This window comes from Sphingomonas sp., from assembly GCF_026460985.1.
Taxonomy (GTDB): domain Bacteria; phylum Pseudomonadota; class Alphaproteobacteria; order Sphingomonadales; family Sphingomonadaceae; genus Sphingomonas.
The window spans coordinates 1-111,970 of record NZ_JAPKNM010000001.1 but is presented as its reverse complement, the minus strand read 5'-3'; the positions used below and the strand labels follow the sequence as shown (position 1 = coordinate 111,970).

The following is a 111,970-nucleotide window of genomic DNA, read 5'->3' as shown; positions in this document are numbered from 1 at the left end:
CCCGCCGCACCCTAGACCCATCGGCGCCGCACGCGCGCATCAATTCGGCCGGCCAGGCGTTCCGCCCCCATGATCCGCAAGCTCGCGGGCGAATATCGCCTCTATTCCCGGAAAAAGGACCCGGACACCGGCAAGCGCCGCAACCTCGGCACCTTCGACACCAGGGCCGCCGCGCAGAAGCACGAGCGCGAGGTCCAGTATTTCAAGCGCCATTGAGGCGCGCGGAACTTATCGGGAACGAAATCCTTCCAATGTAGGATTTGATCTGCTCCATCCTGTTAGATGCAAACCGAGTCCAACCCGCCCGCCCAGGCCCCGGAGCGCCCCGCGCCCGCGGCCTCCCGGAGCCTCCCGCCCCAGGCCGCCGCGCCGCCCCGCGCGCAATGGACCCCCGCCAAGCAGCGGATCTTCCTCGCCGCCCTGCTCGAGACCGGCAGCGTCGCGCGCGCGGCGTGGGCGGCGGGCATGTCGCGATCGAGCGCGCACCGGTTGCGCCGGCGCCTCGCCGGCACGCCGTTCGATCGCAGCTGGGATCAGGTGCTCGCGCTCCATGCCCGGCGGATGGCCGATCCCTTCGGGCGCGACGCGCGCGACGCCACCCGTGTCGCGCCGCAGTCGCCCCGGTGACGCGCGATTGCGTCTTTCCGACGCGCGCACGGCGCGTGTCCGTGGCGCAGGTGTCGCGATGAGGGCGCGCAGGTGTCGCGCCGGTGGCGTGCCTATGTCGCCCGCATGTCGCGCCGGTGGCGTGTCAGGGTGGCGCGGGTGTCGCTTCGCCGGCGCAATGCCGTCGCCTCGTCGGCGCTTCCGCCGTTTCACCGCACAACCGAGTCAACTTGGTCACCCGCCGGCCGGGAAGCGGCGTCGCCGCTCAGCGTTTCCGCACGAACTCGGCGCGCAGCACCAGGCCCTTGATGCCTTCGTACTTGCAGTCGATCTCCTGCGGATCGCCGGTCAGCCGGATCGACTTGATCAGCGTGCCGCGCTTGAGCGTCTGCCCCGCGCCCTTGACGGTCAGGTCCTTGATCAGCGTCACCTGGTCGCCGTCGGCGAGCAAATTGCCCACCGAGTCGCGCACTTCCACGGTCTCAGCCGTACCTGCCTTGGCTGCCGCCTCGGCCGCGCTGATCCATTCGCCGCTCGCTTCGTCATAGACGAAGCTGTCCTCTTCTTCTCCAGCCATGCACGCGCCTTAGCGGCACGATCAGGCGCGCGCCACCGTCCCGTGTGGGAGCGCCCCGGCCGCGACGCGATCCGCGCGCTGCCACGCCTTCTCGTGGAAGAAGAAGGCGACCGCGTTGATGCACGGCTCGATCAGCGCGATCCCGCCGGCGAGGCTCACCGATCCGGTGAAGGCATAGGCCACGGTGAAGCCCACGGTCAGGTGGATCGAGAGATAGGTCAGCGTCTTGATCAGGTCGCGGGGCATGGCTCGGCTCGCATCCAAAGCGGGGCTTGCCGAGATATTGTGCGTTTCCCTCGATCGCCAACGCGTCGTACTGGCCTCACTGATCGACGCGCTCGATCAGGGCGCGGCTTACTGCACCGGGAAACCGCGCCGCTTGAACAGCGCCTTCACGTCGGGATCGCGCCCGCGGAATACCCTGTAGGCCTGCTTGCGGTCGGTCTCGTTGCCGGTCATCAGCAGGATCGTGCGGAACCGGTCGGCGGTCGCCTTGTCCCAGACATTGCCGGTCTCCTCGAACGCCGCCCAGGTGTCGGCGTCCATCGTCTCGGACCAGAGATAGGAATAATAGCCCGCCGAATAGGCATCGCTCGAGAAGAGGTGATTGAACTGCGGCAGCCGGTGCCGCATCACGATCTCCCGCGGCATGCCGATGCTCGCCAGCGTCTCGCGCTCGAACGCGTCCGGATCGGTCACCGGCTCGGTGCGGTCGTGCAGCTTCATGTCGACGATCGCCGAGGAGAGATATTCGACCGTGTCGAAGCCCTGGTTGAAGGTTTCGGCCTTCTCGATCTTGGCGACCAGCGCGGGCGGGATCGGCGCGCCGGTCTTGTAATGCTTGGCGTAGAGGTTGAGCACCTCCGGCGTGAGCAGCCAGTTCTCGTTCACCTGGCTCGGATATTCGACGAAGTCGCGCGGGGTGCCGGCGAGCCCGGGATAGAAGACGTTGCCGAGCAGGCTGTGCAGCGCATGGCCGAACTCGTGGAACAGGGTGGTCGCATCGTCGACGCTGATCAGCGTCGGCTCGCCCGCCGCGCCCTTGGTGAAGTTGTTGTTGTTGGAGGCGAGCACGATGTCCGTGCCGCGCAGTCCCGAGCGGCTGCGATAGCTCGTCGCCCAGGCGCCCGATCGCTTTCCGGCGCGCGCGAAATTGTCGAGATAGAAGATGCCCACCTCGGCGCCCGTCTTGCGGCTGGTCACCAGGAAGGTGCGCACGTCCGGTTGGAAGACCGGAATGCTCCCCGTATTCTCCTTGAAGTCGAGATCGTAGAGCCGGCCCGCGGCATGGAAGGCCGCCTGCACGATCTGGTCGAGCTGGAGGTACGGCTTCACTTCATTCTCGTCGAGGTCGTACTTCGCCTTGCGCACCTTCTCGGCATAGAAGCGATAGTCCCAGGGCTCGATCGTGATCTTCGCGCCTTCCTTGTTCGCCAGCGCCTGCATGTCGGCGACTTCCTCGCGCACCCGCGCCACCGCGGCGGGCCACACCGCCATCATCAGCTTCGACGCATTCTCGGGCGTCTCGGCCATGGTGTCGTCCATCCGGTACCAGGCGTGGTTCTTGAACCCGAGCAGCCTGGCGCGCTCTTGCCGCAGCTTGAGGATCTCGGCGATCGTCGCGTTGGTGTCGTTGGCGTCGCCATTGTCGCCGCGGTTGACGAAGGCCTTGTAGACCTTCTCCCGGAGCGCCCGGTTGGTCGAATACATCAGGAAGGGCTGGACCGAGGAGCGCGTGTTCTTGATCGCCCATTTGCCGGCCTGGCCCCGCGCCTTGGCCTCTTCGGCAAGGCTCGCCTTGAAGCTGTCGGCCAGGCCCGCGAGGTCGGCCTCGCTGTCGAGCAGGATCGCGGTCTCCTCGTCGGCGAGCACCTTGCGGCTGAACTCGGTATAGGCGGTGGCGAGCGCCTGGTTGATCCGCTTGACCTCGGCCTTGCCGGCCTCGTCGAGCAAGGCGCCCGACGTGACGTAATCGCGATAGGTCCGCTCGAGCAGCCGCAGCTGCTGGGGGTTGAGCCCCGCCTTGGCGCGGGCGTCGTAGATCGCCTTCACTCGCGCGAACATCTTGGGATCGAGGCTCATCTCGGTGAAGAAGGCCGAGAGCCTGGGGCTCCATTCCTTGGCGATCGCCTGGACCTCGGGCGTGGCGAGGTTGCTCTGGTAGACGCCCCAGACCGCGAACAGCCGCTCCATCTCCTCGCCCGAGCGCTGATCGGCCTGGATCGTGTTCTCGAAGGTCGGCGCGGCGGGATTGTCGCGGATCCTGGCCATCTCGGCGCGGGCATTGGCCATGGCGCGCTCGAAGGCGGGCGGGAACATCGCCGGCGCCACCTTGTCCCACTGCGGCACCCCTTCGTGCGGCCCCGGCCATTTGGCGAGGAGCGGCGTGGGATCGGGCGCGGCAGCGGGCGCGGGCGAAGTCTGGGTCTGGGGCATTGTGGATCCCAAGGCAGGGGTAAGGGCGACGAACGCCGTGGATGCGATCAACGCGAGCCGAAGCGAAAGGGTCATGAACAGGGTCCCCCGAAGTGCTTTAGAATGCCGGCACACTAGGGGCGAAGCGGCGCAACGCAAGCGTTCCGCCTTGCGGATTGACTCTGCCGCAATATGGAACAGAATAGGAACATTCCCGTTCCCGAGTCGTGAGTAGCCGCTGCCCGCCTATGGCCGATCCCGCCGTCCTTGCCCAGCTTCGCGAGCAATTGCGCGCAGTGGAGACCAAGGGTTTCCGCCGCCGCCCGGCTTTGCCCTTCGGCATCGGGGCGATCGATTCGCGGCTCGCCGATGGCGGGTTGCGGCTCGACGCGCTGCACGAAGTCGCGGGCGGGACGAGCGACATGGCGGACGATTGCGCGGCCACGCTCTTCCTCGCCGGGCTCGCCGCGCGGGCCTGGGGGCCGGTGCTGTGGGTGGTGCGGCGGCGCGACCTGTTCGCGCCCGGGCTGGCGCAGGTCGGGCTCGATCACAAAAGGCTGATCTATGCCGAGGCGCGCGACGATGCGGAGCTGCTCGCGGTGATGGAGGAGGGGCTCCGGCATCGCGGGCTCGGCGCGGTGATCGGCGAGGTCAGGCGCGCCGACATGACCGCGAGCCGCCGGCTCCAGCTGGCGGCCGAGGGCGGGCGGACGATCGCCTTGCTGCTGCGCCGCCATGCGCGCGAGGGGAGCGATCCGCTGGCCGCGCCCTCGGCGGCGGTGACGCGGTGGCGCGTCGGCTGCGCACCCTCGACGCCGCTGCCGGTGGCGGGCGTGGGGCGTGCGCGCTGGCAATTGGCGCTGGTGCGCCAGAAGGGCGGCGAGCCCTTCCAGATGCAAGTGGAGGCATGCGATGCAACGGGTCGCTGCGCTCTTCCTGCCGATGTGGCCGATCGAAAGGCTGCGGCGGGCGGAGCGGCACGCCGCGCCGCCTGAGCCGCGCGAACTTGCGGCTGCCGGGCCGAGCCCGGCCGGCTCGGTGCCGCGCGGCGGCGGCTGGCGCCCCGGCGCCCGCTGGGCACGCGAGGACCAGCTCGGTCATGTTGCCACGCTCCCGGCGCATCGCCGATCGGCGATGCACGACGAGGCAGCGGAGCATCCGATCCGCGCGATGCCGCCTGATGAGAACGGGCCGCCAAGCCGCATACATTCCTCCCCCGGAGGGGGAGGGGGACCGCGAAGCGGTGGAGGGGTAGTTTCCGCGAGCGATGCCCTCTCGCCTCCTGCCTATCGCCCGCCGCACCTACCCCTCCACCATGCTTCGCATGGTCCCCCTCCCCCTCCGGGGGAGGATCGACAGCCCCTCGTCACCAGCATCCGCGAAGGCAACCGTGTCGTCATCGCCGCCGCCGACCCCGCCGCGCGTGCGCTGGGGCTGGTGCCCGGCATGGCGCTCGCCCAGGCGCGCGCGCAGGTCGCCGGGCTCGACATCCGTCCTGCCGATCCCGAGGGTGACCGCGCGCATCTGGCCGGCCTCGTGGTCGCGCTGGCGCGCCGCTGGACCCCGACGGTGGCGATCGAAGGCGAGGACACTTTGTTCCTCGACCTGACCGGCGTCGCGCACCTCCACGGCGGCGAAGCGGCGATGGCGGCGCGGCTGCGGCGCATGCTCGCACGGCTGGGCTATTCCGCCCGGATCGCGATCGCCGACACCCCCGGCGCCGCCTGGGCGCTCGCGCATTTCCGTCACCCCGGCGAAAGCCGGGGCCCAGAGTTACAAGCGATATCGTTCTTGGCTCTGGGTCCCGGCTTTCGCCGGGATGACGGGATTTTGTGCCCACCAGGCCGCCACGCCGAAGCCCTTGCCCCGCTCCCCATCGAGGCGCTGCGCATCGATGCCGCCGCGGTCGAACTGCTCCACCGGCTCGGCGTCACCCGGATCGGCCAGCTGGCCGCGATGCCGCGCGCGCCTCTGGTCCGCCGCTTCGGCGCGACGCTCGCCGGCCAGCTCGAGCGCGCATTGGGCTGGCTGCCCGAGCCGCTGCACCCCGTCGTCCCGCCCGAGCCGATCGCGATCCCGCAGCGCTTCGCCGAGCCGATCGGTACCGCCGAGGCGATCGAGCATTGGCTGGGCACCCTCGTTCCGCGCCTCACCGCCGCGCTCGCCGAAAAGGGGCTGGGCGCGAGCCGAGTCGAATTGGTCGCCGATCGGGTCGACGGCGTGCCGCAGCACATCCGCATCGGGCTGGCCCGCCCCAGCCGCGATGGCGCGCATCTGCTGCGCCTGCTCGTCCGCCGCATCGAGCAGATCGAGCCGGGCTACGGCATCGACGCGCTGACGCTCCATGTCCGCCGCGCGCTGCCGCTCGGCGCCGAACCCTTCACCGAACGGCTCGACGAAGAGGCCACGCCCGATCTCGCGCCCTTGGTCGACACGCTCGCCACGCGCATCGGCCTGGGCGCGATGTGGCGTAGCCGGCCGGTGGAGAGCGACGTGCCCGAGCGATCGGTCGCGGCGATGGGGGTGCTCGACGCGCCCGAGCGCGGCGGGGCGCGCGCGAAGATCGACGATGTCGGCCAGCTCGACCGCAACCCCGCGCTCCACCCCTGGCACCCCGAATGGCCCAAGCCGGCGCGGCTGCTCCGCCGGCCCGAGCGGCTCGATCATGTCCTCGCCGAGCTGCCCGACCATGCGCCGCGCCGCTTCACCTGGCGCGGCTGCCCGCACCGCGTCGTCCGCGCCGACGGGCCGGAGCGCATCCATGGCGAATGGTGGAAGCGCGCGGCGGAAAGCGCGCAGGTGCGCGACTATTTCCGCGTCGAGGACGAGCAGGGCCGCCGCTACTGGCTGTTCCGCAAGGGCGATGGCGAGCGCAGCGTCACCGGCGATCTCAGCTGGTATCTCCACGGGGTGTTCGGATGAGCTGGTCCGAACTCCAGGCCACGACGCATTTCTCGTTCCTCCGCGGCGCCTCCTCGGCCGAGGAATTGTTCGCCACCGCCGCGCTGATGGGCATGCCTGCCCTGGGCGTGACCGACCGCAATTCGGTGGGCGGGCTGGTGCGCGCATTGGTCGCGGCCGAGGCGACCGGGGTGCGGCTGGTGGCGGGGTGCCGGCTCGACCTGGTCGACGGCACGTCGCTGCTCGTCTGGCCCGAGGACCGCCCGGCATGGAGCCGGCTCACGCGGCTGCTCACGCTCGGCAAGGGCCGCGCCGATGCGCAGAAGGGCGAGAAGGGCAGATGCTTCCTCCATTGGGAGGACGTCGCGGACCATGCCGAGGGGCTGGTCGGCGCGTTGGTGCCGGGGATGGCCGATATCGGTGATCCGCTGTCGCTGCGCTGGATGGCGGACCTGTTCGGCGCGCGCGGTCATGTCGCCCTCACCCAGCATCGCCGCCCGGGCGACGCGATGCGGCTGCACCGGCTGGCGCAGGCCGCCGGACATTATGGCCTGACTCCGCTCGCCACCGGCGACACGCTCTACCACCATCCCGACAAGCGCATGCTCCAGGACGTGATGACCGCGATCCGCAACAAGTGCACGATCGACGAACTCGGCTTCCGCCGCGAACGCAGCGCCGATCGGCACCTCAAGTCCCCCGAGGACATGGCGCGCCGCTTCCGCGACTATCCCCAGGCGCTGGCCGCGGCGGAGGCGATCGTCGAGCGCTGCACCTTCAGCCTGCGCGAGCTGGGCGCGCTCTATCGCTATCCCGACGAAGTGGTGATGACCGGGCGCACCCCGCAGGCGGCGCTGGACAAGCTCGCGCGGCAGGCGCTCGCCGCCAAATTCCCCCAGGGCGCGCCGCCCGATTACGCCGAACAGCTCGACAAGGAGCTCGAGCTCGTCGAGCGGCTCGGCTATGCGCCCTATTTCCTGACGGTCAATTCGATCGTCCAGTTCGCCCGCGCGCAGAAGATCCTCTGCCAGGGGCGCGGCAGCGCGGCCAATTCGCTGATCTGCTACCTGCTCGGCGTCACTTCGATCGATCCGATCGTGCACGAATTGCTGTTCGAGCGCTTCATCTCGGGCGCGCGCGGCGAGCCGCCCGACATCGACGTGGATTTCGAGCATGAGCGCCGCGAGGAAGTGATCCAGTGGATCTACGAGACCTATGGCGAGCGCCATGCCGCGATGACCGCCGTGGTCAGCCGCTTCCGCTCGCGTGGCGCGCTGCGCGAGGTCGGCAAGGTGCTGGGGCTGCCCGAGGACCTGACCGCGGCGCTGTCGAGCCAGGTCTGGGGCTGGTCGAACGATGTGGATGACGGGCACGCCGATGCGCTCAACCTCGATCGTGCGGATCCGCGCCTCGCGCTGACGCTCCAGCTGGCGCGCGAGCTGATCGGCACGCCGCGGCATCTCTCGCAGCATCCGGGGGGCTTCGTGCTCGCCCAGCACCGCGTCGACGAGATCGTGCCGATCGAGCCCGCCGCGATGATCGACCGGCGCGTGATCGAATGGGAGAAGGACGATCTCGAGACGCTGGGGCTGATGAAGGTCGACGTGCTCGGGCTCGGCATGCTCGGCTGCATGCGCCGCGCCTTCGATCTGCTCGCCGAGCACAAGGATGTGCAGCTGACGCTCGCTTCGGACGAGCTCCAGCAGGACGACGCGCCGACCTTCGCGATGATCCAGCAGGCTGATACGCTCGGCGTGTTCCAGATCGAGAGCCGCGCGCAGATGTCGATGCTGCCGCGATTGAAGCCGAAGGGATTCTACGATCTCGTCATCCAGGTCGCGATCGTGCGCCCGGGGCCGATCCAGGGCGACATGGTGCACCCCTATCTCCGCCGCCGCCAGGGCAAGGAGAAGCCGGAATATCCCAAGCCCGAGCTCCGCGCGGTGCTCCAGAAGACCTTCGGCGTCCCCTTGTTCCAGGAACAGGCGATGAAGGTCGCGATCGAAGGCGCGGGCTTCACGCCCGAAGAAGCGGATGCGTTGCGCCGCTCGATGGCGACCTTCAAGTCGACCGGCGGCGTCACCCATTTCCACGACAAGATGGTCGAGGGCATGGTCGCCAACGGGTACCAGCGCGACTTCGCCGAGCGGACCTTCAAGCAGATCGAGGGCTTCGGGAGCTACGGCTTCCCCGAGAGCCACGCCGCGAGCTTCGCCAAGATCGCCTATGCCTCGTCCTGGATGAAGTGCCACCATCCGGATATCTTCTGCACGGCCTTGCTCAATGCGCAGCCGATGGGGTTCTACGCGCCCGCGCAGATCGTCCGCGATGCGCGCGCGCACGGCGTCGAGGCACGGCCGGTGTGCATCAATGACAGCGATTGGGACACGCGGATGGTGCCCGCGGGCGCCCATGCGCGGGCGCGGCACCAGGGCTTTTGCGGGACCGACGCGGATTGGGCGGGCCTGCAGCCGATCCGGCTCGGCATGCGGATCGTGCAGGGGCTGGCCCAGGCCGATGCGCAGGCATTGCTGGACGCCCGCGCCGCGCGGCCCTTCGTCTCGATCGAGGATGTCTGGCGGCGCTCGGGCGTGAAGCCGGCGGCGCTCGAGCGGCTGGCGCGCGCCGATGCGTTCCAGGCGCTGGGGCTCAATCGGCGCCAGGCGCTCTGGGCGATCAAGGGGCTGAGCCAGAAGCCGCTCGACCTGTTCGGCGCCGCCGATGCGCGCGCGCGGGTGACCGTGCCGGAGAGCGTCGAGCCGGCGGTCGCCTTGCTGCCGCTCACCGCGGGGCGCGAAGTGGTCGAGGATTATCGCGCGACCCAGCTCAGCCTGCGCGCGCATCCGGTGACCTTCCTGCGCGACCGGCTGGCGGCGCGGCGGATCGCCCGGTGCGCGGACCTGCTGGCGATGAAGGACGGCGCGCGGGCGGAAGTGGCCGGGCTGATCCTCGTCCGCCAGCGGCCGGGCAGCGCCGCGGGGGTGGTGTTCGTCACGCTCGAGGACGAGACCGGCATCGCCAATGCCGTGCTCTGGGCCGATCGGTTCGAGGCGAACCGGCGCGTCGTCATGTCGGCGACGATGCTGGCGATCCGGGGCAAGGTGCAGAAGGAAGGCATCGTGATCCACCTCGTTGCCGAGACGATCACCGATCTGACGCCCTGGCTGCGCGAAGTCGGCGAGCTCGATCTGCCGCGGACGAGCATGCCCGGCGACGGCGCGACGCATGGCGGGACGATCGACCCGCGCGAGCCGATGAAGCTCCCCCGCCAGCGGCCGGCCGACAGCTGGCCGCCGCGCCGCAGCCTAAAGGCGCCGGACCTGATCCCGGTCCGCTCGCGCGATTTTCATTGAGGGGAGGGAAAGTGGACCGCCCTATCGGAAGCGGATCACATTGACGGGGACGAACCCCGATCCGGCGCGCGGGGCGAGCCAGACCACTGCGAACGCGCTGTTCCCGGCGCGGTAGCCGATGGCCCGCTCGCCCGGAGGCAGGCTCCGGCCGAGATCGGCAAGCGGCTCCCAGCCCCCGGCCGCGGCGCGTACGTCGTAATAGGCTTCGAGCTTGGCGAAGTCGGTTCCGCTCGCGGCGGCATAGCGCGTCACTTCGGGCCGGCCGCCGGCCTGGAGAAGGTCCGCGACATGGCCGATCGCGGCCGAATCGGCGGCGGCGACGGCATCGCCGAACGCATATTCGGCGGGCTGCGCGAGGTCCGGCGGCGGGGAGGGGACCTGCGGGGACTGCGCCGGGCCGCAAGCGGCGAGCGCCGCCACGGCCAATGCCATGGCGGCGCACCGGATGGCGGGAATGCGGAAGCTTCGCCTCAAGGCTTCGCGTCTCGCTGCACCGTGCTCAGCGCCGTGTTGAAGGCATTGCGGATATCGTCGCCGACGCCGAGCTCGTTGGTCTGCGGGTTGATGGGAAGCGCCGCTCGCTCGAGCCGCTGCGCCGGCGCGACGCCGGGATCCTCGAGCGCCCAGCGGACGGCATAATGCGTCCATTCCTTGGCGACGCTGGCGGCGGTGCCGATCGCATCGCCGATCTTCGCCTTGTCGACCAGGGTGAGCGCCGAATCGAGCACCGAAGTCATCATCTCCTGTTGCTTCTTCACGTCGGTCGACCAGGACTGAGCGCCCGCATAGGCCGCCCCGACGAAATAGCCGAGCGCGCCGGCATTCTCGCGCCGCTCCTGGGGCGAGCCCGCCGCGACCGGCACCTGCGTCACCTGGTCGAGCCGTGCGGCGGGGTTCTCGTTGAGGCCGTTGCCGAACTGCAGCTTGGCCATGATCTCGCCCAGCTTCTTCTCCTGCCCGCTCTCCATCAGCGCACGGGAATAGGTGGCCATGTCGGAGCCGTCGATCGTCTCCTTGTTGTAGGCGAGCTCGCGGATCACGCCGGTGGTGTCGCTGTCGATGATCTTGGTGAGGCCCTCGGCCATCGTCTTCATCGTCTCGTCCTTGCCGACGATCACCGGCTGGCCCGCGAAGCCGCTGGTGTTGCGCACGTCGCGCAGCGTGTCGGCGCCGGCATCGAAGATCTTCGCCTTGAGATCGGGATCGGAGATCGTCGCGGCCGAGTCCATCAGCTTGCCGAAGCCTTCGGGGTGCCATCCCACGCTCGGCGCGCCCATGCTGCTCGTCATCGTCTCGTCGATCGACGACTGCATCACGGCCCGCAGCTGCTCGGAATTGAGCGCCTTGAACGCGTCCGCGGCATAGACGCTGCCCTTGAGGCTCGAGAGCACCTTGCCGACCGCCGCGGCCTCGGGGTCGCTCTTGTGGCTCGTGGTGCTGAAGACATGACTCTCGGTCCAGTTCTTCCCCTCGGTGACCTGGTCCTTCATTGCCTCGACATATTGCGTCTTCTGGTAGTTCGACGCGTGCGCCGACACCGCATCGGCCAGCTCGGTCACGCGGCGATAGCCGTCGGCGCCGTCGTCGGTCTTGGCGAAGGCTTTGCTCACGGCGGCGAGGCTCTGTCCGTCGAGCTTGCCGGCAAGGTCGTTGAACAGGTCGCGCCGCTCGTCGGCCGAATAGCCGCCATTGCCGAACCAGCTGCCGTCGACGGACTGGCCCGCCAGCTTGTCGAGCTGGCCCTGGCGCTGCAGTTCGTCGATCACCGCGTCGGCGTCGGTCGCCGAGAGGCTCTGCAGCTTCGCCTTGACGTCGTTCATCTCGCCGTGCGTGACGGTGTTGAACATGCCGGAATCGTCGAGCTTGCCCTTGATGTAGTCGACGGCGCCCTGCTGGACCGGTGTGACCATGCGATCTTCTCCTGCGGCAGGCCGGAGCGGTCCGGCTGCGGCCCCAAGAGCATGGTTCGCGGTGGGCTTCGCTCCGCGTTTCGACTAGTGGAACTAAGCGAATCGCTGAGTGCGCACCATGGAAACGGGCGCTAGAGCCGCTCCCCCCTGGCGATGCCGCTACCCTCGGCCTGCCGCCACCGTCTGCTCGATCACCCCGAAGATCGGGTGGTGCTTGTCGTCCTCGGCCCAGATGCGGACCGTGTCGCCGGCCTTGAGGAACGGCGTCTCGGCCTTGCCGCCGCGGATCGTCTCGACGGTGCGCACCTCGGCGAGGCAAGAATAGCCCACGCCGCCCTCGGCGATCGGCTTGCCGGGGCCGCCGTCGCTGCCGCGGTTGGAGACGGTGCCCGAGCCGATGATCGTCCCCGCGCCCAGCGCGCGCGTCCTGGCGGCGTGCGCGATCAGCGTGCCGAAATCGAAGGTCATGTCCTCCCCCGCCTCGGCGCGACCGAAGGGCGCGCCGTTCAGGTCGACCATCAGCTTGCGGTGGAGCTTGCCGTCCCGCCACCAGTCGCCCAGCGCATCGGGAGTGACGAACACCGGCGAGAAGGCGCTGGCGGGCTTGGACTGGAAGAAGCCGAAGCCCTTGGCGAGCTCGCCGGGGATGAGGTTGCGCAGGCTCACATCGTTGGTGAGGCCGACCAGCCGGACCGCCGCCAGCGCCTCGTCGCGCGAGGCGCCGAGCGGCACGTCGCCGGTCACCACCACCACTTCGGCCTCGAGGTCGCAGCCCCAGGCCTCGTCGGCGAGCGGGATCGGGTCGCGCGGGCCGAGGAAACCGTCGGATCCGCCCTGGTACATCAGCGGATCCTGCCAGAAGCTCTCGGGCATCTCGGCGCCGCGGGCCTGCCGGACGAGCGCGACATGGTTCACATAGGCCGAGCCGTCGGCCCATTGATAGGCGCGCGGTAACGGCGCGGTCGCCTGGCGCTCGTGGAAGCGCAACATCGGGATCGTCTCATGCTCGAGATCGGTGGCGAGGTTGCGCAGATCGCCCTCCACCTGCTCCCAATTGTCGAGCGCCGCCTGCAGCGTCGGCGCGATCGCCGACGCCTCGGCGCACCACGCCAGATCGTTCGACACCACGACGAGCTTGCCGTCGCGGCCGTGCTTCAGACTGGCGAGTTTCATGCAATTCTCTCCCGTTTCGGATACCATAGACGTGCCGGCCGCCAAGTCGAGCGGTTGAGTCCCGCGGCCGGGCGCGCAGGCACTTGACGCGGGCCGCCCCGGGGGCCATTGGCGCCGCGGCTTCGGGGCAGGTGTCCTCGGCCCCAATACCGCCCGGTCGCCGAGTCCTGTCGAAGGGCGGCCTTGGGTCCGCCCCGGCAGGCGGAGAATTGTATCCATGGCAAATGTCGCAGTGATCGGCGCCCAATGGGGCGATGAGGGCAAGGGCAAGATCGTCGACTGGCTCGCCGAGCGCGCCGACGTCGTCGTGCGCTTCCAGGGCGGGCACAATGCCGGCCACACGCTCGTCGTCGGCGAGAATGTCTACAAGCTCTCGCTGCTCCCCTCGGGCATCGTCCGCGGCACGCCGAGCGTGATCGGCAATGGCGTCGTGCTCGATCCCTGGGCGCTGCGCGACGAGATCGAGAAGCTGCGCGGCCAGGGCGTCGACGTCACGCCCGACACGCTCAAGATCGCCGACACCTGCCCGTTGATCCTGCCCTTCCACCGCGACCTCGATGCATTGCGCGAGGATGCCAGCGGCGCCGGCAAGATCGGCACCACGCGGCGCGGAATCGGCCCGGCCTATGAGGACAAGGTCGGCCGCCGCGCGATCCGCGTTTGCGATCTCGCCCATCTCGACGAACTGGGGCCGCAGCTCGATCGCCTCGCCGCGCACCACGACGCATTGCGCGCCGGCTTCGGCGAGCCGCCGATCGACCGCGCTGCGCTCGTCGAGGAGCTCCGCGCGATCGCCGGTTTCGTGCTGCCCTTCGCCCAGCCGGTCTGGCGCATGCTCAACGAGGCGCGCGGGCGCGGCCGCCGTATCCTGTTCGAAGGCGCGCAGGGCGTGCTGCTCGATATCGATCACGGCACCTATCCGTTCGTGACCTCGTCCAACACCGTCGCGGGCACCGCCGCCGCGGGTTCGGGGCTGGGGCCGGGCGCGGTCGGCTTCGTGCTCGGCATCGCCAAGGCCTATACGACGCGCGTCGGCTCGGGACCCTTCCCGAGCGAGCAGGACAATGAAGTGGGCGAGCGGCTCGGCACACGCGGGCACGAGTTCGGCACCGTGACCGGGCGCAAGCGCCGCTGCGGCTGGCTCGACGCGGTGCTGCTGCGCCAGTCGGTCGCGGTCTCCGGCGTCACCGGCATCGCGCTCACCAAATTGGACGTGCTCGACGGCTTCGACGAGATCCAGGTGTGCACCGGCTACCGGCTGCGCGGCGAGGCGCTGGATTATTATCCGGCCAATGCCGCGGACCAGGCGGCGGTGGAGGCTGTCTACGAGACCATGCCCGGCTGGCACGAATCGACCGCGGGCGCGCGCAGCTGGGCCGAGCTGCCCGCCGCGGCGATCAAATATATCCGGCGCGTGGAGGAATTGATCCAGTGTCCGGTCGCCCTGGTCTCGACCAGCCCCGAGCGCGAGGACACCATTCTCGTCCGCGATCCCTTCGCGGACTGATTGGAACGGCTTGGGCCCCGGCGGACGCACCGCCAGGGCCCTTGTCGAGCATCAACGCTGCGGCGTGGGAGCGGCAGAGTCCGGTGCCGGCGTGGTGGTCGGCGCAGTGCTCGCGCTCGGGTCGGCCGACGGCTCGGTGGTGCCGCTGCCGGTCGTGCCGCTGTCGGTCGCGGGCGCGGTGCTCTCGGCGCCGGCTTCGCCCTTCTTTTCCTTCTTGTGCTTCTTGTGGTCCTGGCTGGCGCTGGCATCGGTCGACGAGGTCGCCGACTGATCCTGCGGGGTCGATTGCGGCGTTTCCTGCGCCACCGCGGCGGCGGGAAGCAGCATGGCACCGGCAAGGAACAAGGTGAGCTTACGCATGTTTTACACTCCTGCATTGACCAAAATGGCAGGAAATGAACGGCCTCGCCGCGCGCCGGTTGCGTGTGGCGGGGGCGCTTCGCCGCTGCAACAAAACCGATTGACCCCGAGCCGAGGCTAGCGCGGGATCAGCCGCACTGCGCCCTGTGCAACAATTTCTGATCGGCCAATACCAAAGCGACCATTGCTTCCACCACCGGTGCGCCGCGAATGCCGACGCAGGGATCGTGCCGCCCCTTGGTGCGGATCTCGGTCGCTTCGCCTTCGCGGCTGATCGTCTCGACCGGGGTCAGGATCGAGCTGGTCGGCTTGAACGCGACGCGGACCAGCACCGGCTGGCCGGTGGAGATGCCGCCCGCGATGCCGCCGGCATGGTTGGCGAGGAAGTGCACGCCGTCGGGGCCCGGCCGCATCGCATCGGCATTCTGCTCGCCCGTCAGCGTCGCCGCGGCGAAGCCGTCGCCGATCTCGATGCCCTTCACCGCGTTGATCGACATGCACGCCGCGGCGAGCTCGCTGTCGAGCTTGGCGTAGAGCGGCGCCCCCCAGCCGGGCGGCACGCCGGTCGCTTCGCAGGCGATCACCGCGCCGAGCGACGAGCCGGCTTTGCGCGCATCGTCGACGAGCTTCTCCCAGCGCGCGGCGGCGGCGGCGTCGGGGCAGAAGAAGGGGTTCCGGTCGATCTCGGCTGCGTCGAAATTGGCGGGATCGATCGAATCGCCGCCGATCGCCTCCACCCAGGCACGGATCTTCACTTCGGGAATGGCGAGGCGCGCCACCGCGCCCGCGGCGACGCGCGCCGCCGTCTCGCGCGCCGAGGAACGTCCGCCGCCGCGATAGTCGCGGAACCCATATTTCTGGTCATAGGCATAGTCGGCATGGCCGGGGCGATAGGCCTGCGCGACTTCGGAATAGTCCTTCGAGCGCTGGTCGACATTCTCGATCATCAGGCTGATCGGCGTGCCGGTGGTGCGCCCCTCGAACACGCCCGAGAGGATGCGGACCTGATCGGGTTCCTGCCGCTGCGTGGTGAAGCGCGACTGGCCCGGGCGGCGCTTGTCGAGGAAGGGCTGGATGTCGGCCTCGGACAGTTCGAGCCCCGGCGGGCAGCCGTCGACCACGGCGCCGAGCGCCGGCCCATGGCTCTCGCCCCAGGTGGTGAAGCGGAAGACGCGTCCGAAGGTATTGAACGACATTACCCCTCTCCCCCTTGGGGGAGAGGGAGGGGCCCGCTCGCCGAAGGCGAGTGGGAGGGTGAGGGGGCGAGCGCGGAGCCAATGGCAGCTACGACGCCTTCCAGGTTTCGCATCACCTCATCGTTCGCAAACCGGATCACGCGGAACCCTTCCTCCTTGAGCCACGCCGTTCGCCGCTCGTCATAATCCTGCTGATGCGCGTGGGTGTCGCCGTCAACCTCTACTGCCAGCTTCGCCTCGGCGCAGTAAAAGTCGACGAGGAAGGGACCGAGCCAGACCTGATTGCGAAACTTGGCATTGCCAAGCTGGCGGTTGCGCAGAGCCTGCCAGAGGCGGTTCTCCGGTTCGGTGCGATTGCGCCGAGCTTCGCGCTGGAACTTCAGCGACTCATGACCGGGCGGACGCTTCATCCCCTCACCCTTCCCACCGCCTCACGGCGGCGGGCCCCTTCCCTCTCCCCTTCAGGGAGAGGGAGTTAAACCAAAGCGATGTCGGGTGCGTCCTCGGCCTTCATGCCGATGACATTGTAGCCGGCGTCGACATGGTGCGTCTCGCCGGTCACGCCCGACGAGAGGTCGGAGAGCAAATAGAGCCCGGCGCCGCCGACATCCTCGATCGTGACGTTGCGCTTGAGCGGCGAGTTGAGCTCGTTCCACTTGAGGATCAGGCGGAAGTCGCCGATTCCCGAGGCGGCGAGCGTCTTGATCGGGCCGGCCGAGATCGCGTTGACGCGGATATTGTCGCGGCCGAGATCGACCGCGAGATATTGGACGCTGGTCTCCAGCGCAGCTTTGGCGACGCCCATCACGTTGTAATGGGGGATCACCTTCTCGGCACCGTAATAGCTGAGGGTCAGTAGGCTGCCGCCGTTCGGCATCATCGCCGCGGCCCGCTTGCAGACCGCGACGAACGAATAGACGCTGATGTTCATCGTCATCAGGAAATTGTCGAGGCTGGTGTCGACATAGCCGCCGCGCAGCTCGTTCTTGTCGGAGAAGCCGATCGCGTGGACGACGAAGTCGATCGTCGGCCAGCGCTCCGCCAGCGTCGCGAAGGTCTTGTCGAGATCGGCCATGTCGGAGACGTCGCAATCGATCAGGAAATCGCTCCCGAGCTGCTCGGCGAGCGGGCGCACGCGCTTCTCGAGCGCCTCGCCCTGATAGCTGAACGCGAGCTCCGCGCCCTGCTCGCGCAGTTTCTGGGCAATGCCCCATGCCAGCGAACGATCGTTCGCCAGGCCCATGATCAACCCGCGCTTGCCCTGCATCAATCCCGTCACGACGCACTATCCTCCTTCTGGCGCGCCTCCTCTAGCCCGTCCGGGACCGGTTCGGCTAGGGCAGCGTTGAGTTCGGCGCCCGCGACGATGCCGAGCCCGATCAGATAGAAGAAGATCAGCACGATCATCACGCCGGCAAGGCTGCCGTAAGTAAGGTCGTAGCTGCCGAGCATGCCCAGCACGCGCGGCAGCATCGCGGTGACGAACAGCCACCAGACCGTGGTGAAGGCCGGCCCCGGCCATTTCGGGCATTTGGAATAGCGGTAGCGGCTCGGCGTCAGCGAATAGAAGAGCATGTACAATGCACCGAACAGCACGAGCGCGGGCAGGGCCTTGGTGAAGGAGACGATCGACTGGGTCTGCGACGCCCAGGGCAGCAACTGGTAGATGAACTGCTCGATACCGGTCAGCATTACCTGGAAGCTGAACGCGGCCATTGCGAGGACGACCGACGCGACGGTGATGCCGATCGCCCCCAGGCGATAGCGCCAGAAGGGGGTGCTCGTCGTCACGCCATAGGATTGGCGAAGGGCGCCGCGCAGCGTCTCGATGAAGCCGGCGGTGGTCCACAGGCCGACCAGCGCGCCGAACCAGAGGAGGTTCCCCGTGCGCGCCTGCAGCACGTCGGAGGCAGGCTTGCGGAGCACCTCGGCGACGTCGGGCGGCATGGTCAGCAGAAACGCCTCCAGCGTCCTTATCCCCTCCGCGCTGCGGCCGACGAGTTGGGCGACCGCCGCGGCTACGATCAGGAAGGGGAACAGCGTGACGAGCGAGAGATAGGCGAAATTGCCGGCATAGGTGAACCCTTCGTTGAAGGTATCCGTCGCGACTCGGCCGAGGACATGGAAGAAGCGGGGACCGAATCCGAGCCTGCCCATTCCAGCGCGAACGCGGGCACCGACCCCGGGCTTCGCCTCGGCGGCGTCCGCGGATTCGCCTTCGTTCACAAAGGCTCAGACGCCCATGCGGCCACGCGGGTTCCCCTTGTCCTTCCAGCCCTGCACGAACTCGACGAGCGCGTCGTCGTCGACCGGCAGGTCGACCATCAATGTGACCAGCAGGTCGCCGCGGCCGTCGCCCTTCTTGTGGAAGCCGCGCCCCTTGAGCCGCAGCACCTTGCCCGAGGTCGATCCCTTGGGAACCTTGAGCATCACCGCGCCGTCGGGCGTGGGCACGCGCACATCGGCGCCGAGCACGGCCTCGGACAGGCTCACCGGCAGGTCGAGCCGGACATCGTCGCCTTCGCGCGCGAAGAAGCGGTGCGGCTGGACGTCGATCGTCACGATCGCGTCGCCGAAGCCGCCCGGGCCTTCCTCGCCCTTGCCGGCGAGGCGCATCTGCGTGCCGGTCTCGACGCCCGCGGGCAGCTTGAGGTCGATCGTCTTGCCGTCGCGCAAAGTGATCCGCTGCGGCGCGAGCCTGGCCGCGTCCTCGAACGCCACGGCGAGCCGATAGGCGACGTTGGCGCCCTTGGCGGCCGGCTTGCGCCCGAACCCGCCGAAGCCGCCGCTGAACCCGCCGCCGCCGCGCCGCCCCGCGCCGCCGCCGAACAGGCCCTCGAAGATGTCGCCGATGTCGCTGGCCTCGCCGCCGAAGTCGAACCCGCCGCCGCCGGGGCGGAAGCCGCCCTGCTGCCCGCCGCCGCCGAAGCCGAACGGCGCGGTCGGGTTGCCGTCGCCGTCGATCTCGCCGCGGTCGAAGCGCGCGCGCTTGTCCTTGTCGCTCAGCAGGTCGTAGGCCGAAGTCACCAGGCTGAACTTCTCGGACGCCTTGGGATTGTCCTTGTTGCGGTCGGGGTGCAGCTCCTTGGCGAGCTTGCGATACGCCTTCTTGATCTCGGCTTCGCTCGCGCCCCGCGCCACGCCCAGAGTTGCATACGGATCGGCCACCAAATTCCCCGTTCGAAAAGCACCAAATTCGTGCGCCCCTTTATAGGAGCGTTGCGCGCGCGAACATCGGCGTGGCGGGCGTTTTGCGCAAGCCCGGCTCAGGCGGGGACTTGTTCGAGCGGCTCGACGTCGACCGAGACGCGCATGTTGCGCGCGCCCGATCCCAGCACGATCCCGTCGATCGGCGCGACATCGGCATAGTCGCGCCCGATCGCGACGACGACATGGTCGCCCGCCATCCAGATGCCGTTGGTGGGATCGACACCGACCCAGCCGAGCTCGGGACCGGCCCAGACCAGCACCCAGGCATGCGTCGCGTCGGCGCCGACGAGCCGCTTCTGGCCCGGCGGCGGCAGCGTGCGGATATAGCCCGAGGCATAGGCCGCGGGCAGGCCGGCGGCGCGCAAGCCCGAGAGCATGATCTGCGCGAAATCCTGGCACACCCCGCCGCGCTTGAGGAACGCCTCGCGCGGGGGGGTGTCGACCAGGGTCGCGGTGGGATCGAAGGCGAAGTCGCGCTGGATGCGCAAAGCGAGCGCGAGCGCGGCATCGAGCACGCCGCGCCCGGGATCGAGATCGGCGGCGCACCAGGCGGCGATCTCTCGGTCGAGCGGGATGAGCGGCGAGGGGAAGAGATAGGCGGCGGGGCCGGCGGGCGAGGGATCGCGGCTCGCCCGCGCCCATTCGCCGATCTGCGCGACGGTGGGATCGGAAGCGGCGGGGACGGGCACCAGCCGGTCGACGCGGACGCGCGCGCGGCTCTCGATGGTGAGCGTGCGCGCCGGCTGCTCGACCACCAAGCGGACGACATTGGCGAGCCCGGCCTCGGCACGGGTCGGGAAGGTGCGGCCCTGCGGCTCGAGGATCAGCGCATAATCCTCCACTACCTGACCCGACCAGAGGATCGGCTCGAGCCGGAGATTGTTGCGCGCGAAGGCAGCGGGCTCGGCATATTCGAAGCGCGTGACGTGCCGGATCTGGTACAGCATCGCGGGTCAGGCCAGCACGAGGCCGGCGGCGCGCAGCGGCTCGGCGCCCTGGAGGAAATAGCGCCTTGCGATCGCACCGGAAAGCCGCGTGAGGCGCGCCTCGATATCGGCGAGCAGCGCGTCGCTCAGCCGCGTCGCGTTGGTGGTGACGAGCAGCGCCGCGATCTCGCGCGCCTGTTCCTGCTGGGGCTCGGCGAGGCCGTCGTCGGAAAGCATGGGCAATTTGTTGAGATGCGTCGAAATCGCCGCGACCTGGTAGGCCAGGGCGCGGGGATTGTTGGGATCGAGCGTCACCAGGTCGAGCACGGGAATGCGCGCCATGCCGGTGAGGTAACGCTGGCGATAGCTGATCTGGTTGTCCATCAGGTCGAGCAGGGTCGAGAGATCGTCCGCGGTGGCCGCGGAGCCGCCGAACGCGCGGATGGCGCGGATGGCGCCCAGCGCGCGCTCGATCCGGCGGCCGAGATCGTGGAAGCGCCACGCGTCGGTGCGCGTCATATGCTCGCTCGCCAGCCCGTTGAGCGCCGAATAGCGGCGCTGGAGCGAGCCCGCCTTGTCGAGTAGCACGCCACGCTGCGGGAAGGGCGCGTCGAGCAGGCGGATCATGTCGGCCGAGAGCCGCTCGCGCGAGACCTGGCCGATCGACTGCGCCTGGCGATTGATCGCGCGGACGCTGTACCAGCCCTCCTCGTCCTCGAGCGCGGTGCGGGCGAGCTGGGTCAGGTCGGCGCGCTTGAGGCCCTTGGGCTCGGGCGCCGCTCCGAACTGCACCACCAGCCGGGCGAGGCCGGCGACCGTGTCGGGGGGCAAAGCCGCGCCGGTATCCGCACCGATCGAATGGCCGAGCAGCACGCGGACCAGCCCGAGCAGCGACTCGCCGCGCTCGAGATAGCGGCCGAGCCAGAAGAGATTGTCGGCGACGCGGCTCGGCAGGGTGCCCGGATTGCGCCGCAGCTGGACGGCGTCGTCCGACGGCAGCAAGGTAACCGGCGCGACCGGATCGGGGCCGTGCACGCAGACATCGGCGGACCACATGCCCTCGCCCATCACCGCGGCGCGCGGATCGGGATGCTCGCCGATTCGCGCGAAGCCGCCGGGCAGCACGGTCCATTCGCCGTTCGCGCCGCGCGCGGCGAATACCCGAAGCGTGAAGGGGCGCGGCGCGAGCGCGTCTCCCGCCAGGGCCGGCATGGTCGAGAGTTGGACGATCTCCTGGCCGACATAATCCTGCGGCCGGCGCGTCATGTCGTCGAGCAGGGCGGCGCGCTCCGCCGGGCCCAGCGCGGCGCCGAGCGCGGCGCGGCCCTCGGGAAGCCCCAGCGGCGCGGCGCCGAAGGCAGGCGATATCAGCAGCGAATCGAGATTGGCCGCGACGTGCGCGCGTTCGGCATCCTGCCCGCACCACCAGGTCGCGATGTTGGGAAGCCGCAGCGTCTCGCCGGTGAGGATCTCGGCCAGGCGCGGCAGGAAGGCGGCGAAGACGGGCGCCTCGAGCAGCCCGGCGCCGGGGGCGTTGGCGACCAGGACATTGCCCGCCGCCATCGCGTCGATCACGCCGGGAACGCCGATCGTCGAATGCGAATCGAGCGCGAGCGGATCGAGCAGCCGTGGGTCGAGCCTATGCCAGAGCGCATCGACGCGCTTCAGCCCGGCGATGGTGCGGACATAGAGGCGGTCGTCGAGCGCGGCGAGATCGGCGCCTTCGACGAGCAGGAAGCCGAGATAGCGCGCAAGATGCGCCTGCTCGGCATAGCTGGGGTTGAGGCGGCCGGGAGTGAGCAGGGCGATGCGCGGCTCGGCGCGCCGGCACGCCGCGGCCAGGCCCTCGCGGAAGGCGCCGAAGAAGGGCGCATGGCGCTCGATGTTGAGCCGCGCCGGGAGCTCGCCCAGCGTGCGCGCCATCGCCAGCCGGTTCTCGAGCGCATAGCCCGCGCCCGCCGGCGCGCGGAGATGGTCGGCGAGCACGCGCCACTCGCCCGAGGGGCCGCGGCAGAGATCGGCGGCGACGAACTGGAGATGGTGCCCGCCCGGCGGGGTGAGGTGCGTCAGCGGGCGGAGGAAGAACGGGCTGCCGGTCACCAGCGCCGCGGGGACATGGCCGTCGGCGACGAGCTTCGCTTCGCCGTACAGGTCCTGCAGCACCTTTTCGAGCAGCCCCGCGCGCTGGGCCACGCCGGCGGCGATGCCCTCCCACTCGGCCTTGTCGATCAGCAGCGGGACCGGCGAGAGCGGCCAGCGGCGTTCGTCGCCCTCGCCGGCGATGCGAAAGCCGGTGCCGATATCCTCGGCATGGCGCTGGGCACGCTCGCGGGCAGGCGCGAGATCCTCCCCGGAAAGCGCGGCGAGTTCCTCGAACAGCGCAGACCAGGCCGGATCGTGGCCGGCGGCGCACAGCACGTCGCTGGGCGGGACATGCGCGCGATAGTCGGCGATCCAGCGATCCGCGATCGTCGCGGCGTCGAACAACGATGTCGCGGCGCGACTGGCCAATTGCGCTTCCTCCGAGAGCGGCGTGATGGGCGAAAGCCCGTTGCGAGGCAATACGGGAGTGGGGCTATTGCCCCAGCAGCGGTGCGAGCTCGCGCTGGCCGCTGATCACGCGAAGCACGGTCACCGCGGCCTCGACGCGATAGGCGATGAGCACCTTTCGCTCGAACACGAGCGTGCGCACGCCCGGCGCGAGATCGTCGCGCGGAGTGCCGCGCAATGGGAATTGCGCGAGGCCGGCCATTTTCCGTTCGATCCGATCGAGATAGCCGTCCGCGATCGCGCGACCTGCCTCTCCCGTGATCCATTGGTGGAGCGCGATCAGGTCCTGCACCGCGAGCGGCGACAGCAGGACGGCATGCGTCACGCCTTCGGCTCGGCGACCGCCGCGCGTATCGCCGCGAAGGCGTCCACCATGGGCACGGCGGGGCGTTCGTCCGCCAGCGCCTCGGCAACCCGCGCGCGCAGCAGCGTGTCCAGCGCGGCTTCCTCGCGGTCGAGCGCGCGCAGTCCGGCGCGGACGAGCTCGCTCATCGACGCGAACCGGCCCGAGGCGAGATGCCGCTCGGCCTGTTCGGTCATGTCGCCCAATGTCACGGTCACTGCTTTCGCCGCCATGCGCGTCTCCCAATATGATTTTATCATATAGCACCGGAGACGAAGTGGCAAAAGACTGCCGCGCCTACAGATCCGGCAGCGCCTGTTGCGCCTCTCCCCAGCCCTGCAACGCCCGGCCGGTGGCGCGTTCGAGCAAAGTGGCGGCGTCGCGGATGGTGTAGAGCCTGGCCGAATCCAGGTCGCGCAGCTCGCTCCAGCTGATGGGTGCGGCGACCGGCGCGTTCTCGCGCGCGCGGGCGACATAAGGGAGCACTGCGGTCGCGCCGCGCTGGTTGCGCAGATAGTCGATGAAGATCTTGCCCTTGCGGTCGAGCTTCTTGAGGTTGGCGGTGAAGCGGTCGGGCTCGGCCTGGGCGAGCGCGCGGGCGAAGCGCTCGGCGAAGCTGCGCACCGCGGGCCATTCGGCCTGGGGGATCAGCGGCACCACTACGTGCACGCCCTTGCCGCCCGACAGCATCGGCCAGCTGGTGAGGCCGATATCGGCGAGATGGTCCTTGAGGTCGGCCGCCGCCTTCTTGACCATAATGAAGTCGAGGCCCTCGTCGGGATCGAGATCGAAGACGAGCCGGTCGGGCTTCTCGATATCGGCGACGAGGCTGCCCCAGCCGTGGAACTCGATCGTGCCCATCTGGACGCAGGCCAGCATGCCGTCGAGATCGTCGACATAGAGATAGGGCTCGATCGACCCGTCCTTCTCGCGGACGTCGACATGGTGGACATGCGCGCCGAAGCTGCCGGCGTCGTGCTTCTGGAAGAAGCAATGCCTGGCGCGCCCCTGCGGGCAGCGGACGAGGCTGATCGGGCGGCCGGCGAGCCAGCGCAACGCAATCGGCGCGACCGCGGCGTAATAATCGGCGAGCTGGCCCTTGGTGAGGCCGGCCTCGGGGTAGATCACGCGGTCGCGGTTGCTGATTCTGACGTCCGAGGGCGCCATGGCGGGCGTTTCGGGAAGCGGAGCGGGCGTCTCGACGACGACGTCCTTGGAGTTCTTGTCCTCGCGCAGGCCGAGGAAGCTGGCGTGCCGCACGACATTCTCGGCAGTGAACTCGGTGAAGGCGATCTCGGCGACCAGTTGCGGCTTCAGCCACTTCGCGCCGCGTGCCTCGGCCCTCGGCACCTTCACGGGCGCCTCCTTTGCCGGGATCGCGTCGAAGCGCTCGCGCAATTCATGGAGCGTCCGCTGGTCGAAGCCGGTCCCCACCTTACCGGCATAAACGAGCCCCTCGGGGCCGTTGACCGCCAGCAGGAGTGAGCGGAAGCCGCGGCCCTTGGCGCTGCTCGGCGTCCAGCCGACGATCACGAACTCCTGGCGGTGGATGCACTTGACCTTGAGCCAGGCCTTGGTGCGCGCGCCGCGATAGGGGGCGTCGGCGCGCTTGGAGACGATCCCCTCATAGCCCTCGCGGCACATCGTCTCGAACAGTTTCTCGCCCGCGCCGACGATATGCTCGGAGAAGAGGATGCGTTCATCGCTGCCCGCAAGGAGAGCGCGCAGGCGTTCCTTGCGGGCGAGCTGGGGGAGCTTGGCGATGTCCTCGCCGCGATCGGCGAGCAGGTCGAAGGCGAAGAAGACGAGCCCCTCGCCGCCCGCCGCGATCGCTTCCTGGAGCGTCGAGAAATCGGGCTTGCCGTTCTTGTACGCGACGATTTCGCCGTCGATCAGCACGGGGCCGGGCAGCGCCTCGGCGGCCTCGGCGATGCCGGGGAATCTGTCGGTCCAGTCGAGCCCGGTGCGGGTGTAGATCTTCGGGCCGCCGGCGCCCGTGGCGATCAGCGCGCGATAGCCGTCATATTTGACCTCGTGGAGCCACTGGTTGCCGGCGGGGACGGTGTCGACCAGCGTGGCGAGCTGGGGCGGCCGGAAGGGGGGCAATTTTCCGTCATCCCGGCGAAAGCCGGGACCTCGGGCCGCGGGCGTACGGCTCGTCGCCTGAGGTCCCGGCTTTCGCCGGGATGACGCGGTAGCCTTCTTCCCCTCGGCGATCTCCTGCATCGTCCTTCCGGTCTTGATGCTGGTGAGGCCGGTCTCGACCAGCGCGTCGGTCGCGCCGGCATAGGCGTCGTCGATCTTCCGGAGCAGCCAGTTCTCGCTCTTCTCCTTGCTCCGCGGCTCGAGGCGGATGAGCAGCCATTCGCCGTGCATCCGCTCGCCTTCCAGGCGGAAATGGAGATGGCCCTTTTCGAGATCCTTCGCGCTCTTGCCCTCGACCGGCGCCCACACGCCGTCGTCCCACAGCATCACCGTGCCGCCGCCATATTGGCCCTTGGGGATCGTGCCTTCGAAATCGGCGTAGGAGAGCGGGTGATCCTCGGTGCGCACCGCGAGGCGCTTCTCGTCGGGATCGAGGCTGGGGCCGCGGGTGACCGCCCAGCTCTTGAGCACGCCGTCCACCTCCAGGCGGAAATCCCAGTGGAGCCGGCTCGCATCGTGCTTCTGGACCATGAAACGATTGCCGCCGGTGCGCGCTACCTTGCCCGCGGGCTCGGCGGTCCGCGCGAAGTCGCGCTTGGCGTTGTATTTGGCGAGGGGGTTGGTCTTGGCAGCCATTTTCTACTCCGTCATCCCCGCGAAAGCGGGGACCCATCTCCCACCCGATCCGCGCACGGCACGCTTCGCGAGATGGGCCCCCGCTTTCGCGGGGGTGACGGTTGATGGGATCACGCCCGTTTCCTCGCCGGCGCCTTCTTCGCCGGGGCCTTGGCCGGCCTGGTCTTCACCGCCGCGCTCGACTTGGCCTCGGGCTTCTCGAGCGACTTCTTGAGCGCCGCCATCAGGTCGACGACGTTCGAGCCGCGGCTCGGCGCGCCTTCGTCCTTGTCCTCGATGATCTTCCTGCCCTTGGCCTTCTTCTTGCGCTCGATCAGGTCCTTGAGCGCGTCCACATAGCGGTCGTGGAACACCTTGGGGTCGAACCTGGCGACCTTCTTGTCGATCAGCGTCTCCGCCAGGCCGAGCAGTTCGGGATCGGGGGCGGCATCGGGGATGTCGCGGAAATAGCCCTGCGCCTTGTTGACCTCGTCGGCGTAGCGCAACGTCTCGAGCACCATGCCGCGGCCGCAGGGCTTGAGGCTCACCACATATTCGCGGCCCCGGAGCGCGAGCTGACCGAGCCCGACCTTCCGCGTGCGCCTCAACGCCTCGCGCAGCACGATGAACGCTTCCTCGGCGAGATCGTCGGCGGGGACGACGAAATAGGGCTTCTCGTAATAGAGCACGTCGATCTCGTCGGCGTCGACGAACTGGGTGAGCTCGAGCGTCTTCTTCGATTCGAGCTTCACCGCGTCGATCTCGTCCTGCTCGAGCAGGACGTACTGGCCCTTCTCGTACTCGAAGCCCTTGACGATCTCGTCCACATCGACCGGGCCGACGCCGGGGGCGACCTTCTCGTACTTGATCCGCTTGCCGCTGGGCTCGTGGATCTGGTGGAAGCTGATCTGCGCGCCCGATTTGGTCGCCGAATAGATCTCGACCGGGATCGACACGAGCGCCAACCGTATCTGTCCCTGCCAATAGGCGCGCGCGGCCATTGCGTGAAACTCCTCATTGCGAGGCCGATTCAATTCCCAAAAGGGGGAGTCCGTTCCTCGACACCCTTTTGGTGTCGGCGTAGGAGGCATGCACCATGATCACCGATCCCTTCGCGTTGTTCGACACCTGGTACGCCGAGGCGCGGGCGAGGGAGCTCAACGATTCCAACGCGATGGCGCTGGCGACGGTGGATGCGGACGGCCAGCCTTCGGTGCGGATGGTGCTGCTCAAGGGGTATGGGCCCGACGGCTTCGTCTTCTACACCAATCGCGAGAGCCGCAAGGCGGACGAACTGGCGGCGGTGCCCAAGGCGGCCTTGCTGTTCCACTGGAAGTCGCTCCGCCGGCAGATCCGGATCGAAGGCGCGGTGACCCATGTGAGCGACGCCGAGAGCGACGCCTATTTCGCCAGCCGCAGCCGCGATTCGCAGCTCGGCGCCTGGGCTTCGGAGCAATCGCGCCCGCTCGATGCGCGCGCGACCTTCGAGGCGCGCTACGAGGAGGCGCGGGCGCGATTCGAGGGCGGCGCGGTGCCGCGGCCGCCGCACTGGGGCGGCTATCGCGTCGCGCCGTCCGCAATCGAATTCTGGCAGGACCGCGCGCACCGGCTGCACGAGCGCCGCCTGTTCGTCCACACCGGCGACGGCTGGCGCGAAGGGTTGCTGTACCCATGAAGCTCCGGCCGTGAACCTGGCGCGGCGGGCCGCGCTGGCGAGCGTCGCGTGCGCGATGCTGCTCGGCGGGCTCAAGGCCTGGGCGGCGTGGCGGACGGGTTCGGTCGCGGTGCTCGCCAGCCTGGCCGACAGCGTGCTCGATCTCGTCGCGTCGCTGGTGACTCTGGCCGGCGTGCACTGGGCATCGCAGCCGGCGGACGACAAGCATCGCTTCGGGCACGGCAAGGCCGAGGCGCTGGCGGCCCTGTTCCAGGTGGCGGTCATCGCCGTATCGGCCTCCGCGATCCTGCTGCGCGCGTCGCAGCGGCTGATGGAGCGCCAGGCGAGCGTCGAGCCCGAATATGGCATTGCGGTCTCGCTGGTCGCGATCCTGGTGACCTTGGCGTTGACGCGCTACCAGCGATCGGTGGTCCGCCGCACCGGCTCGCTCGCGATCGGGACCGACCGGATCCACTACGAATCGGACCTGTTCCTCAACGGCGCGGTGATCGCTGCATTGGCGCTGGAAAGCTATGCCGGCATCGCGGGCGCCGACGCGGTGTTCGGGCTCGCGATCGGACTGTGGCTGCTGTTCGGCGCGTGGCGCGCCTCGGTCGACGCGATCGGCCAGTTGATGGACAAGGAATGGCCCGAGGAGAAGCGCCGCCGCTTCGTCGAGGTCGCCGCGCGCCATCCCGAACTGATCGGGCTGCATGACCTGCGCACCCGCACCAGCGGCACGCGCGACTTCGTCCAGTTCCACATCTGGATGGACCCGGGGATGACCGTCGCCGCGGCGCACGCGGTGGTCGAGAAGCTCGAGGCCGAACTGGGCGCGGCCTTTCCCGGCACCGAGATCCTGATCCATGTCGACCCCGAGGGCCAGGTCGACGAGCCCGGCAACCCGCTCGCCGAGACCGATTTGCTCAAGGAGACGCGATGAAACTCCCCTTCGCCCAGATCGACGCCTTCGCCGACCGGCCCTTCACCGGCAACCCGGCGGCGGTGATCCCGCTCGACGCCTGGCTCGACGATGCGACGCTCCAAGTGATCGCCGAGGAGAACAACCTGTCCGAGACCGCGTTCCTCGTCTCCGACGCGAGCGGCGAGGCGGACTATGAATTGCGCTGGTTCACTCCCACGGTCGAGGTGGCGCTGTGCGGGCACGCGACGCTGGCGAGCGGGCACTATATCCTCGATCGCGAGCAGGATCGCGACCTCGTCCGCTTCCGGACGCGCCGATCGGGAGTGCTCGAAGTGGCGCGGCACGGCGAAGGCTATCTGATGGCGCTGCCGGCCTATCCGCCCGAGCCGCAGATTGTGCCCGGGCTGATCGAGGCGCTCGGCGTGGCGCAAGCCGAGACGCTACGCCACCCGCGCGGCTATGACCTGGTCGTGCTGGAGAGCGCCGAGGCGGTGCTGGCGCTCACCCCGGACTTCCGCGCGCTGGCCGCGATCGGCGATACGCTCAACATCGTCACCGCGCCGGGCACCCCCGGCTCGGGGGCCGCAGGCTCCGACGTGATCAGCCGCGTCTTCGCGCCCGCGGCGGGGATCGACGAGGATCCGGTGACGGGCTCGGCGCATTCGGTGCTGGTGCCCTATTGGGCGGAGCGGTTGGGGCGGCGGCAGTTCACGGCGTTCCAGGCGAGCCGGCGCGGCGGGCATGTCGGCTGCGAACTCGATGGCGAGCGGGTGATCCTGGCGGGCAAGTGCGCGACGGTGATCGAGGGGGAATTCAGGCTGTAAATTCCCTCTCCCCTTGGGAGAGGGAAGGGGCCCGCCGCGAAGCGGTGGGAAGGGTGAGGGTGAGCGGCTATCACCCTCACCCTTCCGCCGACTTCGTCGGCTCCCTCCCTCTCCCAAAGGGAGAGGGAGTTAAGCCCCCACCAACTCCGCCCGCTCGGTCTCGGCGATCCAGCCGCCGCCGAGTACGCGGTCGCCGGCATAGAGCACCGCCGCCTGCCCCGGCGCGACGCCATATTCGGGGGTCTCGAAGACCACGCGGTCTCCCTCCAGCCGCGCCGGCACCGGCTTCGCCAGCGAGCGCACCTTGGCGGTCATCGGCCCGGCATGCTCGCCGCCCAGCCAGTTGATGTTCTCGATCCGCGCTGCGCGGACCGCGAGCGCGCTCTTGGGGCCGACCACCACTTCGCGCGTCGCGGCGTCGAGGCGGAGCACATAATAGGGTTCCGGCGCGCCGCCGATCTCGAGCCCGCGGCGCTGGCCGACGGTGAAGTGGATCAGCCCCTTGTGCGCGCCGAGCTTGCGGCCGTTCTCGTCGACGATGTCGCCCTGCGTCTCGGCATCGGGGCGCAGCTTCTTGACCAGGCTGGCATAGTCGCCGTCGGGGACGAAGCAGATGTCCTGGCTGTCGGGCTTGCCGGCGACGCCGAGGCCGAGTTCGGCGGCGAGCGCGCGCACCTGCGGCTTGGGCATGCCGCCCAGCGGAAAGCGCAGGAAATCGAGCTGCGCCTGGGTGGTGGCGAAGAGGAAATAGCTCTGGTCGCGCGCGGGATCGGCGGCGCGGTGGAGCTCGGCCCCGGCCATGCCCTCGACGCGGCGGACATAATGGCCGGTGGCGAGGCAATCGGCGCCGAGGTCGCGCGCGAGCGCGAACAGGTCGGTGAACTTGGGTCCCATGTTGCACTTGACGCACGGGATCGGCGTGCGCCCGGCGAGATATTCGTCGGCGAAGTCGTCGATCACGGTCTCGCGGAAGCTCGAGGCGTGATCGAAGACGTAATGCGCGATGCCGAGCCGATCGCACACCGCGCGCGCGTCGCGGATGTCGCGCCCGGCGCAGCAGCTTCCCGCGCGGCCCACCGCTTCGCCGTGATCGTAGAGCTGGAGCGTCACGCCGATCGTCTCGGCGCCGCTCTGCGCGGCGAGCGCGGCCACGACCGAGGAATCGACCCCGCCCGACATGGCGACGACGATCCGCCGCTTCGAAAGCGGCCCCGGCAATTGGAAATCCACGGGAATCACCTGGGCGCACATAGGCGCATGTGCCGCTTCGATCCAGTCCGGAGCTAGGGCCTGCACCCAATACCCGCAATGGCCGTGACGGAGCGGATTTTGGCGCACAGGGAGGAATGAGGAGGGAGCGATGCGGTGCCATCGTGACCGACGAATGACGCTGCTGTGCGCCAAAAGCCGCCCGCCGCTTCGCGGTCGCCCGGAGACGCACGCTGGACTGCGTCAGCCCGCTTGCACGGGCCACCAGCCCGTGCTGCGCGAGCTTCCTTGCCAGCGCACGTCTCCGGGCGATCACGGCCGTTGCGGGTAAGGGGTACAGACCCTTACGGCAACGGCTTGGCAACTCAGGTTAAGCGAGCGTTCCCATCGGCTTTACGGCCCCTTCACCCTGCATCGCTAAAGACGGTCGACCAAGACAGTCGAGATGGGATTCGCATACGTGGACTTGAGCTTCGCCAGACTGGATCGCGACGTGGCGGTCACCGCCATGCCGACCGAATTGGCGGTGCTGCTGGTCGGCGTCGCGGCCCGCCAGGCGGCGAGTCCCACGGCGTGCGTGCAGACGCGGCTGGCCCTGGCGGCGCCCGCGGAAGCGCTGCTCGCGCCCGCGCACGGCGCTTTCCACCGCGACGCGGCACGGGCGCTAACGCGCTGGCAAGAGGAATGAATCGGGCGTTTACCTAGGCGTTTTAGCCGTTGTTCAAGCGCCGGGCATATTGGTCGTTGAAGTGAGTAACGGGGGCCCCCCGCCCCGAAGAGGCTAGTAGATGATTGAGAACCAGAAGATCCGTCCTGCCAAGGTGATCGGGCCGCTCGGCGAGCCGCTGACGCTCGAGACGCTGCCCCCCGCCAGCACCACCCGCTGGGTGGTGCGCCGGAAGGCCGAGGTGGTCGCCGCGGTCAATGGCGGGCTGCTGAGCGTGGACGAAGTCTGCGAGCGTTACGGCCTCACCGTCGAGGAATTCGCGGGCTGGCAGCGCGCGATCGACCGTTCGGGCATGCCCGGACTGCGCGTCACGCGCATCCAGCATTATCGCTCGCTCTACGAGCGCCAACAGAAATACTAGGCCAAAAAAACCAGGACAGCCCTCCCATCGGGCCAGCGGCCCGCTCCCGGACCCCGGGGGCGGGCCGTTTTCTTTTTCGGCATCGCCTCGAACTGGGAAAGTTCCAAGCCCGCATCGAAATATCGATACGGAACCAATATGAGCGCTTGCGGATTTTCTCTTTGTCGCCCGGCCCGCCGGGCTAACAATGGAGGAACTATCCCATGGTGGGTCTTCTGGTCTGGCTCGTCATCGGCGGCGTCGTCGGCTGGCTGGCGAGCATCGTCATGCGTACGGATGCCCAGCAGGGCATCTTCCTCAACGTCATCGTCGGCATCGTCGGCGCGTTCATCGGTGGCCTGCTCTTCGGCGGCTCGATCAACAACGCGTCGATCACCCCGATGACCTTCCTGGTATCGCTGGTCGGTGCGATCATCCTGCTGGCGATCGTCAACCTCGTCCGCCGCGGCGCAATCCGCTAAAGACACGAGGCGAGCAGAAAAAGGGGCTGCCTGCGAGGGCGGCCCCTTTTTCGTGTGCGCTACTTGAGCACGAAGCGCACCGACAGCGAGACCGTCAGCTCGGTTTCCCCAGCTACGACCTGCGTCGCATCGGACGCAGCTTCCATGCGCGCCATCATCATCGGCCGGGGCGGCGCAGGCACTGCGCTGCCTTCGGAGATCGACAGGATACGATCGACGCGCAGCCCGGCCGCCTTGGCATAGAGCTCGGCCCGCGCGCGCGCCGTGGCGACCGCGGCGGTGCGGGCCTCGTCCAGCGCGGCCTCCGGCTTTTCGATCGTCAGATTGGGCCCTGAGATGTTGTTGGCGCCCTCCTTGACCAGCGCATCGAGGATCGCGCCGCTCTTGGCGATGTCGCGGAAGCGCACCGTGACCTGGTTCGACGCCTGATAGCCGGTGATCACCGGCGGCTCGTTCTGCGCGTAGCGATATTGTGGGCTGAGCGCGATGCTCGAGGTCTGGATGTCGCGCTCGGCCACGCCCGCGCGGCGCAGCGCGGCGAGCACGGTCGCCATGCGCGTGCTGTTCTGGCGCATCGCATCGCCCGCGCTGGCCGCCTGGGTGACCACGCCCGCCTGGATCACCGCGAGATCGGGGGTGCGCGTGCTGGCGCCCTCGGCGGTGACCTCGAGCAGGGTGCCATCGACCGGCAGCACCGCCGGCCGCACTTCCTGCGCCGTTGCCGATAGCGATGCCAGCGTGAGCCCCGCGGCGGTGGCGAACAAAGCGAAGCGAATCATCGATACTCTCCCGGAATGACTGTCCTGCACGCCTTGCCGCATGCCGGGCGCACCGAAGCTGAACGAAGCCGAAGGCCTGCGTTCAGATGCGGCGGACCAGGATCATCCGATAGACCGCGAGCAGGACCACGGCGCCCGCAGTCGCGGCGGCATAGGCCTTCAGGCGGCTGTCGCCCACCTGAATGCCGAGCAATTGGGTGACGTAGAAGGCAACCAAAGCGCCGACGATGCCGATGAGGATAGTGACGATGATCCCGCCCGGATCCCGACCGGGCATGATCAGCTTGCCGAGCGCGCCGGCGACGAGGCCGATGATAAGCCATCCGAGGATACCCTGGGGCATGCGATCCCTCCCATTGCGGCCCGGTCACCGGGTCCGGAAACGAGCGTCGCGCCGCGCGCCCGCCATTGCAACCGTTTCTTGGAACAAACGATCCCCGATCTTGCGAAAAGGGCCCGGAACAGGCATTGCCCGCGCACCAAGCGAAACGGCTCTTGTGGCCAGTGCTTTATTCATCTAATACAGTGCGATCAAGGGGGCATCGGCCGCATCGGCCGGACGGGAAGCTCGCACATGAACTATGAGGCAGGGATGTTCGGACGGCAGGAGCGGCTGGAGTTCACCGGCGAGGAAACGACGCGCAAGAGCCGGCGGTGGATATGGATCGTCGCCGCGGCGATCGTCGTGCTGGGCGCCGTCGCCTTCTTCATGATGGGCGGCTCGCAGCCCGAGGAGCCCAAGGGCGCTGCCGGCAAGGGCGGCCCCGCGGCGGCGAGCCAGTCGCAGATCCCGACCGTGACCGTCGCGGCGCCAGGCCGCCGGTCGGTGCAGACGATCGTCACTGGCACCGGCAGCCTCGCGGCGCGGCGCGAGATGCCCGTCGGCGTGGTGGGCGAAGGCGGGGTGGTCACCCGCGTCCTCGTCGAGCCGGGCAGCTGGGTCGGCAAGGGCCAGGTGCTCGCGACGGTCGATCGCAGCGTCCAGTCGCAGACCGCCGAATCGCTCGCCGCCTCGGTGCGCGTGGCGCAGGCCGATGCCCGACTCGCCCAGGCCGAGCTCGACCGTGCCCAGCGCCTAGTCGCCAACGGCTTCATCTCCAAGGCCGATATCGACCGCAAGACCGCGACGCGCGACCAGGCGTTGGCGCGCGTCCGCGTGGCCCAGGCCCAGCTCGCCGAGACGCAGGCGCGCAACCGTCGGCTCGACATCCGTGCGCCCGAGGCCGGGCTGGTGCTGACGCGCCAGGTCGAGCCGGGCCAGATCGTCAGCGGCGGATCGGGCGTGCTGTTCCGCATGGCGATGGGCGGGCAGATGGAGTTGCGCACCCAGCTTTCGGAAGTCGATCTCCAGCGGCTCCGCCCCGGCGCTGTCGCCGAGGTGACTCCGACGGGCACCACCCAGGTCTTCAAGGGCGACGTGTGGCAGGTCTCGCCGGTGATCGATCCGCAGACGCGCCAGGGAATCGCCCGCGTCGCGCTCAACTATGATCCGGCGCTGCGCCCGGGCGGCTTCGCCAGCGCGCGCATCGTGGCGGGCGGGGTGACCGCGGTGATCCTGCCCCAGTCGGCGGTGCAGAGCGACAATGAAGGCAATTACGTCTATATCATCGACGGCAAGGACCAGGCGGTGCGCCGCGGCGTCACCACCGGCGACGTTTCGGAGGCGGGCGTGGCGATCACCAGCGGGCTGAATGGCAGCGAGCGCGTGGTGCTCACCGCGGGCGCCTTCCTCAATCCCGGCCAGAAGGTCATCCCGAACCTTCAGAAGTCGAAGTAAGGGCGAACTGCCATGAGCTTCCGGAACATCTCGGCCTGGGCGATCCGCAATCCGGTTCCGCCGATCGTCCTCTTCATCGCGCTGACGATCGCGGGGCTGGTCAGCTTCGCCCGGATGGATGTCAACAACGATCCTGACATCGACTTCCCGATCGTGTGGATCGCGATCAGCCAGCCCGGCGCGGCGCCGAGCGAGCTCGAGAACCAGATCACCCAGAAGGTCGAATCGGCGGTTCGCAGCCTGCAGGGCATCGACGAGATCAACTCGACCGTTTCGGAAGGCAGCAGCCAGACCGTCGTCCAGCTCGACATCGGCATGCCGATCGACCGCGCGGTGGAGGATGTGCGCAGCGCGATCCAGCAGATCCGCGGCGACTTGCCCGACGGCATCCTCGAGCCGCAGATCGGCCGCGTCGACACGTCGAGCGACAACGAGATCGCGAGCTTCACCGCCGTCGCCACCGACATGACGGTGGCCGATCTCAGCTGGTACATCGACAACAGCGTCGCCAAGGAACTGCTCGCCATTTCGGGCATGTCGGCGGTCGAGCGCAACGGCGGCGTCGATCGCGAGATCCGCGTCATCCTCGATCCCGCGCGGCTCCAGTCGGTCGGGCTCACCGCGAGCCAGGTCAACCAGCAGCTCCGGCAGGTCAACCTCAACGCCGCGGGCGGCCGCGCCGAGATCTCGGGCTTCGAGCAGTCGGTGCGCGTGATCGGCAATGCCGACAGCGCCTATCGCCTCGGCCAGACGCAGATCTCGACCGGCGGCGGGCGCACCGTGCGCCTGGCCGACATCGCGAACGTCAAGGACGCGTATGCCGAGCAGCGCAGCATGGCGAAGTTCAACGGGCACCAGGTGATCTCGTTCGACATCAAGCGCGCCAAGGGCGCGTCGGACGTGGTGGTGTTCCACGAGGCCGACAAGGCGCTCAAGAAGCTCGAGGAGCGCAATCCCAAGGTCCGGTTCGAGCTGCTCAACAACAACTCGAAATATGCCGAGCAGCAATATCACACCGCGATGGAGGCGATGATCGAGGGCGCCGTGCTCGCCGTCATCGTCGTGTTCATCTTCCTGCGCGACTGGCGCGCGACGCTGATCTCCGCGCTCGCCATCCCGCTCTCGGCGATTCCCAGCTTCTGGTTCATGGACATGCTGGGCTTCACGCTCAACCAGATGACCCTGCTCGCGCTCAGCCTGGTGGCGGGCGTGCTGGTCGACGACGCGATCGTCGAGATCGAGAACATCGTCCGGCACATGCGCATGGGCAAATCGGCCTATCAGGCGGCGATCGACGCGGCCGACGAGATCGGCGTCGCGGTGCTCGCCACGACGATGGCGATCGTCGCGGTGTTCCTCCCCGTGGGCCTGATGCCGGGCATCTCGGGCCAGTTCTTCAAGAATTTCGGCCTGACCGTCGTCGCCGCGGTGCTGATGAGCCTTGCGGTCGCGCGCCTGCTGACGCCGATGATCGCGGCCTATTTCCTCAAGGCCAAGGGCCATGCGAGCCATGGCGAGGGCCGGATCATGGACGCGTACACCGGCCTGCTGCGCTGGACGCTGCGGCATCGCTGGTCGGCGGTGCTCGGCTATGTGCTCTCGCTCGCGGCAACGGTGCTCATGTTCGCCAGCTTGCCGATGACCTTCCAGCCGGCGCAGGACCAGGACAGCGTCACCGCGACGATCGAGATGGTCCCGGGCACGCCGCTGGCGGATACCGAGCGCGTCGTCGCGCAGGTCGCCGGCATCCTGCGCCAGGAAGCGATCGTCACCGACATCTACAGCCGCAGCTTCGTCGGCAACGGCCGCGTCACTGCGCAGCTCAAGGAGAAGCGCGACGAGACGAGCACCGCGTTCGAGAAGCGGCTTGCGCCCAAGTTGATCGCGATCCCCGATGCGCGCGTGAACTTCCGCTCGCAGTTCGGCTGGGGCTCGTCGGGCCGCGACCTGACGATCACGCTGGGCGGCGAGGATCCCGAGCTGCTCAACCAGACCGCCTATACCCTGGTCAAGCAGATGGAGGGCATGAAGGAAGTGGTGGCGCCGCGGATCGCGGGCGACCTCAACCGTCCCGAGATCGTGATCCGTCCGCGGCTCGATCTCGCCGCCAATCTGGGCGTGACCACTGCGGCGCTCAGCCAGGCGATCCGTATCGCGACGCTGGGCGACATCGACCAGAACAGTGCGAAATTCTCGCTTTCCGACCGCCAGATCCCGATCCGGGTGGCGATCGACGAGGACGCCCGCGCCAAGCTGTCGACGATCCAGAACATGCCGGTGCAGACCCAGAATGGCGGATCGGTGCCGCTCTCGGTGGTCGCCGATATCGGCTTCGGCGCCGGCCCGACCCGCATCCAGCGGCTCAACCTGCAGCGCCGCCTCGTCGTTGGTGCCGACCTCGCCATGGACCCGGCGACCGGCAAGCCCTTCGTCAACAACGAAGTGATGAAGAAGATCAACGAGCTTCCGATCATGAAGAACCTGCCGCAGGGCGTCGGTCAGATGACCGTCGGCCAGGCCAAGTGGCAGGCGGAGATGCTCAACAACTTCTTCATCGCGCTGGCTTCGGGCATCTTCCTCGTCTTCGCGGTGCTGGTGCTGCTCTATCGCCGCTTCGTCTCGCCGCTGGTCAACATGGGGTCGCTTCTCAACGCCCCGCTCGGCGGCCTGATCGCGCTGATGCTGTTGGGCATGCCGCTGTCGCTCCCCGTGTTCATCGGCATCCTGATGCTGTTCGGCATCGTCGCGAAGAACTCGATCCTGCTGGTCGACTTCGCGCTCGAGGAGATGGCCAAGGGCGTCGACAAGTTCACTGCGATCGTCGACGCCGGCCACAAGCGTGCCCAGCCGATCGTGATGACCACCATCGCCATGGTCGCGGGCATGATCCCGACGGCGCTTTCGCTGAGCGGCGATTCGTCGTGGCGCGCGCCGATGGGCGTGGTCGTCATCGGCGGCCTGATCCTCTCGACCATCCTCACGCTCGTGATGGTGCCGGCGCTGTTCAGCCTCGCGGTGGGCCTCGAAGGCTGGCTCGGGCCACGGCTGTCGCGGCGCCTGCTCACCTACAAGCCCGGCGACGACGGCAGCCGCGTCCTCGGCCAGGCGCATGGCGGCGGCGCGATCGACCACAAGCCCGGGGACGACGAGCCGCAACCGGCGGAGTGAACTTCGGCGCAGTTCGGGTATTGGGGAGCGTGTGACCAGGTCGCCCGCTCCCCTTTCGCCCGAGGCCGTGCCGCCGGGGCTGCGACGCATGCGGCTGGTCGCGACCGGCCTGCTCGTGCTGATGGCGGCGATCTTCCTCGCCGCGCGCCAGTTCGGGCATCTCCACCCGGCGATCGGCTATGTCCGCGCCTTTTCCGAGGCAGCGATGGTCGGCGGGCTCGCGGACTGGTTCGCCGTGACGGCGCTGTTCCGCCATCCGCTCCGCCTGCCCATCCCGCACACCGCGATCATCCCGCGCAACAAGGACCGCATCGCCGCGACGCTTGCCGCGTTCCTGCGCGACAATTTCCTGATCCCCCGCGTCGTCGCGCGGCGGATGCAGCGGCTGAACGTCGCCGCGGCCGCCGGGCGCTGGCTGGCCAATCCGCCGATGGGCCGCGGCCGGATCGGCAGCGGCGCGTCGCGGCTCGCCGCCGACATTCTCGAATCGCTCGACCAGGAGCGGCTCGGCGGCATGGCCAAGGGCGCCATCGCCGCGCGGCTGCGCGCGATCGACGTGGCGCCCCTGTTCGGCCAGGCGCTCACCGCGGCGATCGCCAACGGCCGGCACCTGCCCCTGCTCGACGGGATGATCCGCTGGGCGTCGCGCGTGCTCGAGGCGAACGAGCATCTGATCCGAGAGATGGTCCATGCCCGCGCCGGCGCGGTGATGCGCTGGACCGGGCTCGACGAGACGCTCGCGACCAAGATCATCGACGGGCTGCACAAACTGATCACCGAGATGGCCGAGGATCCGGCCCATCCGCTGCGCGCCAAGGCCGAGGAAGGGCTGGAGCGGCTCGCGCACGACCTGCAGCACGATCCGGCGATGCGCGCCAAGGTCGAGGCGTTCAAGGCCGAAATGCTCGACAACCAGGCCTTCCACCGCTGGATCGAGGGGCTGTGGGAGCAGGGCCGCGCCGCCCTGCTCCGCGTCGCGCGCGATCCCGAGCGCGTGATGGCCGGCAAGGTGGGCGAGGCGCTCAGGCAGTTCGGCGAGACGCTGCAGACCGACCGCAAGCTCGCCGACACGATCAACCGCTTCGCGCGGCGCACCGCGGTGGGCGCGGCCTCGGACTATGGCGACGGGATCGTCCGGCTGGTCTCCGACACGATCCGCGGCTGGGACGCGCGCACGGTGACAGGGCGGCTCGAGAACGCCGTGGGGCGCGACCTGCAATATATCCGGATCAACGGGACGTTGGTCGGCGGGCTGGTCGGCGTGGCGATCCACGCGGTGGATGCGTTGCTTTAGGCCGTCAGCGCCAGTCGAGCAGCGGCCATCCCCTGCGCGTGGCGAGCGCCGCGAGCGGCCCATGCGCGTTCACCGCGAAAGGCTCGTCCGCCCATTCGAGCAGGGGCGCGTCCGAGACATGGTCCGAATAGGCGCGGACGTGGAGATCGCCTCGTGCGAGCCCGGCCCCGGCCATCCAGCTTTCGATCATGCGGAGCTTTACGGGCCCGTAACAGTTGTCTCCTTCGATCAGGGAGAGAATACGGCCTTGCCCATCGCGCTTCGCCTGCGTGGCGACCACATCGTCGAAACCGAGCCGCCGGGCGATCGCACCGGCATAATAGCCGTGCGAGGCGGTGGCCATCACCAGCCGGTAGCCCGCGGCGCGATCCGCCGCGATCCGTTCGCGCGCGGCGTGGAGCACGCCCTTCGCGACCTCGGCCTCGGCGAACGTCTCGGCGACCGCCTCCAACTCGGCGGAGCGCAGCGCATGCCCGAGCAGCAGCCGCTGCGCGATCTGCTTGAGCCCGGCGCGATCCACCAATTTGAGCAGATAGCCGAGCCCCGCAATGCCGACGGCCGGCATCAACGCCAGCCGCCACGGCGCCCGCGTGCGCGCCGCGTGGACCAGGAAGCGCGTCCAGGTCGGCGTCGCGGTGATCGTCTTGTCCATGTCGTAGATCGCAAGGTGCCCCATTGGCGCATCTAGGCCGCCCCCGCACGGCAGAGCAAATCCTTGCCGTTCCAGCGCGGATCGCCGAAAGGTGGCCGCGATGAGGGGAAGCGCGGATTTCGAGCGAATCGACGCAGGCGACGGTACGACGCTGCGCTTCACCGGCAATTTGTCGCTCGCCTGCCTCAGCGACCTGCCCGACCGGCTGGGCGCGATCGAGGGCCCGGTGGCGCGGCTCGACCTGAGCGCGGTCGAGCGGATCGACACGGTCGGCGCCTGGCTGGTCCATCGCTTCGCCCGCGATCACGGCTCGACGGTGGAGGGGCTGGAGGCCGACGAGCGGCATCTGCTCGACCAGGTCGCCGCGGCCGAGCATCCGATCGCATTGCCGCGCCGGCCCGCCGATCCGTTCACGCGCATGCTGGGCGAGATCGGCGAGGCGATCTTCACCGCGGCGCACACGCTCTACGGCCTGCTCGGCTTTCTCGGCGCGACCCTGCTCGCTTTCTGGAACGTCGCGACGCACCCGAAGCGCTTCCGCTTCAACGCGACCGTCCACCGCTTCGAGGTCGTCGGCGTCTCCGCGCTCGGCATCATCGGGCTGATGAGCTTCCTGATCGGGATCGTCATCGCACAGCAGGGCGCGGTCCAGCTCCGCCAGTTCGGCGCCGAGGTCTATACGATCAACCTGGTCGGCCGCATCACCTTGCGCGAACTGGGCGTGCTGATGACCGCGATCATGGTCGCGGGGCGCTCGGGATCGGCCTTTGCCGCGCAGATCGGTACGATGAAGCTCACCGAAGAGATCGACGCGATGCGCACGATCGGCGTCTCGCCGATGGAGGCCCTGGTGGTGCCGCGCACGCTCGCGGTGGTGCTGATGATGCCTTTGCTCGGCTTCTACGCCTCGCTGGTCGCGATCTTCGGCGGCGGGCTGCTCTGCTGGATCAGCCTCGACATCCCGCCGGTGACCTTCATCCAGCGCATCCGCGAGGTCGTGCCGCTCACCGATCTCTGGGTCGGGCTCGTCAAGGCACCCGTGTTCGGCTTCATCATCGCGATCGCCGGCTGCTTCCAGGGCATGCAGGTCGAGGCCGATGCCGAGCAGGTCGGGCGCCGTACCACCGTGGCGGTCGTCCAGGCGATCTTCCTGGTGATCGTGCTCGACGCCTTCTTCGCCGTCTTCTTCAGCGGGGTGGGCTGGATATGATGGCGCGCCGCGAACAGGAGGACGTGATCATCCGCGTCCGTGACCTCAAGAACGGGTTCGGCGAGCAGATCGTCCATGAGGGGCTCGACCTCGAGGTGCGCCGCGGCGAGATCCTCGGCGTGGTGGGCGGATCGGGCACCGGCAAGTCGGTGCTGATGCGCTCGATCATCGGGCTGCAGACGCCGATCGAAGGCAGCATCGAAGTGTTCGGCGAGAACACGATCGGCCGCGAGGAGACCGACGCGGTCAATATCCGCAAGCGCTGGGGCATCCTCTTCCAGGGCGGCGCATTGTTCTCGACATTGACCGTGTCCGAGAACGTCCAGGTGCCGATCAAGGAATTCTATCCCGGGCTCGACCAGGCGCTGCTCGAGGAGATCGCGGCGTACAAGGTGGTGATGAGCGGGCTTCCGCCCGATGCCGGGCCCAAATTCCCGGCCGAGCTTTCGGGCGGCATGAAGAAGCGCGCCGGCCTCGCCCGCGCGCTCGCGCTCGATCCGGAGCTGCTGTTCCTGGACGAGCCGACCGCGGGGCTCGATCCGATCGGCGCCGCGGCGTTCGACGAGCTCACCGCCTCGCTCCAGAAGACCCTGGGGCTTACGGTGTTCCTGATCACCCACGATCTGGATACGCTCTACGCGATCTGCGACCGGGTCGCGGTGCTCGCCGATCGGCGGGTGATCGCGGTCGGCACGATCGACGAGCTGCTCGCGCTGGATCACCCGTGGATCGAGGAATATTTCAAGGGACCGCGCGGCCGCGCCGCGGTCGCCAGCGCCAAGCCGGTGCAAGCGGGAACATGAGGCTCTGATGGAAACGCGATCGAACCATGTACTCGTCGGCGCGGTGGTGCTGATCCTGCTCGCGGTGCTGGCCTTGTTCATCGTCTGGCTCGCGCGGCTGGGCGGCGGCAACGAGCGCCAGTACGACATCTTCTTCAAGCAGGCGGTCGACGGGCTCAACCCCGGCTCGGCGGTGAGCTTCTCGGGCGTGCCTTCGGGGCAGGTGAAGGAGATCGCCTTCTGGAAGCCCGACCCCAGCCTCGTCCGCGTGCGCGTCAGCGTGAACGAGGACGTGCCGATCCTCGAAGGCACCACCGCCTCGATCCAGGGAAGCTTCACCGGGCCGAGCACGGTGCAGCTCGACGGCGCGGTCAAGGGCGCGCCGCCGATCGTCTGCCCGGAGGAGAATCCGCGTTCCGCCTGCCCGCTCGGCGTGCCGGTGATCCCGACCAAGCAGGGCGGGCTCGGCGCGCTGCTCAGCTCGGCGCCGCAATTGCTCGAACGGATCTCGACGCTGACCGAGCGCCTCTCGGAGCTGCTCGGCGACAAGAACCAGAATTCGATCGCGGGCATCCTCGCCAACACCAACCGGCTGACCGATGCGCTGGCCGATCGCGGGCCCGAGATCGCCGCGACCCTGGCCGAGACGCGGCTCGCCATCCAGAAGTTCGGACTGGCGACCGACGAGCTCGGCAAGCTCGCCACCACCACCAACGGCGTGCTCGCCGACGATATCCGCCCGACGATCGCCAACCTCAACCGCACGATCGGCTCGGCGCGCAAGAGCATGGAGACGCTCGACGCGACGATCGGCGACGCGCGGCCGGGGCTCCAGGCGCTGTCGAAGAAGACGATCCCCGAGATCGGCCAGTTGGTCCAGGACCTGCGCGTGATGTCGACCTCGCTCGCCTCGGTCGCCGAGAAGCTCGACCAGGGCGGGGCATCGAGCCTGATCGGCGCGCCCAAGCTGCCCGACTATAAGCCCAGCAAGTGAGGACCATGATGAAGAAGCCCGCTCTGCTCCTCGCGCTGCCGCTGCTCGCGGCCCCCTTGAGCGGCTGCATCTCGTTCGGAAGCAAGCCGCCGAGCGCGCTGCTGACGCTCAGCCCTGCGGTCGAGCTGCCGGTCGGCGAATCGCAGCGCTCGAACGTCGCCGCGACGATCACCATCTCGGTGCCCTCGCTGCCGCAGGAACTCGCCGCGTCGCGCGTGCCGGTGCATTCGGGCGGCACGGCGGTGGCCTTCGTCAAGGACGCGCAATGGGTCGAGCGGCCCTCGCAACTGTTCGCGCGGCTGCTCGGCGACACGATCACCGCCAATACCGGGCGGCTGGTGCTGAGCTCGCGCCAGTCGATGCTCGATCCCGGCGCCTATCTGATGGGCGAGCTACGCCGCTTCGGGATCGAGGAGGAGACCAAGGAGGCGGTGGTGACCTACGACGCCGCGCTGATCCGCGGGCCCGAGACGGTGGTCGAGCGCCGCCGCTTCGAGGCGCGCGTGCCGGTGACCGTGATCGAGGCCGCGCCGGTCGGCGCCGCGCTCAACCAGGCGGCCAACCAGGTCGCGGCGCAAGTCGCGGAGTGGGTGGGGAAGTAGCTCAGGGCGCCCGGCGGATCGGCGCCTGGGCGTTGCAGATGTCGGCGCCGCCCGCGGGCACGGTGAAGAAGGGCGGCTTGCGGTTCTCGCGCTCCTTGAGCCACGCGGCGAAGCGCTCATTGTCGGTCGCGCGATATTCGAAGCGCGGGCGCTCGTCCGCGGGAAGCTGGCTGGCGAGCCGTACCGACAGGATCGGCAGCCGCTCGTCCGGAGTCTCGTAGACGCCGAGATTGCCGCCGCCGCGCGGCAGGCTGGAGAGCCATTGCATGCCCTCGACCACGCGGCCGACCAGCGCGATGTTGCGATCGAGGTGGCGCGGGGCGTGGCCGATCACGGTGTAGAGCTCGGCGCCGCTGCCGGTGGAGGGCGCGAGATCGCGCGCGACGCCGACCATGCCGTAGCAATGGGTGAGCCAGCTCGACTTGCCGTCGGTCGCCAGCGGCCAGCCGTCGGCGCTGTGCCCGGTCTTCGCGGCATAAGGATCGGTCCGCGCGAAGCTGGTGACACCGTCGAAGCGCGGCCATTCATATTCGGCGGGCGGATTCTCGATCACGCTCGGCGGGAGCACGGTCTTGTCGTCGCCGCCGCCCCATTGCGTGACGTAATTGTCCTGGACGCGGTAGACGCTGGTGCCGTCCCACCAACGGGCCTCGGCGAGCTTGCGGATATTGGCGACGTGCGCGGGCGCGTAGCGCGGGGCGAGGCGGATGAAGACCTGGTGCCCGCCGCGCAGGGTCATCACCAGCAGCTCGTCGTCGGGGATCGGCCGCCAGTCGGCGGGCGCCGCATCGGCGGGCGAGGGGGCGGGAGCGGTCTGGGCGGTTGCGGGGACGGCGGCGGCGAGCGCGGAAAGCGCGAGCAGGGGCTTGAGCATGGCCCGAGACTGGCACGCGCGCCCGCGCTTGCCTAGCCTGCGCGCACGGGCTAGGGCCGCGCCTTCCGGGTATGCGGAGCGGTGGCCGAGTGGTCGAAGGCGCTCGCCTGGAAAGTGAGTATACGCCAAAAGCGTATCGAGGGTTCGAATCCCTCCCGCTCCGCCATCGGCCCGTCGCGGCCCCGAAGACAGCTGTCTATCTAGGATGACGTGGGACCGGGTCGACGATCGCCGCAAGGCTGCCGTGCCGGTCGCGCGATGTCTGCGCCCCTGACCATCGATGGCGCGTCGGCAGGAACGATTTGGCCGCCATGCTCGGGAAGCACCGCCTGCGCCGTCAGCCGAGCGGCATGCAGACCGAGAACAGCGCGCCCGAGCGATCGGTGCGGTTCGCCGCGACGATGCGTCCCCCTTGCGCCTCGGCCAGCCTGGCGGCCAGCGCCAGGCCCAGGCCGCTGCCGGGATGTCCCAGCTTCCGGTCCAGGCCTGCCCGCCAGAAGGGGATGAACAGCCTGGCGGCGTCTTCCGGCAGGAAGCCGGCCCCTTCGTCCTGCACGCGGACATGCGCGAAGCCCTCTTCTCGCGCGGTGGCGACCTGGATCGTGCTTCCCGGCGGTGCGTGCTTGATCGCGTTCGTGAGCAGGTTGGTCAGGATCTGCGTGAAGCGCAGCGGGTCGCAGCGCGCGACGACACGGGGTCCGGTTCGCCGGATGGTAATGGCATGCGCGCGCGCCGCGACCTCGAGATCGGCCACCGCCGCATCGGCAAGCGCGGCGATGTCCGCCGACCCGATGTCCAGAGCCAGTTCGCCCGCATCCACATGCGCGAGCGTCCTCAGGTCCTCCACCAGGCGCGAGAGCTGGTCGACCTGGCGGAGCAGCCGGACGGCCTCGTCGGGCTCGGGCGGGATGACTCCGTCGGCAAGGCCGTGAAGGCGCCCTTTCAGGATCGTCAGGGGCGTGCGCAGCTCATGGGCAATGCCCGCGGTGAACACTTTCCGTTCGCGCTCATAGGCCTCGATATCGGATGCCATGCGATTGAAGCTGCGGACGAGCGTGCCGGTCTCGCCGGGTGCGCCCTCGTCGCCCGCGCGCGCCGAACGGTCGCCCGCGGAAACGCGTTCGGCGGCGGCGGCGACCGCGATGATCGGGCGGCTGATCCGTCGCGCCATGACGATCGCCACGCTGCCGCTGGCGAGCATCGACATCAGCCCGATCAGGCTGATGAAGCCCAGGTCGCGGACGTCGATGGCGTTCCCGCCATAGCGGCTGTAGAGCCGGTAATAGGCGTCCGATCCGCGCTGATGCGTGTCGATCAGATGCTGGAGCTCCGCGCGCGCGGCGGGCGGCATCTGCTGGACCGCGTGCGACAGCTGGAAATAGACGATCACATAATAAGCGGCGAGCCCCACGGCCATGGTGATGCCCGTCACCAGCAGGGTGAGCATGACCAGGCGAAAGGTGAGCCGGTTCAGCTTTCCGACCATAGCCGATACCCCATGCCGCGCACCGGCTCGAGCATGTCCGTGCAGCCCGCGGCCAGCAGCTTCTGCCTGAGCTTGGACACATGGCTGTCGACCACGCGATCGAACGCCTCGCTGTCCGGGGCGGCCGCTTCGAGCAATTCGAGGCGCGAGAAGGCGCGACGCGGCTGGCCCGCCATATGGGCGAGCATCTCGAATTCGGTCGGCGTCAGCGCGATCCGGCGCTCGGCTTCCGCCGGTCCGCGGCACGTGACGATACGGGCGTCCAGGTCGATCGAGAGCGGACCGATCGACAGCACCCGCCGCGCAGACGAGCCGCGTGCGCGCCGCAGCACGGCGCGAATCCGCTCCACAACTTCGCTGGGATTGAACGGCTTGATCACATAGTCGTCGGCGCCGACGCGGAGCGACGACAGCTTGGTCACGTCGTCGTCGACCGCCGTGACCATGATGACCGGCGTCTCGGCCCGTCGCCGCATCGCGGTCAGCATTTCCAGTCCGTCTCCGTCCGGAAGCCCGATATCGAGCAGGACCAAATCGGGCCGCCACTGGGCGTGGAGGCGCAGGCCGTCGGCGACCGCGCCGGCCAATTGCACGTCGAAACCCGCACGCCGGACATAGGCTGCCAGCAGGTCCGCGATCTCGCGTTCATCCTCGACGATCAGAATCTTGCCGCTCACGCATCGCCCTTTGCGCCCGGATCATGGAGGAATGATGGACGGGCCTCTCCATCATTCCTCCATCGATCGTGCAATCGCCCTCGATCATCCTCCGCCAGGAGCTTCCCCGTCCATGGCCATCCCGGCCGTGCAGCAAGGAAGACAGGAATGACCCGATTTGCCGTTTTGCTATTGGCAGCGAGCGCAGCCCTTCCGGGGATCGCGCATGCCCAGGACGATTCCGACAGGGGTATCTACGCGGTGGCGCGCGCCGGTATGTCGATCGAGCCGCAGCTCAAGCTCGACGAGAGCGATCAGCCCGCGGGCTCGACCTTCGACGACAAGACCAAGTTCAAGTCGGGGTTCAACGGCGAGATCGGCGGCGGCTATGATTTCGGGATCTTCCGCATCGAGCAGACCCTCGGCTATTCGAGCAGCGGGGTGAAGACCGACGATCTCGTCGGCGACGGCCTTGCCGGGGACGGCAGGCTGCGTTCCTTCAACATGAACCTTTCGGGCTATGTCGATCTCCCGGTCGGTCGGATGTTCGTACCCTATCTCGGCGGCGGCGTGGGCGTCTCGCGGGTGGAAGCCCGGCTGGCGCGCACCGCTGCCGACGGTGGGAGCAGCAGCTTCGACGGCAAGGACTGGGGCATGACCTGGCACCTCGACGCCGGCGTCGGCGTTCGCGTCGCTCCGAAGACAACGGTCGAGATCGGCGGACGTTACGCGCAGACCCAGTCTCTCAAGTTCGTCGGCGAGGTCGACGGGGCCGCCGCGACCTTCGAGCCGACCCAGCGCGCGCTGACGGGCACGATCGGCATCCGCCAGCGATTCTGACCGGCTTGCCCGCATCGGGGCCGCCGGCTCGGCCGGCGGCCCTCGCGGCGTGCCCGGACGTCGAGCGCCGCGGCCGAACGATTCTCCCTCGAAAGGACCTGGGCCATGTCCCTCTCTCTACTCGTCCCGCTAGCTTTGACTGCCGGCATTGCCCCCGGCGGCACCGCCCGCTGCGCGATCGGACCCGAGCCGGTCATCCAGGTGCAGGTCGCCGGACTGAAGGACCGCAGCGGCGTGCTGCGCCTCGAACTCTATCCCGCGAACGAAGCGGACTTCCTCAAGGGCGATCGCGAGCTGTTGAGTCAGGGCAAGGTCTATCGGCGGGCGATCGCTCCCACGCCGGCCGGCGGCCCGGCCCTGCTGTGCATCCGGGCGCCGCATGCCGGTCCCTATGCGCTGGTGGTCACGCACGATCGCGACGGCAAGGCGAAGTTCAACATCAACATGGACGGGGTGGGGCTGCCCGGGGCGGAGAGGCTGGGCTTCCGCCGGCCGAGACTCGCCCAGGCGATGGTCGTCGCTGACGCGGGCGTCACAGCGATATCCGTCCGCATGCAGTATCTCCAGGGCCTGTCGGGCTTCGGCCCCGTCGCGATCCGGGGAAAATGACGCCGGGACGTTCCACTGGGCGTACCCGGCGGTCAGGGGCAGCGGCTACCCGCCGATCCCGAGCTGCGTCATATAGGCCGCATTGTCCCAATAGAGCCATTCATGGTCCATGCGGCCGTCCTTCCAATGGCCGAAGGTCGCCATGGGCAAAGCGAACTTCTTGCCGGTCGGCTGGATGGACGATCCGTCGGGCATGGGCATCGGCCGGGTGAAGGTGCCGGTCATCACGCCCGTCACGGCCGTCCACTCCCCATAAGCGATGCGGATCGGGTGCAGCCTGATGGCGGTGTCGGGCGCATGGACGAACAGCTTCTTCAGATCCTCGATGTGCTGCTGGATGCCGCGCGTGTCATGGCCGTCGGGCCAGCTGACGATGATGTCCTGGGCGTGGCTCTCGCCCAGCCGGTCCCATTGCTGGTTGGAGAAGACGTCGAAATCCAGCGTATCGAAGGTCGCGATATGCAGTTCGGGTTGGCCCGCCGCGACGGCGCGGCCGAACTCGCCCGGGGCAGGCGGCGTCGGCTCGGCCAGGTTGGTCGGTTGGCTTCCAGGCGGCTGTTGCTGCTTGCAGGAGGTGGACAGGACCCCAGTTGCGGCCAGGGCCGTCAGCACGGTGCAGCGGAGAAGCGAAGTGCGCATTTGCTCGACCTCCATCGGTCGCTTCGAAAGCAATCCGTTTCGAGCCGCACCCGCAATCGGTCCTTTCCCCTAGCCCGGAGGATGATCTTCCCAATCGAGCTAATGCGAATTGATTGCATTATGCATGCGCCGGGCTTAAGCGCCCGCGTAAAGGGAGTTCCAATGCACTCGATTCCGCTGCCGATGGAGCCGTTGCTCGCTTTGGGCCTGGCCCTCTCCGCGGCCGGCGTCGGCGTGCTGCGCGCGACCTGGGGCAGGCGCAGGCACGGCCTGACCGCGCTCGCCTGGGCCGCGCTCGTCGTCGGTACCATCGCCTCCGCGGCCGTCGCGGGTGCCTGGGGAATCGCCGTGGCATGGCTCGTCGCCACGGGGATCGCGGCATTTCTGCTCGCCCATGCCGCAGCCACCGCGCCCGCCGGACGCGCCGGCAATGCGCGCGATCCGCTCACGACCGAGACGTGGCGTTTCCAGGCGTCCGACCTCGGCCGCCGCCTCGCGGTGTTCGCTTTGGTGGTACCGGTCGGCTTCGTGGCGGCGCAGTTCCTCGCCTTCGGTGCCCAGGCCGCCGCGCGCCGCGCGGGCTGGGCCGAGGCGGACACGATCGTGCTCATGCTGATCCTCCAGCCGATCGCCTGGACCGTGCTCGCCTCGGTCCAGATCTCGCGCCGCGGGCCGCTGCGGATGATCGCCCCCGCTCTGGTCTGCGCGATCGTCGGAACGATCCTATGGTGGCCGCTATGAAGACCGACCCGTCCGCGCCTCCCGCCACCCTGGTCCAGCGCGCGCTCTCCGGCCACGCCTCGATCGGGTTGCTCGCGGGCGCGCTGATCTACATCCTCTGCGTCTCGGGCATGCTGGTCGTGGTCCATGAGCGCTGGCAGCGCTGGGAGGAGCCGCAGGTAGCGGAAACCCCGGCGATCGCGCCCGCCGCGGTCCAGCGCGGACTCGAGGCGGTGCTCGCGAGCGAGAAGGGCAAGCCCAGGACCACGCATCTCTACGTCCACATGCCCACCGACGGGCTGCCGCGCACGGTCGTCACCACCGACAACGGCGCGGCCTATGTCGACGGCGAAGGCGTGATCGTGGCGCCCGAGGCGCATGCCTGGACGGAGTTCGTCACCAATCTCCACATCTATCTGCACCTGCCGCAGACATTGGGGCTGATCCTGGTCGGCATATTGGGCGTCATGCTCGCCGCGCTGACGGTCACCGGCGTGGTCGCGCATCCGCGGATCTTCCGCGATGCCTTCCGGCTCCGTGCGCGCGGCGGGCGCCAGCTCGCCCAGGCCGACTGGCACAACCGGCTCGGCGTGTGGACCCTGCCCTTCGCGCTCGCCATCGCGCTCACCGGCGCGTTCGTCGGGCTCGGCTCGGTCGGCTTCACGCTGATCTCCAAGGCCTATCACGGCGGCGACATCGAGCGGACCTATGCGCCGATCTTCACCGGCGATCAGCCCGAGCCGAAACCCGATCCGCGCCCCGCGGCCGCGCCGAACGTCGCCGCCGCGCTCGCGACGATGGCAGCGCGCTTCCCCGAGGTGCGCCCGACCTATGTCGTGCTCCACGAGCCGCTGACCCGCAGCCAGCACGTCCAGATCATCGCCGCGCACCCCCGCCGGCTGATCTACGGCGAGAACTATATGTTCGACGCCGCCGGCACCTTCACCGGCATCACCGGCCTGTCGCAGGGCAGCGTCGGCCGGCAGGTCGCCGCCTCCACCTACGGCCTGCATTTCGGCAGCTTCGGCGGGCTGGCGGTCGAGCTCGCTTATATCGCGGTAGGGCTCGCAATGTCCGTCGTCACCGCCACGGGCATGTCGATCTGGCTCCAGAAGCGCCGGCGCAGGGGCGCGGCGAGCCCGCGGCTCGAGGCGCTGTGGAGCGTCACCGTCTGGGGCGTGCCGATCCTGTTCGTCGCGGCCTATTGGCTGCGCGCGGTCGGCGGGCACGAGATGCCGCTGGCGGTCGCCTTCTGGGCGGGGCTCGGCCTGGCCGGCTTGGCTGCGCTCGTCTGGCCGTCGCGCGCCGAGCCGCGCGCGCTGCGGCGGGTCCTCGGCGCGATGCTCGTGCTCACCGCCGCGGGCCATGTCCTGGCGTCTCCCAGCCTGTTGCCGGACGTGGTGGCGATCAACGCCGCGCTCGCCGCGACCGGGCTGCTGATCCTGGCGATCGACGCCCCGGGATGGCGCCGCTGGCGCAACTTCGCTGCGCGTCCGCAACTGGGCTAGGACAGGTCGGCCTGCGGTCCCGAGGCGATCGGAAACCGTGCGCGGCGCGACGATGCCATTCCGGCTTCGCAAGCCTGTTTGAATGCCGAGCGTTTCGCTCTACGATCGGCGTCCTAGTTCTTGAGGGGGGAAATTCGTGATCAGAAGTCTTGCGGCGCTGAGCGTGCCGCTGTGCCTTGCCGTGCCCGCGGCAGCCCAGAGCGTTCAGGCCAAGCAGTTCGGCGCGCGCGAAATGATCCGCGACGTGAGCGTCTCTCCCGACGGGCAGCGCGTCGCCTTGGTGGTGGCGACCGGAACGCGGGGCACGGGCCTCGTGGTGTCCAGCCCCGACGGACAGCTCAAATCGATCCTCAATTATGCGGGCGATCCGCCGATCCGGCTGAGCAGCTGCGCATGGTCGACTTCGACTCGCCTGGTCTGCACGCTCTTCGGCATCGTCGACCGGAACGGCACCCCGGCCGGCATGACGCGCATGATCGCGATCAACGCCGACGGTTCGAACGCCAAGGAGCTCAGCGCCCGGCAGAAGCTGGGCGAGCTGTACGAGCGCTATTATGGCGGTGGAATCCTCGATTGGCTGCCCGACGATGCCGGCAGCAACGTGCTGATGCTGCGGCAATTCGTTCCCGAGCAGGGAACCGGCACGCTGGTGGCGCAGAAGCGCGAGGGGCTGGGCGTCGAGCGCGTGGATACCATCTCGCTGAAGCGGACGACCGTCGAGACTCCGCGCTCGACCGGCGCCGACTATATCACCGACGGCCACGGGATCACACGCGTGATGGCCACCCAGCCTAGGTTGTCGAGCGGCTATTTCGGCGACGAGATGGTCTATAAATATCGCCGCGCGGGCAGCGAGGAATGGGAGCCGCTCAGCACCGTCAAGTTCACGGGATATCTGAGCAGCGGCTTCTGGCCCGTCGCCGTCGATCGCGACCTCAACGTCGCTTACGGGTTCGACAATGCCGACGGGCGCAAGGCGCTCTACAGGGTCGCGCTCGATGGCAGCCTGAAGCGCGACCTGGTGCTCGCCCGGCCCGATGTCGACGTGGACGGCCTCGTGCGGATCGGACGCCAGCGGCGCGTGGTGGGCGTGAGCTATGCCACCGATCGGCGCCAGGTGAGCTATTTCGATCCGAAGATCAGCGCGCTGGTGACGTCGCTCGGCAAGGCCGTGTCGGGATCGCCGAGCATCGCGGTGACCGATGCCAGCCTCGACGAGAAGAAACTGATCGTGTTCGCGGGGAGCGACCTCAATCCGGGCAGCTATTATCTGCTCGATCAGCCCACCAAGAAGATGGCGGAGATCGCGCCCGTCCGGCCGGACATGGCGGGGGCCAAGCTCGCGAGAGTCAAGGCGATCAGCTACAAGGCGGCAGACGGCACGATGGTGCCGGCCTATCTCACGCTGCCGCCGGGCAGCGACGGCAAGAACATTCCCGCGATCGTGATGCCGCACGGCGGCCCGACGGCACGCGACGAATGGGGCTTCGACTGGCTGTCGCAATTCTTCGCCAGCCGCGGCTATGCCGTGCTCCAGCCCAATTATCGCGGCTCGAGCGGTTATGGCGAGCGCTGGTTCAAGGACAACGGCTTCCGTTCGTGGAAGCTGGCGATGGGCGACGTCAACGATGCCGGCCGCTGGCTGGTGTCGCAGGGCATTACTTCGGCCGACAAGCTCGCCATCGTCGGCTGGTCCTATGGCGGCTATGCGGCGCTCCAGTCGAGCATGCTCGATGCCGACCTGTTCAAGGCGATCACGGCCATCGCTCCGGTGACCGACCTCGAACGGCTTCGCAACGAGCTCAAGGATTCGTCGAGCGACCAGCAGGTCAAGGACATCATCGGCGACGTCTCGATGTGGAGCGAGGCCTCGCCAGCGCAGAATGCGGGGCGGATCAAGGCGCCGGTGCTGCTGTTCCATGGCGACCAGGACCTGAACGTCGCGATCGGCCAGTCGCAGCTCATGGCGTCGAAGCTGCGCGGCGCCGGCCGCAAGGTCGAACTGGTCGAGTATAAGGGCCTCGACCACCAACTCGACGACAGTGCGGTGCGCGCATCGATGCTTGATCGGATCGATCAATTCCTGCGCAGCTCGCTCGGCCTTCCAGCCAATCCCTGAACAAAGAACAAGGGCGGTCCCGAAGGGCCGCCCTTGTTTGTTTTTTGCGTGAAGGCAGGGTTCGGCCGTATCGAACGCCTGCGCTCATCGGTGTTCCCGTCTCGAGCAGGGCGCGCACAGCCCCGCGACCTCGACGAACGCTCGCCGCACGCGGAAGCTCTTTTCCCCGGCGCCGCGACCGATCGCGCCGAAGGGCCTTTCGTCGACGACCACTCCGACAGCGCCGCAGCCCGTGCAGCAGAGATAGACGCCGTGATCGGAAGGCGCCCGGACATAGCCGCGCGCCGAAAGCAGCTTGTGCAGGGCGCCCTGGTCGCAGAGCTTGCGGAGCGAGCGGAATACCAGGCTGACGGCAACGTGCCTCCCTTCCGCGCGCAGCATCTCGGCCAACATGTGCCCGGACAGGGGGCGCCCCTCGCGCTCGATCAGGGCGAGGATCCGGCGGTCCAGCTCGCCCGGCGGCCGGCGCGGGCTAGCCATGGCGGTGCGGGCGACGCCGCCGTCGCCAGTTGCGGATGTGAGCGCTCGCGAGGCAAAGGCTTCCGACGATGGTCGTCGCGGTCTCGGCGGCGCCCGTGAAGCACAGCGCCGCCGCGGCCATCAGCGCCAGTCCGAGGCCGCCGAGGGCGAGGGGCTCGTTCTCCCCATGGCTGCGCCGCCCCGCCGCGAGCGCTGCCGCGGAGGTCGGGATCGCGAAGGCCAGCATCCACAGATGGAAGTCCTCCGGAATCGCGATCAGGCGCGACAGCGAAGGCAATACCGCCAGCAGCAGCGGCAATCCGGCGCAATGAATCAGGCACAGGACCGAGGCGCCGACCGCGGCGCGATCGAGCCAGTCGGTGACGGGAGCGCCTGCCGCCTGCTGTTCGCAGCGCATGCCGTTCTCCAATTATCGTGGTGCGGTTCGGGGGACCGGCGACGTCGGCCGCGCCGCGTTCCGGAGAACGCGAACGCGGGTCGACGCCGCCTTTCCCTGCTGCCGGGGGCTAGAAGCCGACGCGCACCGTCGCGCGCAGGTCGCGGCCCGCGAGCGGCGCGAAGTCCTTCAGGAAGCTCGAATGGCGCCGCGCGTCGACATCGAAGATGTTGTTGGCGCTCAGCAGCAGCGAGATCCTGTCGTTGCCCGCAATCGGCTTGAAGCCGATCGAGGCGTTCACCAGCGTATAGGCGTCGGTCGGCGTCTCGAACGGGGCGATGCGGTCCTGCTCGAAGACGTGCTCGACCTCGGCGCGCGCGGTCAGCCGGTCGGACTGGGCCTCGATCCCGCCCAGCACGCGCGCCGGCGGGATGCGCGGCGCGGGGCTCTGGTCGACGATGGTGGCGCGCACATAGTCGCCCAATGCGTCGACATTGATCGCATAGGCGCCGAGCTGGGCCAGGCGGAACGAGGCGTCGGCCTCGAAGCCGTAATAGCGCGCATCGGCCTGCTGGAACTGGAAGCAGGGCAGATCGACTTCGCGCCCGCTCGGCGCGGCGGCCGTCGCGCAGACCGACGGATCGACCTGGTTCTCCGAGATGTAGTTGGAGAACCAGTTGTAATAAGCCGAGGCGTCGAGGCTGAAGCGGTCCTGGTGGACGTGCAGCGTACCCTCGATGCCCCAGGACTTTTCGAGCGCGAAGTCCGGATTGCCGAGCTCCCAGGACTGGGTTCCGGCATGGCCGCCGCGCGCGAACAGCTCCTCGGCCGAAGGCGCGCGCTCGGTACGCGAGACGTTGAAGCCGATCCGCACGCCGTCGGACAGCGCGTAGGAAAGGCCGGCGGATCCGGAGAAGGCATCGAAATGTCGCTTGCCCGCGAAGAAGCGCGTGTCGCCGGAAAGGGGCGTCGCCTCGAGGTTGCTCGACTCGTAGCGCAGGCCGCCCTCGGCGCGGATCGGGCCCAGATCGAACTGCTGGAGCGTGAACAGGCCGAGCTGGCTGGTACGGTTCTTGGGCAGGAAGGCTTCGTCCCCCACCACGTTGAAGTCGCGGTTGAAATATTGGACGCCCGAGGCCCCGCTCCAGCCGCCGCGCTGCGCCTGGATCAGCTCGAGCCGGCTTTCTATGCCCTTGTTGTAGAAGGCCGTGCCGATTTCGCCGTCCTCCTCGAGCTCGTAGTGGCGATAATTGGCATAGCCCGCGCGGACGCGGATCTTGTCGAGGAAGCCGCCGCCGGTATCGACTTCGCCGCGCAGGTCGACGCGGTTCTGGACCACGCTCAGCCGCGGGGCTTCCTGCTCCTGCCCGGACTCGGTCGCGTAGCGGATCGGCACGCCGTAGAGGCTGTCATAGTGGCTGTACGAAATGCCGAGGCTGCCGGTGTCGGTGATCAGCGAGGCACCGACGCCCGCGGTCCAGGTGCGCGCGGCGGTGTTGGGCAGCGTGCCCTTCAGCGCGGCGGACGCGGCGAAATCGGGATCGTCGGGCGTCGTCGGCCCGGCGGCCGCCGCCAGCGCCGCGGCGCGCGCGCGGGGCGACAGCACATAGCCGCCGATGTCGAGGTCGTCGCTCTTGAGGTAGGAGCCGTCGGCGTGGAGTACGATCTTGCCGAGCCCGACATCGCCGGCCGCGCCGATCGACCGCTCGTTCGCCGCCGAACCGTAGCTGCCGATCGCGTTCACCCGGTAGCCGTTCTCGGGGATCGAACGCGGGATGCGGCTGTCGATCACGTTGACCACGCCGCCGATCGCCGACGAGCCGTAGAGCAATGCCGAGGGACCGCGCACGATCTCGACGCGCTCGGCGAGCAGGGGATCGATGATCACGGCATGGTCGACCGAGGTGTTCGACACGTCGATCGATCCGATCCCGTCGGTCAGCACGCGAATGCGCTCGCCCTGGAAGCCGCGCAGGATCGGGCGCGAGGCGCTGGGCCCGAACGAGGTCGCCGATACGCCGGGCTGCCTGGCGAGCGTCTCGCCGATGCTCGGCCGCAGGTCGCGGGTCAATTCCTCGCCCGAGACAATCGAGGTGCCCGAGAGCACGTCCTTCTCGCTCTGCTGGAGCAGGCCGGTGATGACGATCTCGTCGCCCTGCTTCACGGGTGCGGCCTGATCCTGCGGCGCGGGCGTGGCGGGCGCGTTGGGCGCGGCCGGGTTGGTATCGTCGGGGCCCGCGGCGAAAGCGGCGGCGGGAAAAGCGAGCGCGAGCGAGGCCGCGCCGAGAAGCAATGCGTTACGCATGGAAAATCACTCCAGGAACCTTGTCGTTTCGGGGTTCGGGGCGCGATCTTTCCGGGCGCGGACGACGCGCTCGCGGGATCGCGGCCCTCAGGCCTGGAGCGGCGGCGGCGCCCGGCTGCGCCAGAGGGGCGCGCGCGCAAGCAGATCGAGTGCGTGCAGGCGCGTCGGAGTGATCCGGAAGGCGGCCTCGATCGGGACCTCGATCGATATCGCGGCGGGCAGCAGCAGCGGGCCTGCATGCGCGAGCTCGCGGCAGAAGGAGCAGCCCGCGGCCGAATCGAGCGGCGCGCCGGGCTGCGAATCCCCGACGCCATGGGCGGAGACCGAGACCTGCGCGGCGGCGAGGGGAAGATCGAGGTGGCGATGCACCTGCGCGGCCAGGGCCTGCCACAGGAGCGCCAGGAGCATCGCGCAGAGCAGGGCCGGTCCGGGTCCTTTGGTGCGCGCCGGGGATCGCATGGCCGCACGGCGGCCGGAGCCTGCCGGTACCGCGAGGCCCTTTCGACCGCCTGGCTGCGTATCTGCGCTCAACACACCACCGTTCACTGAGTCATCGCTGCGATGCGGCATAGCTGATATGTTGTAATGTCACATTGCGCAAGGGATGACGATCGCGAAGGCGAGGCCCGGCCTATATCTCGACCTGGCTGCCCAGTTCCACCACGCGGTTCGTCGGCAGCTTGAAGAACTCCATCGCGCTCTCCGCATTGCGGACCATGAGCGCGAAGAGCTTCTCCCGCCAGATCGCCATGCCGGGCTTGGAGGAGGCGATCAGCGTCTGGCGGGCGAGGAAATAGCTGGTGTCCATCAGCTTGAACGGCGCGCCCGCGTCGGAGATCTCGGCGAGCGCGGCCGGCACGTCGATCTCGTCCATGAAGCCATAATGGAGAAGGATGCGATAGAAGCCCCCGCCGAGCTTGGCGACCTTGGTGCGCTCTCCAGGATGGACATGGGGCACCTGCTCGATAGCGATCGTCAGCAGGACGACGCGTTCGTGAAGGACGCGGTTGTGCTTCAGATTGTGGAGGAGCGACGGCGGAATGCCCTCCGCCGACGAGGCGAGGAACACCGCCGTGCCCGGTACGCGCTGCGCGGCGGCACCGGCGGAGCGGACGAACAGTTCGATCGGCATCGCGCTCTCGTCGAGCCGTTCGCGGACCAGCCTGCGTCCCGTCGCCCAGGTCGTCAGCACGGTGAAGGTGACCGCCGCGACGAGCAGCGGGAACCAGCCGCCGTCGGGGACCTTGGTGACGTTCGACGCGAAATAGAGACCGTCGATCAGCAGGAAGGTGCCGGTCACCAGCGCCGCCAGTACGGGCGGCCATTTCCATACCGCGAAGGCGAGGACGCCGAGCATGCAGGCGGTGATGAACATCGTGCCGGTGACCGCGATGCCGTAGGCCGCGGCGAGGTTGCTCGAGCTGCGGAAGCCGAGCACGAGCAGGATGACGAAGATCAGCAAGGCCCAGTTGACGATCGGGACGTAGATCTGCCCCGCAGCCTTCGCGCTGGTGTGGAGGATGCGCAGGCGCGGCAGGAAGCCGAGCTGGACGGCCTGCTGCGAGACCGAATAGGCGCCCGAGATCACCGCCTGGCTGGCGATCACCGTCGCCATCGTCGCCAGGATGACCAGCGGCAGCCGCGCCCAGTCCGGCGCCATCAGGAAGAAGGGATTCTCCGCCGCGCCGGGATCGGTCAGCAGCAGCGCCGACTGGCCCAGATAGTTCAGCATCAGGCAGGGAAAGGCGATGTAAAGCCAGGAAATCGCGATCGCCTTGCGCCCGAAATGCCCCATATCGGCATAGAGCGCCTCGGCGCCGGTCACCGCCAGCACCACCGAGCCCAAGGCGAGGAAGGCCAGCACCGGATCGATCGTGAAGAAGGCGAAGGCATAAGCGGGGTTGAGCGCCCACAACACTTCGGGGGCGCGGGCGATGCCCATGATCCCGAGTAGCGCCAGCACGGCGAAATAGACCAGCATGACCGGCCCGAACAATTTCCCCACCGTCGCGGTGCCGTGCGACTGGATCGCGAACAGGGCGATCAGGATCAGGATCGCGATCGGCAGGACGAGCGGGGTCAGGCCGCTCTGGACCACCGTCAGCCCCTCGACCGCCGACAGCACCGAGATGGCGGGCGTGATGATCGCATCGCCGTAGAAGAGCGCGGTGGCGATCACCCCGAGCATGGTGATGCCGGCGCTCCATCGCCCGATCGAGAGCTTGCGGCTGATCAACGCGAGCAGCGCGAGGCTGCCGCCTTCGCCCTTGTTGTCGGCGCGCAGGATGATGAAGACGTACTTGACCGTGACGATCAGCATCATCGTCCAGAAGATCAGCGAGAGCACGCCGAAGATGTGCGCGGAGTCGACCGCCAGCGGATGATGGCCGACGAAGCTTTCCTTGAGGGCGTATAGCGGCGAAGTGCCGATATCCCCGAACACCACGCCGATCGCGCCGATGGCGAGCGTGGAAAGGGGTTCGTTATGGCCATGAGGCTGTTCGGATTGCGGCGCATCGTCCTGCATTGCGCGGACCTAAGCGCGCGCATGGGCGGCCGCCACAAACTTTACGGCTTCTTTATGCGATCGGCCAACTTCCCCGTGGAAGCTTAATCCCGATCCGCACCACATCGCGTCCGACGATCACTGCAGGGATAAGTGAGGTGCACGCGATTCTGCTTCGTCTGGGAAAGGGCGACCGCTGGTGGGCCGCCGAGATCGCGCTGCGCGCATTCGGCGCGGCCCTGCTCGGTATGTGCGCGGCGGCATCCTGGTGGCTGCGCCGCTCGGTGGCCCAGCCGCCGGCGCATGCGGCCACGCTCCTCGAGTTCGCCCTGGCCGTGCTCATCGTCGCGAGCCTCGCCCTGGGGCTCGCCTTCCTCTTCGAGGGCCCCGGGCTGTTCCGGCTGATCCCGGTGCCCGGCCGCCATGGCCAATTCACGCTCTAGCAGGAGAAACGACCGTGAACGACTTCCTCTGGCTGGCGGTGCTGGCGGGACTCTTCCTGCTGACGCTCGCTTATGTCCGTCTCTGCGACAACGCGTGAGGTGCGCTCGTGACGCTCCATCTCGCACTCGCCGGGCTCACCGCACTGGGCCTGCTCCTCTATCTCGTGGCCGTGCTCGTGCGGCCCGAACGCTTCTGAAAGCCGCGCCATGACCATCCAGGGCTGGACGCTGATCCTCGTCTTCACCTTCCTCCTCGTCGCGCTCGCCAAGCCGATGGGCCTGTGGCTCTTCGCGCTCTACGAAGGCCGCCGCACGCCGCTGCATACGGTGCTCGGCCCCGTCGAGCGCGGCTTCTACCGCCTGGCCGGTATCGATCCCGCCGCGGAGATGGGCTGGCGCCGCTACGCGGTGCACATGCTGCTGTTCCAGCTCGTGCTGCTGTTGTTCACCTATGCCGTGCTCCGCCTCCAGGGCGCGCTGCCGATGAACCCGCGCGGGCTCGCCGGCCTCGGCGCCGACGGCGCGATGAACACGGCGATCAGCTTCACCACCAACACCAACTGGCAATGGTATTCGGGCGAGGTCGCGCTTTCGAACCTCAGCCAGATGCTGGGCCTGACGATCCACAATTTCCTGAGCGCGGCGACCGGCATCGCGATCGCCTTCGCGTTGTTCCGCGGCTTCGCGCGGCGCGAGACGGCGGCGCTGGGCAATTTCTGGGCGGACGTCACGCGCGTCACGCTCTATTTGCTGCTGCCGATCTGCCTTGTCTATGCCGTCTATCTGATCGCAAGCGGGGTGCCGCAGACCTTCCTCAGCAGCGTGGACGCGACCACGCTGGAGGGCGCGAAGCAGGCGATCGTGCTCGGCCCCGTCGCTTCGCAGGAAGCGATCAAGATGCTGGGCACCAATGGCGGCGGCTTCTTCAACGCCAATTCGGCGCACCCCTTCGAGAACCCGACCGCACTCACCAATCTGGTGCAGATGCTCTCGATCTTCGCGATCGGCGTCGGGCTCACCTGGTGCTTCGGCAAGGCGGTGGGCAATCCGCGCCAGGGCTGGGCGATCCTCGCGGCGATGCTGGTGCTGTTCCTCGCGGGCGTCGGCGTGACCTATTGGCAGGAAGCGGCGGGCAACCCCGTGCTCCATCAGCTCGGCGTGCCCGGCGGCAACATGGAGGGCAAGGAGGTCCGCTTCGGCATCGCCGCCAGCGCGCTGTTCGCGGTGGTCACCACCGCGGCCTCCTGCGGCGCGGTGAACGCGATGCACGACAGCTTCACCGCGCTCGGCGGCATGATCCCCCTGTTCAACATCCAGCTCGGCGAGATCGTCGTCGGCGGAGTCGGCGCGGGCATATACGGCTTCCTGCTGTTCGCATTGCTCGGCGTCTTCGTCGCGGGGCTGATGGTAGGCCGCACGCCCGAATATGTCGGCAAGAAGATCGAGAGCCGCGAGGTCAAGCTGGCGGTGCTGGCGATCGCGGTGCTGCCGCTCTGCATCCTCGGCTTCACTGCGCTTTCTGCGGTGTTGCCGCAGGGGCTGGCGGGGCCGCTCAACAAGGGGCCGCACGGCTTCTCCGAGATCCTCTACGCCTATAGCTCGGCGACCGGGAACAACGGCTCCGCCTTTGCCGGGCTGAGCGCGGGCACGCCCTTCTACAACGGGCTGCTCGGCGTCGCGATGTGGATCGGGCGGTTCTTCATGATCGTGCCGGTGCTCGCCATCGCCGGATCGCTGGCCGGCAAGAAATACACGCCCGAGACCGCCGGCTCCTTCCCGACCACCGGCGCGCTGTGGGTGGGGCTGCTCGTCGGCATCATCCTCATCGTCGGCGGCCTGACCTTCCTCCCCGGCCTCGCGCTCGGACCCGTCGCCGATCATCTCGCGACGATCAACGGCCAGCTCTTCTGAAGGCGCCCGACATGACAATTGCATCCTCGATGTTCTCGGCAAAGCTGGTCGTTCCCGCGATCGGCGATGCCTTCCGGAAGCTCAACCCGGCCGAACTGGTGAAGAACCCGGTGCTCTTCACTACCGCCGTGGTGGCGCTGCTGCTGACGCTGCTGCTGGGCCTGGGCGGCGAGGCGCTGCCGGTGGCGTTCCAGCTCCAGCTGATCGTCTGGCTCTGGCTGACCGTGCTGTTCGGCACCTTTGCCGAGGCACTGGCGGAGGGGCGCGGGCGGGCGCAGGCGGCGTCGCTGCGCGCGGCCAAGTCCGAACTGACCGCAAGGCTGCCCGACGGGAAGGTCATCCCCGCCTCGCAGCTGCGCAAGGGGCAGCTGGTGCTCGTCGAGACCGGCGACCTGATCCCCGCCGACGGCGAGGTCGTCGAAGGCGTCGCCAGCGTCAACGAAGCCGCGATCACCGGCGAGAGCGCGCCGGTGATCCGCGAGGCGGGCGGCGACCGCTCGGCGGTGACCGCCGGCACGCGCGTCATCTCGGACCGGATCAAGGTGCGCGTGACGCAGGAGCCGGGGCAGGGCTTTCTCGACCGGATGATCGCGTTGGTCGAAGGCGCCGAGCGGCAGAAGACCCCCAACGAGATCGCGCTGACGATCCTGCTCGTGGGCCTGACGATCATCTTCCTGATCGCAGTCGCCACGATCCCTGGCTTCGCCGCTTATGCCGGCGGGAGCATCCCCGTGGCGATCCTCGCCGCCCTGCTGATCACGCTGATCCCGACCACGATCGCGGCCCTGCTCTCGGCGATCGGGATCGCGGGGATGGACCGGCTGGTGCGCTTCAACGTGCTCGCCAAGTCGGGCCGCGCGGTCGAGGCCGCGGGCGATGTCGACGTGCTGCTGCTCGACAAGACCGGCACGATCACGATCGGCGACCGCGCGGCGAGCGAATTCCGCCCGCTCCACGGCGTCACCGTCGACGCGCTGGCCCATGCCGCCCTGCTCGCGAGCCTTGCCGACGAGACGCCCGAGGGCCGCTCGATCGTCGCGCTCGGCCAAAGCGAACATGGCGTCGCGGCGCGCGTGCTGTCCGAGGGCGCGGAAGTGATCCCCTTCACTGCGCAGACCCGCATCTCGGGCGTGCGGATCGCGGGCGAGCTGATCCAGAAGGGCGCGGTGGATGCCGTGCTCCGCGCCAATCCCGGCGCCGGCGAGACCGCGGCGGCCACCGAGCTGCGCCGCATCACCGACGAGATCGCGCGCTCGGGCCAGACGCCGCTCGCGGTGGCCCGGGACGGCCGGCTGCTCGGCGTCGTCGCTCTCAAGGACGTGATCAAGGCGGGCGTGCGCGAGCGTTTCGCCGAGCTGCGCCGCATGGGCATCCGCACGGTGATGATCACCGGCGACAATCCGCTCACCGCCGCCGCCATTGCCGCCGAGGCGGGCGTCGACGATTTCCTCGCCGAGGCGACGCCCGAGGACAAGCTCGCGCTGATCCGCAAGGAGCAGCAGGGCGGCAAGCTGGTGGCGATGTGCGGCGACGGCACCAACGACGCCCCCGCGCTCGCCCAGGCCGATGTCGGCGTGGCGATGAACACGGGGACGCAGGCCGCGCGCGAGGCGGGCAACATGGTCGATCTCGACAGCGACCCGACCAAGCTGATCGAGGTCGTCGGGCTGGGCAAGCAATTGCTGATGACGCGCGGGGCGCTCACCACCTTTTCGGTGGCGAACGACGTCGCCAAATATTTCGCGATCATCCCGGCGATGTTCGTCGCGCTCTATCCCGGGCTCGGCGTGCTCAACGTGATGGGGCTGGCGTCGCCGCAATCGGCGATCCTGTCGGCGATCATCTTCAACGCGCTGATCATCCCCTGCCTGGTCCCGCTCGCGCTGCGCGGCGTGACCTACCGGCCGATGGGCGCCGGGCCGCTGCTCGCGCGCAACCTCGCGATCTACGGCCTCGGCGGCCTGATCGCCCCCTTCATCGGCATCAAGGCGATCGACCTGGTCGTCGCCGGGCTGGGCCTCGCATAACCAATTTCGCCCCTCCCCTTCAGGGGAGGGGAAGGGGGTGGGGGATGTCTCACCGAGACCGTCGCCTGCGGACAGGCCCCACCCCAACCCCTCCCCTGAAGGGGAGGGGCTTTGAAGGAAGAAGAAAATGCTCAAGGACTTCACCACTGCGCTTCGCCCGGCATTCGTGCTCGCGATCCTGTTCGCGGCGCTGCTCGGGTTGGCATATCCGGCGCTGCTCACCGGGATCGGCCAGGCGCTCTTCCCGGCACAGGCGAACGGCAGCCTGGTCCGCGCCGATGGCCGCGTGGTCGGATCGGCGCTGCTCGGCCAGGCCTTCGCCTCCCCACGCTATTTCCACGGCCGCCCCTCGGCCGCGGGCAGCGGCTATGACGCCGCGGCGTCGGCGGGCTCGAATCTCGGGCCGGCGAGCCGGGCGCTCGCCGAGCGCGTGAAGGCCGATGTCGCGGCCAACCGCAATGCACCAGGCGAGTCGGTCCCCGCCGATCTGGTGACTGCCTCCGCCTCGGGGCTCGACCCCCATATCAGCCCCGAGGCGGCTCTTTCGCAGGCGGCGCGCGTCGCCGCGGCGCGCGGGCTTCCGGTCGAAAGCGTCCGCGCGCTGGTGCGCCAGCATGTGGAAAACCGGCTGCTCGGCTTCCTCGGCGAGCCCCGCGTCAACGTCCTCGCGCTCAATCGGGCGCTCGACAGCCTGCCAGGGAAAGGCGCAAGAGCGGCCGAGTGAGCGACGACCGTCCCGACCCCGAGGCCCTTCTGCGCGCCGCCGCGCAGGAGGCGCGCGGCCGTCTCAAGGTCTTCCTCGGCGCCGCGCCGGGGGTGGGCAAGACCTATGAGATGCTCAGCGAAGGCGCCGCCCGCCTTCGCGCCGGCACGGACGTCGTCATCGGTGTCGTCGAGACCCATGGCCGCGCCGAGACCGAGGCGCTGACCCACGGATATGAGATCGTGCCGCGCCGGCAGATCGACTATCAGGGCCGCACCATCGGCGAGCTCGACGTCGACGCCATCCTCGCGCGCCGGCCGAAACTGGTGCTGGTCGACGAGCTGGCGCACACCAACGCCCCCGGGAGCCGGCACGACAAGCGCTATCAGGACGTCGAGGAACTGCTGGCGGCGGGGATCCACGTCTATTCGACGGTCAACATCCAGCATCTCGAGAGCCTGAACGACGTCGTCGCCTCGTTCACCAAGGTCCGCGTGCGCGAGACCCTGCCCGATCGCGTGCTCGAGAATGCCGAGATCGAAGTGATCGACATCCCGCCCGACGAGCTGATCGAGCGGCTCAAGGAGGGCAAGGTCTATGTGCCCGAGGAAGCGACGCGCGCGCTCGGGCATTTCTTCTCCAAGTCCAACCTGTCCGCCTTGCGCGAACTGGCGCTTCGCCGCGCCGCGCAGGCGGTGGACGCGCAGATGCTCGATTATCTGCGCGCGCATGCGCTGGCCGGGACCTGGGCGGCGGGGGAGCGGCTGGTGGTGGCGGTGAGCGAGCTTCCCGGCGCCGGCGAGCTGGTCCGCGCGACCAAGCGCATCGCCGACGCGCTGCGCGCGCCCTGGACCGCGGTCCATATCGAGACCCCGCGCGCGAAGCGCTTCACCGACAGCGAGAACAGCCGCCTCGCGGCGTCGCTGCACCTCGCCAGCCAGCTCGGCGCGCAGGTCGCCTCGGTGCCCGCCGAATCGGTCCTCGAGGGTCTCAAGCGCTTCACGCGAGAAGCGCGCGCGACGCAGCTGGTCGTGGGCAAGTCGGTGCGTTCGCGCTGGTTCGAGATGCGCCACGGATCGGTGGTCGATCGGCTGGTGCGCGAGACGCCGGGGATCGCGGTGCACGTGCTGCCGATCGCCGAGGCGGAACCGATGCGGCGCGGCCCGGCGCCGCGCGTATCGGGCAACGGCTGGGGCAATCCGGCGGCCTATCTCGTCTCGTTCGGGCTCGTCCTGCTCGTCAGCCTGCTCGGCGCGAGCATCTTCGCCGCCGGCAACATCACCAATATCGGGCTGCTCTACCTGTTGCCGGTGATGGTCGCCGCCACGCGCTACGGCGTGCGCACGGGGATCGTCACCGGGCTCGTCTCCTCGCTCGCCTATAATTTCTTCTTCATCCCGCCGACCCAGACCTTCACGATCCAGGACCCGCAGAACATCATCACCGTACTGGTGCTGCTGGGCGTGGCGGTCGTCAGCAGCCAGCTCGCCGCGCGCGTGCGCGACCAGGCGGTGCTCGCGCAGCGCAGCGCCGCGCAGAACAGCTCGCTCGCCGGTTTCGCGCGCCTGCTCACCGGCGTGAGCAAGCGCGACGAACTCGGCCAATTGCTCTGCGCCGAGGTCGCGCGCCTGCTCGACGTCAACACCGTACTGCTGCTGCCGGTCGCCGGGCAGCTCGAGCTCGCCGCCGCGTTCCCGCCCGAGGACCGGCTCGAGGCGATCGAGCAGGCGGCCTCGCGATGGGCGTTCGATCACAATCAGCCGGCGGGGCGCGGCTCCGACACGCTGACTGCGTCCGAATGGCTGTTCCACCCGCTCGCCGCGGGAGGCCGCGCGCTCGGCGTGCTGGGCCTGGCGCGGCCCGACGCGGGCGCGCCGCTGCGATCGGATCAATTGCCGCTCCTGCTCAGCCTGCTCGACCAGGCATCGCTCGCCTTCGAACGGATCGCGCTCGAGGCCGAGATGGCGACGGTGACGCAGCTCAAGGAGCGCGACCGGCTGCGCGCAGCCTTGCTCTCCTCGATAAGCCATGATCTGCGCACCCCGCTGACGACGGTGCTCGGGATGCTCGCCGAGATGCGGCCCGCGTCGGACGAGCAGGCGGGTCAGATCTCGGCGGCGCGCGCCGAGGCCGAGCGGCTCCATCGTTTCGTCGCCAATCTGCTCGACATGGTGCGGATCGAGACGGGCTCGCTCCTCCAGTCGATCGAGCCGGTCGACCTCGCCGACGCGGTCACCGCCGCGGTGCACGATCTGCGCCGCACGCTCGACGACCGCGCCATCCGGCTCGACATCTCGCCCGAGCTGCCCTTCGTGGCGGTCGATCCGCAGCTCTTCCACCATTGCCTGATCAACCTGCTCGAGAACGCCGCCAAATATGGCGATCCGGCGAGCCCGATCACGATCGCCGCGCAGCGCCGGCGCGAGGGGTTGACGCTCAGCATATTGGACGAGGGGCGGGGCCTCCCGCCGGGAGAGGAGACGCGCATCTTCGAGACCTTCGCCCGGATCGAGGGATCGGACCGCAAGGGCGGCACCGGGCTCGGCCTCGCCATCGTCAAGGGTTTCGCCGAGGCGATGGGGTTGCGGGTCAGCGCCTCCAACCGGAGCGATCGGCCCGGCGCCTGCTTCACGATCCATGTTCCCGAAGCGCAATTGAGGAAGGGAGCGGCGAGCGAATGAGCCAGCAACCCAAGATCCTGGTCGTCGACGACGAGCCTGCGATCCGGCGCCTGCTCGGCACCGGCCTCGCGCGCGCCGGCTATCGCGTGGTCGAGGCGGGCAGCGCGCGCGACGCGCTGACCGCCGTCCAGATCGACAAGCCCGAGGCGGTGCTCCTCGATCTCGGCCTGCCCGATCGCGACGGGCTGGAGCTGATATCGCTCGTCAAGGCCGCGGGAGCCGCGGTGATCGTCGTCTCGGCGCGCGACGCCACCGATCAGAAGGTGACGGCGCTCGACCTGGGTGCCGACGATTACGTGACCAAGCCCTTCGACACCGAGGAAGTGCTGGCGCGCATCCGCACCGCGCTGCGCCACCGGCTCTCGATCGGCGCCGAATCGCCGGTCGTGCGCATGGGCGATGTCGAGATCGACCTCGCGGCGCGGCTGGTGAGCAAGAGCGGCGTGGAAGTCCATCTGACGCCGAAGGAATATGGCTTCCTCGCGGAGCTGGCCCGGCATCCGGGCCGCGTCGTGACGCACGTCCAGCTGCTGCGCAGCGTCTGGGGTCCAGGGCACGAGAGCGACGTGGAATATCTGCGCGTCGCGGCGCGTGGGGTGCGCAAGAAGCTCGAGGACGAGGGCGTGACGTCCTCGGCGATCCGCAACGAGCCGGGCGTGGGGTACCGGCTGATCCTCTGATCCATTCCGCTATCGGGTCACCCCAGACGGCGAAGGACCAGCGTCGTGACCGAGCGCGGCGGCGCGACCTGTCCTGACTGACGCTGGGTACGTCGGGTGGCGTCGGTCACGATCGCCTCCACTGACCATCCGTTGCCCGGCTCGACCGACAATCGGCGCGGATGGAGGCCGGGATTCACATGCACCAGCACGAGCGTGCGGCCGTCGGGCGAGAGCGCTCCGGCGGTATCCATGTCGTCGACCGGGACCAGCCGGTAGCCGGGGCGGATGTAGCGGCTGAACTGCGCCATCACCCAGTACTTGGCCGTGACGTGCAGCCGGTGCGGTCCCTTGTCGGGTGCGGCGAGATCGGCCTTCACCAGGCCCCAGTTCGATCCCGGCCTGCCCCCACGTGCGCTCAGTTCCTCGACGGCCTGCCAGAATATCCAGGCGGCGGGCTCGAGCCGCTTGAGATCGAGCACGACATGCTCTGCAAAGGCGAGCGCCGAGGCCATGCCCTCGAAATCCTCGGGGTCCTTGGCGAGCGGCGTGTCGTTCTCGCTCATCCACAGGCGGATCCCCGCCGCGCGGGCGATGTCGCGCACCGCGGTCTGGTGGACCACGTCGTAGCTGTGGACGTTGAGCTGGCCGACCAGCGCGCGCGCCGCGGGCGGGTAGGCGGCCCAATCCTCGACGAACAAATGCGAATTGGTCTCGTCGGGCGCGGCGATGATCGTCGCCAGGCCGCGTGCCTTCAGCGCCTGTGCCGTCGCCGCGATCATCGCCGCCTGGCGCTTCGGGCTCCAATGCGCGCCTTCCTGCCGGTTCGCGGCATGCCAGTAATCGGTGTTGGGCTCGTTGAAGGGCGAGAGCGTGCGGAAGCGGATGCGGTGGCGCCGCTCGAGTTCCTCCACCACCCGCGCCAGATAGGTCGCGAAGGCGGCTTCCTGGCCGGGACGCAGATTGTCGTCGGTTCCCTTCGCCGCGCCCGATACGCGGCCGCTCACGGTCATGAACCAGGGCGGCGAATTGGAGAACGCCTCGAAGATCGGCTGCTCCACCCGCGTGCGGATCGCGTCGAGCCACCAGCGCTGGTTGGCGTCGGCGGACCAGTCCCACATCGCGGGGTCCTCGGCGCGCCACCAGTCCGTGCCGCGCGCGCCCGGCGGTCGGCGCCAGAAGCCGGGTACGGCTCCGCCCGCGCGCAGATAGGGTGGCGTATCCGCGGCATTCCCGCCGCCGATATTGTAGCGCGCGATCGTCCAGCCGAGACCCTCGGGTCCGTAGAACAGGTCGGCAAGCCGCGCGCGGTCCGGTTCGGGCCAGCCGCCGGTGACGTTGGCGAACCAGGCGAGCGCGGTGCCCCAGCCCTCGAATTCGGTGCCCGGCCGGTCGATCGCCGGGCGCAGGGTGAGCGAGACCGGGCGCTCGGCGGCCGGCGGGGCCTGCTGCGCCTGCACGGGCGCCGCAACGAGCAGCGCCAGCGCGCAGGCCAGCCGGATCATGCGGTCACCTTGTACAGCCCCGCGCCATGGGCAGGCAGCATCCGCTCGATGCGCCCGCGCGCCGGCCCCTCGTCGCGCCCGGCCCAGAGGTCGCGGACGTTCGAAGCCGCCGCGATCCCCAGCTGCGCCATATCGATGCCGACGCGCCGCGCGTCCTTGCCGGTGTTGAACAGAGCGAGATAGTGCGCCCCGTCGGGTGCGCGCGCGGACCAGATGCGCGACCCGTCCTCGACGAAATAGGGCCGGTTGGCGCTGCTCGCCTGGTTGACGGCGAGCACTTCGCGGTTGGTCAGCAAGGCGAGCGTCGCCGCGTCGAGATGGCGCAAATCGCCGCCCATGATCAGCGGGGAGCGCGCGATCGACCAGAGCGTCATCAGCGTGCGCTGCTCGTCGGGGGTGAATTTGGTGTCGCGCTCGCCCAGCGCCAGCTTGCCGAGCGGCAGCATGTCGGCGTCGGGCCAGCCGCCGCGGCCGATATGCGGGCTCCAATTCTCGAGCCGCGTGAACTGCGCCTCGAGCATCGTCCAGTCGTCCCAGAAGTCGTCGGAGATCCGCCACATCTGCGCGTGGCGCCGGACATGGTCGGCGCGTACCACCGGCGTCTCGCCGGGGGAGAGGCTGAGCAGGATCGGCCGTCCGCAGCGCGCGATCGCCAGGTGAGCTGCCTCGATCTCGGCCGCATGCGCGTCATAGGGGCGGCTCATATCGTCCATCTTGACGAAATCGACGCCCCATTCGGCGAAGAGCCGGAAGACGCTGTCATAATATGCCTGGGCGCCGGGCTTGCGCATGTCGACGCCGTACATGTCGGGGTTCCACGAGCAGATGCTGCTCGTATCGGCGATCCGGCGCGCGGTCGTCCGGGTGCCGAGCACCGGCAAGTCGCGCTCGACCGCGAGGCGCGGGATGCCGCGCATCAGGTGCACGCCGAACTTGAGACCCATCGCGCGCAATTCGGCCGCGAGCGGGGCGAAGCCCTTGCCGCCGGCGCTCGACGGGAAGCGGTTGGGCGCGGGGAGCAGCCGGCCATGGCCGTCCATCACCGGCACCGGCTTGGGATTGTAGGTGTAGCTCTTCGCGTCGGGCTCGTACCATTGGATGTCGACGGTGAAGATGTCGTAGCCGGACGGGAGCAGCTTTTCGGCCATGATCCGCGCGGTCTCGCGCACCTGCGCCTCGGTGATGGTGGTGGCGAAGCTGTTCCAGCTGTTCCAGCCCATCGGCGGCCGGGGCGCCAGCGGGGCCGGGGCGGCGGCTTCGGCCGCTCCAGGCATGGCCGAAAGCGCCCCCAGCATCGCACCGCCCTGCAGCAGCCCGCGCCGGCTGACCGCCGCCCTCTGATCCTTCGGTGCCGTCACTCTCGCTCTCCTCGCTCCCGTTCCCGCACTCGGTTCGTCGCACTGCCGGAACGACTAGTGGTTTTCTCACTTGTCATATTAATCAGAATTCGCGGTAATAATAATCAGATTTATTTCGATCCGGGTATAAAGCCGGACGTGAGGAGGAGGAAGGGCATGCGGGCATTCAAGTTCCTGGTGGGCAGCTCGATCGTCGCGGTGGCGACGATGGGACTCGGCGCGACGGCGGCGGCGCAGGAAGCCGCGCAGCCGGCCGCCACGCAAGGCGCGGGGCAGACGGAGGATGCCGAAAGCCAGGGCGAGATCCTCGTCACCGGCGTGCGCGAGAGCATCCGTTCGGCGCAGGCGATCAAGCGCGATTCCGACCAGGTCGTCGATTCGGTCCAGGCGCAGGATATCGGCAAGCTGCCTGACGCCAACACCACCGAGGCGCTGCAGCGCATCCCCGGCGTGCAGATCCAGCGCCGCTACGGCGAAGGCGCGACCGACTTCGACCATCGCACCCAGCCCGCGGTCACCGTCCGCGGCCTCACCCAGGTGCAGAACTTCCTCGACGGCCGGGCGGTCTATTCCGCGTCGGGCGGCCGTGCCTTCGATCTCGAAGGCGTCCCGCCCGAGCTGCTCGCGGGCATCGACGTCTACAAGAACGCCCCCGCCAATATCATCGAGGGCGGCGTCGGCGGCGCGGTGAACCTGCGCACGCGCAGGCCGTTCGATGCGCCGGGCCAGGTGATCAGCGCCACCGTGCGCGGCAGTTATTACGACCGGGTAGACAAGTTCGGCGGCGCGGTATCGGCGCTCTACAGCAACCGGTTCGATACCGGGATCGGCGAGATCGGCTTCCTGCTCAACGCCGTCTACAGCAAGAGCCAGTATCGCCAGGACGGCCTGCTCGCGGGGCCGTTCGACACGGTCGCGGCCGGCTCGATCGCCGGGGCGCCTGCGAACGCGCAGGTGCCCTACGGCTTCGAGATCTACGACGATACCGGCGATCGCAAGCGCCTGGGCGTCGCCGCCGCGCTGCAATGGAAGCCCAGCGAGGACGTGCTGCTGACGGCGCAATATCAGGGCACCAAATATTGGTTCAACCGCACCGGCGCTTATTATTACGACTATAACAACCGCTCGAACGTCCGCGACGCCAACGGCAACGTGACGAGCTACGGCACCGATCCGCTGCCGGGCGCGACCTTCGAGTTCAACGACGAGGGCTATGCGACCAAGGGCTCGCTGCGCAACCAGACGTTCGAGACCGGCCGCTTCGACCAGGAGCTGTGGAGCGCGAGCAACAATTTCACGCTCAACCTGGACTGGCAGGCGAGCGATCGCATCAAGATGAATTTCGACGCCCAGTATCTGACGTCCTATTACAATGCCGATCGCAACGGCCACGTCCTGTCGCTCTACACCCAGTCGGGGCAGAACGCGCTCACCACGCCGCACAGCACGATCGTCGATTTCGACCTGACGGGCAAATATCCGCGCTGGGACGTGCGTGATCCCAATTTGCTCAACAATCCGGCCAACTACACCACGCCGTACATCGCGGACTCGCTCCAGCGGAACGACGCCGACACCTACGCCCTGGCCTACAATCTCGAATATGAGACCGACTCGGCGTTCCTCTCCAAGCTGCGCGGCGGCCTGCGCTATGCCGACAGCAGCATCTATCTGCGCGGGACCTGGCACGGCGTCTGCGTGACGTCGCTCGGTGCCGATCCGAACTGCTCGGCGCCCTCGGGGACGCCGCTCGTCCCGCTGTCGCAGAATCCCGAGCTCGCGATGCCGGGCCCGTCGAAGAACTGGTTCGACGGCAACACGGTGGTCGGCGGCCTGCTCTATCCCGCCTTCCCGGCCGGAGACGGCGTCTGGGCGCAGACCAAGGCGCTCTATGCCCTGCTCGGCGCGCAGACCAAGGACGACTTCACCCCCGGCGATCTCAACACCCAGACCGAGAAGACCTTCACCGCCTGGGGGATCGCCGATTATGCCTTCGAGCTCGGCAGCGTCCGGGTCGATGGCGGCGCGGGCGTCCGCCTGGTGCGGACCAAGGCGACCTCGCGCGGCACCCAGTTCAACTCGGACGGCACCTCGAGCCCGATCGCGATCGACAACAGCTACACGCGGGCGCTCCCGAGCTTCAATCTCCGCGCCCGCTTCGGCGACGAGTTCCAGATGCGCTTCGCTTATTCGAAGGGCCTGGCGCGGCCCAATTTCGACCAGCTCTCGACCAATCTGACGCTCAACAACCCCAACCAGGTCAATCCGGTCACCGGGCGGCCGAGCGCGAGCTCGGGCAATCCGCGCCTCCGCCCGATCGAATCGGACAATTTCGATCTGACCGCCGAATGGTATTTCGCACCCGCCGGATCGCTGACGGCCGGCCTTTTCTACAAGAAGGTGAAGGGTTTCCTTGCCGGCGGCACGGTGGTCGGGAGCTTCAACGGCATCGACTATGACGTGAGCACCGTGGTCAACTCGGGCGACGGCGAAGTGAAGGGCGCTGAGATCGGCTACCAGCAATTCTTCGACTTCCTGCCAGGCCTTCTGAGCGGCCTCGGCGTCCAAGCCAACTACACCTATGTCGACAGCAGCGTCTCCAACCCCTTCTCGACCCCGGGATCCAACATCCCGCAGCAAGTGCCGCTCGAGAAACTGTCGAAGCACAGCTACAATATCGTCGGCCTGTACGAGAAGGGACCGGTCACCGCGCGCGTCGCGTGGAGCTGGCGCTCGAGCTATCTCGACCAGACGACCGGCAGCGGCGCGAACGGCATTCCGCAATATGCCAAGCCCTATGCCTCGCTCGACGCATCGCTGAGCTTCGACCTCAACAAGCATCTCGCGGTGTCGATCGACGCGGTGAACATCAACAACCGGATGAACGTGCTCTACATCGGCACGCCGGCGGCGCCGCTGCAATATCAGCTCAACGATCGCCGCTTCGGGCTATCGTTGCGGGCGACCTATTGACCTGAGTGCACAGAAGCCGTTCGAGCGGCGCGACGAAGCAAGTGAAGGGGGCGGGGAATGCGGTTTGGATATCTGGCGGGGGCGGCGCTGATCGGCCTGGCGGGTGTGGCGGTGGCGCAGAACGCGCCGCGGGTCGATCCGGTACAGGTCGACCCGGCCCGGCCCGATTGGGAGAATCCGGCGGTCAATGCGCGCGGCAAGCTGCCCGCGACCGCCACGCATTTTCCCTATGAGAGCCGCGCGCTCGCGCTCGCCGGCAATCGCGCCAAGTCGCGCCGCTTCCTTTCGCTCGACGGCGAATGGCGCTTCCATTTCACCGACGATGCCGATGCGGCCCCCGCCGGCTTCGAGCGGCCCGAGCACGACGTGTCGGGGTGGAAGACCATCGCCGTCCCCGCGATGTGGCAGGCCAAGGGCTTCGGCCAGCCCAAGTACAACAACATCACCTATCCCTTCCCCGCCAACCGCCCGCTCGTGCCCCGCAAGGGCAACGAGGTAGGCTCCTATCGCCGCACGGTCGCGATCCCGGCGGACTGGAGCGGCCAGGACGTGATCCTCCAGATCGGTGCGGCGGGATCGGCCTATCGCGTCTGGGTGAATGGGCAGGAAGTCGGCTATTCCGAGGATTCGAAGCTGCCGAGCGAGTTCGACGTCACGCGCTTCGTGCGGCCGGGAAGCAATATTGTCGCCATCCAGGTGCATCGCTGGTCCGACGGAAGCTATCTCGAGGACCAGGATTTCTGGCGCGTCTCGGGGATCGAGCGCTCGGTCTGGATGCGTGCGGTGCCCAAGGCGCGGGTCGACGACCTGTTCGTCAAGGCCGGGCTCGACGCGTCGTTCCGCGACGGCACGCTCGACACCGAGCTGCGCCTGACCGGCACGGGCGGGCCGATGACCGCGCGCATGACCCTGCTCGACGGCAAGCGCGCGCTGCTGGTGCGCGAGGCCAGGGTGGCACAGGGGGCGACCAGCGCGACCCTGTCGGCCGCGGTGCCGGGCGTCCGGCCCTGGTCGGCCGAGACGCCCAATCTCTACACCCTGCTCGTCGAGCTGGTCGACGCCCAGGGCAAGGTGGTCCAGGCGACGCCGCAGCGCATCGGCTTCCGCACCGTCGAGATCCGCGACGGCCGGGTGACGGTCAACGGCCGTCCGATCACGATCCGCGGCGTCAATCGCCACGAGCACGATCCCGAGACCTTCCACGTCATCTCCGAGGCGTCGATGCGCCGCGACATCGAGCTGATGAAGAAGAACAACATCAACGCGGTCCGGACCTCGCATTATCCCAACGACCCGCGCTGGTACGCGCTCGCCGACGAATATGGCCTCTACGTCATGGACGAGGCGAACATCGAGAGCCACGCGTACATGGATTACGCGAACAAGCATCCCGAGCTGCGCCAGAAGCTCCAGATCGGCTTCGATCCCGCCTGGGAGGACGCGCATGTCAGCCGCGTCATGAACATGGTCGAGCGCGACAAGAACCACCCCTCGGTGATCTTCTGGTCGCTCGGCAACGAGGCGGGGATCGGCCCCAATTTCGAGAAGGCCGCCGCCGCGATCCGCAAGCGCGACCCGCGCCGGCTCGTCTCCTATCTCGGCTGGGGCACGCTCGACTGGGAGCACCAGCCCAACGCCTATGTCGATATCTATGCGCCGATGTACGACGATATCGAGAAGATGGTCGACTGGGCGAACGACCCGACGCGGACCCAGCCGATGATCCAGTGCGAATATGCCCATATGCAGGGCAATTCGGGCGGGAACCTGAAGGACTATTGGGACGCGATCTACGCCCATCCGCACAAATTGCAGGGCGGCTTCATCTGGGACTGGGTCGACCAGTCGATGTACCGCTATACGAAGGACGGTCGGCGCTATTGGGGCGACGGCGGCGAATATGGCCCCAATCCGGGCGGCGATGTGGAGTTCGGCGACGGCCTCATCCAGCCTGACCGCACGCCCAACCCGCATCTCTACGAGGTGCAGAAGGTCTATGCGCCGATCCAGTTCGAAGACTTCGATCCGGCCAGCGGCCGGCTGACCGTGCGCAACCGCCACGACTTCGTCGACCTGTCGCGCTTCGACTTCGACTGGGTGGTCGAGGAGGACGGCGTCACGGTCGCCTGGGGCCGATTGCCCGCATTGGCCACTGCCGCGGGGACGAGCGCGACGGTGCCACTCGCGCTGCCGGCATTCCCGCGCAAGCCCGGCGCCGAATATTTCCTCACCGTGCGCGCCCATGCCAAGCAGGGCGCGGTGCCGCTGATTCCTGCCGCCTATGTCGTCGGCTGGGAGCAGTTCGCGCTGGGATCGAGCGCCGCGCCCGAGCCCGCGCGCGCGGGCCAGGTGGCGCTGGCCGAAGATCGCGACGCGATCCGCCTGTCGGCGGGCGGCGCGACGCTGGTGATCGATCGCGCGACCGGGCTGGTCGATCGCTACGAGGCCGGCGGCAAGCTGCTCGCCAAGGGCGGCGCGCCCAATTTCTTCCGCGCCGAGACCGACAACGACACGCTGACCGGCACCGTCGGCCAGCAGACGCCCTGGAAGGCGATGACCGAGGCGCGGCAGGTCCGCGCCATCGCCGTGCGGCGCGACGGCGACGCGGCCGTGGTCACGGTCGATCACGAGCTGGGGGCGGGCGCGGCGCGCTTCGTCACCACCTATCGTATGGCGGGCGACGGCTCGGTCGCGGTGGACGGCGCGCTCACGCCGCTCAAGGACGACCTGCCGCCGCCGGTGCGGGTCGGCCTGTGGTACACGATGCCGAGCGCGATCGGGACGGTCCAATGGTATGGCCGCGGGCCGCACGAGAGCTATGTCGACCGCAAGACCTCGGCGCCGATTGGCCTGTGGCGCGGCGCGATCGCCGAGCAGAACCACGATTACATGCGGCCGCAGGACACCGGCAACAAGATGGACGTGCGCTGGATGGAGCTGTCGGGCGGCGGCCAGGGCCTGCGCGTCACCGGCGCGACGCCGCTGATGATGCAGGCGCTCGCTTTCCCTTATGCCGACCTCTATCGCCGCCCACCGGGCACGTGGAAGTCGACCGACATCGTCGCGCACGGGGAGACGAGCCTGCTGATCGACGGCGCGCAATGGGGCGTCGGCGGCGACACCGCCTGGAACCATGTCGGCCAGCCGCTGATGCGCTATCGCACCAGGCTCGAGCCGACCCGCGTGGCGTTCCGTTTCGAGCCCTTCACCGGCAGCGGCACGCATAGCGACAAGGCCAGGCCGGCGCGGGCGACCGAGCCGCAATGAGTCCTGGCTCCGCTCGGCCGCATGCGGCTGGCGGAATCCGATGCATCCGATACACTCGCCGCGACCGGCGGGAGGAAGGACATGCGCGCAAGGCTGATCGCGGCCGCGACCTTGGTTGCGGGGACGCTCGACATCGCATCGGCGATCGTGACCACATTGGTGCGCGGCAAGTCGGTGATGCGCATGCTGCAGGGAGTCGCTTCGGGCCCGTTCGGCGAGTGGCCGCTGGCCGCGGGCTGGCTGGGCGCGGCCGTGGGGCTCGCGGTGCATTTCGCGATCATGGCGGCGATGGCGGCCGCTTTCGTGATCGCGGCGCCGCTTCTGCCCCGGCTGCACGCGCTGCGCCTGCTCTACGGCGCGGCATATGGCGCTCTGCTCTATCTGGTCATGTACTGGGTGGTGCTGCCCTTGCGCTGGCCGAGCGCGGGCGGCGCCGGCGGCGGAATCGTGTCGGTGCTGCTGCCGCTCGCGATCCATGTCCTGCTCGTCGGCATCCCGATCGCCTGGATCGCCGCTAGCCGGCAGCGATCGCCACGATGAAGAGCGCGCTCGCGATCGTCGAGGCGAGCGTGCGGATGTGGTTCCACAGCAGCCAGCGCCGGAGATAAAGCGGCCACGCTTCCGTGCCCCTCGCCACGAGCGCGTTGTTGAGGGGCACGTTGAAGACCATCGTCACCACGAACATGCCGAGCACATGGATCGCGCCGCCTGCCAGCATCGCGCCGCCGCCGGGGTCGCGCAGGTGCACGAGCCCGATCACCGCCAGCGCGAGGCCGCTCAGCGTCGTGCCGAGGAAGAGCGGCATGAACAGCGAGCGCTGGATCCGGACGTTGATCGCGTTCATCGCCTCGGCGGCGCGCTCGGGCCCGAGGCGGTCGAATGCCTGCAGGATGAAGGTCGAGAAGGCGAAATAGAGCCCGGCGATCAGCCCGCAGCCGATCGCGGAGAACCATAAAAGCACAGGTACAAGGAGCGTCATCTCACCCTCCATGCCGGTCCGTCGTGATGCGATAGCGGACGCGGTAGAGGTTCATGCCGCCTTGCGGGTCGCGCTGTCCAGCGAAGGTCAGACGGTCGCGATCGGACCAGTCGAGCATCGCGCCGTAGCTGTCGTGCGCGTTGTTGACCGCGGGCGGGAGCAGGGTGCCGACGTCATAACCCTTTGCCCTGCGCGCGGCGAAGAACAGGTCGACGCGGTCGCGGCGGAAATCCATCGCGTGGGCGAAGACGATCGTCGCGCCGTCGCGGAGGAAGGTCGCGTCGAATTCGTTGGCGGCGGTGTTGAGCGCGCCGGGCAGGCGCCGCGCGGCGGCGAACGAGGCGCGGGACCGGTGCGCGGTGAACAGGTCGTGGCCGCCGGCGCCGCCCGGGCGGTCGCTCGAGAAGAGCAAGGTCCTTCCATCGGGCGAGAGCATCGGCGCGAACTCCTTGCCGGCGCTGTTGACCGCCGGCCCGAGATTGACCGGCGCGCCGAAGCCCTGGCCTCGCACCGCCACGCGCCAGATATCGTCGCCGCCCGATCCGCCCGGCCGGTCCGAGCAGAAATAGACGAACCGGCCGTCCGCCGAGAAGGCGGGATCGAAGTCGCGCCCCGTGCTGTTGAAGGCGACCGGCGCGGCGGGCTGCCATCCGGTGGCGGAACGGCGCGACATCCAGATGTCGTAGCCGCCCACGCCGCCCGGCCGGTCGCGGCTGAACCACAGGGCGGTCCTGCCGTCGGGGCTCAGCGTGAGGCGGATCTCGGAATGGCCGGTCGAGGCCACGCCCGGCGCGAACAATTCCGCGTCGCCTGCGATCTCCACGCGCTGCCCCGGCGCCGAAGTCCCGGGCAACAGGCACGCCGCCAGCAGCAAGCGCGTGACGGTCATGCCTTGCGCCGGAAATCGCTGACCCAGTTGGTCTCCCAGGTCGCGCCGCCATCGCCCGACATGGCCTGCTCCCAGCGTGCGCTGTCCGCCGTGATCCCGGACCAGCGCACCCGCGTCTTGGCCGGACGCCCGTCGAGCGTGTCGTCGCCTTGGAAGATCCCGATCCCGTCCACGAAGCGCCCGCGCACCGGCGGCGCGAAGGCGGCGGGGCTGCGGCCGTCGAGCCACCAGCTCAGCCATTCGCCGCTCGCGGGATCGAAGGTGCGCAGGCCGATCCCGCGATGCGCCCCGCCGGCGCGCGCGAAGAGATTGTCGCCGATATTGCCCTGGCCGCCGAGCACCGGCCGGTTGACCAGCGTGCCTGCGAATTCCTCCCATTGGTCGCTTCCGGCCAGCCGCTGCTTCAGCCGGCGATGCCGGACCATCCAGCTGCCATGGAGGAAGTCGAAATCGCGCCGGCGATCCGCCACCGCCGACAACGGCGTCGCCACGGGCGCGGTGCGGGTGAAGAAATTCTCCCAGTTGATCTCCCAGCTCCGGCCGCCGTCGGTCGACAGCGCCTGCTCCCAATGCGGGCGGGCGCTGTGGATATCGAGCCAGCGGAAGCGCGCGGTGACCGGCCGGCCCTTGAACAGGTCCGGCCCCTCGAACACGCCCTTGTCGCCCGAAAAGCCGCCGCGCACCGGCGCGTCGATCACCGTGGGGTTGCGTCCGTCGACCCACCAGATCGCCCATTTCCGCTGCGCGGGGTCGAACGCCCGGACAGTGAGGCCGCGATAGGTGCCGCTGGGGATGTCGACGATATTGTCGTCGATCGTGCCGAGACCGCCCAGCGCGAGCCACAAGGCGCTCTTGCCGGTGAACTCCTGCCAGTCGTTGCTGCCCGCCAGCCGCTCCTTGAGCCGGCGATGCCAGACGTCCCAATTGCCGACCAGCCAGTCCCAGTCATGCGCGTGCGGCATCTCGCTGGCGAGCAGCGGCGCGGGCATCGCCAGCGCGCCGCCAGCCGCCGCGGCACCGAAGAGCAATTCCCTGCGCCGCAAGACGCCGTGCACCGCTAGCATAGGCTTCCTCTCCGCCCGTTTCGCCGCCGCAGAAGACAATGCCGCCGCGATTCCGGCTATGCGAAGATTGCGGGGAGAGGCTAAGTCATATTTATGCTCGATCGGCCGCTCCCTTCGCTCGCCGCGATCCGCGCCTTCGAGGCGGCGGCGCGGCTGGGGAGCTTCACGCGCGCCGGAAGCGAGCTCGGCACTTCCTCGGCATCGGTGAGCTATCATGTCCGCCAGCTCGAGGCGCAGATCGGCGTCACCCTGTTCCTGCGCCATCCGCACCGCGTGACGCTCACCGAGGCGGGCGCGCTGATCGCCGAGGAGGCGGGCAAGGCCTTTGCCGGGCTGCGCGCCAGCTTCGCGCGTGCGGCGGAGGTGGACGAGACGCGGCTGTCGTTGACGACCCTGCCCACCTTCGGGACGAGCTGGCTGACGCCGCGGCTCGGGCTGTTCCGCGCGGCGCATCCCGATATCCAGGTCGAGCTCGACGTCTCGGAGGCGGCGGAGGACCTGACCGCGGGCCGGTTCGACGTCGCGATCCGCAATGGCGACGGGCGCTGGCCCGGACTGCGCACGATCGAGCTCTTCCCGAGCGTCTTCATGCCGCTCTGTGTTCCTGCGCTCAAGGAAGCGGCGGCGGGGATCGCCGATCCGCGCGCGCCACTCGCCGTCCCATTGCTCGGCCGCCCGGACTGGTGGACGCTCTGGTACCGGGCGCTGGGCTGGGAACAGGGCCCGCCGCCCGCGCGCTTCGGCACCAGCTTTTCCGCCGAGCATCTCGACGTCGCCGCCGCGCTCGCCGGGCACGGCGTGGTCATCGCCTCGCCGATCCTGTTCCGCGCCGAGATCCTCGCGGGCCGGCTCGTGCCCGCGCACGACAAGGTGGTGCCCGCCGGCCGGTCCTTCTGGCTGACCTATCCGGTGTCGCGCCAGCACAGCCGCAAGATCGCCCTGTTCCGCGACTGGCTGTGCGCCGAGGCCGCCGCCGCGCGCGAGGCGGCGAAGTACTTCTGCTGAGCGGCCGCGCGGTTCCGGCCTGTGCCGGACGCGGCATCTGTGCGACAAGGGAGCGGGGGCAGATGCGGGAGTCGATGCCTTGACCCGAAGCGAATGGCCCGCCCTCGACTGGCAGCAATGGCGCGAAACCGCTGTGCATCTCCAGCTGATGACGCAGGTCGTCGGAAAGATCCGCCTGGCGTTGACGCCCTGGCTCAACCATGGCTGGCACGTACCGCTCTACGTCACGCCGCGCGGGCTCGGCACCTCGTCGATCCCGTCGGAGGCGGGGGCGTTCGAGATCGAGCTGGACCTCCAGGCCCATGTCTTGCGCGTGACCTGCGCGGCGGGCGGCGCGCGCACGCGGCCGCTCGAGGCCGGCACGATCGCAGCCTTCTACGGCGACCTGATGGCGATGCTCGCGGCGCTCGGGATCGAGGTGACGATCGCGACCCTGCCCAACGAGATGCCCGATCCCGTGCGCTTCCCCGAGGATCATGCCGAACGGCCCTATGACGGGGAGGCGGTCACGCGCTTCCACCAGGCGCTGCTCGCCGTGGATCGCGTGTTCAAGCATTTCCGCACCGCCTTCCTCGGCAAGGCGAGCCCGGTCCATTTCTTCTGGGGAAGCTTCGACCTCGCGGTGACTCGCTTCTCGGGCCGCGCGGCGCCGCCGCATCCGGGCGGCGTCCCCGGGCTTCCCGATGCCGTGACGCGCGAGGCCTATAGCCACGAAGTGTCGAGCGCGGGCTTCTGGCCGGGCAGCGACGCCTGGCCGCGCGCGGCCTTCTATTCCTACGCCTATCCCGCGCCCGAGGGCTTCGCCGCGGCATCGATCCGCCCCGAGGCGGCCTATTACACGCCTGAGCTCGGCGAGTTCGTGCTCGACTATGAGATCGTCCGCGCCGCGACCGATCCCGAGGCGATCTTGCTCGATTTCCTCCAGTCGACCTATGGCGCGGCCGCGACGCTCGGCCATTGGGACCGCGCCGCGCTCGAATGCGGGCTGGGCGAGACGCGCAAGCCGAGGAAGGTCTGATGGCACTTGTCGAACTCGGCCGCTTCGACCGGCAGGAGGCCTTCATCGTCCAGTCGCGGCTGGAGAGCGAAGGCATCATGAGCTTCGTCTTCGATGCCGGCACCAGCATCGCCGACGGCAGCTACCTGCTGATCCCGGTGCGCGTGATGGTCGACGACGAGGATCTCGCCGCGGCGCGGAGCCTGCTTGACGAGACTGCCTGATTTTTAAGCACGCTTTCGTCTTTGCTCAAAAAGTTACCGCTTCGTAAAATTTGATTGCCCGGCCGGCGCGCGGAATCGCGCGATTCGGCATGCTGGCACGGCCCTTGTCCGTCTGGCACGGCCTTTGCTGATATGTCCTCCGGGTTAACTGCCAAGAGGGGGCGACATGAAGCTCATCATCGCCATCATAAAACCGTTCAAGCTCGACGAAGTGCGCGAGGCGCTCACCCAGGTGGGTGTCACCGGCATGACCGTCACCGAGGTAAAGGGGTTCGGCCGGCAAAAGGGCCAGACCGAGATCTATCGCGGCGCCGAGTACAGCACCAACATGGTGCCCAAGATCAAGCTCGAGATCGCCTGCGGCGCCGACATCGTCGACCGCGCCGTCGAGGCGATCCAGGCCGCGGCCAGCACCGGCGCGATCGGCGACGGCAAGATTTTCGTCCTCGACCTCGGCCAGGCGGTGCGTATCCGCACCGGCGAGACCGACGAGACGGCGCTGTGATGAAGGGGGTCCCAATGAAGCTAGCTACCAAATTGGCCGCAGGGGCGGGTCTCGCTCTGTTCGCGGCGCTGCCCGCCTGGGCGCAGGATGCCGCGGCGCCCGCCGCGACGGTGACGCCCGACGCGTCGATGGTGAACAAGGGCGATGTCGCCTGGATGCTCGTCTCGTCGGCCCTGGTGCTGATGATGTCGGTGCCCGGGCTCGCGCTCTTCTATGGCGGCCTGGTGCGCACCAAGAACATGCTCTCGGTGCTGATGCAGGTGCTCACCATCGTGTGCGTCGCATCGCTGGTCTGGGTCTGCTGGGGCTATTCGATGGCCTTCACCGCGGGCTCGGGCGCGACCGCGCCGTTCGTCGGCGGCTTCTCCAAGGTGCTGCTGAGCGGCGTCAACGTCTCCACCTTCGCGGCGACCTTCTCGAACGGCGTCTATCTGCCCGAACTGGTCTTCGTGGTGTTCCAGCTGACCTTCGCGGCGATCACCCCGGCGCTGATCGTCGGCGCCTTCGCCGAGCGCGTGAAGTTCACTCCGCTGATCCTCTTCGTCGTCGCCTGGCTGACGATCGTCTATTTCCCGATCGCGCACATGGTCTGGTATTGGGCGGGCCCGGACTTCCTGCCGGCCAACCCGACCGACGCGGGCTATCTGTGGGGCAAGGGCGCGCTCGACTTCGCGGGCGGCACCGTGGTGCACATCAACGCGGGCATCGCCGGCCTGGTCGGCTGCCTCGTGATCGGCAAGCGCATCGGCTACAAGAGCGAGCCGATGGCGCCGCACAGCCTCGTCATGACGATGATCGGCGCCTCGCTGCTGTGGGTGGGCTGGTTCGGCTTCAACGCCGGCTCGAACCTCGAGGCGAACGGCCTCGCGGGCCTCGCCTTCATCAACACCCTGGTCGCCACCGCCGCGGCGGGCGCGGCCTGGGCGCTGATCGAGCAGATCATCCACAAGAAGCCGTCGCTGCTCGGCGCGGCATCCGGCGTCGTCGCCGGCCTGGTGGCGATCACTCCGGCCGCCGGCTTCGCGCATCCGATGACCTCGATCGTGCTCGGCGCGGTCGCTTCGGGCGTGTGCTTCTTCTTCGTCACCACGGTGAAGAACAAGCTGAAGTACGACGACTCGCTCGACGTGTTCGGCGTGCACTGCATCGGCGGCATCGTCGGTGCGATCGGCACCGCGATCGTCGCGGACCCGGCGCTCGGCGGCCAGGGCTGGATCAACTATACCGTGATGCCCGCGGTCGCCGGCGCCTATGACCTGGGTGCGCAGCTCGTCACGCAGATCATCGCGGTCGCTGTGACGCTCTTCTGGTCGGGTCTCGTGTCCGCGGCGCTGTTCCTCGCGCTCAAGTACACGATCGGCCTGCGCCCGAGCGCCGAGGTCGAGGTCGAAGGCCTCGACATCAACGAGCATGGCGAACGCGCCTACAACTATTGACGAAATCGGGCGCCGCTCGCGGGCGGCGCCCCAACCATGTTCCTCCTGCGGACGACTGGGCCGGTGGTTTCGAAACCGCCGGCCCTCTTTTTTAGTGCAGGTCCTCGGCGACGAAGGCTGCGCAGCGTTCGCCGATCATGATGCTCGGCGCGTTGGTGTTGCCGCCGATCAGCCGCGGCATCACCGAGGCGTCGGCGACGTAGAGCCCCTCGACGCCGTGCACCTTGAGCCGCGGATCGACCACCGCCTGCGCGTCGATTCCCATCCGCGCGGTGCCGACGGGATGATAGACCGTGTCCGCCCGCGCGCGGATCAGCGCCTCGAGCGCGGCGTCGTCGGCGAGGTCGACCGGATAGCGGTCGCGGCCCTTGTAACCGGCGAGCGGCGGGGTTCCGAGGATGCGGTACATCGCGCGGACGCCGGCCTTGAGCACTTCCATGTCGCGCTGGTCCGACAGGAAGGCGGGGTCGATCAGCGGAGCCGCGCTCGCCTCGGGCGACTGGAGCCGGACGGTGCCGCGGCTCTCGGGCCGCAGCACGCAGGCGTGGCAGCTATAGCCGTGCCCCTTCACCTTGGTGCGGCCGTGATCCTCGACGATCGCGATCAGGAAATGGAGCTGGACGTCGGGCCGTGCGCCCGCGAGCTCGGTGCGCAGGAAGGCGCCCGCCTCGGCAAAAGGCGAGGTCATGCTCCCGCGGCGCGTGAACAGCCACTGGACCATCGCGCCCAGCGACTTGAGCGTGCCCGCGGCCGAGCGGCCAAGGAAGAAGCTCCCCTCGGTCTCGAAGGCGGCGACATAGTCGATATGGTCCTGCAGGTCCGCGCCCACCGCGGGGCGGTCGACCTGCACCGCCAGCCCCATATCGGCGAGATGCGCGCCCGGCCCGATCCCCGAGAGCATCAGCAGCTGCGGCGTCTGGAACGCCCCCGCCGCCAGCACGACCGCGCGCCGTGCCCGGATCTCGCGCGACTGTCCGCCCTGGCGATAGGCGACTCCGCAGGCGCGGCCGTCGGCGAAGAGGATACGCTCGACCAGCGCGTCGCAGACGATCTCGAGATTGTCGCGCTTGGCCGGCAGATAGGCGCGCGCGGCGGTCCAGCGCTCGCCGTGCTTCTGGGTCACCTGATAGAGGCCGACGCCGTCCTGCCGCGCGCCGTTGAAGTCGTGGTTCACCGGGATCTGCAGCTGCGACGCCGCCTCGACAAAGGCGTGGCTGCCGGGATGGGCATGGTCCTGGTTGCTCACCCAGAGCGGGCCGTTCTCGCCATGGAAGGCGTCGGCGCCGCGGACATTGTGCTCGCTTGTCCGGAACCAGGGCAGCACGTCGTCCCAGCCCCAGCCCGGGCAGCCGAGGTCGCGCCACTCGTCGTAATCCTCGGGGTGGCCGCGTATGTAGAGCATCGCGTTGATCGCGCTCGATCCGCCCAGGCCCTTGCCGCGGGGCTGGTAGCCGCGGCGGCCGTTCAGCCCCGGCTGCGGCACCGTCTCGAAGCGCCAGTTGGTTCTGTCGGTCTGGAACGGCATCATGCCGGGCATGATCGTCTTGAGGCTGGTGTTGCGCCCGCCCGCCTCGAGCACCGCGACCTTGTACCGGCCGCCCTCGCTCAGGCGGCCTGCGACGGCGCTCCCGCCCGATCCGCACCCGATGACGACGATATCGGCTTCTTCCACGCCTGCCCCCGCTCCTGGCGGGCTGCTTCCCAGCGCGCCTTTATGATTTCCGAAGTATCGCGGCTGCCGTCGTGGCTCCACCCGGGCGGCCGGACCATGTAATTGAGCCGCGCGGCCCATGTCGGCGCGCGCCAGACGTCCTTGGCGATCCCCACCCATTCGTGCGTGGCGGCCCAGAGGATGTTGAAGCTGCCGAGATCCTTGACGATGCCGTAGCGCGGCCTGTCATCGTCGCGCTCGGGCTCGAAGGTGCCGAACATGCGATCCCAGACGATGAACGCTCCGGCATAGTTGCGGTCGAGATAGCGCGGATTGGTCGCGTGATGGACGCGGTGGTGCGACGGCGTGTTCATCACCGCCTCGAACCAGCGCGGCATCCGCCCGATCACTTCGGTGTGGATCCAGAACTGGTAGATCAGGTTGAGCCCCGCGACGAAGAAGACCATCGCCGGCGGGAAGCCGATCAGGCAGAGCGGCAGCCGGAACGCGAAGGCCAGGCAGAAGAAGCCGGTCCAGGTCTGCCGCAGCGCGGTCGACAGGTTATAATGCTGGCTCGAATGGTGGATGACATGGCTCGCCCAGAACCAGCGCACGCGGTGCGCCGAGCGATGGAAGACGTAGTAAGCGAGATCGTCGAGCACGAAAGCGAGAGCGAACCAGTACCAGGCCCAGGAGATATCGAAGAGCCGGAACTGCCAGACCCATAGAGCCATGGCGAAGACGAGCCCGCCCGAGAGCACGCCCGCGATGGTGCTGCCGAGCCCGAGGCCCAGCGAAGTCAGCGTATCGCGCGGCTCGTAGCGGCTGCGGTCCTTGATCCGCGCGACGATCATCTCCGCCAGCACCAGCAGCACAAAGGCGGGGATAGCCAGCGTCACGGGATCGGCAAGCTTCATGGCCGATGGACTTACATCAATGTCAGTTGCGCTTCCAGCCTGTCGACATCTTCGGGCAGCACGCCGTAGAGCAGCACGGCGCCGAACATCTTCTCGCCGGTCTCGATCGTCACGCCCTCGGGCGAGGGGCGGCGCCAGAGCGGGCGGCCGAGCCGGCGCACCGCGACCTTGGCGCCGTGGCGCTTGAGCAGGGCGATCCCGTCATTGCCGAGCACCAATGCCGCCGCGCCGTTGGTGCCGACCAGGGCGGCACGCGCGACGAAGCCGCTCAGCGCCTCCTCGGCCATCCGCCTGGCGGTCTCGGCATCGGCGATGCGGCTCTCGCCGAGCTTGAGCAGCCGCGCGATCCAGGCCAGCAAAAGGACCGCGGCCAGCGAACCCCCGAGCTGCGTCCAGTTCATGCGCGGCCGGAAAGCGCGTCGAGCAGCGGGCGGATGCCCGAAATGTCATAGCCCGCGCCTGCCGCCTTGGCGGTGAGCGCGTCCGGATCGCCGCCGCGGCTCGCCTCGGCGAGCGCCCAGAGGTTGCACGAGCGCGTCCCCGAGCGGCAATAAGCGAGCACCGGGCCGTCGGCGGCCTCGAGGGCCTTGGCCATCGCCTCGACCTGCGTCGCCGAGAAGCCGGCATGCGTCACGGGAATGGCCGCGTAGGAGAGCCCCGCCGCCTCAGCAGCCGCGCGCACTGCGTCGCCGGTCGGCTGGCCGAGCTCCTCGCCTTCGGGGCGGTTGTTGACGATTCCCCGGAATCCCGCCGCGGCCAGATCCGCCACTTGCTCGGGCGCGATCTGGGGCGCCACGCTGATCGTATCGTCGATGCGCCGGAGCGTCATTGGGTCTGCCTCATTCCTGTCTCTCCAAAACTTCGCGTTCAATCCGCGGGGACTTCGTTGGCCGTCGCGTTGGCGGCTGCGTCGAGCGGCGCGGCGGCCTCCTCGATCATCCATCCGCGCGTCGCGTCGATTGCCGCGCGGATCAGTTCGATCTCGTCCTGCGCCGGCCCTGCCATGCATCCCAGCGGTGCTTTCACCTCTATGCCCTCGGGCTCCCAACGGACGAGCGCAGTCACGGATACCGGTCCACCCGGACTGAGCACCGACGTGTGAACGGGGTCGCACGGAAGCGTCTTGCCGGCAAAGCGGCGCAGCGGCTTTAGCAACGCGCGGATGCGCCGATATTCGGTGAAGGAGGCGTGGTAGGTGATGCGCTCCATCTTGTCGGCCGCCGTCGTCGTCGGGTTCTGGATCACCATCTCGCCATTAGGGTCGATTGTGACGGTGACCGGCCCGACCCCTGCGCCATACCGTATGGTGATCGTACCGCCTTCGGAATCGGCAGCAATCGAGCCCAGCGCGAGTAGCGCCGGCGAGGCGATGAGCAGGATCGTCTTCATGCCGCCTCGCGAATTATTTGCAGGAACGCCGAACCATAGGCCTCGAGCTTGCGCGCGCCAACGCCCGAGAGCTGGCCGAGCTCGTCGAGCGTCCCGGGCCGGACCGTCGCCATGTCGCGCAGCACCGAATCGTGGAAGATCACATAAGGCGGCAGCCCCGCCTCCATCGCGATCTCGCGGCGCTTGGCGCGCAATGCCTCGAACAGCGGATTGCCGATCGGATTGACGCCGCCATCGCCCGCGCGCCCGCGCTTCGAACGCCGCTCGCGCTTGGGCGGCAGCACCAGCCTGAGATCGGCTTCGCCCTTCAGGATCGGCCGCGCGGCCGGCCCGAACTCGAGCCCGCCATGCGCATTGGTGCGCAGTGCGTCGCGCAGCAGCAGCGCGCGCGCCACCGGCTTGAGCAACGCCGCCTCCTCGCCGTCGACGATGCCGAACACCGAGAGCTGCTCGTGCCCGTTCATCAGGCTGCGCTCGCTCGACTGGCCGAGCAATATGCTCTCGATATAGCCGACCCCGAACATCATGCCGGTGCGGAACACCGCCGAGAGGAATTTCTGCGCGGTCACCGTGGCGTCGATCGCGGCGGGTGGGGCGAGGCAATTGTCGCAATTGCCGCAATGCTCGGGCGCGTCCTCGCCGAAATGCCTGAGCAGGATGCGGCGGCGGCACCCGGCGGTCTCGACCAATGCGCCGAGCGCGGTCAGCCGCGTGCGCTCGCCCGCCTGGCGCCCGGCCTCGACCTCGCCGATCCGCTGGCGCGCCTTGGCGAAATCATCGGCGCCCCAGAAGAGATGCGCGACCGCGGGATCGCCGTCGCGGCCGGCGCGGCCGGTTTCCTGATAATAGGCCTCGATCGACTTGGGCAGCCCGGCATGCGCGACGAAGCGGACGTCGGGCTTGTCGATCCCCATGCCGAACGCGACCGTGGCGACGACGACCATGTCCTCGCTCGCCACGAACGCCGCCTGGTTGCGGCGACGGACCGCAGGATCGAGCCCGGCATGATAAGGCAGCACGCTGCGCCCGGTCTCGGCGAGCTTGTCGGCCAGCTTCTCGACGCCCGCGCGGGTCTGGGCATAGACGATCCCCGGCCCCGGCTGCTCGGCGATCAGGTCGACGATCTGGCGCGTCGTGTTCTCGCGCGGGGCGATCGTATAGCGGATATTGGGCCGGTCGAACCCGGCGACGATCAGCCCGTCCTGCGGGATGCCGAGCTGCTCGAGGATGTCGGCGCGGGTATGCGCGTCGGCGGTGGCGGTGAGCGCCAGCCGCGGGACCTGCGGAAAGCGATCGAGCAGCGGGCGGAGCAGGCGATAATCGGGGCGGAAGTCGTGCCCCCATTCGGACACGCAATGCGCCTCGTCGATCGCGAAGAGGCTGAGCTTGGTCTGCGCGAGCAGGTTGCGGAACCCCTCGCCCGAGGCGCGCTCGGGCGCGACGTAGAGCAAGTCGAGATCGCCGGCGCGGAAGCGCGCGATCGTCTCCTCGCGATTCTCGTCGACCGAAGTCAGGGTCGCGGCGCGGATGCCGACGGCCTCGGCGGCGCGGAGCTGGTCGTGCATCAAGGCGATCAACGGGCTGACGACGATGCAGGTCCCGTCGAGCGTGAGGCTCGGCACCTGGTAGCAGAGCGACTTGCCCGCGCCGGTGGGCATCACCGCGAGCGTGTTCGCCCCGCCGAGCACGCGATCGACCACCTGGCGCTGGACGCCGCGGAAATCGGCGAATCCGAAAGTCTTGTGGAGGATGTCGAGTGGGTCGGCTGGCATCGGCTCGCTATCCGCGGATCGGTGGTTCGTCGCAACCCCAAGGCTCTGTCGGGAGACCAATCTCACTTGGTATGTAGTTGAAGAAAATTGCGATCATGGATAGGGTGGACATCAAGGGAGGGCGTGCAAATGGCTCGTCAACCGGGGCAAAAGATCGACAAAGGCGGCGAAATCAAGCTTTTCGGCGCGATTGCCGATTCGCTCAGACAAACGCCCGCCTATCTGCTCGTCTTCGGGGTGATATTGTTCACCTATTTATACTGCACCGCCACGCTCGTCATGGTCGCTGACAAGGAGGCCGCCAACCTACGTACCTATAGCCTGTTCGGCTTGCTGTTCGAGACATTCATGGTAGCGGTGATTGTCGTCCTGCTCGAAGGACAGAAAGCGCGGCGCAGCGAAATCGTCGATCTGCGCAAGCGCGCCGCCGAGGACGAGAAGCGGATCGACGAGCTCCAGGAAGCCATGGACTCGGCGGACCGCAGCGACATCAATATTGGCAATGAACCGGCCCGCAAATGCCTCGCCGCGGTGATCAAGGATGTGCGCGATGCGCTGAATTTCGACAATCGCAGCTTCCACGCGGAAGTCGTTTACAAGCTCGACGATTTTCGGCGCAGCTCAGCGCGATGGGCCGACGGTATATTGGTCACCGATGCCGGCGACTATGAGCGCATCCTTCGTGACTTCTACGGCAACGCCTTGCACAGCGTGTTCGCCACTTCGAACGAAGGATATATGGACTTTTGGGCCAGTCGGGAACGGGCCGGGCAGGTGATCCGGGCGCATCGCGCCGCCTTCGAGGCTCGCGGCACCACGGTCGTTCGCGTGTTCGTGTTCTCCAGCATCGATCAGGTCACCGGCGATTATCTGCGCGTCATCCAGGAGCATGCCGGCCACGGCTTCATCCGCACGCGGATCTTCTTTGCCGATGAGAACGGCAACCCGGCATTCAACGAGCACCTGACGAACGACTTCGTGATCATCGACCAGGGGCGGCCAAGCCAGGCGATCGGGATCACCAGCTCGTTCGAACCGGGGCTGATGGGTGCGAAATGGGTATTCGATCAGGATTCGAAGATCGAACGTACCAGCCAGTGGATCGTGAGCGGCAGCATTTCGGTCTCTGATCTCGAGGCGCGGATGGCGCGCCGTGAGGCGCCGCGCCCGACAGACTGAAGCGCGCAAGGGGCGCCATCCACAGCATTGCGACGGCGCGCGTCACGCAGCGCTTGCCTGCGCCCGCCCGCATCCGGCAAAGCGGCGAGCGAATGACGGTTCGCGTGGAAATGGGGAAGGATACGGGCGGGGCACCCGTGTCGATGGATCTCGAGGAGCTCCTGGCCACGCGTCTGCTCGTCCAGGGCAATTCGGGGTCGGGAAAGTCGCATTTGCTGCGCCGGCTGCTCGAACAGTCGGCGGGCCAGGTCCAGCAGGTGGTGATCGATCCCGAAGGCGATTTCGTCACCCTGGGCGACCGCTACGGCCATATCGCGATCGAAGCGTCGGAGCATAGCGAGCGCGACGTGGCGCGCTTCGCCGCGCGGATCCGCGAGCATCGCGCTTCGGTGGTGCTGAGCCTCGAGGGGCTCGAGGCCGAGGGGCAGATGAAATGCGCCGCGGCGTTCCTGAACGGGCTGTTCGATGCGCCGCGTGACCATTGGTATCCGGCTTTGGTCGTCGTCGACGAGGCGCAGCTCTTCGCGCCCTCGGGCGGCGGCGAGGTTGCCGAGGAGGTCCGCCGCGCCTCGCTCTCGGCGATGACCAACCTCATGTGCCGCGGCCGCAAGCGCGGGCTCGCGGGGGTGATCGCGACGCAGCGGCTCGCCAAGCTCGCCAAGAACGTCGCGGCCGAGGCGTCGAACTTCCTGATGGGGCGTACCTTCCTCGACATCGACATGGCGCGCGCCGCCGATTTGCTCGGCATGGAGCGCCGCCAGGCCGAGGCGATCCGCGACTTGGCGCGCGGGCATTTCCTCGCTTTGGGGCCCGCGGTGGCGCGGCGCCCAGTGGCGATCCAGATCGGCGCGGTCGAGACCAGCGCGCGGAGCTCCTCCCCGAAGCTGACGCCGCTTCCCCAGGCGCCCGCCGAGGATTTCCGCGACCTGCTGCTCGCCCCCGTCGAGCCCGAATGGACGCCGCCCGCCCCGTCGCCGGTACCCACGCAGATGCCGTCGGAGCGGCTGATCGAGGCGCTCGCGCGCTCGGCCCCCGCGCCGATGGAGGAAGTGCCCGACGTGGATCCGGAGGAAGCGGCCGGACGCATCGCCGACGTACTTCGCGACATCGTCGAGGACGCCGAGTCCACCTATCGCTCGCCTTCGGTGCTCTATCAGGACTTCCTGGTCCGCTGCCGCATGGTCGGGCTGGCGCGGCCTCCGCTCGACCTTTCGGGCTTCGTCCGCCGTCTCTCGGCCGCGCGCGCGGGGATCCACGGCGATCCCGACGCGGACTGGGCGCAGGCGCTCGACGCCGCGCGTGCGCTCCCCGACGACATGCTGGGACCCTTCCTGCTCGTCGCCCGCGCCGCGCGCGAAGGCCTGCCCTGTCCGAGCGACACCGAGCTCGCAGCGACCTATGGCACCAGCTCGCTCGGCCGCGTGCGCCGGCTGCTCACCTATATCGAGAGCAAGGAGCTGTTCGTCACGCGCGTCGACCTGGCCGGCAAGCGCTCGATCACCATCCCCCGTCTCGGCTGGACCACGCAGCCGGCCGAGATCGCTTAACCAACCGCAGCGCTTCCCGACCCCGCGGCCGCCTGATAGAAGCGGCAAGAACAGGGGAGGGCAGAATGTTGGAAGATCCTGCAGCGCTCGAAGACGATGGATCGGTTGCCGATCGGATCCGTTCGGGCAAACGCTGGCTCACCTTTGCCGGGATCGGCTTCATCTATGGCGCGGTGCTGATCTTCGCCGCGGTTTGCTACATGCTGCTGCAGGACGACAAGGTCGACCATGAAAGGGCCGCGACGCTCGCGGACTTCATTCCAGAGCTGATCCTCAGCGCGATCGGGCTGTTCGGCGCGCTGCTCGGCACGACCTTGCTGCGCTCGGTGGGCGTCGCGGGCGCACAGCAGCCCAACCGCGTGATCAACAGCGAGGAATGGGCAGCGATCTCGGACCAGGTGAAGGGCGGGCGCGAGGAGGCGGTCACGCAATATATCCGGCTGACCAGCCTCGGCGGCTTCACCGGCACCTTCACCAAATTGGGGCTGACCGGCCTGCCCCTCGCGACGATCGCGCTGACTCTGTTCTTCTCGATCCTCGCGATCAGCTACCCCAATTTCATGGACCTGGCGAAGCTGACGCTCGGCGCGTTCATCGGCTCGTTCGTGCAGAAGCAGGTGTCGGCCGGGTCAGCCGAGGCGGGCTAGCACGCCCCGGAGCCAGGCTTCGGTCGCTTCCGCATGGGTGACCGGCAGCATGTGGCCGCCCTCGATCAGCTCGAGCGTCGCGCCGGGGATCTCGGCGGCGGTCTTCTCGCCGTTGAGGGCGGGATCGAGCACCGCGTCCGCGCGGCCGTAGAGGATCGCCACCGGCACGCGCATTTCGCCGTAGCGCGGGACCAGGGCCGCCATCTCCGCGGGCGCGGCCTGGATCTCGAACGATCCCGCCATGTAGCTCTTCGGTCGCAGCGCGAGCGCGCCGCCCCCGGCCAGCGCGAAATCGGCGGGCACGGGATCGGGCGCGAAGATCGCCGCAGCGGTCTCTGGGCCCTTGCGCAGGCCCACCGGCACCGCGACCGTCCAGGCGAGCAGCGGGCGCAGCGCAGGCGGCGCGAGCAGGCCCTTGAACGGCGGCGGGACGGTCTCGACGACCTGGGTCAGCGGCGCGATCAGCGCGAGCCCACGGACCAGTTCGGGCCGGTCGAGCCCCAGCGCGAGGCTCACCGCGCCGCCCATCGAATGGCCGACGAGCAGGGGCTTTTCGAGCCCCAGTTGCTCGATCAGCGCCGCGATCATCCCGGCCTGCGCGGCGATGCCCGGGCGCGGCCCGTCGAGCAGCGAATGCCCCCAGCCCGGCCGGTCGACCAGGATCACGCGGTGATCGGCGGCGAGCCGTCCAGCGAACGAATGCGAGAAGTTGCGCAGCTGGCCCATCAGCCCATGGACCATCACGATCGCCGGGCCCTCGGCCTCGGGGTTCAGATCGACATAATGGAGCCGCGCACCCGGCACCGCGGCGAAGGCGCCCTCGGCGGGCACCATCTCCTCGGCCTTGCGTCCGACATAGGCCGACCAGCCGGCGAGCCCGAGGACGAGCACCCCCAGAAGTCCCAATGGAATCAGCATCGCTTCCCTCTCCTGCTCCGCCGAGCTAGAGCCTAGGCATGTCCGACGTGCGCAACAACGAAGAACGCAGCCGCTACGAACTGGTCGAGCAGGGGCATCTCGCCTTTGCCGCCTATGAGATCCACGGCGACGTGATCACCTTCACCCACACGATCGTGCCCTCGTCGCTGCAGGGCATGGGCGTTGGCAGCCGGCTGATCCTGGGGGCGTTGACCGATGCGCGCAGCCGCGGGCTCAAGGTCCGCCCGCAATGCCCCTTCGTCGCGGCCTATATCGCCAAGCATCCGGAGTGGCAGGATTTGCGGGTCTGACCTGACGCATCAATCGTCACCCCCGCGAAGGCGGGGGCCCATCTCCTGCCTGCGCCATTCATACAACAGCTGTGATGCCCGGCGCGTACGTCGGAGATGGGCCCCCGCTTTCGCGGGGGTGACGAAAAGGGACGCGTTCAGTGCACCCGCGACCCGATCGCCATCTGAAGTCGTTCGAGACTTCCACTACTCCGCGGCGATCTCCTCGCCCTTCTCGCGCTCCTGCGCCTGGCGGGCCCACATCTCTGCATAGAGCCCGTCCAGTCGCAGCAGTTCGGCATGCGTGCCCTGCTCGGCGACACGGCCGGCTTCGAGGACGACGATCCGGTCGGCATGGACCACGGTGGAGAGGCGATGCGCGATGACGATCGTGGTGCGGCCATGCTCGATCGCCTCGAGCGTCGCCTGGATGTCGGCCTCGGTGCGGCTGTCGAGCGCGCTGGTCGCTTCGTCGAGGATCAGGATCGGCGGGTTCTTGACCAGGGTGCGCGCGATCGCGACGCGCTGCTTCTCGCCGCCGGAGAGCTTGAGGCCGCGCTCGCCGACGCGCGTGTCGAACCCCTCGGGCAGCGCCTGGATGAAACCGGCGATCGCGGCGCCGCGCGCGGCGGCGGCTATCTCGTCGGGGGTCGCGCCCTCGCGGCCATAGGCGATGTTGTAGCCGATCGTGTCGTTGAACAGCACCGTGTCCTGCGGCACGATCCCGATCGCGGCGCGCAGCGTGGTCTGCGTCACGTCGCGGATATCCTGGCCATCGATCGTGATCCGCCCGCCGGTCACGTCGTAGAAGCGGTACATCAGCCGCGCGAGCGTCGACTTGCCCGCGCCCGAGGGACCGACCACCGCCACCGTGGCGCCGGCGGGGATGTCGAGATCGATGCCCTTCAATATCTGGCGGTCGGCATCGTAGCCGAAGGCGACGTTCTCGAACCGGACATGGCCCTGGCGGACGTCGAGCGACGCGGCGCCGGGGGCGTCGACGATCTCGGCATTGGTGTCGATCAGATCGAACATGCTGCCCATGTCGATCACGCCCTGGCGGATCGTGCGATAGACCCAGCCGAGCATGTCGAGCGGTCGGAAGAGCTGGCTGAGCAGGGTGGAGACGAGTACCACGTCGCCCGCGGTGAACCTGCCCGAACTCCAGCCGAACACGACCAGCGCCATGCCCGCGCCGAGCATCACGTTGGTGATCACCGCCTGGCCGATATTGAGCCAGGCGAGCGAGTTCTCCGAAGTGACCGCGGCCTTCATATACGCGGCCATCGCCTTGTCGTAGCGGGCGCTCTCGCGGGCCTCGGCGTTGAAATACTTCACCGTCTCGAAGTTGAGCAGCGAATCGACCGCATGCGCCACCGCGCCGGTGTCGAGGTCGTTCATCTGCTCGCGCAGCTTCGATCGCCAGTCGGTCACCCAGCGGGTGAAGGCGATATAGGCGACCACCATCACCAAAGTGCCCACGACCAGCCACAAGCCGAAGCGCGTCCAGAAGATGCCGATCACCATGGCGAGCTCAAGGATCGTCGGGGCGATGTTGAAGAGGAGGAAATAGAGCATCGTGTCGATGCTCTTGGTGCCGCGCTCGACCACCTTGGTGATCGCGCCGGTGCGCCGCTCGAGATGGAAGCGGAGCGACAGGTTGTGCAGATGCGCGAACACGTCCGACGCCAGCCGGCGCGTCGCGTCCTGCCCGACCTTCTCGAACACCGCGTTGCGCAGATTGTCGAACAATACGGTGCCCAGCCGCGCGGCGGCATAGCCCACCACCAAGGCGATCACGAGCCACACCGCGTCGCGCGATCCACCCGCCATCCGGTCGATCGCGCCCTGCAGCGCGAAGGGCGCGCCATAGACCTGGACGAGCTTGGAGAAGACCACCAGCACCAAGGCGATCACGATCCGCGCGCGCAGCCCCGGCGAATCCTTGGGCCACAAATAGGGCAGGAAGCGCTTCATCGTCCCGAGCAGCGGGCGCTCGGGCGCGGAGACTGGCGTTTGCGGCGACATCGAACCGCGATTTGGTGCCTATCGCGCCGCGATGCAACGTTCCCGCCGGAACGGGCCGGATCACGCTTCGTTTTGTCCCCGAAGGAAAGGGCGGTCGATGCGCCGCGGACCACGCCGTGGAGCGTGCGGCTGAGCCGCTATCCGGTCACTTTCCGGAGCTGCCAGACCGTGCCGTCGTCACCGGTCACCACCAGCAGCGCACCTTCCCGGCGGACCATATGGACGCTCTCTCCCTCGCGCCTGTCCTCGGGGGCGGCATCACAATCGGCTTTGCGGAAAAGACCGCTGCTGCTCCTCAGCACCAGCCCGCCATTGGCGCGGCCGACCATTCCCTCGCGCTTGAAGCCCGCGCGGACCCGGCAATCATTGGTGGGCGAGGCGGCGCGCGCGTCATGCGTCATCAGCTTGAAGCGACCATCGGCATGGATCTGCAGGCTGATCGAATGCTCCACCTCCATCGGCACTTCCTCGTCCCGCAGCACGGTGCTGAACAGCGGTCCTCGCCTGGTGACCATGCCCGGCCCGGCGAGCGATACGGTCGGCCGATCGCGCAGCACCGGCACGCGCACCAGTTCCTTGCTGGTGAAGACCACGCCCCAATGGCCGACCAGCTCGGAAGCGTCGTCGGCGCGTGCCTTCGTGGGCATGACCGAAAGCAAAATGGCGGCGAACAAGGCGGCAAGAATACGCATCGAGGCTCTCCCGGAAGCCCGACGCTAGAAGGATACTCGTGGCAATGTCCGCGAGGCTGCGATGAAAGCCGCGCTAGGGACGACCGAGACGGTTAAGTGCATCAAATGCGTTCGCCCTGAGCTTGTCGAAGGGCCGTCCTTATTCTGCCCCCCAAGACGAAGAAGAAGAAGAACGGTGCTTCGACAACCCCGGATCAAGTCCGGGGACGAACGGATGGTTTAACCCTCGCGTTCGATCGGCAGCGCCCAGCGGATCTGGTCGCGGAGCAGCGCCTCGAGATCGTGCGCGCCGGCATTGTAGGCGGCGGCGCGCTTGCGCAGCAGCGTCACGAGCAAAGCGGCACGGTTCTCGGGGCGGTCGGGAGCGGCGCGCCCCTGGGCCACGGCGCGTGAGAGCTTGAGCGAAAGCATCGTCATCCGCGTCACTTGACGGCTTGCGGCTTAGGAAGCGCTTTCGCGACCTGGTTGACGCGGCCTTGACCAATCGGGGGTCGCGAACTTCGCGTCGGCGTGGAGCCGCTTGCGGTTGAAAGCCTGCACCGCGGCGCGCGCGATCCACAATGCCTTCTCCGCCGCGGAAACCGTGACACGCCTATCCCAAGCCGCCGCGCCGTGCCGCTCGACGCGCCGGGCGATGTCGCCATAGATGCCGGCCGCCGCGAGCACGGCCCAGGCGGAGCGGAAGGGCAAGGCCGCCGCGCCGATTCGCGCGCGCGCCTCATATTCGCCCGCGTGCCGCGTCAGCCGCCGTGCGATGCCCGCGAGCGCGGCTCGGTCGGCCATCACGTCGTTGCGTGCGATCCCCGCCTCGCGCAGCCAGTCGGTGGGCAGATAGCAGCGCCCTGCCGCGGCATCCTCGCCGACATCGCGGGCGATGTTGGCGAGCTGGAAGGCGAGCCCGAGATCGCAGGCGCGGTCGAGCAATTCGTCCTCAGCGGGCGGCACGCCGAGCACCACCGCCATCATGCAGCCCACCGCGCCCGCTACATGGTAGCAATAGCGGAGCAGGTCGCCCTCGGTTGCCGGTTGCCAGCCCGCGGTGTCGAGCGCGAAGCCTTCCACCACGTCCCACACATATCCGTGCGGCATGGCGGTCTCCTCGGCGACGATGCGCAGCGCATCGAAGGCTGGATCGCCGACCCACCGGCCTTCGAGCGCCGCCGCGGTGCGCAAGCGGATCGCATCGAGCCGCGCGGCGGCGTCACCGACCTCCATTCTGCCATGTCCATGGTCCTGCCCGTCGACCAGGTCGTCGCAGGCGCGGCACCAGGCATAGAGCAGCCAGGCCCGCTCGCGCGTGGCGCGATCGAACAGCCGGCTTGCCGCCGCGAAGCTCCGCGAGCCTCGCGCAATCGATTCGCCCGCGGTCGCGACGATCGCGTCGCGGGCTGGAGTCACAGCTCCTCGCGCGCCATGCGGATGATCGGCACGGTCGGCTCGAAGCTGGCCATCTTGGCGAGCAGGGCATCGAGGTCGCTTTCGACCAGCAGCAGCCCCTGGTGCTGCGGCCGCAGGAAGCCGACCTGGCCCATATGCCCCCAGAAATCGACGAGCTTGTCGTAATAGCCCGCGATGTTGAGCAGCCCGATCGGATCGGCATGGTAGCCGAGCTGCGCCCAGCTCAGCGCCTCCCACAATTCGTCCATCGTGCCGGTGCCGCCGGGCAGGTTGACGAAGCCGTCGGCAAGGTCGGTGAACAGCTTCTTGCGCTCGTGCATCGTCTCGACGACGTGGAGCTCGGTAAGGCCGCGATGCGCGACTTCGGCGCTGACCAGGGCCTGGGGGATGACGCCGATCACTTCGCCGCCGGCCGCCAGCGCCGAATCGGCGACCGCGCCCATCAGCCCGAGCTTGCCGCCGCCATAGACGACGCCGATGCCGCGCTCGGCAAGGCTGCGGCCCACGTTGCGGGCGGATTCGATATAGACCGGATCGGCCGGAGTGGCCGACCCGCAATAGACAGCGACGCGCTTCATTATTTCAATCCGTCCGTTTCAATCGATCGGCGGCGCATGCCAGAAAATGGCCGGCGCGTAATCCGCTTCCGTCACCGGCCGCCTCCCAGCATCAGCGCCGCGGTCGCCTTGGCGCTTCCGACCACGCCGGGGATGCCCGCGCCCGGATGCGTGCCCGCACCGACGAAATAGAGGTTCGAGATCGAATCGTCGCGATTATGCACCCGGAAATAGGCGCTCTGCGTCAGGATCGGCTCGAGGCTGAACGCCGAGCCGAGATGCGCATGGAGATCGGCCGCGAAATCGGGCGGCGCATAGGAGAATCTGGTGACGATCCTGTCCTTGAGGTCGGGGATCAGCCGGCGGGCAACCTCGGCAAGGATGCGCTCCTCGAGCACCGGCCCCACCTCGCGCCAGTCGGCAGGGAACTTGCCCAGATGCGGCACCGGCGCAAGCGCGTAAAAGGTCGAATGGCCTTCGGGCGCCACGTTCGGATCGGTCGCGCTCGGATGATGGAGATAGAGCGAGAAATCCTCGCTCAGCACACCGTGATCGTAGATGTCCTCGAGCAAGCCCTGGTAGCGCGGTCCGAACAGGACCGAATGGTGCGGGATCTCGGGAAAGGTACCGCGCACGCCGAAATGGACGAGGAAGAGCGAGGGCGAGAAGCGCTTGTGCTCCAGCTTCGATGCCGTGCGCTGGGCGCTGCGCGAATCCTTGAGCAGGGTACGATAGCTGTGGACGATGTCGGCATTGCTGGCGACGGCGTCGACCGCCAGCTCGAAGCCGCTTTCGGTGCTGAGCCCCGTCGCGCGATCGCCGAGCGTGTGGATCGCCGAGACGGCGTCGCCGAGCCGCACCACGCCGCCCAGGCGCTCGAAATGGCGGACCATCCCCGCGACCAGCCGGTTGGTGCCGCCCTGGGCGTACCAGACCCCGCCGGCGCGCTCGAGCTTGTGGATCAGCGCGTAGATCGCGCTCGTCGCCATCGGATTGCCGCCGACCAGCAAGGTGTGGAAGCTCAGCGCCTGGCGCAGCTTCTCGTCCTTCACATAGCTCGACACCATCGAATAGACCGAGCGCCAGGCCTGGTATTTCACCAGCGCCGGCGCGGCGCGGACCATCGAACCGAAATCGAGGAACGCGACATGGCCGAGCTTCTGATAGCCTTCGCGGTACACGCCTTCCGAATATTTGAGGAAGCGCCGATAGCCCGCCACGTCCTCGGGGCTGAGCCGGGCGATCTCGGCGCCCAGTTGCGCGTCGTCGTTCGAATAGTCGAAGGCGGTGCCGTCGGGCCAGGAGAGGCGGTAGAAGGGCGCGACCGGCACCAGCTTCACGTCCTCGGAAATATCGTGCCCGGAGAGCCGCCACAATTCCTGCAGCGCCTCGGGCGCGGTGATCACCGTGGGCCCGGCATCGAAGGTGAAGCCCTCGCGCTCCCAGAAATAGGCGCGCCCGCCGGGCTTGTCGCGCGCCTCGAGGATGGTCGTGTCCACCCCCGCCGATTGCAGGCGGATCGCGAGCGCGAGCCCGCCTATCCCTGCACCGATCACTGCCGCTTTCTTCATTCGACCCCCGTTATCGCGCGCACCGCCCGGCCGATCGGCACCGGCGGCTTGCCCGTCATCACCCGGATCTTGTCGCCCAGGTTCGATCTGGCCGCATAGAAGCGGCGGATCAGCTCTTCGTCCAGTCGATAGAAGCGCTCGAGTATCCGATAGCGTTCCTCGGGCTCGGCCGCCTTGAACAGCATCGCCGCCAGCATCCGGTAGAAACGGCGCCCGCGCCAGGTGCGCCGCGCATGCGCGTGGAGCAGATCGTGCAGCGCCTGCCCCTCGAAATCGCCGGTATCCGCGACCAAGGCGGCGGTGCGCACCGCGTCGGGCAGCGAATAGCCGGTGAGCGGGTGGAACAGCCCGGCGCGCACGCCCGCCTTGGCGACATTGTGCCCGCCCGAACGCCAATATGCCTCGAAATCCCCGCCCATCGCGACGGGAAGCGCCCCCGATTCCTCGCGCGCGATCTTCTCGACCTGCCAGCCTTGCGCGGCGGCGTAGGAATCGATTCGGTCGCCCAGCGTCGCCGCGTCCACTTCCGGGCCGTCGCTGTAATAGGTGTCCTCGACGAAGATCCGGTCGGGGGCGAAGGGCAGGCAATAGGCGAAGCGATAGCCGTCCAGCTGCGCGACCGTCGCGTCCATCACCATCGGGCGCTCGCGCCCGTGCGGCGCGGCGAGGACGAGCTCGCGGCCGAGGAATTTCTGCCAGCCGAGATCGAGCGTCGCGAGGTCGCCCGCGCCGCGGCAATCGATCACGCCCTTCGCCTGCACGCGGTCGCCGTCGGCGAGCACCACCGCGGTGCTGCTCGCGGCGAGCACCTTGCGGCCGAGCAGCACTGCCTCTGCGGGCAGCGCGCTCGTCACCATGCGTTCGAAATGGCGGGAATCGATCGTGTAATAAGGCGACCTGAGCGTTCGCGCATGGCCCGGAAAGGCGACGTCGTAGCGCGTCCAGCCATAAGTGATGAGCGGCGACACCATCCAGCGATGGGCGGGCGCCACGTCGCTCGCGAAGAACGACCAGAAATGATTGCCGCCGAGATGCGACGAGGCTTCGATCAGCCGCAGTTCGGCCTCGGGGTGCTGCTTCTGGACCGCGAGCGCGATCAGCCCCCCGGCAAGACCGCCGCCGACGATGGCGAGGTCGCAGCTGATCGTGGCCGACATCGCCTCGGCCTAGCTGAAGGGCGAAGAGCGTACCAACAAAAACCCTCCCCGGTGGACCGGGGAGGGCAGGAGTGGTGGGAGCGGAGCGATGCGGCCCGCTCCCGGAGCTTTGCCTCAGGCGGCCTTGAGCAGGGGCCATTCCTCGGCCATCGCGCGGGCGACCGAGGGGCGGGTGCGCAGGCGCGTGCGATAGTCGGACAGCACCGGCCAGTCGGCGATCCCCACGCCCGAATGCTCGCACCAGTTGAGCACGCTGAGCAGATAGGCGTCGGCGACGGTGAACCTGTCCTCGAGGAACTCGCGTCCCTCCAGATGCCGCGACAGCACGCCGAAGGGCTTGGCGACACGCGCCAGCGCCGCCGCGCGCTCCTCGGGACCCGCGGTCTTGCCGAGCAGGGGCGTGAACACCGCCTTGTGCAGCTCGGTGCCGGTGAAGTTGAGCCAGGCGAGCATCCGGTAATGCGCGTCCGAGAAGCCGGTGAAGCTCAGCGACCCCTCGGGCGCGAGCTCGGCGATATAGGTGAGCACCGCCGGCCCCTCGGTGAGTACGAAGCCGCCGCGCGTCTCGATCGCGGGGACATAGCCCATCGGGCTGAGCTGGCTGAAATGGCGGCCGTCGGCGAGGCGCCCGTCCGCGGGAACCTGGACGAATTCGGCGTCGAGCTCGGCTTCCTCCAGCGCGATCCGCGCCGCGAGCGAGCAGGCGAAGGGGCGAAAATAGAGCTTCATGACCATTCTCCCTTGATTTCTATACGATCCCGCATAGAAATGTTTGGGTCAAGGATTATTTTGCGGGTTCGCATAAAATGTCGACCAGGACGCGCGGCCGGCCGCGCAGCTTCGACCCCGACCAGGCACTCGGCCGCGCGACCGAGCGCTTCCGCACCTATGGCTTCGCGGGCACGTCGCTCGACGAGCTGTCCGAGGCCACCGGGCTGGCCCGGCCGAGCCTGGCCGCGGCGTTCGGCGACAAGCGCGCTCTGTACATAGCCGCGATCGAGCGGCTCACCGCGCGCGTCGAGCGCCAGCTGCTCCGCCTGGGCGAGGCGAAGCTCCCCTTGCGCGACCTGGTAGAGCGGATCCTGATCGGGAGCATCGACCTGTACCTCACCGGCAGCGACGGCCCCGAGGGGTGCCTGATCATCAACACCGCGGCGACTCAGGCCGCCTCCGACCCGCAGGTCCGCGAGAAGGTCGCCGCGTTCCTCGCGGTCGAGGACGATCGCATCGCCGAACTGCTCGCCGCGGCGGGCAGCCCCGCGCCTGAAGCGCAGGGCCGGCTCGTCGCCTCGATGCTCCATTCGCTGAGCGTCCGCGCCCGCGGCGGCGCGCCGCGCGAGGAGCTCGTGCAGGTGGCGAACGATTGTATCGCGCTGATCGCGGGAGCCGGGCGCTGAGCGTCGCGAGGGCCCCGTCGCGGATGGGGTGACGCCGGGCGCCCCGCGGGTGTAGGCCGGGGTATGGCTCTCGCCATCCTCCTCTCCGCATTCGCGATGACGTTGATCGTCGGGCTGCGCTATCTCGCGGTATCGGGCGCCTTCGCTCTCGCCACGCGGCTCCGGCAACCGGCGCTCTATGCCGGGCTCGAGCGCCAGATCCGCCGCGAGATCGGCTGGAGCCTCGCCTCCGCCGCGATCTACGGCGTGCTGGCGGGCGTGGTCGCCTGGGGCTGGCAGAACCGGGGCTGGACGCGGATCTACACCGACCTGGCCGATTATCCGCTCTGGTACCTCCCCGTCTCGGTGCTGCTCTACCTGATCGCGCACGATGCCTGGTTCTACTGGACGCACCGGCTGATGCACCGCCCGCGCTGGTTCCGCCTCGCGCATGCCGTCCACCATGCCAGCCGCCCGCCCACCGCCTGGGCGGCGATGAGCTTCCATCCCGTCGAGGCCGCGACCGGCGCGGTGGTCATTCCCCTGCTGGTCTTCCTCGTGCCCATCCATGCCGGCGCGTTGGGGCTGGTGCTTGCCGTAATGACGATCATGGGCGTGACCAACCATATGGGCTGGGAGATCTTCCCCCGCTTCGTCCATGGCGGCCCGCTGGGCGCATGGCTGATCACCGCGCGCCACCACCAAAGGCACCACCAATATTACGGCTGCAATTACGGCCTCTATTTCCGCTTCTGGGACCGGCTCTGCGGGACCGACAAGGGGCTCGGCGACTTCGCCGGAACTACTCCCCGTTAGGCAGCGCCGCCCCGCCCGCAGGCATCTTGCGGAACAACGCCTTGTCCTCCGGGCCGAAGCCGAACTTGATGATGACGTAGAGGAAGGTGACCAGGATCGCCGGCATGCCGATGCTCAGCTCGGCCCACTCATAATGTCGGGGAAGCGACATGAAGGCCGAGCCGACCAGCCCCGCCGCGCCGATCGCGACGAAGAAGCTCGGCCGGATGCTCACCACCGGCGCGGCGAGCGTCCGGCGGAGCAGGATCGCCTTCACCGCCGATCCGATCGTCAGCGAGACCGCGAGCGCGAGCGCGGGCCCGGCGGCCTGCACCGGCTCGGACCAGCCCTCGGCGCGCGCGACGAACACGAAGACGAAGCTCAGGGTGATCTGGAGCAGCAGCACCGCGACCGAGATCATCAGATTGCGGTGGCGGACGATGTAGATGAGCGCCGTCTCGCATACCGCGCCGGTGGAGGCGAGGACCTCGGCCACCAGCAGGATGCACATCGCGCCCGCACCGACGACGAATTCGGGGCCGATCAGCCCCATCACGCCCTCGGCGGGAATCGCGAAGACGACGAGGCACGCGGCCTGCGCGCTGACGATCCAGAAGCCGACCTGGCGGACCTGCTTGGCGACGGACTTGCGGTCGTTGTCGGCGAGGCTCTTGGTGACGACGGGGGCGAGGATCGGGTCGAAGCTCGACTTCAGCCGCTGCGGGATCGAGGCGACCTGCTGCGCCATGTAGTAGATGCCGACCACCGAGGGCGCGAACAGCAGCGCGAGGATGAACCGGTCGACGTTGCGCGTCCCCCATTCGATCGCATCGGCACCGGCGAGCGGCGCGTTGCGGCGCGCGAGCGCGGCGATGTCGGACAGGCGGGGCCGCCAGCCGCGCGGCAGGCCATATTCGCGCACGAAGGGCACGACGGATGCCGCGAGTGCCGCTAGCATCGACAGGACATAGGCGTACATCAGCCCGTCGCGCGCCGAGACGAAGGAGAAGCCCCAGGCGGCGATGCTGATCGTCCAGGGCTCGACGATCGCGCGCGCGGTCACCGAGGCGGCGATATTGTGGCGATAGGCGAGCGCCGCGAGCGTCACGTCCGACACCGCCACGGCGAGGACGACCAGGGGCAGCAGCCGCTCGAAGCCGATGACCTGGCTGTTGGGGTACATCGCCTGCGGGAAGGCGATCAGCACCGCGCTGGCGATCAGCGACGCGATCGCCGCGACCGTCACCGCGTCCCACACGACATGCGCGTGCGGCCGCTCGGTCGAGGCAAGCGCCTGGGCCAGCCCGCGCTTGAGCCCGAGCGTGGCGATCAGCGCGGCGACTTCGATCACCAGCACCGCGATCGCATAGCGCCCGACGATGTCCGGACCATAAGCGCGACCCGCGATGAACAGGAAGGGCAGCCGCGCCGCGAGGCGGAGGATGAAGCCGAGGATATTGGTCCGCCCGCCCTTGGCGAGGGCGTTGATGTCCTCGGTGGACGTGGATTGGGTCAATGCGCCGCGCCCCAACTCGGGCCCACCCCGATCTCGACGCCGAGCGGCACGGTGAGCTTGATCGCCGGCTCGGCGGCGGTCGCCATCACGCGCTCGATCACCGGTTTCGCCTTCTCGACGTCGCCCTCGGGCAGCTCGAAGACGAGTTCGTCGTGCACCTGCATCAGCATGCGGACGTTGGGCAGCCCGGCCTCGACGAGCGCCGGGCCCATCCGTGCCATCGCGCGCTTGATGATGTCGGCGCAGGTGCCCTGGATCGGCGCGTTGATCGCCGCGCGCTCGCTGCCCGCGCGCTCATTGGGATTGGACGCCTTGATCCGCGGGAAATGCGTCTTCCGGCCGAACAAGGTGGTGGTGTAGCCGCGTGCCTTGGCCTCGTTGAGCGTGTCGGCGATATAGCGGTTGATGCCGGGGAAGCGCTCGAAATAGCGGTTGATCATCGCCTGCGCCTCGTCGGGCGTGACATCGAGCCGGCCGGCAAGGCCCCAGCGCGAGATGCCGTAGAGGATCGCGAAGTTGATCGTCTTGGCGCGCCCGCGGGTGTCGCGGTTCACCTCGCCGAACAGTTCCATCGCGGTCATGTTGTGGATGTCGTCGCCATTCTCGAACGCGGTGCGCAGCGCGGGCACGTCGGCGATGTGCGCGGCGAGGCGCAGTTCGATCTGCGAATAGTCGGCGGACAGGATCACGTTGCCCGGCTCGGCGACGAACGCGTCGCGGATCTGCCGGCCCACTTCGGTGCGGATCGGGATGTTCTGGAGGTTGGGGTCGGTCGACGAAAGCCGCCCGGTCTGCGCGCCGGTGAGGCTGTAGCTGGTGTGGACGCGCCCCGTCTCGGGGTTGATCTGCGCCTGGAGCGCGTCGGTATAGGTCGATTTGAGCTTGGTCAGCTGGCGCCAGTCGAGCACCTTGACCACCATCTCGCGCCCGGGCGAATCCTTGTCCGCGGCGATGCGCTCGAGCTCGTTGACGTCGGTCGAATAGACTCCCGACTTGCCCTTGCGGCCGCCCTTGATCCCCATCTTGTCGAACAGCACGTCGCCCAATTGCTTGGGGCTGCCGATGGTGAACTTGAACCCGGCGATGGCGTGGATCTCTTCCTCGAGGCTCGCGATCTGCTTCGAGAAATCCTCGGAGAGCTTCGCCAGCACGCCCGCATCGACCTTGACGCCTGCGCGCTCCATGCCGGCGATCACCGCGACGAGCGGGCGATCGACCATCTCGTAGACGCGCGTCGCGCTCTCATAAGCGAGCCGCGGCTTGAACCGCCGCCACAGCCTGAGCGTCACGTCGGCATCCTCGGCGGCGTAGCGCGTCGCGGCCTTGAGATCGACTTCGTGGAAGCCGAGCTGGTTCTTCCCCGTGCCGACCACGTCCTTGTAGGCGATGCAGCTGTGCGACAGATGCGTCGCGGCGAGCTCGTCCATGCCGTGGCCGTGCAGCCCCGCGTCGAGATCGAAGCTCATCACGATCGTGTCGTCATAGGGCGCGACCTGGATCCCGCAGCGATCGAGCACGATCATGTCGTACTTCAGATTGTGCCCGATCTTGAGCACGGCGGGGTCCTCGAGCAGCGCCTTCAGCCGCGAGAGGGCGGCGTCGCGATCGATCTGCACCGGCTTCTCGGCGAACATGTCGCTGCCGCCATGGCCGAGGGGCACGTAGCACGCCTTGTTGGGCGTTAGCGCCATGCTCACCCCGACCAGCTCGGCGCGCGTCGCGTCGACGCCGGTGGTCTCGGTGTCGATCGCGACGAAGCCCTGGTGCCGCGCCGCCTCGATCCACTGGTCGAGCGCGGCCGGATCGGTCACCGTTTCATAGGCGTCGTGGTCGCAGGGTGGATCCTCGGGCAGGCCTGGCGTCTCGTGCGTCTCGACCGGCGCGTCGGCCACCGCGGCGAGCCGGTTGAGCAGGGTCCGGAAGCCGTGATGCTCGAGAAAGGCGCGCAGCGGCGCGTCGGGAATGCCCTTCAATTCGAGCTCGTCGAGCGGATCGGGCAGCGGCACGTCGCAGCTCAGTTCGACCAGCTTGCGGGAGAGCCGCGCCATCTCGGCATGCTCGATCAGATTGTCGCGCAATTTACCCGGCTTCATCGCCGGCGCCGCGGCGAGCACCGCCTCGACATCGCCATGCTCGAGGATCAGCTTGGCTGCGGTCTTGGGGCCGACGCCGGGGACTCCGGGGACATTGTCGACGCTGTCGCCCATCAATGCGAGCACTTCGCCGAGCTTCTCGGGGCCCACGCCGAACTTCGCCTCGGTGTCGGCGGGACCCAGCCGGCGATTGTTCATCGTGTCGAGCATGTCGACCGACGGATCGGTCATCAGCTGCATCAGGTCCTTGTCGGAGCTGACGATGGTGACCGACCAGCCCTGCGCCAACGCCGCCTTGGTGTAGCTCGCGATCAGGTCGTCGGCTTCCCAGCCGGCTTCCTCGATGCACGGTAGCGAGAAGGCGCGGGTGGCATCGCGGATCATCGGGAACTGGGGGACGAGATCCTCGGGCGCGGGCGGGCGGTGCGCCTTGTACTGGTCGTACATCTCGTTGCGGAAGGTGTGCTCGCTCTTGTCGAGGATCACCGCCATGTGCGTCGGCCCGTCGGCCTTGTTGAGCTCGTCGACGAGTTTCCACAGCATCGTCGTATAGCCATAGACCGCGCCGACCGGCTCGCCATGCTTGTTGGTGAGCGGCGGCAGCCGGTGATAGGCGCGGAAGATGTAGCCGGAGCCGTCGACGAGATAGAGATGGGGCATCGGCGCCGGGATAGCCGAGCGGGCGGGCGGAACAAAGCCCCAAGCGGCCGTTCCGCCCGCCGCGCGTTCAGGCCATCACGACATTCTCGAGCGTGAAGACGAACGCGGTCGCGTTGGGCCCGGAGCCGCCGCCGGTCATCACGATGTCCGCGCTGACGAGGCCGAGCAGCGAGATCTCGGTGTTGATGTTGGAGATGATCGCCGAGTTCATCACCTGGCCTTGCTGGACCTGCGAGGCGACGCCGATCCAGATCGTCGGCGTGAAGTCGAAGACCGCCATCTGCTGGGGCGCGATGCTGGTCTTGATCGCGAACAGCCTGCCGTCCTTGTAGATATTCGCGTTCACCGCGCCCCGCGGGAGCTCGTTGAGCAGCTGGATTTCCGTCGGCGACGTCGCCGGGCCCCGAGCGACCAGCTGGTCGCCCGAGGTGGTGAGCGCCATCGCGAATCGCTGTCCGCGCGGCGCATTCTGCTGCGGCGTATAATTGCCCCAGCTGTCGCTCGCGCCGATCGTCTGGGCCATCGGATAGGTGAAGGGGTGATTGTCGCCCTGGCCGCAATATTTGATCACCGTCCAGGCGATCGCGAGCTCGTCATAGCTGGTCGCCACATTCTTCCCGAAGATGACGATCTCGCTGTTGTTGGCGTCGTTCGACAGGTTGATGAAGTTGAGTTTGACGCCCTGCGATGCGTCACCGGCCGATGCGAGAAGCGACGCGGCCTCGCTCTCGACGATCACGGCTTCGGACATATTGCTGTTATTCGATTCGTTGAGATTCGGGGTGTCGCCCATCGATCCGCTCCCTGTTCGTGCGCTCTCATCTGACGCCCGAATTGTGACGATGGCGATACGAGCGTTGGTTTACGTCGCGTCATGGAAGATGATGCCGAGCGTGTGGCGCGATCCGCTGCGGATCGCGCTCACCCCGTGGCGCATCGTCACGCGATAGTCGCCGCGGCTGCCCTTCACCGGGCGCTGGCTGACCGCGAACGCCACCGCATCGCCCTGCGCGAGCGGCACCACCGCGGCGCGCGACTGCATGCGTGGGCGCTGCTCGGTGAGGACGAACTCGCCGCCCGTAAAGTCGCGCCCCGGCGCCGAGAGCAGCACCGCGACCTGGAGCGGGAAGACGTGCGCGCCGTACAGGTCCTGGTGCAGGCAATTATAGTCGCCCGGCCCGTAACGGAGCAGCAGCGGCGTCGGGCGCACCTGGCCGGCGGCGTGGCACTGGGCGAGCCAGTCGGCATGGGCGGCGGGGAAGCGCCGCTCGATACCCATGCGCGCGTGCCAGCGATTCGCGATGGCGGCGAGGGGTGGATAGAGCCGGGTGCGCAGCGCCTGCACGGGACCGGGCAGGGGATAGGCGAAGTAGCGATACTCGCCCCGGCCGAAGCCGTGCCGCGCCATGATCACCTGGCTGCGGAAGCGCCGGGGATCGTCGTACAGCGCCGCGACTTCGCCGCAGGCGGCGGGGTCGAGCAGCCCGGGAAGCACTGCCCAGCCCTGGGTGTCGAGGGCGTCGGCGGCGGAAGTCCAGTCGATGTCGTGGTGCATGATGCGGACCTAGTCCGATCGATCAGGCCATGCCTTCCGTTGCTTGCGCTCTAACCAAGGAACGTCAATGCGCGGCCACGTCGTCCGCCATGATCGCGCCGTCTGACGGGCGATGATGCGCGACGATCGCGCTCGCCACCGCCTGCATCAGCAGCTGGCGCTCGCGGATCGGCCGCGTCGTGTCGCCGATCATCACCGCGACGGCGTAGGAGCGCCCGTCGGGAGCGGTGAGGATGCCGACATCGTTGAAGCCGGCGGTGCGCCCGCCGAGGTCCTGGCCGGTGCCGGTCTTGTGGCCATAGGCCCAGCCCGGCGGGACCGCGCCGCGCACCCGCGCCTTGCCGGTCTTGGCGCCGCCCATGGTGGCGAGCAGCCAGTCGGTCGAGCTCGCCGAGAGCAGTTCGCCGCGCTTCAGCCGGGCGAGCGCATCGGCGATCGACGCCGCCGCCGCGCCGTCGGGCGGATCCTTGACGTAGGATTCGAAGGCGGCGCGCCGCACCGCGGGCGAGAGCCGCGAGCGGGCCACCGCGAAGGCGTTGCCCATCGAATATTCGGGCCGCCATTCGAGCCCGGCGGTGCCCGCCTGGAGCAGTTTCTCGCCGGGGCCGAAGCGGATCGCGCCGAGCTGTTTCCGCGCGATGAAGTCGCGCACCGCCCGCGGGCCGCCGACCAGGCGCAGCAGCTTGTCGTTGCAGGTGTTGTCGCTCATCTGCATCGCGCGGCGCATGATCTCGGCGACGTTGCTGGCATAGCCGGTGTCGCCCTTCACCAGATAGGCGACGGGCTGGTGGAACAAGGTGAAGTCCGAGCGGGTGATCGTCAGCGGATCCTCGAGCCGCACCACGCCGCGATCGACCGCGTCGAGCACGGTCATCGCCACCCACAGCTTGCTCACGCTCTGCTGCGGAAGCGGACGGGCGGCGGCGGTGTTGCTGGCGATCCAGCCATCGTCGACGCTCGTCACCGCGACGCCGACCAGCCCGCTGAAGTTGCGGGTGATGCCGTCGATCGACGCCACCAGGTCGATCGGCGCGGGCGGACGCGGCTGGGCGGGCCGGGCAGTCGCGGCCGGGAAGGGCATCAGCACGCTGTAGCTGGGCGCCGGCAGATAGGCGGCGAGCTGGGTATCCTCGTGCACCGCGCAGCCGAGCAGCATCGCCGGGCCCAGCCCCGCGACGGTCAACGCCCGCTCCAGTTTCGAGAAACCCTTAATTTTCTTCACAAATGCAGCCCCTTGCCCACATCCAACATGCGGCGAACGTCACTCGCTTCAAAGTCCGGGCGCCCGGCGATGCGACGAATCCGGCAGCGATAGCGACGAAACGTGAACGGAGCGGAAACCCGCAGGCCGTTAACCCTAAGTTCGCAGCAAAACGAATGCTTTGCCATGCGGGTAAACCCCTTAAGGTACCAGCACCGTATCCACCGCCAGGTCGAGCGTCTCGGGATAGTCGAGCGTATAGTGCAGCCCCCGGCTCTCCTTGCGGTGGAGCGCCGAGCGGACGATCAGGTCTGCGCTTTCGAGCAGGTTGCGCAGCTCGATCAGGTCGGCGGTGACGCGGAAATGGCCGTAATAGTCGTTCACTTCGCCGCGCAGCATCTGGATGCGGTGCTGGGCGCGCTCGAGCCGCTTGGTCGAGCGGACGATGCCGACATAGTTCCACATGAAGCGGCGGATCTCGGTCCAGTTCTGCTTGATCACCACTTCCTCGTCGGAATCGGTGACGCGGCTCTCGTCCCAGGGCCGGATCGCCGGCGGCGGCGCGAGATCGCCCCAATTGGCGGCGATGTGGTTCGCCACCGCCTCGCCGAAGACGAAGCATTCGAGCAGCGAATTGGAGGCGAGGCGATTGGCGCCGTGCAGCCCCGACTGGCTGACCTCGCCCGCGGCATAGAGGTTGGGCAGGTCGGTCCGCCCGTCGCGGTCGATCACCACGCCGCCGCAGGTGTAGTGCTGGGCGGGCACCACCGGGATCGGGCCCGTCGTCATGTCGATGTCGAGGTCGATCAGCCGGGCATAGATGGTCGGGAAGTGCTGCTTCACGAAATCCGGGCCCATATGGCTGATGTCGAGATGGACGCAATCGAGGCCGAAGCGCTTGATCTCCGCGTCGATCGCCCGGGCGACGATGTCGCGCGGCGCCAGCTCGAGCCGGGGATCGTAATAGGGCATGAAGCGCTTGGCCGTGAGCGGGTTGATCAACTGCCCGCCTTCGCCGCGCACCGCCTCGGTGATCAGGAAGTTCTTGACGTCGAGATTGTAGAGGCAGGTCGGGTGGAACTGCATGAACTCCATGTTGGAGATGCGGCACCCGGCGCGCCACGCCATCGCGATCCCGTCGCCGGTCGCGCCCCTGGGCGCGGTCGAGAAGAGATAGGTGCGGCCCGCGCCGCCGGTGGCGAGCACGGTGGCGTTGGCGGTGAACAGCTCCACCCGGTTGGTCGCGCGGTTGAAGGCATAGACGCCCCAGACGTTGCCGGCGCCCGAATAGCGTTCCTCGTGCCGGCTGGTGGCGAGGTCGATCACCACCATGTCGGGGACGAGGGTGATGTTCGGATTGGCGCGCGCGGCCTTGAGCAGGGCTTCCTGCACCGCCCAGCCGGTCGCGTCGTCGACATGGACGATGCGGCGATGGCTGTGCCCGCCCTCGCGGGTGAGGTGGAGCGAATTGCCGTCGGTGTTGAACGGCACCCCCAGCTCGGCCAGCCGCTCGATCGCCGCGGGGGCGTTCTCGACCACCATCTCGACGGTCGCGCGGTCGTTGAGCCCGGCGCCGGCGACCATCGTATCCTCGATATGGTTCTCGAAGCTGTCGCCGGGCTCGAGCACCGCGGCGATCCCGCCCTGCGCCCAGGCGGTCGACCCTTCGTTGAGCGCGCCCTTGGCGAGCACGGTGACCCGGAAGCGCGCGGCCAGGTTGAGCGCCGCGGTGAGCCCCGCCGCACCCGAGCCGATGACGAGGATGTCGCTGATATGAGGATCGTCGGCCATGTCTCTTCCGCTATTTCGCCTACCGCCTAGGCGCTGGGCGGGGCCGCTGGCAACGACGGAGCGATATGCGCCGCCAAAGCCCGGGTTTGGGGGGAGCCAACCAAAGGGTTGGCAATCCGGCGACGCCAACCTTCTGGTTGGATCGGGAAAGCGCGGATTTGCGCGGTTTCCGGGCATCTCCGGCGATCCGGCGGTGGACGAAGTTTACCCGTCCTACGCGCGCGCGGGGTGGGCGGCAGGGCGGAGGCGGGGTTCGGGTGGGCTTGCTGGTCGGGCATATTCGAACGGAAGCAGAACAAATCCTACATTGCCAGGGTTTG

Annotated in this window: 103 protein-coding genes and 1 tRNA gene; 46 read left to right on the top strand and 58 right to left on the bottom strand. The window is 68.6% G+C overall.

The annotated features are described in order from the left end of the window. The first annotated feature begins 69 nt into the window (after positions 1 to 69). Positions 70 to 216 (top strand): hypothetical protein, encoded by a 147-nt coding sequence (locus tag MT490_RS00520; RefSeq protein ID WP_297383270.1) that lies wholly within the window; start codon positions 70 to 72, stop codon positions 214 to 216. A gap of 66 nt (positions 217 to 282) precedes the next feature. Then, on the top strand, positions 283 to 627 hold the full coding sequence (locus MT490_RS00515) for a LysR family transcriptional regulator (protein ID WP_297383269.1): 345 nt from the start codon (positions 283 to 285) through the stop codon (positions 625 to 627). Positions 628 to 871: 244 nt separating this feature from the next. Here the strand turns inward: MT490_RS00515 and MT490_RS00510 are convergent, their stop codons facing one another. The 3 genes from MT490_RS00510 to MT490_RS00500 form a co-directional block, all read right to left on the bottom strand. After that, positions 872 to 1,183, bottom strand: a complete 312-nt coding sequence (locus MT490_RS00510) for an alkylphosphonate utilization protein (protein ID WP_297383268.1) — start codon at positions 1,181 to 1,183, stop codon at positions 872 to 874. 21 nt (positions 1,184 to 1,204) lie between these two features. Continuing rightward, positions 1,205 to 1,429 (bottom strand): DUF2061 domain-containing protein, encoded by a 225-nt coding sequence (locus MT490_RS00505; protein ID WP_297383267.1) that lies wholly within the window; start codon positions 1,427 to 1,429, stop codon positions 1,205 to 1,207. 108 nt (positions 1,430 to 1,537) lie between these two features. Further along, positions 1,538 to 3,619: a M3 family metallopeptidase gene (locus MT490_RS00500; protein WP_297383265.1), complete on the bottom strand. Its 2,082-nt coding sequence runs from the start codon at positions 3,617 to 3,619 to the stop codon at positions 1,538 to 1,540. A gap of 227 nt (positions 3,620 to 3,846) precedes the next feature. On the opposite strand from MT490_RS00500, the gene MT490_RS00495 reads away from it, so the two are divergent. From MT490_RS00495 to MT490_RS00485, 3 genes are all read left to right on the top strand, one after another. Next, positions 3,847 to 4,593, top strand: a complete 747-nt coding sequence (locus tag MT490_RS00495) for a protein ImuA (RefSeq protein WP_297383263.1) — start codon at positions 3,847 to 3,849, stop codon at positions 4,591 to 4,593. 379 nt (positions 4,594 to 4,972) lie between these two features. Next, complete coding sequence (locus tag MT490_RS00490; protein ID WP_363321718.1) at positions 4,973 to 6,520, top strand: DNA polymerase Y family protein; 1,548 nt, start codon at positions 4,973 to 4,975, stop codon at positions 6,518 to 6,520. Continuing rightward, on the top strand, positions 6,517 to 9,852 hold the full coding sequence (locus MT490_RS00485) for an error-prone DNA polymerase (RefSeq protein ID WP_297383261.1): 3,336 nt from the start codon (positions 6,517 to 6,519) through the stop codon (positions 9,850 to 9,852). The genes MT490_RS00490 and MT490_RS00485 overlap by 4 nt, the downstream gene beginning before the upstream one ends. A gap of 21 nt (positions 9,853 to 9,873) precedes the next feature. Here the strand turns inward: MT490_RS00485 and MT490_RS00480 are convergent, their stop codons facing one another. The 3 genes from MT490_RS00480 to MT490_RS00470 all read right to left on the bottom strand — a co-directional run bounded on the left by MT490_RS00480 (position 9,874) and on the right by MT490_RS00470 (position 12,935). Further along, positions 9,874 to 10,284 carry a hypothetical protein gene (locus MT490_RS00480; RefSeq protein WP_297383259.1) on the bottom strand — a complete coding sequence of 137 codons (411 nt, stop codon included), beginning with the start codon at positions 10,282 to 10,284 and terminating at the stop codon, positions 9,874 to 9,876. A gap of 38 nt (positions 10,285 to 10,322) precedes the next feature. Continuing rightward, positions 10,323 to 11,762, bottom strand: a complete 1,440-nt coding sequence (locus tag MT490_RS00475; RefSeq protein WP_297383257.1) for a hypothetical protein — start codon at positions 11,760 to 11,762, stop codon at positions 10,323 to 10,325. Between the two features lie 159 nt (positions 11,763 to 11,921). After that, positions 11,922 to 12,935, bottom strand: coding sequence for a fumarylacetoacetate hydrolase family protein (locus MT490_RS00470; protein WP_297383255.1), 1,014 nt, complete (start codon positions 12,933 to 12,935; stop codon positions 11,922 to 11,924). 217 nt (positions 12,936 to 13,152) lie between these two features. Here MT490_RS00470 and MT490_RS00465 point away from each other — a divergent pair, with 217 nt between their 5' ends. After that, positions 13,153 to 14,442, top strand: coding sequence for an adenylosuccinate synthase (locus MT490_RS00465; RefSeq protein WP_297383253.1), 1,290 nt, complete (start codon positions 13,153 to 13,155; stop codon positions 14,440 to 14,442). A 51-nt stretch (positions 14,443 to 14,493) separates the two neighbouring features. On the opposite strand, the gene MT490_RS00460 is transcribed toward MT490_RS00465, so the two are convergent. The 12 genes from MT490_RS00460 to MT490_RS00405 form a co-directional block, all read right to left on the bottom strand. Beyond that, complete coding sequence (locus MT490_RS00460; RefSeq protein ID WP_297383252.1) at positions 14,494 to 14,802, bottom strand: hypothetical protein; 309 nt, start codon at positions 14,800 to 14,802, stop codon at positions 14,494 to 14,496. A gap of 128 nt (positions 14,803 to 14,930) precedes the next feature. Continuing rightward, a complete protein-coding gene (gene aroC / locus MT490_RS00455; RefSeq protein WP_297383250.1) occupies positions 14,931 to 15,998 on the bottom strand; it encodes a chorismate synthase in 1,068 nt (355 codons plus the stop codon). Then, positions 15,998 to 16,408: an endonuclease domain-containing protein gene (locus MT490_RS00450; RefSeq protein ID WP_297383248.1), complete on the bottom strand. Its 411-nt coding sequence runs from the start codon at positions 16,406 to 16,408 to the stop codon at positions 15,998 to 16,000. The genes aroC and MT490_RS00450 overlap by 1 nt, the downstream gene beginning before the upstream one ends. Before the next feature lie 65 nt (positions 16,409 to 16,473). After that, a complete protein-coding gene (fabI, locus tag MT490_RS00445) occupies positions 16,474 to 17,277 on the bottom strand; it encodes an enoyl-ACP reductase FabI (RefSeq protein ID WP_297383247.1) in 804 nt (267 codons plus the stop codon). Further along, the gene (locus MT490_RS00440) at positions 17,274 to 18,155 is read right to left on the bottom strand and encodes a YihY/virulence factor BrkB family protein (protein ID WP_297383245.1); all 882 of its coding nucleotides are present in this window, start codon (positions 18,153 to 18,155) and stop codon (positions 17,274 to 17,276) included. Before MT490_RS00440 ends, fabI begins: the two co-directional genes overlap by 4 nt. A gap of 75 nt (positions 18,156 to 18,230) precedes the next feature. Next, entirely contained in the window at positions 18,231 to 19,166 is a 936-nt protein-coding gene (locus MT490_RS00435) for a DnaJ C-terminal domain-containing protein (RefSeq protein ID WP_297383243.1), read from the bottom strand. Between the two features lie 98 nt (positions 19,167 to 19,264). After that, positions 19,265 to 20,155, bottom strand: a complete 891-nt coding sequence (locus MT490_RS00430; RefSeq protein ID WP_297383240.1) for a transglutaminase family protein — start codon at positions 20,153 to 20,155, stop codon at positions 19,265 to 19,267. 6 nt (positions 20,156 to 20,161) lie between these two features. Continuing rightward, positions 20,162 to 22,645, bottom strand: coding sequence for a circularly permuted type 2 ATP-grasp protein (locus MT490_RS00425; protein WP_297383238.1), 2,484 nt, complete (start codon positions 22,643 to 22,645; stop codon positions 20,162 to 20,164). Positions 22,646 to 22,709: 64 nt separating this feature from the next. Further along, on the bottom strand, positions 22,710 to 23,009 hold the full coding sequence (locus tag MT490_RS00420) for a type II toxin-antitoxin system RelE/ParE family toxin (protein ID WP_297383236.1): 300 nt from the start codon (positions 23,007 to 23,009) through the stop codon (positions 22,710 to 22,712). After that, positions 23,006 to 23,260 carry a type II toxin-antitoxin system ParD family antitoxin gene (locus tag MT490_RS00415; protein WP_297383234.1) on the bottom strand — a complete coding sequence of 85 codons (255 nt, stop codon included), beginning with the start codon at positions 23,258 to 23,260 and terminating at the stop codon, positions 23,006 to 23,008. Before MT490_RS00415 ends, MT490_RS00420 begins: the two co-directional genes overlap by 4 nt. A 64-nt stretch (positions 23,261 to 23,324) precedes the next feature. Then, a complete protein-coding gene (ligD, locus tag MT490_RS00410) occupies positions 23,325 to 25,808 on the bottom strand; it encodes a DNA ligase D (RefSeq protein ID WP_297383232.1) in 2,484 nt (827 codons plus the stop codon). A gap of 110 nt (positions 25,809 to 25,918) precedes the next feature. Next, positions 25,919 to 26,788 (bottom strand): Ku protein, encoded by an 870-nt coding sequence (locus MT490_RS00405; protein ID WP_297383230.1) that lies wholly within the window; start codon positions 26,786 to 26,788, stop codon positions 25,919 to 25,921. A 95-nt stretch (positions 26,789 to 26,883) separates the two neighbouring features. Between MT490_RS00405 and pdxH the strand changes: the two genes are divergently transcribed. From pdxH to MT490_RS00390, 3 genes are read left to right on the top strand one after another with little or no spacing between them, the layout of a single operon-like run. Then, positions 26,884 to 27,462 carry a pyridoxamine 5'-phosphate oxidase gene (pdxH, locus tag MT490_RS00400; RefSeq protein ID WP_297383229.1) on the top strand — a complete coding sequence of 193 codons (579 nt, stop codon included), beginning with the start codon at positions 26,884 to 26,886 and terminating at the stop codon, positions 27,460 to 27,462. Between the two features lie 10 nt (positions 27,463 to 27,472). Next, positions 27,473 to 28,384 carry a cation diffusion facilitator family transporter gene (locus tag MT490_RS00395; RefSeq protein ID WP_297383228.1) on the top strand — a complete coding sequence of 304 codons (912 nt, stop codon included), beginning with the start codon at positions 27,473 to 27,475 and terminating at the stop codon, positions 28,382 to 28,384. Then, positions 28,381 to 29,190, top strand: coding sequence for a PhzF family phenazine biosynthesis protein (locus MT490_RS00390; protein WP_297383227.1), 810 nt, complete (start codon positions 28,381 to 28,383; stop codon positions 29,188 to 29,190). The genes MT490_RS00395 and MT490_RS00390 overlap by 4 nt, the downstream gene beginning before the upstream one ends. 129 nt (positions 29,191 to 29,319) lie before the next feature. Here MT490_RS00390 and mnmA read toward each other — a convergent pair whose 3' ends face one another. Beyond that, entirely contained in the window at positions 29,320 to 30,441 is a 1,122-nt protein-coding gene (gene mnmA / locus MT490_RS00385; RefSeq protein ID WP_297383225.1) for a tRNA 2-thiouridine(34) synthase MnmA, read from the bottom strand. Between the two features lie 403 nt (positions 30,442 to 30,844). Here mnmA and MT490_RS00380 point away from each other — a divergent pair, with 403 nt between their 5' ends. The 3 genes from MT490_RS00380 (at position 30,845) to MT490_RS00370 (ending at position 31,948) form a co-directional block, all read left to right on the top strand. Continuing rightward, positions 30,845 to 31,087, top strand: a complete 243-nt coding sequence (locus tag MT490_RS00380; RefSeq protein ID WP_297383224.1) for a hypothetical protein — start codon at positions 30,845 to 30,847, stop codon at positions 31,085 to 31,087. A 100-nt stretch (positions 31,088 to 31,187) separates the two neighbouring features. After that, positions 31,188 to 31,487, top strand: coding sequence for a DUF1153 domain-containing protein (locus MT490_RS00375; protein WP_297383223.1), 300 nt, complete (start codon positions 31,188 to 31,190; stop codon positions 31,485 to 31,487). Between the two features lie 206 nt (positions 31,488 to 31,693). Beyond that, complete coding sequence (locus tag MT490_RS00370; RefSeq protein ID WP_297383656.1) at positions 31,694 to 31,948, top strand: GlsB/YeaQ/YmgE family stress response membrane protein; 255 nt, start codon at positions 31,694 to 31,696, stop codon at positions 31,946 to 31,948. Between the two features lie 59 nt (positions 31,949 to 32,007). Here MT490_RS00370 and MT490_RS00365 read toward each other — a convergent pair whose 3' ends face one another. Next, the gene (locus MT490_RS00365) at positions 32,008 to 32,727 is read right to left on the bottom strand and encodes an SIMPL domain-containing protein (RefSeq protein ID WP_297383221.1); all 720 of its coding nucleotides are present in this window, start codon (positions 32,725 to 32,727) and stop codon (positions 32,008 to 32,010) included. 82 nt (positions 32,728 to 32,809) lie between these two features. Further along, on the bottom strand, positions 32,810 to 33,070 hold the full coding sequence (locus MT490_RS00360) for a GlsB/YeaQ/YmgE family stress response membrane protein (protein WP_297383219.1): 261 nt from the start codon (positions 33,068 to 33,070) through the stop codon (positions 32,810 to 32,812). A 231-nt stretch (positions 33,071 to 33,301) separates the two neighbouring features. Between MT490_RS00360 and MT490_RS00355 the strand changes: the two genes are divergently transcribed. The 3 genes from MT490_RS00355 (at position 33,302) to MT490_RS00345 (ending at position 38,966) form a co-directional block, all read left to right on the top strand. Further along, entirely contained in the window at positions 33,302 to 34,504 is a 1,203-nt protein-coding gene (locus MT490_RS00355; protein ID WP_297383217.1) for an efflux RND transporter periplasmic adaptor subunit, read from the top strand. Positions 34,505 to 34,516: 12 nt separating this feature from the next. Next, positions 34,517 to 37,672, top strand: a complete 3,156-nt coding sequence (locus MT490_RS00350; protein ID WP_297383216.1) for an efflux RND transporter permease subunit — start codon at positions 34,517 to 34,519, stop codon at positions 37,670 to 37,672. A gap of 88 nt (positions 37,673 to 37,760) precedes the next feature. Further along, positions 37,761 to 38,966 (top strand): DUF445 domain-containing protein, encoded by a 1,206-nt coding sequence (locus MT490_RS00345; RefSeq protein WP_297383215.1) that lies wholly within the window; start codon positions 37,761 to 37,763, stop codon positions 38,964 to 38,966. Between the two features lie 4 nt (positions 38,967 to 38,970). Here MT490_RS00345 and MT490_RS00340 read toward each other — a convergent pair whose 3' ends face one another. Continuing rightward, positions 38,971 to 39,642: an HAD-IB family hydrolase gene (locus MT490_RS00340; protein ID WP_297383213.1), complete on the bottom strand. Its 672-nt coding sequence runs from the start codon at positions 39,640 to 39,642 to the stop codon at positions 38,971 to 38,973. A gap of 76 nt (positions 39,643 to 39,718) precedes the next feature. Between MT490_RS00340 and MT490_RS00335 the strand changes: the two genes are divergently transcribed. From MT490_RS00335 to MT490_RS00320, 4 genes are read left to right on the top strand one after another with little or no spacing between them, the layout of a single operon-like run. Next, a complete protein-coding gene (locus MT490_RS00335) occupies positions 39,719 to 40,828 on the top strand; it encodes an ABC transporter permease (protein WP_297383210.1) in 1,110 nt (369 codons plus the stop codon). Beyond that, entirely contained in the window at positions 40,828 to 41,631 is an 804-nt protein-coding gene (locus MT490_RS00330) for an ABC transporter ATP-binding protein (RefSeq protein ID WP_297383209.1), read from the top strand. Before MT490_RS00335 ends, MT490_RS00330 begins: the two co-directional genes overlap by 1 nt. Before the next feature lie 7 nt (positions 41,632 to 41,638). Then, a complete protein-coding gene (locus MT490_RS00325) occupies positions 41,639 to 42,604 on the top strand; it encodes an MlaD family protein (protein WP_297383208.1) in 966 nt (321 codons plus the stop codon). Between the two features lie 8 nt (positions 42,605 to 42,612). Further along, complete coding sequence (locus MT490_RS00320) at positions 42,613 to 43,206, top strand: ABC-type transport auxiliary lipoprotein family protein (RefSeq protein ID WP_297383206.1); 594 nt, start codon at positions 42,613 to 42,615, stop codon at positions 43,204 to 43,206. 1 nt (position 43,207) lies between these two features. On the opposite strand, the gene MT490_RS00315 is transcribed toward MT490_RS00320, so the two are convergent. Beyond that, positions 43,208 to 44,080 carry a peptidylprolyl isomerase gene (locus MT490_RS00315; protein ID WP_297383205.1) on the bottom strand — a complete coding sequence of 291 codons (873 nt, stop codon included), beginning with the start codon at positions 44,078 to 44,080 and terminating at the stop codon, positions 43,208 to 43,210. Between the two features lie 75 nt (positions 44,081 to 44,155). Between MT490_RS00315 and MT490_RS00310 the strand changes: the two genes are divergently transcribed. After that, positions 44,156 to 44,246 (top strand) — tRNA-Ser (locus tag MT490_RS00310). Positions 44,247 to 44,417: 171 nt separating this feature from the next. Here the strand turns inward: MT490_RS00310 and MT490_RS00305 are convergent. Next, positions 44,418 to 45,566: an ATP-binding protein gene (locus tag MT490_RS00305; protein WP_297383204.1), complete on the bottom strand. Its 1,149-nt coding sequence runs from the start codon at positions 45,564 to 45,566 to the stop codon at positions 44,418 to 44,420. Next, positions 45,551 to 46,243, bottom strand: a complete 693-nt coding sequence (locus tag MT490_RS00300) for a response regulator transcription factor (protein WP_297383202.1) — start codon at positions 46,241 to 46,243, stop codon at positions 45,551 to 45,553. The genes MT490_RS00305 and MT490_RS00300 overlap by 16 nt, the downstream gene beginning before the upstream one ends. A gap of 147 nt (positions 46,244 to 46,390) precedes the next feature. Here MT490_RS00300 and MT490_RS00295 point away from each other — a divergent pair, with 147 nt between their 5' ends. Further along, positions 46,391 to 47,062: an outer membrane beta-barrel protein gene (locus tag MT490_RS00295; protein ID WP_297383200.1), complete on the top strand. Its 672-nt coding sequence runs from the start codon at positions 46,391 to 46,393 to the stop codon at positions 47,060 to 47,062. A 105-nt stretch (positions 47,063 to 47,167) separates the two neighbouring features. Continuing rightward, positions 47,168 to 47,671, top strand: a complete 504-nt coding sequence (locus MT490_RS00290) for a DUF2141 domain-containing protein (protein ID WP_297383198.1) — start codon at positions 47,168 to 47,170, stop codon at positions 47,669 to 47,671. Between the two features lie 45 nt (positions 47,672 to 47,716). On the opposite strand, the gene MT490_RS00285 is transcribed toward MT490_RS00290, so the two are convergent. Beyond that, positions 47,717 to 48,310, bottom strand: a complete 594-nt coding sequence (locus MT490_RS00285; protein WP_297383196.1) for an ester cyclase — start codon at positions 48,308 to 48,310, stop codon at positions 47,717 to 47,719. Positions 48,311 to 48,472: 162 nt separating this feature from the next. Between MT490_RS00285 and MT490_RS00280 the strand changes: the two genes are divergently transcribed. The 3 genes from MT490_RS00280 to MT490_RS00270 all read left to right on the top strand — a co-directional run bounded on the left by MT490_RS00280 (position 48,473) and on the right by MT490_RS00270 (position 52,657). Beyond that, positions 48,473 to 49,051: a hypothetical protein gene (locus MT490_RS00280; RefSeq protein WP_297383194.1), complete on the top strand. Its 579-nt coding sequence runs from the start codon at positions 48,473 to 48,475 to the stop codon at positions 49,049 to 49,051. Beyond that, positions 49,048 to 50,538 (top strand): PepSY-associated TM helix domain-containing protein, encoded by a 1,491-nt coding sequence (locus tag MT490_RS00275; RefSeq protein WP_297383193.1) that lies wholly within the window; start codon positions 49,048 to 49,050, stop codon positions 50,536 to 50,538. The genes MT490_RS00280 and MT490_RS00275 overlap by 4 nt, the downstream gene beginning before the upstream one ends. A 136-nt stretch (positions 50,539 to 50,674) precedes the next feature. Beyond that, positions 50,675 to 52,657: an alpha/beta fold hydrolase gene (locus MT490_RS00270; protein WP_297383192.1), complete on the top strand. Its 1,983-nt coding sequence runs from the start codon at positions 50,675 to 50,677 to the stop codon at positions 52,655 to 52,657. Between the two features lie 84 nt (positions 52,658 to 52,741). On the opposite strand, the gene MT490_RS00265 is transcribed toward MT490_RS00270, so the two are convergent. The 5 genes from MT490_RS00265 to MT490_RS00245 form a co-directional block, all read right to left on the bottom strand. After that, the gene (locus MT490_RS00265) at positions 52,742 to 53,137 is read right to left on the bottom strand and encodes a hypothetical protein (protein ID WP_297383190.1); all 396 of its coding nucleotides are present in this window, start codon (positions 53,135 to 53,137) and stop codon (positions 52,742 to 52,744) included. Next, the gene (locus MT490_RS00260; RefSeq protein ID WP_297383188.1) at positions 53,130 to 53,534 is read right to left on the bottom strand and encodes a MerC domain-containing protein; all 405 of its coding nucleotides are present in this window, start codon (positions 53,532 to 53,534) and stop codon (positions 53,130 to 53,132) included. The genes MT490_RS00265 and MT490_RS00260 overlap by 8 nt, the downstream gene beginning before the upstream one ends. 109 nt (positions 53,535 to 53,643) lie before the next feature. Next, a complete protein-coding gene (locus tag MT490_RS00255; protein WP_297383186.1) occupies positions 53,644 to 55,818 on the bottom strand; it encodes a TonB-dependent receptor in 2,175 nt (724 codons plus the stop codon). Between the two features lie 87 nt (positions 55,819 to 55,905). Further along, entirely contained in the window at positions 55,906 to 56,277 is a 372-nt protein-coding gene (locus tag MT490_RS00250; protein WP_297383184.1) for a hypothetical protein, read from the bottom strand. 172 nt (positions 56,278 to 56,449) lie between these two features. Then, positions 56,450 to 58,345, bottom strand: a complete 1,896-nt coding sequence (locus tag MT490_RS00245; RefSeq protein ID WP_297383182.1) for a potassium transporter Kup — start codon at positions 58,343 to 58,345, stop codon at positions 56,450 to 56,452. Positions 58,346 to 58,482: 137 nt separating this feature from the next. Between MT490_RS00245 and MT490_RS00240 the strand changes: the two genes are divergently transcribed. The 7 genes from MT490_RS00240 (at position 58,483) to MT490_RS00210 (ending at position 66,769) form a co-directional block, all read left to right on the top strand. Then, positions 58,483 to 58,767: a hypothetical protein gene (locus MT490_RS00240; RefSeq protein ID WP_297383181.1), complete on the top strand. Its 285-nt coding sequence runs from the start codon at positions 58,483 to 58,485 to the stop codon at positions 58,765 to 58,767. Positions 58,768 to 58,874: 107 nt separating this feature from the next. Beyond that, positions 58,875 to 58,964, top strand: coding sequence for a potassium-transporting ATPase subunit F (locus MT490_RS00235; protein ID WP_135982904.1), 90 nt, complete (start codon positions 58,875 to 58,877; stop codon positions 58,962 to 58,964). A gap of 10 nt (positions 58,965 to 58,974) precedes the next feature. Further along, entirely contained in the window at positions 58,975 to 60,678 is a 1,704-nt protein-coding gene (gene kdpA / locus MT490_RS00230) for a potassium-transporting ATPase subunit KdpA (RefSeq protein ID WP_297383177.1), read from the top strand. A gap of 11 nt (positions 60,679 to 60,689) precedes the next feature. Next, entirely contained in the window at positions 60,690 to 62,705 is a 2,016-nt protein-coding gene (kdpB, locus tag MT490_RS00225) for a potassium-transporting ATPase subunit KdpB (protein ID WP_297383176.1), read from the top strand. Between the two features lie 127 nt (positions 62,706 to 62,832). After that, the gene (kdpC, locus tag MT490_RS00220) at positions 62,833 to 63,429 is read left to right on the top strand and encodes a potassium-transporting ATPase subunit KdpC (protein WP_297383174.1); all 597 of its coding nucleotides are present in this window, start codon (positions 62,833 to 62,835) and stop codon (positions 63,427 to 63,429) included. Then, positions 63,426 to 66,089 (top strand): sensor histidine kinase KdpD, encoded by a 2,664-nt coding sequence (locus tag MT490_RS00215; RefSeq protein WP_297383172.1) that lies wholly within the window; start codon positions 63,426 to 63,428, stop codon positions 66,087 to 66,089. The genes kdpC and MT490_RS00215 overlap by 4 nt, the downstream gene beginning before the upstream one ends. Then, complete coding sequence (locus tag MT490_RS00210; RefSeq protein ID WP_297383170.1) at positions 66,086 to 66,769, top strand: response regulator transcription factor; 684 nt, start codon at positions 66,086 to 66,088, stop codon at positions 66,767 to 66,769. The genes MT490_RS00215 and MT490_RS00210 overlap by 4 nt, the downstream gene beginning before the upstream one ends. 17 nt (positions 66,770 to 66,786) lie before the next feature. Here MT490_RS00210 and MT490_RS00205 read toward each other — a convergent pair whose 3' ends face one another. Next, positions 66,787 to 68,253 (bottom strand): glycoside hydrolase, encoded by a 1,467-nt coding sequence (locus tag MT490_RS00205; RefSeq protein ID WP_297383168.1) that lies wholly within the window; start codon positions 68,251 to 68,253, stop codon positions 66,787 to 66,789. After that, on the bottom strand, positions 68,250 to 69,548 hold the full coding sequence (locus MT490_RS00200; RefSeq protein ID WP_297383654.1) for a glycoside hydrolase family 27 protein: 1,299 nt from the start codon (positions 69,546 to 69,548) through the stop codon (positions 68,250 to 68,252). The genes MT490_RS00205 and MT490_RS00200 overlap by 4 nt, the downstream gene beginning before the upstream one ends. A gap of 219 nt (positions 69,549 to 69,767) precedes the next feature. On the opposite strand from MT490_RS00200, the gene MT490_RS00195 reads away from it, so the two are divergent. The 3 genes from MT490_RS00195 (at position 69,768) to MT490_RS00185 (ending at position 76,391) form a co-directional block, all read left to right on the top strand. Further along, positions 69,768 to 72,584 carry a TonB-dependent receptor gene (locus MT490_RS00195; protein WP_297383165.1) on the top strand — a complete coding sequence of 939 codons (2,817 nt, stop codon included), beginning with the start codon at positions 69,768 to 69,770 and terminating at the stop codon, positions 72,582 to 72,584. 57 nt (positions 72,585 to 72,641) lie between these two features. Further along, positions 72,642 to 75,851 carry a glycoside hydrolase family 2 TIM barrel-domain containing protein gene (locus tag MT490_RS00190; protein WP_297383163.1) on the top strand — a complete coding sequence of 1,070 codons (3,210 nt, stop codon included), beginning with the start codon at positions 72,642 to 72,644 and terminating at the stop codon, positions 75,849 to 75,851. 81 nt (positions 75,852 to 75,932) lie between these two features. Continuing rightward, entirely contained in the window at positions 75,933 to 76,391 is a 459-nt protein-coding gene (locus MT490_RS00185) for a hypothetical protein (protein ID WP_297383161.1), read from the top strand. Here MT490_RS00185 and MT490_RS00180 read toward each other — a convergent pair. Genes MT490_RS00180 through MT490_RS00170 form a run of 3 tightly spaced genes read right to left on the bottom strand, consistent with a single transcriptional unit; the run spans position 76,366 to position 78,774 of the window. Continuing rightward, entirely contained in the window at positions 76,366 to 76,830 is a 465-nt protein-coding gene (locus MT490_RS00180) for an anthrone oxygenase family protein (RefSeq protein ID WP_297383159.1), read from the bottom strand. The genes MT490_RS00185 and MT490_RS00180 overlap by 26 nt on opposite strands. A 1-nt stretch (position 76,831) precedes the next feature. Then, complete coding sequence (locus MT490_RS00175; RefSeq protein ID WP_297383157.1) at positions 76,832 to 77,719, bottom strand: hypothetical protein; 888 nt, start codon at positions 77,717 to 77,719, stop codon at positions 76,832 to 76,834. Further along, positions 77,716 to 78,774: a hypothetical protein gene (locus MT490_RS00170; protein ID WP_297383155.1), complete on the bottom strand. Its 1,059-nt coding sequence runs from the start codon at positions 78,772 to 78,774 to the stop codon at positions 77,716 to 77,718. The genes MT490_RS00175 and MT490_RS00170 overlap by 4 nt, the downstream gene beginning before the upstream one ends. 102 nt (positions 78,775 to 78,876) lie before the next feature. On the opposite strand from MT490_RS00170, the gene MT490_RS00165 reads away from it, so the two are divergent. The 5 genes from MT490_RS00165 (at position 78,877) to MT490_RS00145 (ending at position 82,950) form a co-directional block, all read left to right on the top strand. Then, positions 78,877 to 79,788, top strand: a complete 912-nt coding sequence (locus MT490_RS00165) for a LysR substrate-binding domain-containing protein (protein ID WP_297383153.1) — start codon at positions 78,877 to 78,879, stop codon at positions 79,786 to 79,788. A gap of 79 nt (positions 79,789 to 79,867) precedes the next feature. After that, complete coding sequence (locus MT490_RS00160) at positions 79,868 to 80,806, top strand: DUF5996 family protein (RefSeq protein ID WP_297383151.1); 939 nt, start codon at positions 79,868 to 79,870, stop codon at positions 80,804 to 80,806. Further along, entirely contained in the window at positions 80,806 to 81,009 is a 204-nt protein-coding gene (locus MT490_RS00155; protein ID WP_297383149.1) for a DUF2007 domain-containing protein, read from the top strand. Before MT490_RS00160 ends, MT490_RS00155 begins: the two co-directional genes overlap by 1 nt. 166 nt (positions 81,010 to 81,175) lie before the next feature. After that, positions 81,176 to 81,514, top strand: coding sequence for a P-II family nitrogen regulator (locus tag MT490_RS00150; protein ID WP_056615927.1), 339 nt, complete (start codon positions 81,176 to 81,178; stop codon positions 81,512 to 81,514). Between the two features lie 14 nt (positions 81,515 to 81,528). Next, entirely contained in the window at positions 81,529 to 82,950 is a 1,422-nt protein-coding gene (locus tag MT490_RS00145; protein WP_297383147.1) for an ammonium transporter, read from the top strand. Positions 82,951 to 83,041: 91 nt separating this feature from the next. Here the strand turns inward: MT490_RS00145 and MT490_RS00140 are convergent, their stop codons facing one another. The 6 genes from MT490_RS00140 to recQ are packed head-to-tail and all read right to left on the bottom strand — an operon-like array spanning position 83,042 to position 88,679. Next, positions 83,042 to 84,622: a GMC family oxidoreductase N-terminal domain-containing protein gene (locus MT490_RS00140; RefSeq protein ID WP_297383145.1), complete on the bottom strand. Its 1,581-nt coding sequence runs from the start codon at positions 84,620 to 84,622 to the stop codon at positions 83,042 to 83,044. Continuing rightward, entirely contained in the window at positions 84,556 to 85,518 is a 963-nt protein-coding gene (locus MT490_RS00135; RefSeq protein WP_297383143.1) for a sterol desaturase family protein, read from the bottom strand. The genes MT490_RS00140 and MT490_RS00135 overlap by 67 nt, the downstream gene beginning before the upstream one ends. A gap of 11 nt (positions 85,519 to 85,529) precedes the next feature. Then, complete coding sequence (locus tag MT490_RS00130; protein ID WP_297383142.1) at positions 85,530 to 85,919, bottom strand: hypothetical protein; 390 nt, start codon at positions 85,917 to 85,919, stop codon at positions 85,530 to 85,532. Then, positions 85,916 to 86,347, bottom strand: coding sequence for a TIGR01244 family sulfur transferase (locus MT490_RS00125; protein ID WP_297383140.1), 432 nt, complete (start codon positions 86,345 to 86,347; stop codon positions 85,916 to 85,918). Before MT490_RS00125 ends, MT490_RS00130 begins: the two co-directional genes overlap by 4 nt. A 38-nt stretch (positions 86,348 to 86,385) precedes the next feature. Next, the gene (locus MT490_RS00120) at positions 86,386 to 86,907 is read right to left on the bottom strand and encodes a hypothetical protein (RefSeq protein WP_297383139.1); all 522 of its coding nucleotides are present in this window, start codon (positions 86,905 to 86,907) and stop codon (positions 86,386 to 86,388) included. Further along, entirely contained in the window at positions 86,904 to 88,679 is a 1,776-nt protein-coding gene (gene recQ / locus MT490_RS00115; RefSeq protein WP_297383137.1) for a DNA helicase RecQ, read from the bottom strand. The genes MT490_RS00120 and recQ overlap by 4 nt, the downstream gene beginning before the upstream one ends. 129 nt (positions 88,680 to 88,808) lie before the next feature. On the opposite strand from recQ, the gene MT490_RS00110 reads away from it, so the two are divergent. The 3 genes from MT490_RS00110 (at position 88,809) to MT490_RS00100 (ending at position 92,052) form a co-directional block, all read left to right on the top strand. Then, the gene (locus MT490_RS00110) at positions 88,809 to 89,858 is read left to right on the top strand and encodes a hypothetical protein (protein ID WP_297383135.1); all 1,050 of its coding nucleotides are present in this window, start codon (positions 88,809 to 88,811) and stop codon (positions 89,856 to 89,858) included. 92 nt (positions 89,859 to 89,950) lie between these two features. Further along, complete coding sequence (locus MT490_RS00105) at positions 89,951 to 91,405, top strand: ATP-binding protein (protein WP_297383134.1); 1,455 nt, start codon at positions 89,951 to 89,953, stop codon at positions 91,403 to 91,405. Positions 91,406 to 91,470: 65 nt separating this feature from the next. Further along, positions 91,471 to 92,052, top strand: a complete 582-nt coding sequence (locus MT490_RS00100; RefSeq protein WP_297383133.1) for a hypothetical protein — start codon at positions 91,471 to 91,473, stop codon at positions 92,050 to 92,052. On the opposite strand, the gene MT490_RS00095 is transcribed toward MT490_RS00100, so the two are convergent. Then, entirely contained in the window at positions 92,035 to 92,970 is a 936-nt protein-coding gene (locus MT490_RS00095; RefSeq protein ID WP_297383131.1) for an alpha/beta hydrolase, read from the bottom strand. The two genes, MT490_RS00100 and MT490_RS00095, sit on opposite strands and share 18 nt — an antisense overlap. A gap of 38 nt (positions 92,971 to 93,008) precedes the next feature. Here MT490_RS00095 and MT490_RS00090 point away from each other — a divergent pair, with 38 nt between their 5' ends. Beyond that, positions 93,009 to 93,281, top strand: a complete 273-nt coding sequence (locus tag MT490_RS00090; protein WP_297383129.1) for a GNAT family N-acetyltransferase — start codon at positions 93,009 to 93,011, stop codon at positions 93,279 to 93,281. A 186-nt stretch (positions 93,282 to 93,467) separates the two neighbouring features. Here the strand turns inward: MT490_RS00090 and MT490_RS00085 are convergent, their stop codons facing one another. The 8 genes from MT490_RS00085 to MT490_RS00050 all read right to left on the bottom strand — a co-directional run bounded on the left by MT490_RS00085 (position 93,468) and on the right by MT490_RS00050 (position 101,392). Then, a complete protein-coding gene (locus MT490_RS00085) occupies positions 93,468 to 95,288 on the bottom strand; it encodes an ABC transporter ATP-binding protein/permease (RefSeq protein ID WP_297383127.1) in 1,821 nt (606 codons plus the stop codon). A 137-nt stretch (positions 95,289 to 95,425) separates the two neighbouring features. Next, positions 95,426 to 95,980 carry a hypothetical protein gene (locus MT490_RS00080; RefSeq protein WP_297383126.1) on the bottom strand — a complete coding sequence of 185 codons (555 nt, stop codon included), beginning with the start codon at positions 95,978 to 95,980 and terminating at the stop codon, positions 95,426 to 95,428. A 219-nt stretch (positions 95,981 to 96,199) separates the two neighbouring features. Further along, positions 96,200 to 96,397 carry a hypothetical protein gene (locus tag MT490_RS00075; protein ID WP_297383125.1) on the bottom strand — a complete coding sequence of 66 codons (198 nt, stop codon included), beginning with the start codon at positions 96,395 to 96,397 and terminating at the stop codon, positions 96,200 to 96,202. 24 nt (positions 96,398 to 96,421) lie between these two features. Next, positions 96,422 to 97,378, bottom strand: a complete 957-nt coding sequence (locus MT490_RS00070) for a phytoene/squalene synthase family protein (RefSeq protein ID WP_297383124.1) — start codon at positions 97,376 to 97,378, stop codon at positions 96,422 to 96,424. Then, complete coding sequence (locus tag MT490_RS00065; RefSeq protein ID WP_297383123.1) at positions 97,375 to 97,956, bottom strand: TIGR00730 family Rossman fold protein; 582 nt, start codon at positions 97,954 to 97,956, stop codon at positions 97,375 to 97,377. Before MT490_RS00065 ends, MT490_RS00070 begins: the two co-directional genes overlap by 4 nt. 71 nt (positions 97,957 to 98,027) lie before the next feature. Next, complete coding sequence (locus tag MT490_RS00060) at positions 98,028 to 99,506, bottom strand: phytoene desaturase (protein ID WP_297383122.1); 1,479 nt, start codon at positions 99,504 to 99,506, stop codon at positions 98,028 to 98,030. Next, positions 99,503 to 100,663 (bottom strand): lycopene beta-cyclase CrtY, encoded by a 1,161-nt coding sequence (gene crtY / locus MT490_RS00055; RefSeq protein ID WP_297383121.1) that lies wholly within the window; start codon positions 100,661 to 100,663, stop codon positions 99,503 to 99,505. Before crtY ends, MT490_RS00060 begins: the two co-directional genes overlap by 4 nt. A 114-nt stretch (positions 100,664 to 100,777) precedes the next feature. Further along, complete coding sequence (locus MT490_RS00050; RefSeq protein WP_297383120.1) at positions 100,778 to 101,392, bottom strand: glutathione binding-like protein; 615 nt, start codon at positions 101,390 to 101,392, stop codon at positions 100,778 to 100,780. A 77-nt stretch (positions 101,393 to 101,469) separates the two neighbouring features. On the opposite strand from MT490_RS00050, the gene MT490_RS00045 reads away from it, so the two are divergent. Continuing rightward, positions 101,470 to 102,060 carry a TetR family transcriptional regulator gene (locus MT490_RS00045; protein ID WP_297383119.1) on the top strand — a complete coding sequence of 197 codons (591 nt, stop codon included), beginning with the start codon at positions 101,470 to 101,472 and terminating at the stop codon, positions 102,058 to 102,060. A 63-nt stretch (positions 102,061 to 102,123) separates the two neighbouring features. Next, positions 102,124 to 102,855, top strand: coding sequence for a sterol desaturase family protein (locus MT490_RS00040; RefSeq protein WP_297383118.1), 732 nt, complete (start codon positions 102,124 to 102,126; stop codon positions 102,853 to 102,855). Here the strand turns inward: MT490_RS00040 and MT490_RS00035 are convergent. The 7 genes from MT490_RS00035 to nadB form a co-directional block, all read right to left on the bottom strand. Continuing rightward, positions 102,842 to 104,350: a lipopolysaccharide biosynthesis protein gene (locus MT490_RS00035; protein ID WP_297383117.1), complete on the bottom strand. Its 1,509-nt coding sequence runs from the start codon at positions 104,348 to 104,350 to the stop codon at positions 102,842 to 102,844. The genes MT490_RS00040 and MT490_RS00035 overlap by 14 nt on opposite strands. Next, complete coding sequence (gene polA / locus MT490_RS00030; RefSeq protein WP_297383116.1) at positions 104,347 to 107,103, bottom strand: DNA polymerase I; 2,757 nt, start codon at positions 107,101 to 107,103, stop codon at positions 104,347 to 104,349. Before polA ends, MT490_RS00035 begins: the two co-directional genes overlap by 4 nt. A 67-nt stretch (positions 107,104 to 107,170) precedes the next feature. Next, positions 107,171 to 107,896 (bottom strand): hypothetical protein, encoded by a 726-nt coding sequence (locus MT490_RS00025; RefSeq protein WP_297383114.1) that lies wholly within the window; start codon positions 107,894 to 107,896, stop codon positions 107,171 to 107,173. A 69-nt stretch (positions 107,897 to 107,965) separates the two neighbouring features. After that, a complete protein-coding gene (locus MT490_RS00020; protein ID WP_297383113.1) occupies positions 107,966 to 108,658 on the bottom strand; it encodes a 2OG-Fe(II) oxygenase in 693 nt (230 codons plus the stop codon). 64 nt (positions 108,659 to 108,722) lie between these two features. Then, a complete protein-coding gene (locus MT490_RS00015) occupies positions 108,723 to 109,880 on the bottom strand; it encodes a serine hydrolase (RefSeq protein WP_297383111.1) in 1,158 nt (385 codons plus the stop codon). Next, complete coding sequence (locus tag MT490_RS00010; RefSeq protein ID WP_297383110.1) at positions 109,877 to 110,047, bottom strand: hypothetical protein; 171 nt, start codon at positions 110,045 to 110,047, stop codon at positions 109,877 to 109,879. Before MT490_RS00010 ends, MT490_RS00015 begins: the two co-directional genes overlap by 4 nt. A gap of 13 nt (positions 110,048 to 110,060) precedes the next feature. Further along, positions 110,061 to 111,650: an L-aspartate oxidase gene (nadB, locus tag MT490_RS00005; protein WP_297383109.1), complete on the bottom strand. Its 1,590-nt coding sequence runs from the start codon at positions 111,648 to 111,650 to the stop codon at positions 110,061 to 110,063. Between the last annotated feature and the right edge of the window lie 320 nt (positions 111,651 to 111,970).

Bases quoted from the DNA above. Each gene is read 5' to 3' on its own strand.
- MT490_RS00520 (WP_297383270.1), top strand. From the start codon at position 70: ATGATCCGCAAGCTCGCGGGCGAATATCGCCTCTATTCCCGGAAAAAG.
- MT490_RS00515 (WP_297383269.1), top strand. From the start codon at position 283: ATGCAAACCGAGTCCAACCCGCCCGCCCAGGCCCCGGAGCGCCCCGCG.
- MT490_RS00510 (WP_297383268.1), bottom strand. From the start codon at position 1,183: ATGGCTGGAGAAGAAGAGGACAGCTTCGTCTATGACGAAGCGAGCGGC.
- MT490_RS00505 (WP_297383267.1), bottom strand. From the start codon at position 1,429: ATGCCCCGCGACCTGATCAAGACGCTGACCTATCTCTCGATCCACCTG.
- MT490_RS00500 (WP_297383265.1), bottom strand. From the start codon at position 3,619: ATGCCCCAGACCCAGACTTCGCCCGCGCCCGCTGCCGCGCCCGATCCC.
- MT490_RS00495 (WP_297383263.1), top strand. From the start codon at position 3,847: ATGGCCGATCCCGCCGTCCTTGCCCAGCTTCGCGAGCAATTGCGCGCA.
- MT490_RS00485 (WP_297383261.1), top strand. From the start codon at position 6,517: ATGAGCTGGTCCGAACTCCAGGCCACGACGCATTTCTCGTTCCTCCGC.
- MT490_RS00480 (WP_297383259.1), bottom strand. From the start codon at position 10,284: ATGGCATTGGCCGTGGCGGCGCTCGCCGCTTGCGGCCCGGCGCAGTCC.
- MT490_RS00475 (WP_297383257.1), bottom strand. From the start codon at position 11,762: ATGGTCACACCGGTCCAGCAGGGCGCCGTCGACTACATCAAGGGCAAG.
- MT490_RS00470 (WP_297383255.1), bottom strand. From the start codon at position 12,935: ATGAAACTCGCCAGTCTGAAGCACGGCCGCGACGGCAAGCTCGTCGTG.
- MT490_RS00465 (WP_297383253.1), top strand. From the start codon at position 13,153: ATGGCAAATGTCGCAGTGATCGGCGCCCAATGGGGCGATGAGGGCAAG.
- MT490_RS00460 (WP_297383252.1), bottom strand. From the start codon at position 14,802: ATGCGTAAGCTCACCTTGTTCCTTGCCGGTGCCATGCTGCTTCCCGCC.
- aroC (WP_297383250.1), bottom strand. From the start codon at position 15,998: ATGTCGTTCAATACCTTCGGACGCGTCTTCCGCTTCACCACCTGGGGC.
- MT490_RS00450 (WP_297383248.1), bottom strand. From the start codon at position 16,408: ATGAAGCGTCCGCCCGGTCATGAGTCGCTGAAGTTCCAGCGCGAAGCT.
- MT490_RS00440 (WP_297383245.1), bottom strand. From the start codon at position 18,155: ATGGGCAGGCTCGGATTCGGTCCCCGCTTCTTCCATGTCCTCGGCCGA.
- MT490_RS00430 (WP_297383240.1), bottom strand. From the start codon at position 20,155: ATGCTGTACCAGATCCGGCACGTCACGCGCTTCGAATATGCCGAGCCC.
- MT490_RS00415 (WP_297383234.1), bottom strand. From the start codon at position 23,260: ATGGCGGCGAAAGCAGTGACCGTGACATTGGGCGACATGACCGAACAG.
- ligD (WP_297383232.1), bottom strand. From the start codon at position 25,808: ATGGCTGCCAAGACCAACCCCCTCGCCAAATACAACGCCAAGCGCGAC.
- MT490_RS00405 (WP_297383230.1), bottom strand. From the start codon at position 26,788: ATGGCCGCGCGCGCCTATTGGCAGGGACAGATACGGTTGGCGCTCGTG.
- pdxH (WP_297383229.1), top strand. From the start codon at position 26,884: ATGATCACCGATCCCTTCGCGTTGTTCGACACCTGGTACGCCGAGGCG.
- MT490_RS00390 (WP_297383227.1), top strand. From the start codon at position 28,381: ATGAAACTCCCCTTCGCCCAGATCGACGCCTTCGCCGACCGGCCCTTC.
- mnmA (WP_297383225.1), bottom strand. From the start codon at position 30,441: ATGTGCGCCCAGGTGATTCCCGTGGATTTCCAATTGCCGGGGCCGCTT.
- MT490_RS00380 (WP_297383224.1), top strand. From the start codon at position 30,845: ATGGGATTCGCATACGTGGACTTGAGCTTCGCCAGACTGGATCGCGAC.
- MT490_RS00375 (WP_297383223.1), top strand. From the start codon at position 31,188: ATGATTGAGAACCAGAAGATCCGTCCTGCCAAGGTGATCGGGCCGCTC.
- MT490_RS00365 (WP_297383221.1), bottom strand. From the start codon at position 32,727: ATGATTCGCTTCGCTTTGTTCGCCACCGCCGCGGGGCTCACGCTGGCA.
- MT490_RS00360 (WP_297383219.1), bottom strand. From the start codon at position 33,070: ATGCCCCAGGGTATCCTCGGATGGCTTATCATCGGCCTCGTCGCCGGC.
- MT490_RS00355 (WP_297383217.1), top strand. From the start codon at position 33,302: ATGAACTATGAGGCAGGGATGTTCGGACGGCAGGAGCGGCTGGAGTTC.
- MT490_RS00350 (WP_297383216.1), top strand. From the start codon at position 34,517: ATGAGCTTCCGGAACATCTCGGCCTGGGCGATCCGCAATCCGGTTCCG.
- MT490_RS00345 (WP_297383215.1), top strand. From the start codon at position 37,761: ATGCGGCTGGTCGCGACCGGCCTGCTCGTGCTGATGGCGGCGATCTTC.
- MT490_RS00340 (WP_297383213.1), bottom strand. From the start codon at position 39,642: ATGGGGCACCTTGCGATCTACGACATGGACAAGACGATCACCGCGACG.
- MT490_RS00335 (WP_297383210.1), top strand. From the start codon at position 39,719: ATGAGGGGAAGCGCGGATTTCGAGCGAATCGACGCAGGCGACGGTACG.
- MT490_RS00330 (WP_297383209.1), top strand. From the start codon at position 40,828: ATGGCGCGCCGCGAACAGGAGGACGTGATCATCCGCGTCCGTGACCTC.
- MT490_RS00325 (WP_297383208.1), top strand. From the start codon at position 41,639: ATGGAAACGCGATCGAACCATGTACTCGTCGGCGCGGTGGTGCTGATC.
- MT490_RS00320 (WP_297383206.1), top strand. From the start codon at position 42,613: ATGAAGAAGCCCGCTCTGCTCCTCGCGCTGCCGCTGCTCGCGGCCCCC.
- MT490_RS00315 (WP_297383205.1), bottom strand. From the start codon at position 44,080: ATGCTCAAGCCCCTGCTCGCGCTTTCCGCGCTCGCCGCCGCCGTCCCC.
- MT490_RS00305 (WP_297383204.1), bottom strand. From the start codon at position 45,566: ATGGTCGGAAAGCTGAACCGGCTCACCTTTCGCCTGGTCATGCTCACC.
- MT490_RS00295 (WP_297383200.1), top strand. From the start codon at position 46,391: ATGACCCGATTTGCCGTTTTGCTATTGGCAGCGAGCGCAGCCCTTCCG.
- MT490_RS00290 (WP_297383198.1), top strand. From the start codon at position 47,168: ATGTCCCTCTCTCTACTCGTCCCGCTAGCTTTGACTGCCGGCATTGCC.
- MT490_RS00285 (WP_297383196.1), bottom strand. From the start codon at position 48,310: ATGCGCACTTCGCTTCTCCGCTGCACCGTGCTGACGGCCCTGGCCGCA.
- MT490_RS00280 (WP_297383194.1), top strand. From the start codon at position 48,473: ATGCACTCGATTCCGCTGCCGATGGAGCCGTTGCTCGCTTTGGGCCTG.
- MT490_RS00275 (WP_297383193.1), top strand. From the start codon at position 49,048: ATGAAGACCGACCCGTCCGCGCCTCCCGCCACCCTGGTCCAGCGCGCG.
- MT490_RS00265 (WP_297383190.1), bottom strand. From the start codon at position 53,137: ATGGCTAGCCCGCGCCGGCCGCCGGGCGAGCTGGACCGCCGGATCCTC.
- MT490_RS00260 (WP_297383188.1), bottom strand. From the start codon at position 53,534: ATGCGCTGCGAACAGCAGGCGGCAGGCGCTCCCGTCACCGACTGGCTC.
- MT490_RS00255 (WP_297383186.1), bottom strand. From the start codon at position 55,818: ATGCGTAACGCATTGCTTCTCGGCGCGGCCTCGCTCGCGCTCGCTTTT.
- MT490_RS00250 (WP_297383184.1), bottom strand. From the start codon at position 56,277: ATGCGATCCCCGGCGCGCACCAAAGGACCCGGACCGGCCCTGCTCTGC.
- MT490_RS00245 (WP_297383182.1), bottom strand. From the start codon at position 58,345: ATGCAGGACGATGCGCCGCAATCCGAACAGCCTCATGGCCATAACGAA.
- kdpA (WP_297383177.1), top strand. From the start codon at position 58,975: ATGACCATCCAGGGCTGGACGCTGATCCTCGTCTTCACCTTCCTCCTC.
- kdpB (WP_297383176.1), top strand. From the start codon at position 60,690: ATGACAATTGCATCCTCGATGTTCTCGGCAAAGCTGGTCGTTCCCGCG.
- kdpC (WP_297383174.1), top strand. From the start codon at position 62,833: ATGCTCAAGGACTTCACCACTGCGCTTCGCCCGGCATTCGTGCTCGCG.
- MT490_RS00210 (WP_297383170.1), top strand. From the start codon at position 66,086: ATGAGCCAGCAACCCAAGATCCTGGTCGTCGACGACGAGCCTGCGATC.
- MT490_RS00205 (WP_297383168.1), bottom strand. From the start codon at position 68,253: ATGATCCGGCTGGCCTGCGCGCTGGCGCTGCTCGTTGCGGCGCCCGTG.
- MT490_RS00200 (WP_297383654.1), bottom strand. From the start codon at position 69,548: ATGCTGGGGGCGCTTTCGGCCATGCCTGGAGCGGCCGAAGCCGCCGCC.
- MT490_RS00195 (WP_297383165.1), top strand. From the start codon at position 69,768: ATGCGGGCATTCAAGTTCCTGGTGGGCAGCTCGATCGTCGCGGTGGCG.
- MT490_RS00190 (WP_297383163.1), top strand. From the start codon at position 72,642: ATGCGGTTTGGATATCTGGCGGGGGCGGCGCTGATCGGCCTGGCGGGT.
- MT490_RS00185 (WP_297383161.1), top strand. From the start codon at position 75,933: ATGCGCGCAAGGCTGATCGCGGCCGCGACCTTGGTTGCGGGGACGCTC.
- MT490_RS00180 (WP_297383159.1), bottom strand. From the start codon at position 76,830: ATGACGCTCCTTGTACCTGTGCTTTTATGGTTCTCCGCGATCGGCTGC.
- MT490_RS00175 (WP_297383157.1), bottom strand. From the start codon at position 77,719: ATGACCGTCACGCGCTTGCTGCTGGCGGCGTGCCTGTTGCCCGGGACT.
- MT490_RS00165 (WP_297383153.1), top strand. From the start codon at position 78,877: ATGCTCGATCGGCCGCTCCCTTCGCTCGCCGCGATCCGCGCCTTCGAG.
- MT490_RS00155 (WP_297383149.1), top strand. From the start codon at position 80,806: ATGGCACTTGTCGAACTCGGCCGCTTCGACCGGCAGGAGGCCTTCATC.
- MT490_RS00150 (WP_056615927.1), top strand. From the start codon at position 81,176: ATGAAGCTCATCATCGCCATCATAAAACCGTTCAAGCTCGACGAAGTG.
- MT490_RS00145 (WP_297383147.1), top strand. From the start codon at position 81,529: ATGAAGCTAGCTACCAAATTGGCCGCAGGGGCGGGTCTCGCTCTGTTC.
- MT490_RS00135 (WP_297383143.1), bottom strand. From the start codon at position 85,518: ATGAAGCTTGCCGATCCCGTGACGCTGGCTATCCCCGCCTTTGTGCTG.
- MT490_RS00130 (WP_297383142.1), bottom strand. From the start codon at position 85,919: ATGAACTGGACGCAGCTCGGGGGTTCGCTGGCCGCGGTCCTTTTGCTG.
- MT490_RS00125 (WP_297383140.1), bottom strand. From the start codon at position 86,347: ATGACGCTCCGGCGCATCGACGATACGATCAGCGTGGCGCCCCAGATC.
- MT490_RS00120 (WP_297383139.1), bottom strand. From the start codon at position 86,907: ATGAAGACGATCCTGCTCATCGCCTCGCCGGCGCTACTCGCGCTGGGC.
- recQ (WP_297383137.1), bottom strand. From the start codon at position 88,679: ATGCCAGCCGACCCACTCGACATCCTCCACAAGACTTTCGGATTCGCC.
- MT490_RS00110 (WP_297383135.1), top strand. From the start codon at position 88,809: ATGGCTCGTCAACCGGGGCAAAAGATCGACAAAGGCGGCGAAATCAAG.
- MT490_RS00105 (WP_297383134.1), top strand. From the start codon at position 89,951: ATGACGGTTCGCGTGGAAATGGGGAAGGATACGGGCGGGGCACCCGTG.
- MT490_RS00100 (WP_297383133.1), top strand. From the start codon at position 91,471: ATGTTGGAAGATCCTGCAGCGCTCGAAGACGATGGATCGGTTGCCGAT.
- MT490_RS00095 (WP_297383131.1), bottom strand. From the start codon at position 92,970: ATGCTGATTCCATTGGGACTTCTGGGGGTGCTCGTCCTCGGGCTCGCC.
- MT490_RS00090 (WP_297383129.1), top strand. From the start codon at position 93,009: ATGTCCGACGTGCGCAACAACGAAGAACGCAGCCGCTACGAACTGGTC.
- MT490_RS00085 (WP_297383127.1), bottom strand. From the start codon at position 95,288: ATGTCGCCGCAAACGCCAGTCTCCGCGCCCGAGCGCCCGCTGCTCGGG.
- MT490_RS00080 (WP_297383126.1), bottom strand. From the start codon at position 95,980: ATGCGTATTCTTGCCGCCTTGTTCGCCGCCATTTTGCTTTCGGTCATG.
- MT490_RS00075 (WP_297383125.1), bottom strand. From the start codon at position 96,397: ATGACGATGCTTTCGCTCAAGCTCTCACGCGCCGTGGCCCAGGGGCGC.
- MT490_RS00065 (WP_297383123.1), bottom strand. From the start codon at position 97,956: ATGAAGCGCGTCGCTGTCTATTGCGGGTCGGCCACTCCGGCCGATCCG.
- MT490_RS00060 (WP_297383122.1), bottom strand. From the start codon at position 99,506: ATGAAGAAAGCGGCAGTGATCGGTGCAGGGATAGGCGGGCTCGCGCTC.
- crtY (WP_297383121.1), bottom strand. From the start codon at position 100,663: ATGTCGGCCACGATCAGCTGCGACCTCGCCATCGTCGGCGGCGGTCTT.
- MT490_RS00050 (WP_297383120.1), bottom strand. From the start codon at position 101,392: ATGAAGCTCTATTTTCGCCCCTTCGCCTGCTCGCTCGCGGCGCGGATC.
- MT490_RS00045 (WP_297383119.1), top strand. From the start codon at position 101,470: ATGTCGACCAGGACGCGCGGCCGGCCGCGCAGCTTCGACCCCGACCAG.
- MT490_RS00040 (WP_297383118.1), top strand. From the start codon at position 102,124: ATGGCTCTCGCCATCCTCCTCTCCGCATTCGCGATGACGTTGATCGTC.
- polA (WP_297383116.1), bottom strand. From the start codon at position 107,103: ATGCCCCATCTCTATCTCGTCGACGGCTCCGGCTACATCTTCCGCGCC.
- MT490_RS00025 (WP_297383114.1), bottom strand. From the start codon at position 107,896: ATGGGCGACACCCCGAATCTCAACGAATCGAATAACAGCAATATGTCC.
- MT490_RS00020 (WP_297383113.1), bottom strand. From the start codon at position 108,658: ATGCACCACGACATCGACTGGACTTCCGCCGCCGACGCCCTCGACACC.
- MT490_RS00010 (WP_297383110.1), bottom strand. From the start codon at position 110,047: ATGGCAAAGCATTCGTTTTGCTGCGAACTTAGGGTTAACGGCCTGCGG.
- nadB (WP_297383109.1), bottom strand. From the start codon at position 111,650: ATGGCCGACGATCCTCATATCAGCGACATCCTCGTCATCGGCTCGGGT.